We start from the raw sequence: 113,374 nt of genomic DNA, 5'->3' as shown, positions 1-113,374 counted from the left end.
GCCAACTCTGTCACTGAAGCAATCAATCGTGCCGGGTTTCCTCACCCTCATCGGAACCGGAAAGTTCGTGGCCGCGTCGAACGGCCCCGTGGTGTTCATGGAACCCCCCATCCGGGTCGACCCCCAGGCCCTGGTCGGATGGGCCGACTGCCCCTCCCCGTGCCACCACTACGACCACGGGTACATGACCGGCGTAATGGGCGGTCTACGTGCACTGACGGGCCTCGGCGGGGCCTCCGGGGAGGAGCACCAGTTCGAGTTCGTCGGCGCCGGCACGGTCCTGCTCCAGTCGTCCGAGACCCTCATGGCGGAGCACGCCACGGGGGCCGTTCCACACCAGGCCGGCGTGCCCGGCGGCGGGGCGCACAGCCCCCAGGCAGGCCAGTCCGGAGTACCGCGTCTTCCCGGACAGCTGGGGGACCTCCAGCGTCGCTTCGGGCTGTGAGCGGTAGTCTGCGGAGTGTGACATCGAACGTCTGCGCACCGATGTTCGGCGGGTGCGCTCCGTCACATGAAAACCCTCACTAGTTCGCCTTTCAACCTTTTAGGTAGACTTCATTCATGGAGACCGAGACGGCCACCCGCTGGCTGACCGATGCGGAGCAGTGCGCCTGGCGCACCCACCTGGAGGTCAACAGGCTGTTGACGTACCAGCTCGAAAAGGACCTGCAGCCGTTCGGCCTGACAATGAACGACTACGAGATCCTGGTGAATCTCTCCGAGTCGGAGGACCAGCGGATGCGGATGAGCGACCTCGCCTCCGCGACCCTGCAGTCCAAGAGCCGCCTCTCCCACCAGATCACGCGCATGGAGAACGCGAACCTGGTCCGGCGGGAGAACTGCGAGTCCGACCGCCGGGGGCTCTACGCGGTCCTCACCGACCACGGCATGGCGACGATGCAGAAGGTCGCGCCCCACCATGTGGCGTCCGTGCGCAGGCACTTCATCGACCTGCTGTCCCCCGAGGCCCTGACGGAACTCGACAAGGCCCTCAAGCCCATCGCGGAGCACCTGCGCACCCAGCGCGGACGCCCGTGACCGCGGGACGGCACATCCCCGGCTAGGCGAGCGGCAGGCGGAGTTCGAACAGGGCTCCGCCTTCGGGCCCCCGGCCGGCCGTGAGCGTGCCGCCGTGCCGGACGGCGACGTCGCGGGCGATGGCGAGTCCCAGCCCGGCGCCGCCGTCGTCACGGCTGCGGGCGGCGTCCAGCCGTACGAACCGCTCGAAGATCCGCTCCCGGTCGGCCTCGGGCACGCCGTCCCCGTCGTCCGCCACCCCGACCACGGCCAGGTCACCCTCCCGCCGCACCGTCACGGTGACGGCCGACCGGGCATGCCGCTGGGCGTTGTCGAGCAGATTGGCCAGCACCCGCCCCAACTGCCCGCGTGATCCGGCCACGTTCACCGGCTCCGCGTCCACCGTCACACCCGTCCGCCCCTCGGCCGCCTCCCGGGCCAGCCCGGCGAGGTCGACCTTCGCGCCACCCGGCCGCTCCCCCGCGTCGAGCCGGGCGAGGAGCAGCAGGTCGGCGGCGAGCCGCTGGAGCCGCACGGTGTCCTCCACGGCCCCGTCGAGGTCCAGCAGTTCGGGATGCGCGGCGGCCACCTCCAACTGGGTGCGCAGCGAGGCGATCGGGCTGCGCAGTTCGTGGGAGGCGTCGGCGACGAAGCGCCGCTGGCGCTCGACGGAGGTCTCCAGGGCCGCGAGCGTCTCGTTCGTCGTCAGGGCGAGCCGGGCGACCTCGTCGTGCGTCTGCGGCTCCGGAACACGCCGCGCGAGGTCCTGGGAGGCAGTGATCGCGGCCATCTCGCTGCGGATGCCCTCCACCGGCCGCAGCGCCCGCCGCGTGACCAGCCAGGTCACCCCCGCGACGACGCCGAGCAGCAGCGGGAACCCGATCAGCATCACCGTCGTCGCGCTCCGCACGGCCCCGTGCTCTGCGGCCAGCGCGGCACCGGCGTAGACCTTCAGCCGCCCCCGGTCATGCGTCTCGACCTCGACGGCGGCGAACCGGTAGTCCTCCGTCTCACCGTCGATCGTCGCGGACCCGTTCCGGAAGGTGCTCTCCCCGGCGATCTCCCCCGGTTCGAGGGACTCCTCGTGGTCGTCGGAGTCGTCGTCATCGTCCCCCTTGGCCGCCGCCGACGGCAGCGGCTTCACCCGGTCGGACTCGGTGCCGCTGATCTTCTGCAGATCCTCGCTGACCGCGACCACCCGCTTCTTCTCGGCGAGCACCTGGACCGGCCCGTCGTCGCCGTCCAGCCCGGACAGCTTGTCGTACGGCGTCCCGGCGGCGAGCTCGGCGGCGACCGCCCGGGCGGAGCGCTCCGCCCGGGTACCTGCCTCACCCATCAGGTTGGACTTCAGGGACAGCAGGACGGCGGCCCCGGCCGCGACGAGCGCCACCGCGACCACGAGCGTGGCTCCCAGCGTGGCCCGCGCCCGGACGGACCCGAACAGCCGCCTCATGGCGACGTCTCCAGCCGGTACCCGGCGCCGCGCACGGTCCGGATCAGCCCCGCCCGCAGCTTCCGCCGCAGGGTGCTGACGTACACCTCGACGATGTTGGGATCGCCGTCGTACGCGAAGTCCCACACGTGTTCGAGGATGTCGGACTTGGACACGACCTCCCCGGCCCGCAGCACGAGGTGCTCCAGCACGGAGAACTCCTTGGCGGTCAGGGCGACCTCGTCCTCCCCCAGGAACACCCGCCGGGCCGCGGTGTCCACCTTCAGGTCCCCGTGCACATGCACGGGCGAGGCCCCGGCACCCACGCCGCGCCGCCGCAGCAGCGCCTTGATCCGGGCGACGAGCACGACGTACGAGAAGGGCTTGGTCAGGTAGTCGTCCGCGCCGGTGTCGAGCCCCTCCGCCTCGTCGTACTCGCCGTCCTTGGCGGTGAGCATCAGGATCGGCACCTCGTGCCCGGCGGCGCGCAGGGCGGCGCAGACCCGGTAGCCGTTGAGGCCCGGCAGCATGATGTCGAGGATCACCAGGTCGTACGTGCCCTCCGAGGCCTGGTGCAGCCCCTCCCGTCCGTCGTGGACGACGTCCACGGCGTACCCCTCGGCCGTCAGGCCCCTGGCGAGCGACAGGGCCAGCCGCTTCTCGTCCTCCACGATCAACAGGCGCATGGGTAAAGAGTGGCAAAGCCAAGCTGAAGATCCCTTCAGGGGTCTTCAGGTTCCTCTCAGCGTCGGTCAGCCAGATTGGAACACGTCGAAAACGAAACGACTCGGGAGGAATCCGCATGAAGCGCAACATCGTGATCGCCGCTGTGACCGCCGCCGCTCTGATCGGAGGCGGTACGGCCACGGCACTCGCGACCACGGGAGACGACCAGGGCTCGGCGCGGCAGGCGGCGAACACCCGGCTGTCGGACGACGACGGCCGCGACGACCAGGACGGCGCGGACGCGCAGGACGACCGCGACGACGACGCGCGCGCCGCTTCCGCCGATGTGTCGGCGCCCGACGCCATCGCGTCCGCGCTGAAGCACACGTCCGGCACGGCCGTGTCCGCCGAGCTGGACGACGAGGACGACAGCGGCAAGGTGATCTGGAAGGTCGACGTCCTGTCCGGCGACAACAGCTGGCACAGCGTGAGCGTCGACCCGTCGAACGGCAAGGTGCTCGGCTCGCACACCGACGACGAGGACGACACGGCGCAGGTGCGGGCGGCGCTGAAGGGTGCGTCCGTGACCGCCGAGGAGGCCGCGAAGGCCGCCGGCGGCAAGGGCACGGTGACGTCCGTGGACCTGGACGAGGACGGCAAGAACAAGTCCTGGGAGGCCGAGACGCACAAGTCCGGCGGCGCCGAGCAGGACTGGAGGATCGACCTCACCACGGGCAAGATCACGGCGGACCAGGACCAGGACCAGGACGACGACCAGGACTGACCCGCTACTGCCCCCTTCCCACCGCCCCGGCGTCGCTGCTGACGCCGGGGCGTCGCGCAGCTCGGCGCGACGAGGTGCCGCTGCGCCCACCCGTGCCGCCCCAGCGGCACGACTGCCCGCAGCTAGGCGGACCCGCACCCGCCTACGGCGAGAAGGGGACGTGTCGGGGGGTGTCCGCCCGCAGCGGTTGGCGCGTCAACGCGAGTTAGTCGGTGTCCGACCCCATCGCGCCGTTCCGAGGACGGACACCCCCCGGCGCGGCCCCGACCCACCACCCGGCGTCAGGCGCTACGCGCACCCCCACCGAACCAGCCACAGGCCGCCGCAGGCACCCCGCCCACCGGCGATTCAGCCCTCCGTCAACCCGGCGACCAGCTCATCAGCCGCCCGGTACGGATCCAGCTCCCCGGACACGATCCGCTCCGCGAGCGCGCCCAGGCGCCGGTCCCCGTGCAGATCCCCGATCCGCTCCCGCAGCGCCGTCACCGCGATCGTCTCGACCTCCCGCGCCGCACGGGCCATGCGCCGCTCCGCGAGGACGTCCCGCTCCTCCATCCAGGCGCGATGCTTCTCCAGGGCCTCGACGACCTCGTCCATGCCCTCCCCGCGCGCGGCCACCGTCTTCACGATGGGCGGGCGCCAGTCCCCGGGACGCCGGGCCTCTCCCAGCCCCAGCATGTGGTTCAGCTCGCGAGCCGTCGCGTCCGCCCCGTCCCGGTCGGCCTTGTTCACGACGTACACGTCACCGATCTCCAGGATCCCGGCCTTGGCCGCCTGGATGCCGTCCCCCATCCCCGGGGCCAGCAGCACCACGGACGTGTCCGCCTGCGAGGCGATCTCCACCTCCGACTGCCCGACCCCCACCGTCTCGACGAGGATGACGTCACAGCCCGCCGCGTCCAGCACCCGGATCGCCTGGGGCGCGGCCCACGCGAGCCCGCCCAGATGCCCGCGCGTGGCCATCGAGCGGATGTACACGCCCGGGTCCGATGCGTGCTCCGACATCCGCACCCGGTCCCCGAGCAGCGCACCCCCGGAGAACGGGGACGACGGGTCGACGGCGAGCACGCCGACCCGCTTGCCCTGCTTGCGGTACGCGGTCACCAGCGCCGAGGTCGACGTGGACTTGCCGACCCCCGGCGACCCGGTCAGCCCGACCACGTACGCCTTGCCGGCCAACGGCGCCAGCGCCGCCATGACCTCCCGCAGCTGCGGGGACGCCCCCTCCACGAGGGAGATCAGCCGGGCCACGGCCCGCGGCCGGCCCTCCCTCGCCTGGGCCACCAGGGTGGAGACGTCCTGCATCACAGCTCCGTTCGGATAAGGGGCGTACCGGTACTCAGGCCTTGGGCACGCGCACGATCAGCGCGTCACCCTGACCACCGCCACCGCACAGCGCGGCCGCGCCCACGCCGCCACCACGCCGCTTCAGCTCCAGCGCGAGGTGCAGCACGAGCCTCGCACCGGACATCCCGATCGGGTGACCCAGGGCAATGGCACCACCGTTGACATTCACCTTTTCGGTGGACACCCCGAGGTCCTTCATCGACTGCACGGCCACCGCCGCGAACGCCTCGTTGATCTCGATGAGATCGAGGTCCTCGACGCCCAGCCCCTCCTTCTTCAGCGCGTGCTGGATCGCGTTGGACGGCTGGGACTGGAGCGAGTTGTCCGGCCCGGCCACGTTCCCGTGCGCGCCGATCTCCGCGATCCACTCCAGGCCGAGCTCCTGCGCCTTGGCCTTGCTCATCACCACGACGGCGGCGGCACCGTCGGAGATCTGCGAGGCGGAACCGGCCGTGATCGTGCCGTCCTTGGCGAAGGCGGGACGGAGCTTGCCGAGGGACTCGGCGGTGGTGTCCCCGCGAATGCCCTCGTCCTTGCTGCACAGCACCGGGTCACCCTTGCGCTGCGGGATCTCGACCGGGGTGATCTCGGCCTCGAAGAGGCCGTTCTTCTGCGCGGCGGCGGCACGCTGATGGCTCAGCGCCGCGAACTCGTCCTGCTCGGGTCGCGCGATGCCGAGACGCGTGTTGTGCTTCTCCGTCGACTCGCCCATGGCGATGTTCTCGAAGGCGTCGGTCAGACCGTCGTACGCCATGGCGTCGAGCATCTCGATCGCGCCGTACTTGAAGCCCTCACGGGACTTGGGCAGCAGATGCGGGGCGTTGGTCATGGACTCCTGGCCGCCCGCGACGATCACGTCGAACTCACCCGCACGGATCAGCTGGTCGGCGAGAGCGATGGCGTCGAGGCCCGACAGACACACCTTGTTGATGGTCAGCGCCGGCACGTTCATCGGGATGCCGGCCTTGACCGCGGCCTGGCGCGCCGGGATCTGCCCCGCCCCGGCCTGGAGCACCTGACCCATGATCACGTACTGCACCTGGTCGCCACCGATCCCCGCACGGTCGAGGGCGGCCTTGATCGCGAAGCCGCCGAGGTCGGCTCCGGAGAAGGACTTCAGTGAACCGAGCAACCGCCCCATGGGCGTACGCGCCCCCGAGACGATCACCGAGCTGGTCGTAGCAGAAGACATGAGCTGCGATCCCCTTACCGGCTGCACAGCCGAGGAGTGAACGAGGGTTTACTTCGAATGTACTGACCAGTACTCCACCGCGTCATCGGGCTGTCGGTGTGATCGCGCGCACGTTGCGTAACCACCTCCGGAGCGCTGCACTGAATCCATGCTGACGCGAATCGACCACATCGGGATCGCCTGTTTCGACCTCGACAAGACCGTCGAGTTCTACCGTGCCACCTACGGCTTCGAGGTGTTCCACTCCGAGGTCAACGAGGAGCAGGGCGTGCGCGAGGCCATGCTCAAGATCAACGATACGTCCGACGGCGGCGCCTCGTACCTGCAGCTCCTGGAGCCGACCCGCGAGGACTCCACCGTCGCGAAGTGGCTGGCGAAGAACGGGGAGGGCGTCCACCACATCGCTTTCGGTACGGCGGACGTGGACGCCGAGGCCGCGGACATCAAGGACAAGGGCGTACGCGTGCTGTACGAAGAGCCGCGACGCGGTTCCATGGGGTCACGGATCACCTTCCTGCACCCGAAGGACTGTCATGGCGTACTGACAGAACTGGTCACTTCGGCGGCCGTTGAGTCACCTGAGCACTGACCCTCGTACATAGGGGCCGGTAGGGTTGGGGGCGGTCGCCGCTCAGCCAGGGTGACCGCGGTCCCGCCGTGCGACGGCAGGACCACCGGGGTCCGGGTTTCGGGGGACGAGCGTCGGGGCAGCAGCCTCTGCTCCGCCGATGATCTGACACCATTCCCCGGGGGCCCCGTCCGGCGGATGGACGGAGCTCGTTTGGAGAGAGTTGCGACCAGGGGACGGATGGGACCGCGCAGTGCGGGGCTACGAGAGCCAGGAGCGAGAGCCGGCGGCTGACGTCGACCACCTCTCTCGGTTCGAAGCCGAGATGAAGCGGCTGAAGACCGAGCGGGAAAAGGCGATCCAGCACGCCGAGGACCTCGGCTACCAGGTCGAGGTGCTGCGCGCCAAGCTGCACGAGGCGCGGCGCACCATCATGTCCCGGCCCTCCTTCGACGGCGGCGACATCGGCTGGCAGGCCGAGCAGTTGCTGCGCAACGCGCAGATGCAGGCCGACCAGATCCGGGCGGACGCCGACCGTGAGCTGAGCGAGGCCCGGGCCCAGACCCAGCGGATCCTCCAGGAGCACGCCGAGCAGGCGGCCCGGCTCCAGGCGGAGCTGCACCAGGAGGCCGTGACCCGGCGCCAGCAGCTCGACCAGGAGCTGGCCGAGCGCCGCCAGACGGTCGAGTCGCACGTCAACGAGAACGTGGCGTGGGCCGAGCAGCTGCGGGCCCGCACCGAGCAGCAGGCCCGCCGGCTGCTGGAGGAGTCCCGCGCCGAGGCCGAGCAGGCCCTGGCGACCGCCCGCGCGGAGGCCGAGCGGCTGACGACCGAGGCCCGGCAGCGGCTGACGGGCGCGGCCGAGGAGGCCCGCGCGGAGGCCGAGCAGATCCTGCGGCGTGCCCGCACGGACGCCGAGCGGCTGCTCAACGCCGCCTCCACCCAGGCCCAGGAGGCCACCGACCACGCCGAGCAGCTGCGGACGTCCACGGCCTCGGAGTCGGAGTCCGCGCGCCGCCAGGCCCAGGAGCTGAGCAAGGCCGCCGAGCAGCGGATGACGGAGGCCGAGGAGGCGCTGCGCAAGGCGCAGACCGAGTCGGAGAAGCTGGTCGCGGAGGCCAAGGAGGCCGCCGCCAAGGCCCTGGCGAGCGCGGAGTCCGCGAACGAGACGCGTACGCGCACCGCCAAGGAGCAGGTCGCCCGGCTGGTCGAGGAGGCCACGAAGGAGGCCGAGAACACCAAGTCCGAGGCCGAGCAGCTCGTCGCTGACGCCCGCGCCGAGGCGGAGAAGATCGTCGCGGAGGCCTCCGAGAAGGCCCGCACGCTCACGGCCGAGGAGACGGCGACCCAGCTGTCCAAGGCGGCCAAGACCGCCGAGGAGGTCCTCAACAAGGCGTCGGAGGACGCCAAGAAGACCACCAAGGCCGCGGCCGAGGAGGCCGAGCGGATCCGCAGCGAGGCCGAGGCCGAGGCGGACCGGCTGCGCGCCGAGGCGCATGACATCGCCGAGGAGCTCAAGGGCGCGGCGAAGGACGACACCAAGGAGTACCGCGCCAAGACGGTCGAGCTCCAGGAGGAGGCCCGCCGGCTGCGCGGCGAGGCCGAGCAGCTGCGCTCGGACGCGGTCGAAGAGGGCGAGAAGATCCGCGCCGAGGCCCGCAAGGAGGCCGTGGCGCAGATCGAGGAGGCGGCGCGGTCCGCCGAGGAGCTGCTCGCCAAGGCGAAGGCGGACGCGGACGAGCTGCGGACGACGGCCCAGACGGACAGCGAGAGGGTCCGCACCGAGGCCATCGAGCGGGCGACGACGCTGCGCCGGCAGGCCGAGGAGACCCTTCAGCGCACCCGGCAGGAGGCCGAGCGGCACCGCGAGGAGGTCGTCGAGCAGGCCGAGGCCCTCAAGGCGGAGGCCGAGCGTGCGGTGCGGGAGCTGCACGAGGAGACCGAGCGGGCCATAGAGGACCGTCGCGCGGAGGCCGCCCAGGAGCTGACGCGGCTCCAGACGGAGGCGGAGGAGCGGCTGGCGGCGGCCGAGCAGGCGCTGTCCGACGCCCGTGAGGAGGCCGCGCGGATCCGCCGCGAGGCCGCCGAGGAGAACGAGCGGCTGCGTGCCGAGGCAGCCGAGCGGATCCGTACGCTCCAGCAGCAGGCCGAGGCGGAGGCCGAGCGGCTGCGCGACGAGGCCGCGTCCGACGCGTCGGCCGCGCGTGCCGAGGGCGAGGCCGTCGCCGTCCGCCTGCGGTCGGAGGCCGCGAGCGAGGCCGAGCGGCTGAAGTCGGAGGCGCAGGAGAGCGCCGACCGGGTCCGCGCGGAGGCGCAGGCCGCCGCCGAGCGGCTGGCCACGGAGGCGTCCGAGACGCTGGCCGCCGCCCAGGACGAGGCCAACCGGCGGCGCCGGGAGGCCGAGGAGCTCCTCGGCAGCGCCCGGCAGGAGGCCGACCAGGAGCGCGAGCGGGCCCGCGAGCAGAGCGAGGAGCTGCTGGCTTCCGCGCGCAGGCGCGTGGAGGAGGCGCAGACCGAGGCCGTCCGGCTGGTCGAGGAGGCCGACCGGCGTGCCACGGAGATGGTGTCGGCGGCCGAGCAGCACGCGCAGCAGGTCCGGGACTCCGTCGTGGGGCTGCACGAGCAGGCGCAGGAGGAGATCACCGGGCTGCGCAGCGCCGCCGAGCACGCGGCGGACCGTACGCGGCGGGAGGCGCAGGAGGAGGCGGACCGGGTCCGCTCCGACGCCTACGCCGAGCGGGAGCGCGCGAGCGAGGACGCCGGCCGGCTGCGGCGCGAGGCGCACGAGGAATCCGAGGCCGCCAAGGCGCTCGCCGAGCGGACGATGTCCGAGGCGATCGCGGAGGCGGAGCGGATCCGCGCGGACGTCGCCGAGCACGCCCAGCGGGTGCGTACGGAGGCGTCGGACGCCATCGCGGAGGCCGAGCAGAGCGCCTCGCGCACCCGGGCGGACGCCCGCGAGGACGCCAACCGCATCCGCTCGGACGCGGCGACGCAGGCGGACACCCTCATCACCGAGGCGCGCAACGAGGCGGAGCGGCTCACGACCGAGACGGTCCAGGAGACCGACCGGCTGCGGATGGAGACGGTCACGGAGGCCGAGCGCGTCCGTACGGAGGCCGTCTCCGAGGCGGAGCGCCTGCGTTCCGAGGCGGTCGCGGAGGCCGAGCGGGTGCGGGCCGAGTCGGTCGCCAAGGCCGACCAGCTGGTCGGGGAGGCCACGGACGAGGCGGAGCGGCTGCGGGCGGAGGCCGCGGAGACGGTCGGCTCGGCGCAGCAGCACGCCGAGCGGGTCCGCGGCGAGGCCGAGCGCGTCAAGGCGGACGCCGAGGCGGAGGCGGAGCGGCTCGTCAACTCCGCGCGCGAGGAGGCCGACCGGACGCTGGACGAAGCCCGCAAGGACGCCAACAAGCGGCGTTCCGAGGCGGCCGAGCAGGTCGACAAGCTCATCTCGGAGACCACGGCGGAGGCCGACAAGCTGCTCACCGAGGCGCAGCAGCAGGCGCACAAGACCACCGCGGAGGCCGAGTCGCAGGCCGACACGATGGTGGGCGCGGCCCGAAAGGAGGCCGACCGGCTCGTTTCCGAGGCGACGGTCGAGGGCAACTCGCTGGTGGAGAAGGCCCGTACGGACGCGGACGAGCTGCTGGTCGGCGCCCGCCGGGACGCCACGCAGATCCGGGAGCGCGCCGAGGAGCTGCGCGACCGCATCACGGCGGAGATCGAGGAGCTGCACGAGCGGGCCCGCCGGGAGTCGGCGGAGGCGATGAAGTCGGCGGGCGACCGCTGCGACGCGCTCGTCAAGGCCGCGGAGGAGCAGCTCGCGAAGGCTCAGGCGCAGGCCAAGGAGATCGTGTCGGAGGCCAACTCCGAGGCGGGCAAGGTCCGTATCGCCGCGGTGAAGAAGGCGGAGGGGCTGCTCAAGGAGGCCGAGCAGAAGAAGTCCACGCTGGTCCGGGAGGCCGAGGAGCTCAAGGCCGAGGCGATCCGCGAGGCCAAGCGCACGGTCGAGGAGGGCAAGCGCGAGCTGGAGGTCCTGGTCCGCCGCCGCGAGGACATCAACGCCGAGATCTCCCGTGTCCAGGACGTCCTGGAGGCGTTGGAATCCTTCGAGGCCCCGTCCCCGGCCAAGGACAACGGAGTCAAGGCAGGCGCAACAGTCGGCGCACCCCGTTCGGGTGGCAAGTCCTCGGAAAGCTAGCGAACCGGGGCGAAACCGGTGTGTGCTGGAGCCTTTGGCCACGTCTTTGGCAAGCGGTCCCGGGGTCAGCCACTCAAAAGGGGTCTCATTTTGCAGATCAAACGCGCATCCGCTCGATGACACACCGTTTCGGCCCCTAGGATTCCACCTATCACCTCACCGGTCTCATTCGACAGGAACCCCATGAGCGACACTTCCCCCTACGGCTTCGAGCTTGTGCGGCGTGGATACGACCGCGCTCAGGTGGACGAACGTATCTCCAAGCTCGTCTCCGACCGTGACAGCGCTCTCGCCCGCATCACCGCTCTGGAAAAGCGCATCGAGGAGCTCCACCTCGAGACGCAGAACGCCCAGGCCCAGATCAGCGACGCCGAGCCGTCGTACGCGGGTCTCGGCGCGCGTGTCGAGAAGATCCTCCGCCTCGCCGAGGAAGAGGCGAAGGACCTGCGCGAGGAGGCCCGCCGCGCGGCCGAGCAGCACCGCGAACTCGCCGAGTCGGCGGCCCAGCAGGTGCGCAACGACGCCGAGTCCTACTCGGCGGAGCGCAAGGCGAAGGCCGAGGACGAGGGCCTGCGGATCGTCGAGAAGGCCAAGAGTGACGCCGCCCAGCTGCGCAGCGAGGCGCAGAAGGACGCGCAGTCCAAGCGTGAGGAGGCGGACGCCCTCTTCGAGGAGACCCGCGCCAAGGCCGCGCAGGCCGCCGCCGACTTCGAGACGAACCTCGCCAAGCGCCGCGAGCAGTCCGAGCGCGACCTGGCGTCCCGTCAGGCGAAGGCCGAGAAGCGCCTGGCCGAGATCGAGCACCGCGCCGAGCAGCTCCGCCTGGAGGCGGAGAAGCTGCGCACGGACGCCGAGCGCCGCGCCCGCCAGACGGTGGAGACGGCCCAGCGCCAGGCCGAGGACATCGTGGCCGACGCCAACGCCAAGGCCGACCGCATCCGTTCGGAATCCGAGCGCGAGCTCGCGGCCCTCACCAACCGCCGCGACAGCATCAACGCCCAGCTGACGAACGTCCGCGAGATGCTCGCCACGCTCACGGGCGCCGCGGTGGCCGCCGCCGGTACCCCGGCCGAGGACGAGCCGATCTCCCGCGGGGTTCCGGCCCAGCAGTCCCGGTAACGACCCGGCATACGGAGTCTGAATCTCCGCAAAGCCCTCTGCCGCTCGGGTGGCAGAGGGCTTTGTCCCGTTCTAGCGTGGCGGGCATGATTGAGCTCGAGGGGCTGACCAAGCGGTACGGCGAGAAGGTGGCGGTCAACAACCTGTCCTTCACGGTCAGACCAGGCATCGTCACCGGCTTCCTCGGGCCGAACGGCGCCGGCAAGTCCACGACCATGCGGATGATCCTGGGTCTCGACCACCCGACCGCCGGCGACGTCCGGATCGACGGCAAGCACTACCAGCAGCTGAAGGACCCGCTGACGTACATCGGCGCCCTGCTGGAGGCCAAGGCCTGGCACGGCGGGCGCAGCGCCTACAACCACCTGCTGTGCCTCGCGCAGAGCAACGGCATTCCGCGCGGCCGGGTCCATGAGGTGCTGGAGACGGTCGGGCTGACGGCGGTCGCGAAGAAGAAGACCAAGGGCTTCTCGATGGGCATGGGGCAGCGGCTCGGCATCGCGGCCGCGCTGCTCGGCGATCCGCGGATCCTGATGTTCGACGAACCGGTCAACGGCCTCGACCCCGAGGGCATCCACTGGATCCGCACGCTGATGAAGTCCCTGGCGGCGCAGGGCCGGACGGTGTTCGTCTCCTCCCATCTGATGAGCGAGATGGCGCTGACCGCCGACCACCTCGTCGTCATCGGGCAGGGGCGGCTGCTCGCGGACACCTCCATGGCCGACTTCATCGCGCGCAACTCACGGTCGTACGTCCGGGTCCGCAGCCCGCAGCGGGAACGGCTGCTCGACGTGCTGCACCAGGCCGGGGTCGTGGCCGTCGAGAGCGGTGACGGGGTGCTGGAGGTGGACGGCGGCAAGGCCGAGCACGTCGGCGAGCTGGCGGCGCAGCACGGGATCACGCTGCACGAGCTGAGCCCGCAACAGGCGTCGCTGGAGGAGGCCTTCATGCAGCTGACCGCGGAGTCGGTGGAGTATCACGCACACAGCGAGACGAGCCCCCGGCCCCCAGGGCAGCAGTGGGGCGACGGCTGGAAGAGGGGCTGAGCATGGCGACGACTCAGGTCGTACGGTCGGAGTGGACGAAGATCCGGTCGGTGGCGTCCACGGTGTGGACCCTGTCGCTGGTGGTGGTCGTGACGGTCGCCCTCGGCATGCTGATCTCGGCCCTGTCCAAGAACGAGTTCGACTCCATGGGCGCGCAGCAGCGGGCGGAGTTCGATCCGACGTTCATCAGTTTCGCGGGGATGAGCCTCGGGCAGCTCGCGATGATCGTGTTCGGTGTGCTGGTGGTGTCGAACGAGTACAGCACCGGCATGATCCGCACCTCGCTGGCCGCGGTGCCGCAGCGCGGCTCCTTCCTGTTCAGCAAGATCGCGGTGGCCGGCGGTCTCGCTCTCCTGGTCGGTCTCGTCACCAGCTTCGCCGCCTTCTTCCTGGGGCAGGCGATGCTGGGTGAGCACCGGGCGGAGATCGGCGACCCGGGGGTGCTGCGGGCGGTGTTCGGCGGCGGCCTCTACATGGCCCTCATCGCGATGTTCTCGATGGGCGTCGCCGCGATGCTGCGCTCGCCGATGCTGTCGCTGGGCATCCTGATGCCGTTCTTCTTCCTGATCTCCAACATCCTGGGCAATGTCGACGCGACGAAGAAGGTCGGCCGGTTCCTGCCCGACCAGGCCGGCAGCCGGATCATGCAGGTGGTCACGCCCGTCGGCGACGACGTCCCGTACGGGCCGTGGGGCGGCCTCGGGATCATGGGGTTGTGGGTGCTCGCGGCGCTGGTCGGCGGGTACGTGCTGCTGAAGAAGCGCGACGCCTAGGCAGGCGCGCCCCGGGGGCTGCCGGGGCGCGTCACGCTCTCCCCTTTACTTTCATTTGGGCGGAACCGTCAGCGCCTCGATATCCTCCTAACCCTTACGGGGGCGTGTGCCCCGCTGTCCTGAACCTTGCGATGGGTGCGGAGCATGATCGAAGCAGTCGGCCTGACGAAGCGCTACGGCGACAAGACCGCTGTGTACAACCTTTCCTTCCAGGTACGGCCGGGGGCCGTCACCGGCTTCCTCGGACCGAACGGCTCAGGCAAGTCGACGACGATGCGGATGATCCTCGGCCTGGACAACCCGACGGCCGGGCACGTGACGATCGGCGGCTACCCGTATCGCAAGCTGCCCAACGCCCCCCGTCAGGTCGGTGCCCTGCTGGACGCCAAGGCCGTGCACGGCGGCCGGGCCGCCCGCAACCACCTGCTGTGCCTGGCCCAGCTGTCGGGCATCCCGGCCAGGCGGGTGGACGAGGTGCTCGGGGTCGTCGGCCTCCAGGACGTGGCCAAGAAGCGGTCCAAGGGCTTCTCCCTCGGCATGGGACAGCGGCTGGGCATCGCCGCCGCGCTGCTCGGCGACCCGCAGGTGCTGCTGTTCGACGAGCCGGTCAACGGCCTCGACCCCGAGGGCATCCTCTGGGTGCGCAACCTGATGAAGGCGCTCGCGGCGGAGGGCCGTACGGTCTTCGTCTCCTCGCACCTGATGAGCGAGATGGCGCTGACCGCCGACCATCTCATCGTCATCGGCCGCGGGCAGCTCCTGGCCGACATGAGCGTGACGGCGTTCATCTCCGCGAACTCCGCGGACTTCGCACGGGTCCGCACGCCGGACACCGAGCCGCAGCAGCGCGAGAAGCTGTCGGCCGCGCTCACCGAGTCGGGCGGGCACGTGCTGCCCGAGCAGGACGGCGCGCTGCGCGTGATGGGGCTGCCGCTCCCCCGCATCAGCGACATCGCGCACGACCACGACGTCCGGCTGTGGGAACTGTCGCCGCACCAGGCCTCGCTGGAGGAGGCGTACATGCGGATGACGCAGGGCGCCGTCGACTACCGCTCGACCATCGACCAGAAGGAAGGGCTCCAGCAGCAGCTGCCGCCCGGGGCACAGCCCCCGATGCCGGTGCCCGGACAGGGCCAGCCCGACTGGTACGCCCCGCCGCCGCCCCAGCCGGGCGCACACCCCTTCGCGACGCCGCCGCAGGGCGCCCCGTACGGCGCACCGGGGGCCCCGGGCGCCCCCGGCCCGGGAACCCCGAACCCGTACGCCCAGCCGGCGGGCCGGACACCGCAGCCGCCGACGCAGCCTGCACCGCAGGCGTCGCAGCCCTCCGGCCAGGCGCCGCCCCAGGCCCCGGCCATGCCCGCCGCGCAGGCACCGCAGGGCAGCCCCGAGGCCCCGGCAGGGCCCGCGGCCCAGGCGGGCGCGCCCACGCCGTCGACCTCCGCCCCGGCCCCGGACCTGACCAAGCCGGAGGACCCTCGATGAGCAGCCCCGCAGCACCCTGGGCCCCCGCCGGGCCCGCGGCCGGGGCAGGCGCGCCCGCGCAGTCGGCCACCCGGCCGGCCCCGCGGCCGCACGCCGCTCACGCCACGCCGGTCTCCGCCCCCGACCTCCGGCCCGCCCGAGCCGGAGGCCCTTCGGCGAGCAGCCCCGCAGCACCCTGGACCCCCGCGGCCCCGGCTGACGCGTACACACCGCCGGCCGACAGCCCGGTACCCGCCACGTACACCGCGCCGGTCTCCGCCCCGGCCTCCGACCTGACCAAGCCCGAGGACCCCCGATGAGCAGCCCTCAGCCTCAGATGCCGCCGGCCGCGCCCACCTGGGAGGCGGCGCCCGGTTCTTCGTACTCCGGTTACACCTCGCCGATCCCGGTCGTGCGGACGCACCTCGGGCATGCCATCGCCTCCGAGTGGACGAAGATCAGGTCGGTGCGCTCCACTATGTGGACGCTCGGCGTGTTCGTCCTGCTCGTCATCGGCATCGGCACGCTGACCGGCATCGTGGTGGCCAACTCCGACCCGGCCCTGTCCGGCGAGAGCCCGCTCGGCCTGGGCTTCTTCGGGCTGCTGCTCGGCAGCATGTGCATCATCACGCTGGGCGTGCTGACCACGGCCTCGGAGTACGGCACGGGCATGGTCCGCACCACGATGGTCGCGTGCCCGAGCCGGGGCCGGGTGCTCGCGGCGAAGGGCATCGTGTTCTTCCTGGTCGCGTTCGTGGTGACGCTGGTGTCCGCGTCGCTCGTCGCCTTCCTGCACGTGGCCATGCTGGAGGGCGACGGCGTCAAGTCCCCCTCCGGCGGGGAGTGGCTGAAGGCCACGGTCGGCATGTCGGCCTACATCGCGCTGCTGGGCCTGCTCTCGCTCGCCGTCGGCTCGATCATCCGGCACTCGGCGGGCGCCATCACCATCATGATCGGCGCCGTGCTCGCCCCTCTGGTGATCGCGCTGTTCATGTTCTCGGAGTCGCTGTCGGCCGTCCGCGACGCCCTGCTCGAGTACTCGATCCCGAACCAGCTCAGCGTCTTCTACTCCGCATCCCTCAGCCCGTCCGGCCCGTCCGGCTGGGACCCGCTGTGGATCATCCTCGGCGTGACGGCCGTCGCGTTCGCCGCCGCCTTCGCGCTGCTGGAGAAGCGGGACGTCTGAGTCGTAGGAAGAGGGCTAGAACCTCGGCGCGTTACGGGACCGCTGCACCCCGGGGGTGCGGCGGTCCCGCGCGTTCCAGCAGGCCTTGTGCCAGTGCCGGCGGTCGTCGACGCCCGTGTGCTCGGACCAGGCCACCACGTGCGGCACCCCGTCCGGGATCAACTGCTCGCAGCCGGGGCAGCGGTAGGACTTGCCCTGTGCGCTCGCGCCGGCCACGTGCCGCACGCTCCAGTTCTCGCCCTGCCAGTTCTCCGAGGACTGCCAGCCGCCGTAACGGCCGGGGCGGTCGTCCTCGGCGCTCCGGCCGGACGAAGCGGCGCCCTTGGGTCGGTTGCGACGCGGGGACACGGGACACCTCTCGGGGCTATACAGGACACGTGGCGGGCCCAGCCTACGCGGCGCGGAGGGGGGTACACGTACGCCATCAATCCTCGCAAGTCCCTCGCCGGGCAGGGCGGGCCCCGCCGGGATCTCTCCCCGGGCTCCCGCGGAACGGCCCATTCTGCAGACAATCCGCAAATTAGCCCGACCGGCCGTGTCCTCGGCACGTGTCAGACGGTTATGCCCTGTGGGGGAGCTCCGTGTCGGAGCCAAGGAAGCAGGAAAGCAATGCGCGTTGGAAGTTTCGTGTTGGCGGCCCAGTTCCCCGGTCAGGGCGAGGGAGAGGCGCTGCACCGCGCGGTCCGCTCGGCCGAGGTGGCCGAGGAGGCCGGGCTCGACACGGTCTGGCTGGCCGAGCACCACTTCGTGCCGTACGGCACGTGCCCGTCGGCCATCACCCTGGCCGCCTTACTGCTCGGCCGCACCCGCCGCATCCGGGTCGGTACGGCGGTCAGCGTGCTGCCCACCACCCACCCCGTGGCCCTCGGCGAACAGGCCGCGCTGCTGCACCACACGAGCGACGGCCGTTTCACGCTCGGCGTCGGGCGTGGCGGCCCGTGGGTCGACCTGGAGGTGTTCGGCGCGGGCCTGGAGGCGTACGAGAAGGGGTTCCCGGAGTCCCTGGACGTCCTGGTGCGCTGGCTGCGCGACGCGTCCGTGGCGGCCGACGGGGAACGTTTCCGCTTCCGCGAAGTCCCGGTGGTCCCCCGGCCGTCGGAGGCCCTGGCCGAGGCCGAGGGCCCCGAGCTGGTCGTCGCGTGCACGTCCCCGGCGAGCGTGCGGCTGGCGGCCGAGCGCGGACTGTCGATGCTCCTCGGGATGCACGTGGGGGACGAGGAGAAGGCGGAGATGGTCGCCCTGTGGCGGCAGCACGCGCGGGCGTGCGGGCGGCCGGCGGAGGAGATCCACCGCGCGTCCCATGTGTCGGCGGGCGTCTGCCAGATCGCGGACCGGCGGGTCGACGCGGCGGAGACGCTGCTGAAGGCGATGCCGGGCTGGCTGAAGCAGGGCCTGGAGGCGCATGTCACGGTCGACGGGCGCACGCGCCGGATGCGCGACCCGCTGGCGTACACCGAACTGCTCTGCGGGCTGCACCCGGTGGGCACCCCGCGGCTGTGCGCCGACCGGCTGGCGGCGACCAGCGAGCGGACCGGCATCTCCCGTTTCGCCCTGCTCGTCGAGGGCTCCGGGGACCTGGCGGCGACGGAGGAGAACGTACGGCGGCTGGGGGCCGAGGTGCTCCCCCAACTCGCCTGACCACGCGGTGGGTTCCTGGGGCTTGCCGCTCCGGTACAGAACTGCACCTCCCGCGTACGGAGCGGCAAGCAAGCGGCGCCGCGTCAGCAGTCCCGGAACTCGGGTGACTGGTTGAGCACCTGGCTGCGGACCGACGTGAAGCGGCCCAGTTTCTCGTCGACCGAGGAGTCAAGCGGGAACACGGCCACCCGGTGGCAGTTCTGGAAGGCCAGTCGCACACCGAAGTGCCGCTGCAGCGCGCCGCGTATCGCGTCACTCGCAAGCGCACGCAGCAACTGACCGCGTGCCTGCTCGTCCGGCGGAGGCGTCTGGTTGTCGGCGAACGCACCGCCGTCCACCTTCAGCTGTGCCACCAGGGAGCTGATCATCTCCCACGCATAGGGCAGGGAGGTCCGGACGCAGTCGACGAATTCCGCTTCGTCGACCTCGCCTCGCTCGGCCTGTTCGAGTAGGGCCGGTGAGACGTCGAGCGACATGAGTTCTCCTCTCGCACCCCCGCCCGGCGGGCAGGGGTTGCCGGACAGATAAGGGAGTTCGCGATACCGGACACGCTGCGTACACACATCGCGACCTCCCGTTCATACCGTAAGCAACCGACGGTGACCGCACCAGGAGAATGCGCAGATGAGGCACTCCAGATGACCACACCCTGCACACAATCGGCCAATACCGAACACGTGTTTTCCAGGGCGAATCGCGTCGACACCCGCCCGTCGAGTAGCGTTGCCGACCATGCGTCTCGTCATTGCCCGCTGCTCCGTGGACTACGCCGGGCGGCTCACCGCCCACCTTCCCTCGGCCCCGCGCCTGATCCTGGTGAAGGCGGACGGCAGCGTCTCGATCCACGCCGACGACCGGGCCTACAAGCCCCTGAACTGGATGTCGCCGCCCTGCACGCTGAAGGAGGGCACCGGCGAGGACGAGGGCGTCTGGACCGTCGTCAACAAGGCGGGTGAGAAGCTCATCATCACGATGGAGGAAGTCCTCCACGACTCCTCGCACGAACTGGGCGTCGATCCCGGTCTGATCAAGGACGGCGTGGAAGCGCACCTCCAGGAGCTGCTCGCCGACCGCATCGAGACACTCGGCGAGGGCTACACCCTGATCCGCCGCGAGTACCCGACGGCCATCGGGCCGGTCGACATCCTGTGCCGGGACGCCGACGGCAAGACCGTCGCGGTGGAGATCAAGCGGCGCGGTGAGATCGACGGCGTGGAGCAGCTGACGCGCTACCTGGAGCTGCTGAACCGCGATCCCCATCTCGCCCCGGTCCGCGGCATCTTCGCCGCCCAGGAGATCAAGCCCCAGGCCCGCGTCCTCGCGACCGACCGCGGCATCGGCTGCCAGGTCCTCGACTACGACGCGCTGCGGGGCATCGAGGACGACAAACTGCGGCTGTTCTGACACACCGCACGTACACGACGAACAGGGCCGGGTCCGCAGAACGGACCCGGCCCTGCTGTTCGGCCGTCAGATCACCGGGTCCGGGCTGCTCTCCGGCGCGCTCGCGGTGGTGCTCGCGGGGGCGCTCGACGCCGGGCCGCTGGCCGAGTCCGAGGTGGACGGCTGTGAGGTCGGCGGCTGGGACGTCGGCGGCTGTGAGGTCGGCGGCTGAGACGTGGGCGGCTTCGACGTCGTGGGCGGCTTGGACGTCGTCGGCGGTTTCGACGTCGTGGGGGGCTTGGAGGTCGTCGGCGGCTTGGACGTGGCCGGCGGCTGCGAGGTCGTCGGCGGCTTCGACGTCGGCCCGGAGCCGCTGGGGCTCGGGGAAGCACTGAGGCTGCCCGTCGGCGTCGGATCGTCCGAGGTGCCCGGCGTACCGTCCGGACCCGGATCGGTCGGGCGGCTCGTCGCCGCGCCCGTGTCGCCGTTGCTGTCGTTCGCCGGCCGGTCGGCGCCCAGGCTGCCGTCGTCGACGCCCTGGCTGGCCGAGGGGTTGACGCCGACCTGGTCGGACGGCGGGTTCGCCTCCTTGTCGGACGTGGCGCCGAGGGTCACCACCGTGCCGAGCACGGCGACGAGCAGGGCACCTGCCCCGGCGGCCACGAGGTTGCGCCGGGCCAGGCCCTTGAGCCCGCCCCGGGCCTTGCGCGAGGGTGCGGGCGAGCTCTGACTGGTGACCAGGGTCGGCGAGGGCGGCTGCTGGAGGGTCGGGAAGGCCGCCGGCACACCGCCGGCCGGGGACGGCGACTCCTCGTACCGGGCGTCGGGCACCTCCTCCCCCGCGGTCGGCCCGAGTCCGATCGGCGTGCCCGAGCGGTCGGCGACCAGGGCGAGGGCCCGACGGCCGGCGACGGTGCCGCGCTTGTCGGAGAGGGAGCCGCGCAGGCCGATCGAGGTCTCCAGTTCGGCCCGGGCCCGGTCGAGCTGTCCGCCGCACAGGGCGAGGATGCCGAGCTCGTGGTGGAAGTAGGCCTGTTCGGCGACGTCGTCGGCGAGCCGGGCGGCCTCGGAGCCGAGGTGCAGGGCGCGTTCCCAGGCACCCCAGTGCAGTCCGGCGGCGAACGCGGGCGCGGCGGTGCGGGCCAGGTGCACGGCCGGGCTCTCCTCGCCCTCGGCGGCCGGGCCGGTGAGCGGCCCGAGCACGGCCAGGGCGGCGAGGAGGGCGTCGGCCTCGGCGCACACACGCTCCGGGGTGACCGAGGGGTGCCCGGCCCACCAGGAGTAGTGCTGGGCGGCGCTGCGGGCGCCCGCCTCGGCCTCGTCGGCGTATCCGGCGGCCTCCAGCTGGGCCAGGACACCGGCGGCGAGCCGGTAGCGGGAGCCGACCGGGGAGACCAGGCCGCAAGAGGCCAGTTCGCCGAGCGCGGCGTCCGCGTGGGTGTCGCCGACCAGGGCGGGCAGATGCGCCTGGTGGGGCACCTCGCCGCCGAGGGCGACGGCGAACCGCAGGGTGGCGCGCGCGGAGGCGCTCAGCCGGGAGGCCAGCAGCGGCGCGGGCGCGGCGGCCTCGCCGAGCGAGGGCAGCGGTACGTCGTCCCCGTCGGCGGCGTCGTACGCGTCGGAGGCGTCGGCCGGGGGCGCGTCCTCGAAGACGCCGAACGCGTCGACGGCGCTGGTCCCGGCGCGCAGCCGGTCGCGCTGCCGCAGCAGGGCGCCGGCCTGCACGAAGCGCAGCGGCAGGCCCTCGGACTCGAACCAGAGGTCACCCGCCCAGTTGGACTCCTCGTCGGTGAGGGGCCGGCCGACGGCGTGTTCCAGCAGGTCGAGCCCGGCGGCGCGTTCCAGGCCACCGAGGAGGACCTCCTCGACGCCGGAGTCGGCGGCAGGGGCCGGCACGTCCGGAGTGGCGCCGAGCAGGAAGGCGCACTCGGGGGTGGCCTCCAGCAGCTCGTCGAGCGCGGCGCCGCCGAACTCCAGGTCGTCGACGACGACGACCGCGCCGATCTCCCGGACAAAGGTGAGCAGTTCGTCCCGTTCCGGGCGGTGCAGGGGGGCGTTGTACACCGCGTAGAAGAGGTCGTACAGCAGGTCGCCGGAGCTGCGGCCGAAGCCGTTCAGGCGGACGACCCCGTCGGGGGCGAGGTCGGAGCAGTCCTCGCCCACGAGGTCGAGGAGGCGGGTGCGGCCGCAGCCGGCCGGGCCGGTGAGGCGGACCGAGCGGCCGCGGGCGAGCAGGCGCACCAGCCGCTCGCGTTCGTCCTGGCGGGCCAGCAGCGGCAGGCTGGGCTGCGCGGGGCCGGGCGGTACGGGCGGCCGGGCCGCGCGCTCGGCCTCGGCGCGCTCCGCGGCCGTGAGCTTCACGGGCCGGGCGGGCCGTTCGGCGGGCGGGCAGGCTTCTATCTCGCTGCCGTCGACGGGGTTGACGGTCAGCAGGAAGTCGCCGGAGACGAGCTGCACCGTGCGGGCGAGCGCGGGAGCGTGCTGACTGAAGTCGGGTGTGAGGGAATCCCTGGGCGGGCGCTGGCGCGGCGACCCACTGTCGCCGTCGTGGCCGTACTCCTCGGGTCCCCGGGTGTTCGGGTCCATAGGTCAAAGCCCCCCAAAAGCGTGTGTGTGCTCTGAAAAGCCCCTCCCGGCCTTGCTGCACACCGCGCTGTCGCTTCTGGTCCGGGCCCGCAGATAGGGTTTCAAGGCAGCGGGCAGCCGAACCCTAAACCTTCGCACAGTATCTACGACAGTCCGGGGTACCGCGCCGTCCGAGACGTCACGGTCTCGTGAGGATTGTGCGCGTCGCACGAGGCGATGTCCGTCCGGGTCTCCCCGGTCGCCCGGTTCACACCCGCACAGAACGTCACACGCGAGGCAATGTCTCCACCCCGATGCCCCCCTCGATCGCCAGGATCCGGTGCAGGCGGGTGGCCACCAGCAGGCGCTGCATCTGCGGCGGCACGCCGCGCAGGACCAGGCGCCGGCCGCAGCGGCCGGCCCGCCGGTGAGCTCCCATGATCACACCGAGTCCGGTGGCGTCCCAGGAGTCCAGTTCGGACAGGTCCAGCACCAGGTCGCCGACTCCGTCGTCGACGGCCGAGTGCAGGACCGTACGGGCGTCCGCCGCGCTCCGGACGTCGAGGCGGCCCCCGACGACCAGCTCGGCGTGGTCGCCCCTGATGTGCATATGCGCTCCCCGTGCGTGCGTCTCGTGCTCCGCGTTCTGATGCCGGTGATGCAACCTCTGACTGCGTGAGGGGGGCAGAGGTTGCTTCTTGTAAGCGAACCGATACCGAATTCACCCGGGGGTGTGATGCTCCCGGGGCATGTGCGGTTTCAGTGCTTGTAGAAGCCCTGCCCGCTCTTGCGTCCGATGTCACCGGCGTCAACCATCCGGCGCATCGACTCGGGGGCCGCGAACTTCTCGTCCTGGGACTCGGTGTAGATGTTGCTCGTGGCGTGCAGCAGGATGTCGACGCCCGTCAGGTCGGCCGTCGCCAGCGGGCCCATGGCGTGGCCGAAGCCCAGCTTGCAGGCGAGGTCGATGTCCTCGGCGGTCGCGACGCCCGACTCCTGCAGCTTCGCGGCCTCGACGACCAGGGCGCAGATGAGACGGGTCGTCACGAAGCCGGCGACGTCGCGGTTGACGACGATGCAGGTCTTGCCGACCGACTCGGCGAACTCCCGGGCCTTGGCGAGGGTTTCGTCGCTGGTCTTGTAGCCGCGGACCAGTTCGCACAGCTGCATCATCGGCACCGGCGAGAAGAAGTGCGTGCCGACGACCCGCTCGGGGCGCTCCGTCGCGGCCGCGATCTTGGTGATCGGGATGGCGGAGGTGTTGGAGGCGAGGATGGCCTCGTCCTTCACGAGCTTGTCGAGCGCGCGGAAGATCTCGTGCTTGACCTCGAGCTTCTCGAACACGGCCTCGACGACGACGTCCGCGTCGGCCACGGCGTCCAGGTCGGTGGTCGCGGTGATCCGGGCGAGGGCGGCGTCGGCGTCGTGCGCCTCCAGCTTGCCCTTGGCGACGAACTTGTCGTACGACGCCTTGATGCCGTCGGTGCCCCGGGTCAGCGCCTCGTCGGTGACGTCGCGCAGGACCACGTCCCAGCCTGCCTGTGCGGAGACCTGGGCGATGCCGGATCCCATGAGGCCGGCTCCGATGACGGCGAGCTTCCGTGCCACTGTGCGACTCCCCTGACGCGCTGTATATGTCTGCCTCTCGGGCGGACACTAGCGTTCGTGAGGGCCTGTGTGACCAGTAAGTAATGCGCGTCACGTCTCACATGACGGACATCACACCGGCAGGTGTCACCCCGCGCCCCGGACGGCGTAGTTGAGCACCTTCTCGCTCAACAGCTCCTCGATGTCGTCGAGGAGAACCAGCATCTCCCGTGACACTTCGTCCGGGTTGCGCCCCTTGCTCATCTCGCGGCCGATCGCGGCGAAGACGGTGCCGTGGACCCAGCAGATCTGGCCGGCGATCAGCCCCGGCAGCGGGTCGCCGTCCCCGGCACCCGTCTCCTCCCGGAGGGTCGCCGCCAGGTTGCCCTGGATCTCCTGCTGAATGCTCCACAGCCGGGAGCGCAGCGGCGGCGCCTCCTCGATGCAGCGCATGAAACGGTCGTAGCCCTCGTCGAGGCCCATCCGAGGGGAGACGGCCTCGATCTCGGCACGCAGCTCGCGCAGCACCGCCCGGGCGGCCGACTCCCCCGCGTCCCGGCCGCGCACCCAGCGCGAGAGCCGGTCGACGACCCCCTGGGAGCGGTCGAAGAAGAGGTCCTCCTTGGCCGGGAAGTAGTTGTAGACGGTGTTCACCGAGACGTCGGCCGCCTCCGCCACGTCCGCCATCGTCACCGTCACGAACCCGTGCTCCAGGAACAGACCGGTGGCGATGTCCGAGATGCGCTGCCTGGTCTCGCGCTTCTTCCGCTCCCTGAGCCCCTCTGCCATGCACGAATCCTAGCTTCCTTGGGTTCGGTGAAAACTTGGGGACGTTGCAATTTTTAAGTGACTCTGTTTTTCTGGGGCCATGGCAATCATCAGTACGTCCGCTCTGGCGCGTACCTTCCAGACCAAACGTGGCCCGGTCCAGGCCGTGCGCGGCATCGACCTGACCGTCCGCGAGGGCGAGATCCTCGGCTTCCTCGGCCCGAACGGGGCCGGCAAGACGACCACCCTGCGGATGCTGACGACCCTGCTGGAACCGACCGGCGGCGCCGCCACCGTCGCGGGCTGCGATCTGGCGACCGACCCGGCCGGGGTGCGGCGGGCCTGCGGGTACGTGGCGCAGTCCGGCGGGGTCGACCCCCAGATCAGCGTGCGGGAGGAGCTCGTCACCCAGGGGCGTCTGTACCGGCTGACGAAGGCGCGGGCCGCCGAGCGCGCCGGGGAACTGGCCCGCGACCTGGGCCTCACCGAATTCCTCGACCGCAAGTGCGCGGCGCTCTCCGGCGGGCAGCGGCGCCGCCTGGACATCGCGATGGCGCTCACCCACCGCCCCAAGGTGCTGTTCCTCGACGAGCCGACGACCGGTCTCGACCCGGGCAGCCGGGCCGACCTGTGGGACCTGGTGCGCCGGCTGCGCGACGAGCACGGCACGACCGTCTTCCTGACCACGCACTACCTCGACGAGGCCGACGCCCTCTCCGACCGGCTGGTCGTCGTCGATCAGGGAGTGGTCGTCGCCGAGGGCACGCCGAGCGCGCTGAAGCTCCGGTACGGCGGCTCGATCGACGCCTCGCTCCAGGACACCTTCCTCGCCATCACCGGCCGCAGTGCCGCGCCGGCCGACGCCGCCCCCGTAGCCGTCTAAGAAGTCTCGATGCTGATCCAGGACACGGCCCTCGTCTACGGCCGCTACCTCCGTCAATCCCTGCGTTCGCGCTTCGCACTGCTCTTCGGCGTGCTGATGCCGCTGCTGTACCTGCTGTTCTTCGGCCCCCTGCTGACGGATCTGCCGCTCGGCGGGCGGGGCAGCTCCTGGCAGCTGCTCGTGCCCGGCCTGCTGCTGCAACTGGGCCTGTTCGGAGCCTCGTTCGCGGGCTTCTCGATCCTCATCGAGAAGGGCCAGGGGGTGGTCGAACGCATGCGCGTCACCCCCGTCAGCCGACTGGCCCTGCTGCTCGGCCGGGTGCTCAGGGACGCCACGGTGTTCGTCTTCCAGGCCGTGCTGCTGGTGCTGGCGGCGGTGGCGATGGGCCTGCGGGCGCCGCTGCCCGGCGTGCTGATCGGGTTCGGCTTCGTCGCCCTGCTCTCGCTCTCGCTGGCCTCGCTGTCGTACGCGCTGGCCATGAAGCTGCACACCCCGCAGACCTTCGGCCCGGCGATCAACGCGCTGACCATGCCGTCGATGCTGCTGTCCGGGCTGATGCTCCCGATGAGCCTGGGCCCGGCCTGGCTGGACGTGCTGTCGCACCTGATGCCGTTCCGCTATCTGGTCGACGCCGTCCGCGACGCCTTCGTCGGCTCCTACGCCACGGCGCACATGCTGTACGGCGTGCTGGTGGCCGTCGGTTTCACGGCCCTGTCCGTGACAGTGGGCACACGCGTGTTCCGAACGGCCGGAGCCTAACTACGCTGGCCACATGGTCAATCTGACGCGCATCTACACCAGGACCGGCGACCAGGGCACCACCGCCCTCGGCGACATGAGCCGGGTCGCCAAGACCGACCTGCGGATCGCCGCGTACGCCGACGCCAACGAGGCGAACGCGGTGATCGGCACGGCGATCGCGCTGGGCGGCCTGGACGAGGAGGTCGTCAAGGTCCTCACCCGCGTGCAGAACGACCTGTTCGACGTGGGCGCGGACCTGTCGACGCCGGTGGTGGAGAACCCGGAGTTCCCGCCCCTGCGGGTCGAGCAGTCCTACGTCGACAAGCTGGAGGCGGACTGCGACCACTTCCTGGAGGGCCTGGAGAAGCTCCGCTCCTTCATCCTCCCCGGCGGCACGCCCGGCGCGGCGCTGCTCCACCAGGCCTGCACGGTGGTCCGCCGGGCGGAGCGCTCGACCTGGGCGGCCCTGGAGGCCCACGGAGAGGTCATGAACCCCCTGACGGCCACCTACCTCAACCGCCTCTCCGACCTCCTGTTCATCCTCGCGAGGACGGCGAACAAGGAGGTCGGGGACGTGCTGTGGGTGCCGGGCGGGGAGCGCTGACCACGGCCGGGATACCGGCCGGCCCTACCGCTGCACTCTCTCCTTCTCCACGGGCACCTCGGACTCGCCCGCCGGAGCCTTCCGCGGCCAGATCCAGTAGCTCAGCGCGACCAGACCGTGGATCCCGGCGGTGCGCCAGGCCACGTAGCGCCAGCTCTCCAGGGACGTGACGCGGCTCGGGTCGTCCACGTACCAGATGGCGACCTGGAGCAGCACGGTCGCGACGGCCGTGCCCACCAGCGTGCCCGTCCAGACCTTGCCCTCGTGACGGGCCCGTGCCATGCCGTAGCGCGGGGGCCGCTGTGGCGGCGGGGCGCCGCCGAAGCGGTGGGCCGCGTGGCCGTCGAGCCACTGCACGGTGCGATGGCCGTGCCCGACGGTGTAGCCGATGTACAGCGCGGCCAGCCCGTGCGTCCAGTTCGGCTCGGCCCCGTTCTTCAGGTCCAGCGCGGTGACGACCAGCAGAACGACCTCCAGCACCGGCTCGCACAGCAGCAGCGCCAGTCCCGTACGCCGCATGCGCAGCAGGTAGCGGAAGGCCAGTCCGGCCGCCAACAGCACCCAGAAGCCGATCTCACAGGCGGCGATCAAGGCGACGATCACGATGCGCTCCTCTCGGTCACCCTTCCAGGCTCCCGGTGGGCGCGGCCGGAATCGTCGTCGCGACTGACGAACCCGCGCTACATCGAAAGATGCAGTCGGGGACCCTTCGCGGGGATCACGCGCGGGGGCCCGGCGGCCATGTTGGATGGGGCCATGGCCGTACGACTCGCCCGCTCCCGCCGCTTCGACGTGTACGTCGCGCTGGGCAGTCTGCTCGGCGGGCTGCTGCTGTGGGGGATCGGCCTGGCCACCCGTCCCAGCACGGAGGCGTACGTCCTGCTGCCGGGACGCTGGCCGGTCCTGCTGCCCTTGCTGGTCATGGCCGGCTGCGAGCTGCTGCGCCGGACCGCCCCGCGCATCGCCCTGCTGATCGGCACGGCCGCGATCGTCCTGGACACCGTCACGCAGGGCAACCTGGTCACGGTCCTGATGTACACGGACCTCATGTACGCGGCCGTCCTGTACGGCCCGCCCACCTCGGCCCACCGCATCCCCAGGATCACCGGGCTGCTGTCGGTGGCCGGGTTGGTGGTGCCGTTCGCGTTGTGGCGCGAGCCCGAGGCGCTGCTGATCGGCGTGGTCACCGGCCTGGTGGCCTTCGCGCCCGCCGCAACCGGCCTGATCGTCCGCAACCATCGCGACGCCGCCGAGGCGGCCCGGCTGCGCGCCGCGCAGACCGCGCTGCTCGCCGAGATGGACCGCACCCAGGCGGTCACCGCCGAGCGCGCCCGGATGGCCCGCGAACTGCACGACATGGTCGCCAACCACCTGTCCGCGATCGCCATCCACTCCACGGCCGCGCTCTCCCTGGACGACCCGAAGACCTCCCAGGAGGCCCTGACCGTCATCCGCGAGAACAGCGTGGCGGGGCTCGCGGAGATGAGGCGGCTCATCGGGATCCTGCGGGACTCCGCCGGCGACCTCGCCCCGGTCGCCGCCCCCACCCTCGACGGGCTCGGCGCGCTGGTCGAGGGCGCCCGCACCAACGGCCTCGACGTCACGCTCGACGCCGCTCACGGCACGGTCCCCGCGCCCGTCGAACTCGCCGCCTACCGCATCGTCCAGGAGTCCCTCACCAACGCCCTCAAGCACGCCGGACCCGGCCGGGTCGAGGTGTCCCTCGCCCAGCGGGACGGCGTGCTGACCGTCGCGGTGACCAGCCCGTACGGCGACCGGGAGGGGCCGAGCGCCCCCGGCTCGGGCGCCGGTCTGGTCGGCATGCGGGAACGCGTCGCGCTGCTGGACGGCACGTTCGAGGCCGGCCCGGAGGACTCGCCGGACGGCAAGATCTGGGCCGTGCGCGCCACCCTGCCCGTCCACGACACCGTCGAAGGAGAACCCGAATGATTCGCGTCCTGGTCGCCGAGGACCAGTCCGCTGTCCGCGCGGGCCTGGTCCTCATCCTGCGCAGCGCTCCCGACATCGAGGTGGTCGGCGAGGCGGCGGACGGCGAGCAGGCGGTGGCACTGGCCCGGGAGCTGCGGCCGGACCTGGTGCTGATGGACGTTCAGATGCCACGGCTGGACGGGGTGTCGGCGACCCGGCAGGTGGTGACGGAACGGCTCGCCGACGTGCTGGTGCTGACCACCTTCGACCTCGACGAGTACGTCTTCGGGGCGCTGCGGGCGGGCGCGTCCGGCTTCCTGCTGAAGAACACCGAGGCGAAGGACCTGCTGGAGGCCGTGCGGACGGTGGCGCGCGGGGAGGGGCTGATCGCCCCGGCGGTCACGCGGCGGCTGATCGCGGAGTTCGCGGCGAAGCCGGCCCGGGAGCCCGCGGCCGATCCGGCCGTCCTCGACCGGCTGACCCGGCGTGAGCGCGAGGTGCTGTCCTGTCTCGGCGAGGGCCTGTCCAACGCGGGGATCGCCGAGCGGCTCGACATGGCCGAGGCGACCGTGAAGACGCACGTCAGCCGCCTGCTGGGGAAGCTGGAGCTGCGCAGCCGGGTGCAAGCGGCGGTGCTCGCGCAGGAGTTGGGGATCTGACGGGTCGCAGACCGCTCCGGGCCCAGGGTGGTCCAGACCTATTGACCGGTGGTCCAGACCTTTCTATTCTCACCGCACCATGAGTGGGCGTGAGGCTCAGTCACGCCCCCACAACTCCATCGAGGAGGCGCAGCATGCGCTTCAGACACAGAGCCGCGGCAGGGTTCGCGACCCTGTTGCTCCCGCTGGCCGGTCTCGTCGGCCTCGCGAGCCCGGCCCAGGCCGCGACATCCGCCACCGCGAGCTACACCAAGACGCAGGACTGGGGCTCCGGCTTCGAAGGCAAGTGGACGGTGAAGAACACCGGCACCACGACCCTCAGCTCCTGGACCGTCGAGTGGGACTTCCCCTCCGGCACGTCCGTCACCTCCACCTGGGACGCCGACGTCACCTCCTCGGGCACCCACTGGACCGCGAAGAACAAGTCCTGGAACGGGACCCTCGCCCCCGGCGCCTCCGTCTCCTTCGGCTTCAACGGCAGCGGCACCGGCTCCCCCGCGAAGTGCAAGCTCAACGGGGGCAGCTGCGACGGCGGCAGCACCGAACCGGGCGACAGCGCACCCAGCGCCCCCGGCACGCCGACCGCCTCCGACATCACCGACACCTCGGTGAAGCTGACCTGGTCCGCCGCCACCGACGACAAGGGCGTCAAGAACTACGACGTCCTGCGCGACGGCGCCAAGGTCGCCACCGTGACGGGCACGTCGTACACCGACACGGGCCTGACCAAGGCCACCGACTACTCCTACTCCGTCCAGGCGCGTGACACCGCCGACCAGACCGGCCCGGTCAGCGGCGCCCGCGCCGTGCGCACCACCGGCGGCACGACCGAGCCGCCCAAGGGCGACAAGATCAAGCTCGGCTACTTCACCGAGTGGGGCGTCTACGGCCGCAACTACCACGTCAAGAACCTGGTGACCTCGGGCTCGGCGTCGAAGATCACGCACATCAACTACGCCTTCGGCAACGTCAAGAACGGCCAGTGCACGGTCGACGACACCTACGCCGCCTACGACAAGGCCTACACCGCCGACCAGTCCGTCAGCGGCACCGCCGACACCTGGGACCAGCCGCTGCGCGGCAACTTCAACCAGCTCCGCCAGCTCAAGGCGAAGTACCCGCACATCAAGGTGCTGTACTCGTTCGGCGGCTGGACCTACTCGGGCGGCTTCGGCCAGGCGGCGCAGAACGCCGCCGCGTTCGCCAAGTCCTGCAAGGCCGTCGTGGAGGACCCGCGCTGGGCCGACGTCTTCGACGGCATCGACATCGACTGGGAGTACCCGAACGCCTGCGGCCTGACCTGCGACACCTCGGGCCCCGCGGCCTTCAGGAACCTGATGTCGGCGCTGCGCACCGAGTTCGGCCCGGACTACCTGGTCACCGCGGCCATCACCGCCGACGGCTCCTCCGGCGGCAAGATCGACTCGGCCGACTACGGCGGCGCCGCGCAGTACCTCGACTGGTACAACGTGATGACGTACGACTACTTCGGCGCCTTCGACAAGGACGGCCCGACGGCCCCGCACTCCCCGCTCACCTCGTACCCGGGCATCCCGCAGGCCGGGTTCAACTCGGCCGACGCGATCGCCAAGCTCAAGGCGAAGGGCGTGCCGTCCGCCAAGCTCCTGCTCGGCATCGGCTTCTACGGCCGCGGCTGGACCGGCGTGACCCAGTCCGCCCCGGGCGGATCGGCGACCGGCGCGGCTCCCGGTACGTACGAGGCGGGCATCGAGGACTACAAGGTCCTCAAGAACTCCTGCCCCGCCACCGGCACCATCGCCGGCACGGCGTACGCACACTGCGGCAGCAACTGGTGGTCCTACGACACCCCGTCGACGATCGCCGGGAAGATGAACTGGGCCAAGAACCAGGGCCTGGGCGGAGCGTTCTTCTGGGAGTTCAGCGGCGACACCGGCAACGGTGAGCTGGTGACCGCCATCGACAACGGGCTCGACTGACGAACAGCCCTAGGCGACATTGACACGCTGACCGGGCGGGGCTGCCTCAAGCCACGCGAGGAAACCGGTCAGCGCGTCCTCGCTCATGGCCAGCTCCAGCCGGGTCCCCCGGTGCAGACAGGCGAGGATCACGTGGTCGGAGAGGAGCGCCAGCTCCTCCTCGCCCTCCGGGACCCGGCGGCCGGCCACCTCGATCGCGGACCGCTCCAGGATCCGGCGGGGGCGCGGCGAGTAGGAGAAGACACGGAACCACTCGACGCGGTCGCCGTTGTACCGGGCCACCCCGTACGCCCAGCCCTTGCCGTTCTTGTCCCCCTCCTCCGGCGTGTCCCAGCGCAGGCTGGCGTCGAAGGTGCCGCCCGAGCGCTGGATGAGCCGGCGCCGCAGACCGAAGACGAACAGTCCCACCACCACGAGGGCCACGACAATTCCGCACACAGTCAGAGCGAGGACCATCGACACCGACCTCCTCGTCTCCTAGGTAACGGAACGTAAAAAACACCCACATCCGCCTCAGCCGCGGCTGGGTCCGGATCTCTCCGGTACCCAGCCGCGGCTGAGTGACGTCATCACACGACGGGCTTGAGTCAGCGCGCCGCCGTGGCCGCACGCAGACGGACGTCCGCGCGGCGCTTAGCCTCCGCGTCGTCCTCCGCCTTCGCACGCTCCAGCTCCTGCTCCGCGCGCTGGACATCGATCTCGTCCGACAGCTCCGCGACTTCGGCCAGCAGCGAGAGCTTGTCGTCCGCGAACGAGATGAAACCGCCGTGGACCGCGGCGACGACCGTCCCGCCATCACTCGTACGGATGGTCACCGGGCCCGACTCCAGCACACCGAGCAGCGGCTGGTGACCGGGCATGACGCCGATGTCGCCGGACGTGGTGCGCGCGACGACCAGGGTGGCCTGGCCGGACCAGACCTCACGGTCGGCCGCGACCAGCGCGACGTGCAGCTCAGCAGCCAAGGGTGGCTCCTCGGGTCACCACCCGGCGGGAGTGCCGGGTGTTGGTTACAAGTCTAATGGGCGTGACAGAGGGGGCGGGACGCGCCCGCCCCCTCCGTCATGAGCACGAGGCTCATGTGTCGAGCGCGAGGCTCAGGAGACGCCCAGCTCCTTCGCGTTCTTCTTCAGGTCCTCGAGACCACCGCACATGAAGAACGCCTGCTCCGGGAAGTGGTCGTACTCGCCGTCGCAGATCGCGTTGAACGCGGCGATCGACTCGTCCAGCGGCACGTCCGAACCGTCCACGCCGGTGAACTGCTTGGCGGCGTGGGTGTTCTGGGACAGGAAGCGCTCCACGCGACGGGCACGGTGGACGACGAGCTTGTCCTCCTCGCCGAGCTCGTCGATACCGAGGATCGCGATGATGTCCTGCAGGTCCTTGTACTTCTGCAGGATGTTCTTCACGCGCATCGCGGCGTTGTAGTGGTCCGCCGAGATGTACCGCGGGTCGAGGATCCGGGACGTGGAGTCCAGCGGGTCCACGGCCGGGTAGATGCCCTTCTCGGAGATCGGACGGGACAGAACCGTCGTCGCGTCGAGGTGGGCGAAGGTGGTGGCCGGGGCCGGGTCGGTCAGGTCGTCCGCGGGGACGTAGATCGCCTGCATCGAGGTGATCGAGTGACCACGGGTCGAGGTGATGCGCTCCTGGAGCACACCCATCTCGTCGGCCAGGTTCGGCTGGTAGCCCACCGCGGAGGGCATACGGCCGAGCAGGGTCGACACCTCGGAACCGGCCTGGGTGAAGCGGAAGATGTTGTCGATGAAGAACAGCACGTCCTGCTTCTGGACGTCACGGAAGTACTCCGCCATCGTCAGGCCGGCCAGGGCCACGCGCAGACGGGTGCCCGGGGGCTCGTCCATCTGGCCGAAGACCAGGGCGGTCTTGTCCAGAACGCCGGACTCTTCCATCTCCGCGATGAGGTCGTTGCCCTCACGGGTGCGCTCGCCGACGCCCGCGAAGACGGAGACGCCCTCGTGGAGGTTGGCGACACGCATGATCATTTCCTGGATCAGCACGGTCTTGCCGACACCGGCACCACCGAACAGACCGATCTTGCCGCCCTTGACGTACGGGGTGAGAAGGTCGACGACCTTCAGGCCCGTCTCGAACATCTCGGTCTTCGACTCGAGCTGGTCGAACGCGGGGGCCTTGCGGTGGATGGACCAGCGCTCGCCCTCGTAGGCCTCGTCGCTGTTCAGTACCTCACCGAGGGTGTTGAACACCTTGCCCTTGGTGAAGTCGCCGACCGGGACGGAGATGCCCGCGCCGGTGTCGACGACGGGAGCCTGGCGGACCAGGCCGTCGGTGGGCTGCATGGAGATCGCGCGGACCAGGCCGTCACCCAGGTGCTGGGCGACCTCCAGGGTCAGCGTCTTCTTCTCGCCCGCGAGCGCCGGGTCGGAGACCTCGACGTGCAGGGCGTTGTAGATCTCGGGCATCGCGTCGACGGGGAACTCCACGTCGACGACCGGGCCGATGACCCGGGCGACGCGGCCCGTAGCCGTCGCGGTCTCAACAGTGGTGGTCATTTATCGGTCACTCCCCGCGGTCGCGTCGGCCAGGGCACTGGCGCCACCGACGATCTCGCTGATTTCCTGGGTGATTTCGGCCTGGCGGGCCTGGTTGGCAAGCCGGGTGAGCGTCTCGATGAGCTCTCCGGCGTTGTCGGTGGCCGACTTCATCGCGCGCCGCGTGGCGGCGTGCTTGGAGGCGGCCGACTGGAGCAGCGCGTTGTAGATCCGGCTCTCCACGTAGCGCGGCAGCAGGGCGTCCAGGACGTCCTCCGCCGAGGGCTCGAAGTCGAACAGCGGGAGGATCTCGCCCTTGGGCTTGGCCTCCTGCGCGACCTCGTCGAGGCTGAGCGGCAGCAGCCGGGCCTCGATGGCCGTCTGCGTCATCATCGACACGAACTCGGTGTAGACGATGTGGAGCTCGTCCACGCCGTCCTCGGCCGTCTCCGTCTCGATGGCCTCGATCAGCGGGGCCGCGACCTTCTTGGCGTCCGCGTACGACGGCTCGTCGGTGAAGCCCGTGAACGACTCCGCGACCTTGCGCTCGCGGAAGTTGTAGTGGGCCAGACCACGGCGGCCGACGATGTAGCTGACGACCTCCTTGCCCTCACCCTCGAGCTTCGCCGTGAGCCTTTCCGCGGCCTTGATGGCGTTGGAGTTGAAGGCGCCGGCCAGGCCGCGGTCGCTCGTGAGGAGCAGGACCGCGGCGCGGGTCGGGTTCTCCGGCTCCGTCGTCAGCGGGTGCTTGGTGTTCGATCCGGTGGCGACCGCCGCGACCGCCCGGGTGAGCTCGGTCGCGTACGGCGTGGACGCCGCCACCTTGCGCTGCGCCTTGACGACGCGCGAGGCGGCGATCATCTCCATCGCCTTCGTGATCTTCTTGGTCGCGGTGACGGAACGGATGCGACGCTTGTAGACCCGGAGCTGGGCTCCCATGAGTCAGGTCCCTTCCTTACGTCACTTGCCGGCAGCCGGGGCGTCCTCGCCGAGCAGCTTGCCGTCGGAGGTCTCGAACTGCTTCTTGAACTCCGCGATGGCGTCGGCCATGGCCTGGAGCGTGTCGTCCGACATCTTCCCGCCCTCGCGGATGGAGGTCAGCAGACCCTGCTCCTTGCGGTGCAGGTACTCCAGCAGCTCCTTCTCGAAGCGGCGGATGTCGGCGACCGGAACCTCGTCCATCTTGCCGGTGGTGCCGGCCCAGATGGAGACGACCTGGTCCTCGGTGGCCATCGGCTGGTACTGCGGCTGCTTGAGCAGCTCGACCATGCGCTGACCACGCTCCAGCTGAGCCTTGGACGCGGCGTCCAGGTCGGAACCGAAGGCGGCGAACGCCTCCAGCTCACGGAACTGGGCGAGGTCCACACGCAGACGGCCGGAGACCTGGCGGATCGCCTTGTGCTGGGCGGAACCACCGACTCGGGAGACCGAGATACCGACGTTCAGCGCGGGGCGCTGACCGGCGTTGAACAGGTCCGACTCCAGGAAGCACTGGCCGTCGGTGATGGAGATGACGTTGGTCGGGATGAACGCCGAGACGTCGTTGGCCTTCGTCTCGACGATCGGCAGACCGGTCATCGAGCCGGCGCCCATCTCGTCGGAGAGCTTGGCGCAGCGCTCCAGCAGACGGGAGTGCAGGTAGAAGACGTCACCCGGGTAGGCCTCACGGCCCGGCGGGCGGCGCAGCAGCAGCGACACGGCGCGGTAGGCGTCGGCCTGCTTCGACAGGTCGTCGAAGATGATCAGGACGTGCTTGCCCTGGTACATCCAGTGCTGGCCGATGGCCGAACCGGTGTAGGGCGCCAGGTACTTGAAGCCGGCCGGGTCGGACGCCGGGGCGGCGACGATGGTCGTGTACTCCAGCGCGCCGGCCTCCTCCAGAGCGCCGCGCACGCCGGCGATGGTGGAGCCCTTCTGGCCGATGGCGACGTAGATGCAGCGGACCTGCTTGTTCGGGTCGCCGGTGCGCCAGTTGTCGCGCTGGTTGATGATGGTGTCGACGGCCAGGGCGGTCTTGCCGGTCTGGCGGTCGCCGATGATCAGCTGACGCTGGCCACGGCCGATCGGGGTCATCGTGTCGACGGCCTTGTAGCCCGTCTCCATCGGCTCGTGCACCGACTTACGGACCATGACGCCCGGAGCCTGCAGCTCCAGGGCGCGACGGCTGTCGGTCTCGATCTCGCCGAGGCCGTCGATCGGGTTGCCGAGGGGGTCCACGACGCGGCCGAGGTAGCCCTCGCCGACCGCGACGGACAGGACCTCGCCGGTACGGCTGACCGGCTGCCCCTCCTCGATGCCGCTGAACTCGCCGAGGACGACGCAGCCGATCTCGCGCTCCTCGAGGTTGAGGGCGAGACCGAGGCTGCCGTCCTCGAACTTCAGCAGCTCGTTGGCCATGACCGAGGGCAGACCCTCGACCTTCGCGATACCGTCGCCGGCGAAGGTGACCGTACCGACCTCCTCGCGCGAGGCCGCGTCCGGCTTGTACGCCTGGACGAAGTTCTCCAGCGCGTCCCGGATCTCCTCCGGCCGGATCGTGAGCTCCGCCATCTGGGTTCCCTGCTCTCCTTGTTGGGCCCGAAGTTTCACTTTGGGGGTCTGGGGGCGACCCCCAGGATTCTTCTGCACGGCCCAACCAGGGCCGTCGTAAGTACGTTGTGCCTATTGAGTTGCTGCTCAGCCCGCGAGCCGGCGGCTGGCGTCCTCGATGCGGTCCGCGAGGGAGCCGTTGATGACCTCGTCGCCGACCTGCACCCGGATTCCGCCGATGACCTCGGGGTCCACGTCAAGGTTGAGGTGCATCGTGCGCCCGTAGAGCTTCGCGAGGGCAGCGCCCAGGCGCTGCTTCTGCACGTCGCTCAGCGGTACCGCCGAGGTGACGGTGGCGACCATGCGGTCCCGGCGCTCGGCGGCGAGCTTGGACAGGGACTCCAGTCCCGACTCCAGGCTACGTCCCCGCGGCGCGGTCACAAGGCGCGTCACCAGACGCTCGGTGGCCGCCTGCGCCCGGCCGCCGAGCAGGCTGCGCAGCAGCTCGCCCTTGGCCGAGGTGGTGGCCTTGCGGTCGGTCAGCGCGGCACGCAGATCGATGCTGCCGGAGACGATCCGCCCGAAGCGGAACAGCTCGTCCTCGACGTCGTCGAGCTTGCCCGCCTTCTGCGCGGCGGTGAGGTCGGCGGTGCTGGCCAGCTCCTCCAGGGCGTCCACCAGGTCGCGCGACTGCGACCAGCGGGAGCGCACCATTCCGGCGACCAGGTCGGCGGCCGGGCCGCTGACCTGGGTGCCGAGGAGACGCTGGGCCAGTTCGGCCTTGGCCTCGCCGGCCTGCGCCGGGTCGGTGAGGACCCGACGCAGCGACACCTCGCGGTCGAGCAGCGCGGTGACGGCGGCCAGTTCGTCGGCGAGCGCGCCGGCGTCCACGGACGTGGAGTCCGTCAGCGCGTCGAGACGCTCTCGTGCGGCTGCCAGGGCCTCGCGGCTCGCTCCGTTCATCGGCCGGCCTCGGCCTTCTCCTCGAGGTCGTCGAGGAACCGGTCGATCACGCGGCTCTGGCGGGCGTGGTCCTCGAGGGACTCGCCGACGAGCTTGCCGGCCAGGTCGGTGGCGAGCTTGCCGACGTCCTGACGGAGCGCGGACGACGCGGCCTTGCGGTCGGCCTCGATCTGGGTGTGGCCCGCGGCGACGATCTCCTCGCGCTGACGCTGGCCCTCGGCCCGCATCTCGGCGATGAGCGCGGCACCCTGCTCCTGCGCCTCCTGGCGCAGGCGCGCGGCCTCGTGCCGGGCCTCGGCGAGCTGTGCCTTGTACTGCTCAAGGACGCTCTGGGCCTCGACCTTCATGGTCTCGGCCTCTTCGATACCGCCTTCGATCGCCGCGCGGCGCTCCTCCAGAACCTTGTTGATGTTCGGAAGCAGCTTCTTCCAGAAGAAGAAGAACACGATGGCGAAGGCGATGGTGCCGACGAGCAGCTCGGGGCCCGGAGGGATGAGCGGGTTCTGCTCTTCCTCGGCCGCCAGCTGCACCAGGTTGGCGATCACATCAGTGCCTTTCGTCGAAAGGTTCGGCTCGTCAGCGTTCGTCAGTTGTAGACGAACGGCATGACGATGCCGATGAGGGCGAGCGCCTCACAGAAGGCGAAGCCGAGGATCTGGTTGGCACGGATCAGGCCGGCGGCCTCGGGCTGGCGGGCGAGGGCCTGGGTGCCGTTACCGAAGATGATGCCGACGCCGACGCCGGGGCCGATGGCGGCGAGGCCGTAGCCGATGGAACCGATGTTGCCTTCGACAGCGGCGAGGGTCTCAAGGGCAGCCATGCTGAATCTTCCTTCTTTTTCATGGACCGGCGGGGGTTGGCCACCGGACGATCAGGGGCTTGAGGGGCGGGGGCTCAGTGGTGCTCGGCGAGAGCGCCCTGGATGTACGAGCAGGCCAGGAGGACGAACACGTACGCCTGGACGGCCTGCACGAAGAGCTCGAAGAGGATCATGACCATCGTCATGACGAACGAGACACCGGCGGCCGGGATCATCCAGCTGTTCAGCAGGTACCAGGAGGCGACGGTGAACATCACCAGCATCAGGTGACCGGCGAACATGTTGGCGAAGAGTCGGACCGCGTGCGTGAAGGGGCGGACGATCAGGTTCGAGAAGAACTCGATGACCACCACGAGCGGCAGCACCGGGCCGAGCGTCTTGTCGTAGCCGGTGACGTTCTTGAAGAACCCGACGAAGCCGTGCCGCTTGAAGGTGAGCGACACCCAGGTTACGTAGACCACCGCGGCCAGAACCGCCGGGTACGCGATGATCGACGACACCGGGAACTGCGCCAGCGGGATCACGGACCAGATGTTCATGATCCAGATGAAGAAGAACAGCGAGACCATCAAGGGGACGTACTTCTCGCCCTCCTTCTTTCCGAGGGTCTCGTAGACGATGCCGCGGCGGACGAAGTCGTAGCCGGCTTCACCGACCATCTGGAGCTTGCCCGGCACCACCTTCGCCTTGCCGAAAGCGAGCGTGAAGAAGGTGATGACCAGGAGCGTGGTGATGAGGGCAAGAAGCATCACCTTGTTGAACTCGAACCCCCCGACCGTGGCAATCGGCTTGAAGAGGAACGAGTGCAGGCCCGGAGCCGGAAAACCACACCCGTTGTCGGACATGATCCGACAGCTCCAGTCAAAGGCGAGCTGGGTCTGGTCAGCACTCACCGCGGGCTCCTTCGGCGTGACGCATGGGTACGGCAACCTCGTTGTGTCGGCGCGGCACGGAGCCGCGGTTCGGCACGGGACTGGTGTTACGGATGTGGGGGCGGCTGGGGGGCATCTCGCCTCGCGATGGAGCAGGCGTCAGCTCGGATGCCCGCGCCCGCGATGCCGCAGTTGGCACCGGACGATAGCAGGAGATCTCATGCCTACTTATCCCGGCCCTACCCCTCACGACGAGTGCCCCGACTTTTCGGGCTTCCCGCCCGTCGTCGAATCGGGCTCGACGTAAAGGATCTTGGCCTTCATGTGGGCACGCGTCTGTGCGGCGATCCACGCGAGGGTGCCGACGACGAGCGTGAGAGCGAAGGCCTTGGGGTGGAACAACGTGGTGTTCTTGAAGGCGGCCATGAAGACGAACAGCAGCAGAATCTGCGCCGCGTAGAGCATCAGACCCATCGCCTGGAAAAGGTGCGGAAGCGATTTGGCGGTGCGCTGCAGGACGTAGAGCCCGATCCCCATGAACAGGATCACCACCAGCGTCGCGACGACCGCCCCGACCGCCCCCTTGCCACCGGCGACCACGCCACTGATGACGGCGGCGACAGCACCGACGGCAGCCGTGGGCACGGCGGCCTGGGCCAGGATCCGGGCGTCATTGGACGGCATGGCGGCAACTCCGCTTTCGCAGGGGGCAGGGGTGTCGTCATGGACGAGCGTAGTCCCGGGCTGAGTGGAGACCTCACACCAATGGACCGTCGCACTGCGGTCCTTCGGCTCTATCCGGGGGGTTCTCGTGAACCGTATCACAAACTATTTGATGCAGTCTTTACCTGAGGGTGTGCGTGCAGTCACACATGAGAGTGAAGCTGCGCGTCTGTGCAAGAACAGTGCCGACTTGTCTGGTATTGGGGCGCTTCGCTCCCCCATCACAACCCCACGACTTGGCAATGCTCTAGTCAGATTCTTACCTTGTCCCCGCTCTTACCTGGTTCCGGCCTTGCGCCGGTCCGCCGGACGCGAGCGGGCGCCGATGGCGGTCGCTCCGTTGACTCCTGAGACGCCGGACACGGCCGGGGTGCGGTTCCCGGGCGCGAGCGAGGCCGGCTGGTCGGTGGCGGACGCCGGCGTCGAGGCCTCGGGCGCCAGGGCCGGAACCCCGCGGCGCCGGTAGCGCGGCGGCACGAAGTGCTCCATCCAGCGCGGGGTGCGCGGCGTGAAGCGCGGCAGCAGGAGCAGCGCCAGGCCGATCGCGCTGAGGAACACGATGCCGAGCACGATCCACATGGACGCCGAGTTGACCGAGTAGGCCAGCGCCCCGAAGGCGATGAGCGCCGACCAGAAGTACATGATGAGCACCGCGCGGCTGTGCGAGTGGCCGATCTCCAGCAGACGGTGGTGCAGGTGGCCGCGGTCGGCCGCGAACGGCGACTGGCCGCGCCAGGTGCGGCGCACGATCGCCAGGATCAGGTCGGCGGCCGGGACCGCGATGATCGTCAGCGGCAGCAGCAGCGGGATGTAGACGGGGACCGTCTGGTGCACGGCCTCCTTCTCCGACCCGACGTAGAGGTTGAGCGCGTCCGGGTCGACCTGGCCGGTGATCGAGATCGCGCCGGCGGCCAGGACCAGGCCGATCAGCATGGAGCCCGAGTCGCCCATGAAGATCCGCGCCGGGTGCATGTTGTGCGGCAGGAAGCCCAGGCACATGCCCATCAGGATCGCCGAGAAGAGCGTGGCGGGGGCGGCGGCCTCGACGCCGTACGAGTACCAGATCCGGTAGGCGTAGAGGAAGAACGCGGTGGCCGCGATGCAGACCATGCCCGCCGCGAGGCCGTCGAGGCCGTCGACGAAGTTGACCGCGTTGATGGTGATGACGACCAGCGCCACCGTCAGCAGGGTGCCCTGCCACTGGGTGAGCGCCACCGAGCCGATGCCCGGGATGGGCAGCCACAGGATCGTCAGACCCTGCACGACCATCACGCCCGCGGCGATCATCTGGCCGCCCAGCTTGATCAGGGCGTCGATCTCGAACTTGTCGTCCAGTACACCGATCAGCCAGATCAGGGCCGCCCCGGACAGCAGCGCCCGGGGTTCGTTCGAGGCCTGGAAGACCTGGTTGAGGTTGGTCAGGTGGTCGGCGACCAGCAGGCCCGCGCACAGGCCGAAGAACATCGCGATCCCGCCGAGCCGCGGAGTGGGTTCCCGGTGCACGTCGCGTGCCCGGATCTCCGGCATCGCTCCTGCCACGATCGCGAATTTCCGTACCGGCCCTGTCAGCAGATACGTCACCGCGGCCGTGATGCAGAGCGTCAGCAGGTATTCACGCACGGGCTTCCCCACAGGTCTCGCTGGCCATCACAGCCCCACACCCTAGCGATGCGCGCATATGAGTGGGGACTTCCGGGTAGCGACGATGGTTGCACGAGTAGCTGTGCACCCTGGTGCGCTTACCCCGTCTCAGCGGGGATACGGCGGAAATCCACCGGCCAGCTCCCGCACTTCTTCACGGGCCCTCGCGGTCTCCGTCACGCCCCTGAGCACCCCCGCGAGCAGCTTGGCGATCCGCGCCATCTCCGCCTCGCCCATGCCCTGCGTGGTGACGGCGGCCGTGCCCAGCCTGAGCCCCCGGGCGTCGCCGTGCGGCAGCGCGCAGCAGTCCATGACCAGGCCCGCCGCGGCGAGACGGCCCCGGGCGGTGCGGCCGTCGACGCCGAGCGGCGCCGGGTCGGCGGTGATCAGGTGGGTGTCCGTGCCGCCCGTGGTGACGACCAGGCCCTCGGCGGCCAGCCGGGCCGCGAGAACCCTCGCATTGGCGACCACCTGATGGGCGTACACGGAGAACGCCGGTGTTGCCGCCTCCCCGAACGCGACCGCCTTGGCGGCGATGGTGTGCATCTGCGCACCACCCTGTGTGAAAGGGAACACGGCCCGGTCCACCCGCTCGGCCAGTTCCGCGCGGCACAGGATCATGCCGCCGCGCGGGCCCCGCAGCACCTTGTGGGTCGTCGCACAGACGATGTCCGCGTACGGCACCGGGTTCGGCGCCGCTCCCCCGGCGACGAGCCCGATGGGGTGCGCGGCGTCCGCGACGAGGTACGCGCCCACCTCGTCGGCGACCTCGCGGAAGAACGCGTAGTCGATGTGCCGGGGGTAGGCGATGGAGCCGCACACGATCGCCTTGGGCCGGCGTGTGCGCGCCAGGGTGCGCACCTGCTCGTGGTCCATCAGCCCGGACTCGGCCTCCACGCCGTATCCGACGAAGTCGAACCAGCGGCCGGAGAAGTTCGCCGGCGACCCGTGCGTCAGGTGGCCGCCGTAGGGCAGGCCGAGGGCGAGGACGGTGTCGCCGGGGCGCAGCAGGGCGGCGTAGGCGGCCAGGACGGCCGAAGAGCCGGAGTGGGACTGCACGTTGGCGTGCTCGGCGCCGAACAGCGCCCTGGCCCGGTCCACGGCGACGCGTTCGGCGACGTCGGCGATCTCACAGCCGCCGTGGTGCCGCGCTCCGGGGTATCCCTCGGCGTACTTGTTGGCGAGCGGCGAGCCGAGGGCGGCCAGGACGGCCGGCGAGCTGAAGTTCTCCGCGGCGATCAGCTGGAGCGTGGTCGCCTGCCGCTCCCGCTCGCCGAGCAGGATGTCGGCGAGTTCGGGGTCCTGGCGGCGCAGGAGATCGGCCTCGATGGCAGGGGTGACCGTCATGGTGGGCTCCGGGCGGCGTCGTCGGTGACGTACGTCCAATGTAGGCCCGGGGCCCCCGGCGCGCTCGGCCGTTACGTCTTTGCGGGGACGCCCGTGAGAGCCGTGACGACCGGATCGAGTGCCTGGTGTATCTCGTCCCCGATGGACCGGAAGAACGTCAGGGGCGCCCCGTACGGGTCGTACACCTCGTCCGCCTCGGCGTTCGGCGCCAGCAGCCACCCGCGTAGAGCCGCCGCGGCACGCACCAGCGCACGGGCGCGGATGACCACGCCCTCCTCCAGGGGCGGCAGGGTCGCCGGGTCGATGGCCTTCACCAGGCGGGTGAACTCCTTGAGCGTGAAGGTCCGCAGGCCCGCCGAGTGGCCCATGGAGATGACCTGCGCCCGGTGGTCGCGGGTGGCGGTCAGCACCAGGTCGGCGCGGATCACGTGCTCGTCGAGGAGTTCGCGCCCGGTGAAGCCGGTGGCGTCCGCGCCGAAGTCGGCCAGCACGGTCTCCGCGTTGGCCTCCATGGGGGCGCCCTCGTGGCCCCAGGTGCCCGCGCTCTCCACGATCAGCCCGCCGCCCAGGATCCCGAGCCGCTCCCGCACGAAATGGCGGGTCAGCCGCTCGGTGATGGGCGAGCGGCACACGTTGCCGGTACTGACGTGGAGGATGCGGAAGCTGTCACGCGGAAGCCCCACGAACGTCGTCGTGATCTCCGCCGCGCTTTCCCCGTTGCCTATGCCACGCCCCGCTCCAGGGGCCGTCAATTCGCCACCTCGAGGTCGGGTACGACCTTTCGCAGCTCTTCCGCGGAGATCGCGCCGGCGCGCAGCAGCAGCGGCACCTCACGGGTCACGTCGACGATCGACGACGGGACGTTGCCGGGGGTCGGGCCGCCGTCCAGGTAGACGGAGACGGAGTCGCCGAGCATCTCCTGCGCGGCGTCGCAGTCCTCCGGCGCCGGGTGGCCGGTCAGGTTGGCGGAGGAGACGGCCATCGGGCCCACCTCCGTCAGCAGCTCGATGGCGACGGGGTGCAGCGGCATGCGCACGGCGACCGTGCCCCGGGTGTCCCCCAGGTCCCACTGGAGGGACGGCTGGTGCTTGGCGACGAGCGTCAGCGCGCCCGGCCAGAAGGCGTCGACCAGCTCCCAGGCCAGCTCCGAGAAGTCCGTGACGAGCCCGTGCAGCGTGTTCGGGGAGCCGATGAGGACGGGGGTGGGCATGTTGCGGCCCCGGCCCTTGGCCTCCAGCAGGTCGGCGACCGCCTCCGAGGAGAACGCGTCGGCGCCGATGCCGTACACCGTGTCCGTCGGCAGCACCACGAGCTCGCCTCGGCGGACGGCGGACGCTGCCTCACGCAGACCGGTCACACGGTCGGTCGCGTCGTTGGTGTCGTATCGCCGTGCCATCTTTAGCTGGCCTCCTCGTACACGTGCTGCTGGGGTGAAGTCCACGAAGACTGCGGTGTGCCCGGTGTGCTCACGGCAGCGCCTTGCGGGCCGTGGCGAAACGCGGGCGGTTGTTCAGGTCCGGGTGGTCGGCGGCGTCGGTCCAGCCCCGGTCCTCGGCGAAGATCCACGGCACCTGGCCGCCCTGGGTGTCGGCGTGCTCCACGACCACGACACCGCCGGGGCGCAGCAGCCGGTGCGCGGTGCGCTCCAGGCCGCGGATGAGGTCGAGGCCGTCCTCGCCGGAGAACAGGGCCAGTTCCGGGTCGTGGTCCCGCGCCTCGGGGGCGACGTACTCCCACTCGGTGAGCGGGATGTACGGCGGGTTGGAGATGACGAGGTCGACCTGGCCGTCGAGGTCCGGGAAGGCCGTCAGGGCGTCCCCCTGGCGCAGCTCGACCCTGGACCCCTCCACGTTCTTGCGGGTCCACCTGAGGGCGTCCTCGGACAGCTCCACGGCGTGCACGCGCGAGCGCGGCACCTCCTGGGCGAGGGCGAGCGCGATGGCGCCGGAGCCGGTGCACAGGTCGACGATGCACGGCTCGACGACGTCCATGGCCCGTACGGCGTCTATGGCCCAGCCGACCACGGACTCCGTCTCGGGCCGCGGCACGAACACGCCCGGGCCGACCTGGAGTTCCAGGTAGCGGAAGTAGGCGCGTCCGGTGATGTGCTGGAGCGGCTCGCGGGCCTCTCGGCGGGCGATGACCTCCCAGTACCGGGCGTCGAAGTCGGAGTCCTTGACGGAGTGCAGCTCACCGCGCTTGACGCCGTGCACGAACGCGGCGAGTTCCTCCGCGTCGGTGCGCGGCGAGGGCACGCCGGCGTCGGCGAGCCGCTGGGTGGCCTGGGCCACCTCCGCGAGCAGCACGCTGCGGGGGCTTGGGGGTCGCCCCCCAAATGACTGCTGCACGCAAGTCCTCCGGTGCTCGGTACTCCTGTGTGTCCTTACGCGGCGGCTGTGTCCTTACGCGGCGGCCAGCTTGGCGGCCGAGTCCGCGTCGACACAGGCCTGGATCACCGCGTCGAGGTCGCCGTCCAGGACCTGGTCCAGGTTGTACGCCTTGAAGCCGACACGGTGGTCCGAGATGCGGTTCTCCGGGTAGTTGTACGTACGGATCTTCTCGGAGCGGTCGACGGTGCGGACCTGGCTGCGGCGGGCGTCGGCGGCGTTCCTCTCCGCTTCTTCCTGCGCTGCTGCGAGCAGCCTGGAGCGCAGGATACGCAGTGCCTGCTCCTTGTTCTGCAACTGGCTCTTCTCGTTCTGGCAGGAGGCGACGACTCCGGTCGGGATGTGCGTGATGCGCACGGCGGAGTCGGTGGTGTTGACGGACTGCCCGCCCGGCCCGGAGGAGCGGTAGACGTCGATGCGGAGGTCGTTCGGGTTGATCTCGACGTCGATCTCCTCGGCCTCGGGGGTGACGAGGACACCGGCGGCGGAGGTGTGGATACGGCCCTGGGACTCGGTGGCGGGGACGCGCTGCACGCGGTGCACGCCGCCCTCGTACTTCAGGCGGGCCCACACGCCCTGTCCGGGCTCCGTGGCGCCCTGGCCGCCCTTGGTCTTCACGGCCACCTGGACGTCCTTGTAGCCGCCCAGCTCGGACTCCGTGGCGTCGATGATCTCGGTCTTCCAGCCGACGCGCTCGGCGTACCGCAGGTACATGCGCAGCAGGTCGCCGGCGAACAGGGCCGACTCGTCGCCGCCCGCGCCCGCCTTGATCTCGAGGATGACGTCCTTGTCGTCGCTGGGATCGCGCGGGACGAGGAGAAGGCGCAGCTTCTCGGTCAGCTCCTCGCGCCGCTGCTCCAGCTCCTTGACCTCGGCCACGAAGTCGGGGTCGTCGGCGGCGAACTCGCGCGCGGTCTCGATGTCGTCGCCCGTCTGCGTCCAGGAGCGGTACGTGGCGACGATCGGGGTGAGCTCGGCGTAACGCTTGTTCAGCTTGCGCGCGTTGGCCTGGTCGTTGTGGACCGACGGGTCGGCGAGCTTCTTCTCCAGGTCGGCGTGCTCGGCGACGAGTTCCTCGACGGCCTCGAACATCTTGGGCTCCTGTGCAGGGACGGGGGTGAAGGGCGGGCGACCAAAAACGCCGGTCCCGGAGCGCCCGGTGAGGGGGCGCGTCCGCGGACCGGCGAAATGGGGCTCGCTACTTCTTGGAGCCGGCGGCCTTGCCGAAGCGGGCCTCGAAGCGGGCCACGCGGCCACCGGTGTCGAGGATCTTCTGCTTGCCCGTGTAGAACGGGTGGCACTCGGAGCACACGTCGGCACGGATCGCGCCGGACTCGATGGTGCTGCGGGTGGTGAACGACGCGCCGCAGGTGCAGCTGACCTGCGTCTCGACGTACGCGGGGTGGATGTCGCGCTTCAAGGTGTCTCCTAGGTTTCGGGAGGGCGCCGGGTCGCTGCCGCGGGGTGCGGGAGCGTGAACCGGGGCCGACGTACCAGTCTGCCAGGACTGGGGCCATCCCCCAAAACCGGGGGATGCCGTTGTTTGTTCCCCGTGTCCCCTACCGGCCGCTCACGACACCCTTGGCCTCACCCGTCGCCGTGCCCTTCGTGGCGCTCTTCGGGATCGGCTTGTCGTTCTGGAGGGCCTTCCAGATCTCGTCGGCCTTCTGCTCCTGGAGGAGGACACGGTTGGGGTCGGCCGGGTCGTAGGCCACCGGCATCGTGACCATGTGCATGTGGGACGGGGTGATGCTTTGGAGGCCGCTCGCGAAAGACGCGAGCTTGTTGACCGAGCCGAGGTCGGAGTCGGTCGTCACCGTCTTGGTCGCGGTCTCCGCGAGGTCGAGCAGCTTCTTCGGGTTCGTGAAGACGCCGACGTCCTTGACCTGGTTGACCAGGGCCTTGATGAAGGCCTGCTGGAGCTGGATGCGGCCGAGGTCGGAGCCGTCGCCGACGCCGTGCCGGGTGCGGACCAGGCCGAGGGCCTGCTCGCCGTCGAGTCTGTGGGTGCCGGCCTTCAGCTTCAGGTGGCTGTCGGGGTCGTCGATGCTCTTGGTCGTGGTGACCTCGACGCCGCCGAGGTCGTCGATGAGCCTCTGGAAGCCGGCGAAGTCGACCTCCAGGTAGTGGTCCATGCGCAGGTCGGTGATCGACTCGACGGTCTTCACGGCGCAGGCGGCCCCGCCGGTGGAGTACGCGGAGTTGAACATCACGCCGTTCGCGGCGGGGTGCTCGTCACCCTTGGTGTCCGTGCACGAGGGCCGGTCGATGAGGGTGTCGCGCGGGATGGAGACCACGCTGGCCTTCTTGTGCCCCTTGTAGACGTGCACGATCATCGCCGTGTCGGAGCGGGCGCTGCCGTCGTCGGTGCCGCCGCCGAGCTTCTTGTTGCCGCCGGCGCGGGTGTCGGAGCCGAGGACGAGGATGTTCTCCGAGCCGTTGTCGGCCTTCTTGGGCCGGTCCGTGCCGAGGGCCTGGTCGATGTCGACGCTCTTGAGGTTGCCGTTGAGCTTGAAGTACATGTAGCCCGCCCCGGCGCCGCCCACGGCGACGATGCCCGCAGCGGTCCAGGCCGTCACCATCAGGGCCCTGTGGCGCTTACGGGGCTTGCGGCGTCGGCCCTTGGCGCGGTGGCGCGGCCCGGTGGTGCCGGTATCGCCCGGTATACCCGGACCCGGCGTGCTCTCGGCAGACATGTGCTCCTCAGCTCGTCTACGGTCGGTTACCCCCTGCGGTCAGTGCCAGGCGTGCTCGGTCGGGGACTTCCTCCTGGCACCATCGTCACTCCGCCTGGTCAGACGGAGAAACTCGGGAAAGGGTTGCACAACGGACTGTGCCCACCGCGTGCGGCGGTGGGCACAGTCCGTGGTCGACCGTCGCGGGACGTACCCCGCTCACCTGCAATTTCAGCCAAAGATGTCGTACTGCTTGAAATCGGTACCGAGAGAGATCCTTGTGGCGAAGATCTCGCTGGTCGCCTTGCCGGTGCCCTTGTAGAGGTAGAGCGTCCCGCCGGGGGTGCGGGCCAGGAAGTCGGCCTTGCCGTCGCCGGTGATGTCGCCGGTGGCGTCGAATGCGTTGTAGCCGCTCCAGGTGCGCACCTTGACCCGGGCCGAGAAGGCGCCCGAGCCGGCCTTGCCGGTGCCCTTGTAGAGGTACACGTAGCTGCCCGACGAGCTGCGGGCGATCAGGTCGGTCTTGCCGTCCCCGGTGAAGTCGCCGTGGCCGCGCACGGAGTTGTACTGGTTCCAGCCGGAGTTCACCTTGACGCGGGGCGCGAAGGTGCCGTTGCCCTTGCCCGGGTAGATCCACATCACGCCCGCCGAGTCGACCGAGAGCAGGTCGGGCAGGTAGTCGCCGGTGACGTCACCGGGGGTGATGATGCGGGTGCGGGTCTTCCAGTTGTCGGCGATCTGCTTGGTGGCTCCCGTACGGCTGGAGTACCAGAAGACGTCGCCGTCGCTGCTGCGCCGGTGGACCAGGTCCTGGTAGCCGTCGCGGTCGAGGTCCGTCTGCAGGACGACGTTGAAGCCGCCCCAGTTGTCCCAGGACTCGCGGGCGGCGAAGGACGTGCCCTTGGAGTCCTTCGAGTAGCCCGTCTTGGTGGAGGCGTTGCGCACCCACAGGTCGGCCTTGTGGTCGCCGCTGATGTTGGTGTCGTCGAGGCGGGGATAGGTGGCGCCGACGTAGGTGCTGACCTTGCTGAAGACGCTGTAGGCGCCCTTGGCGACGCAGTCGGTCACGCCCCAGGAGACGACACCGACGATGCGGTTGTTGACGACCAGGGGGCCGCCGGAGTCGCCGTTGCAGGCGGTGGTGGTGCCGGTGTCGCTGCCGGTGGCGGGCTTGCCCGCGCAGACCATGTGACCCTTGACGAAGTCCCTGCCGTACGCGCCGGCGCAGGTGGTGTCGGACTGCATGGGCAGCGTGGCCGTCTTCAGCGTCTCGGAGATGTCGTCGCTGGTGGAGCTGGTGCGGCCCCAGCCGTAGACCTTGGCGCTGGTGCCGGCTTTGTACGACGTGGTGTCTCCGGACGTCGTCATACGGATCGGGGTGGCCTTGACCGGTTCGTCCAGGGTCAGCACCGCGATGTCGTTGTCGATGGTCGTCGCGTTGTACGAGGGGTGGTTCCACTGCCGCAGGACGCCCCGCGGCGTGCCGCCGTGCAGGTCGGTCCCATCGGCCGAGGGCAACTGGGCGGTGCCTGTGATGACGGTGCCGCCGGCATTCCAGTCGTAGCCCTTGACGCAGTGCGCGGCGGTGAGGATCTTCGTTGGCGCGACGACGGCGCCGCCGCAGAAGAAGCCGATGTCGTCGCTGGTGCTGGAGGTGCCCCGGCGGTCGGAGTAGAAGAGCTGCGCCATCCACGGGGCCGTGCTGATGGTGGTCGCGCTGCCGCCGATGATCTTCGGGTCGACGGTGGAGGGGCTCGTGTTCGTGCTCGTGCTCGTGCTCAGCGACGTCTTGCTCGTCCTGCCCGCGACGTCGTCACCGGCCATGGCGCCCGCGACGCGCTTCTGCAGCTCGGCGAGCGACGGCGAGCTGGTGGCGGGCTTGACCGTCGGCTGCGGCAACGGGGCGGCCACGCCGGCGGACGTCGTCAGCAGCGCGGCGGCCACGGCGGCGGCCACACCGGCCGCGGCGACGGGAAGGGCGATGCGTATCCGGCGTCTGTGCCGACCGCCCCCAGGCATGGGTCTACCCACGAATGTCCCCCCTCGGGATCACATGTTCGAAGAGAGCGTGATCCTACCCTTGCGCGGACAGCACAAAGGGCCGCCCCGTTTTCGGGAGCGGCCCTCTTGCGCGATGCCTGCCTCAGTCGCCGTTGCCCGGCGTCGGAGTGGTCTTCTGGATCTGCATCAGGAACTCGGCGTTCGACTTCGTCTGCTTCATCTTGTCGAGGAGCAGCTCGACGGCCTGCTGCTGGTCGAGGGCGTGCAGCACCCGGCGCAGCTTCCAGACGATGGACAGTTCGTCGCTGGCGAGCAGGATCTCTTCCTTACGGGTGCCGGACGCGTCGACGTCCACCGCCGGGAAGATGCGCTTGTCGGCGAGCTTCCGGTCGAGCTTGAGCTCGGCGTTGCCGGTGCCCTTGAACTCCTCGAAGATGACCTCGTCCATGCGGGACCCGGTGTCCACCAGGGCGGTGGCGAGGATGGTCAGCGAGCCGCCGTCCTCGATGTTGCGGGCCGCACCGAAGAAGCGCTTCGGCGGGTACAGGGCCGTCGAGTCGACACCACCGGACAGGATGCGGCCGGAGGCCGGGGCGGCGAGGTTGTACGCACGGCCCAGACGCGTGATGGAGTCCAGCAGGACGACCACGTCGTGACCCAGCTCGACCAGCCGCTTGGCACGCTCGATGGCGAGCTCCGCGACCGTGGTGTGGTCCTCGGCCGGGCGGTCGAAGGTCGAGGAGATGACCTCGCCCTTGACCGACCGCTGCATGTCGGTGACCTCTTCCGGACGCTCGTCGACGAGGACGACCATCAGGTGGCACTCGGGGTTGTTGTGCGTGATCGCGTTGGCGATCGCCTGCATGATCATGGTCTTGCCGGTCTTCGGCGGGGCCACGATCAGACCGCGCTGGCCCTTACCGATGGGCGAGACCAGGTCGATGATGCGGGTGGTGAGAACGCCCGGGTCCGTCTCCAGGCGGAGGCGGTCCTGCGGGTACAGCGGCGTCAGCTTGTTGAACTCCGGGCGGCCGCGGCCGTGTTCGGGCGCCATGCCGTTGACGGAGTCCAGGCGGACCAGCGCGTTGAACTTCTCGCGGCGCTCGCCTTCCTTCGGCTGGCGGACGGCACCGGTGATGTGGTCGCCCTTGCGCAGGCCGTTCTTGCGCACCTGGGCGAGGGAGACGTACACGTCGTTCGGCCCGGGCAGGTAGCCGGACGTGCGGATGAAGGCGTAGTTGTCGAGGATGTCCAGGATGCCCGCGACGGGGATCAGGACGTCGTCCTCGGCGATCTGCGGCTCGGAGGAGGCGATGTCGTCGCGGCCGCGACGGCCACGGCGGTCGCGGTAACGCCCGCGACGGCCACGCCGGCCGCCCTCGAAGTCGTCGTCGTCCTGCTGGCGGTCACGGTCCTGACGGCCGCCGCCCTGCTGGTTCTGCTGGCCGCGCTGGCCACCCTGCTGGTCGTCGCCCTTGTTGCCGCGGCGGTCGCGATCACGGCCACCGTCACGCTCACGGCCGCCGTCCCTGTCCCGGCCGCGGTCACGGCGGTCGCGACGACGGCCCTCGCCGCCCTCGCCCCCGTCGGACTTGGCGTCGTTCTGGGACTGCTGCTGCGGCTGTGCCTGCGACTCGCCCTTGGACTCGTTCTTCGCCTCGGCGGCGACCGTCTCGGGAGCGGCGGCGGCCGGCGAACCGGCGTCGGCGGTGGCCCGGCGACGGCGGCGCTCGGAGGGCGCGTCATCTCCCCCACGCTCGGCTTCGCTCGCGCGGGAGGGGCCCCCAGCGGGCTGGCCGGGAATGTCGATCTGCTGCTGGGCAACGGCCTTCTGGGCCTTGTCGGCCTTCTCGGCGGGGGCCTCGGGGGCCTGCTTCGCGTCCGCCTTCTTCTCCGCCTTCTCGGCGTTGTCCCCCGTACGGGTCCGGGAGGTGGCGCGGCGCTTCGGCTTGGCCTCGGCGGGGGCCTCGGCCTTCGCCGCCGGAGCGGCGCCGCCGGACGCCTGCGCCTCCTTGATGACCTCGATCAGCTGGCTCTTGCGCATACGCGCTGTGCCCCTGATACCGAGGCCGGATGCGACCTGTTGCAGCTCGGCCAGCACCATGCCCTCGAGGCCGGTACCGCGGCGCCGCCGGGAGCCGGCACCGGTGGCAGGCGCGGAGGCGTCCGTGGCGGGCGCGGCAGCGGTCTCCTCGACACGTGCGCCCATCAGATCGGTGGTGTCGCTCACGAAGGGTCCTTCCCTGGAGCGGACGTCGGCCTGTCTGGCTCGGCGACCGGTTGTGCTGTCCGGCTTCGGTCCGTTTGGTGTGAACCGTGCCGGGGCGGTGGTCCGCCTCAGCGGCGGAGGAATCTGGTGATGGCGCTTCCATGTGCCGTGACACCCAGTGTCAGTGTCACGCGGCGTGGTCGCACCGGTTCCGGAGCGTGCCCTGCGCCCCGCTCAGTGTCCGTGTACGGCGTACGGTCCGACGTACGGAACACAGTGCGGCTTGGGGGGCTCCCGGAAGAATGTCTGTCCCGGACGGGGACACGAGGCACCTCGCCGTGGTGGGGTCGGGTGCAGACTTGAGGTTAACACTACCGGATCCAACAAACATTCCCCCTCTCGAAATCCGGCAACCGTGCGCTTTCAAATGTCGGTGGAGGTCGCGAGCGGCAGCACGATCGCGCCCTGCGGATCGAGGCTCAGCCGGTTGGCGGCCCAGTCCGCGCCCGCCAGGGCCTCGACCTTGTCGGCGGTGCCAGGGTCGGCCAGGGCCATGACCGTCGGGCCGGCGCCGGAGATCACCGCGGGGACGCCCTCGGCCCGCAACCGCTCCACCAGTGCCGCGCTCTCGGGCATGGCCGGGGCGCGGTACTCCTGGTGCAGGCGGTCCTCGGTGGCGGGCAGCAGCAGCTCGGGGCGCCGCGTCATGGCCTCGACGAGCAGGGCGGCCCGGCCCGCGTTGGTGGCTGCGTCGACGTGCGGCACGGTGCGCGGCAGCAGGCCGCGCGCTGTTTCGGTGAGTACCGGCTTTCCGGGTACGAAAACCACCGGAACGATGGAATCGGCGGGCTCCATCCTGATGGCCCGGGCCGCGCCGCCCTCCATCCAGGACAGGGTGAAGCCGCCCAGCAGACACGCGGCGACGTTGTCGGGATGGCCCTCGATCTCGGTGGCGAGCTCCAGCAGCGCCGTGTCGTCGAGCTTGGCCTCGGCGCCTATGGTCACGGCACGGGCGGCGACGATGCCGGCGCAGATGGCGGCCGAGGAGGAGCCCAGGCCCCGGCCGTGCGGAATGCGGTTGGCGCAGACGATCTCCAGGCCGCGCGGCTGTCCGCCCAGCAGGTCGAAGGCGGTGCGCAGGGAACGTACGAGAAGGTGCCGCTCGTCGCGCGGGAGTGTCTCGCTGCCCTCACCCGCGATGTCGATGTGCAGCCCGGAGTCGGCCACCCGGACGACCACGTCGTCGTACAACCCCAGCGCGAGGCCGAGGGCGTCGAAGCCCGGGCCGAGGTTGGCGCTGGTGGCGGGGACGCGCACCCGGACGGCGGCGGCTCGGAACGCTGGACCGGCCATCGCTCGATGACTCTCCTTGAGCTGCGTGATTGTCGAATGACGTGGGACGGACATTCGATGGTGTACGAGAACCCTGGGGGCCGCGGAGACGGCGTGGCTCCGCGGCATATGCGGCGGGCGGGTTCAGTACAGCCTATCGAAGGAAGGTTCTGTGGCGACATAGGGCGCACAGGAGGCGCACGATGCGTGTCGTAAGCCCCCTGTGCACCCCCCCGTAGGGAACCTCCCCGGTCAAGCGCCGTCTTACGCCGGACCGTGTCGGGCGTTACACCGGCGCTCGGTGCGTCGGCGCATGTCAGACCAGGCCGAGGCGCTCCGCCGCGGCCGCCGAGTCGACGGGTACGGTGACCGGCTGCGGGGCACCGGCGACGGCCCAGTCGGGGTCCTTCAGGCCGTTGCCCGTGACGGTGCACACGATCCGCTGCCCCGGGTCGACCTTGCCCTGCTCGGCGGCCTTCAGCAGACCGGCGACGGACGCGGCGGACGCGGGCTCGACGAAGACACCCTCCTGCGAGGCCAACAGCCGGTAGGCGCGCAGGATCTCACGGTCCGTCACCTCGTCGATGAAGCCGCCCGACTCGTCCCGCGCGGCGAGCGCGTACTGCCAGGAGGCCGGGTTGCCGATGCGGATGGCGGTGGCGATGGTCGACGGGTCCTTGACGACCTCGCCGCGCACGATCGGGGCGCTGCCGGAGGCCTGGAAACCCCACATCCGGGGGGTCCGGGTGGCGACGCCGTCGGCGGCGTACTCCTGGTAGCCCTTCCAATAGGCCGTGATGTTGCCCGCGTTGCCCACCGGCAGGACGTGGATGTCGGGCGCGTCGCCGAGCATGTCGACGATCTCGAACGCGGCGGTCTTCTGCCCCTCGATGCGCACCGGATTGACCGAATTGACCAGAGCGACAGGGTAGTTGTCGCTCAGGCCGCGCGCGAGCGTGAGGCAGTCGTCGAAGTTGCCGTCGACCTGGAGGATCTTCGCGCCGTGCACGAGGGCCTGGCCCATCTTGCCGAGCGCGATCTTGCCCTGCGGCACGAGCACGGCGCAGACCATCCCGGCCCGCACGGCGTACGCGGCGGCGGAGGCGGACGTGTTGCCGGTGGAGGCGCAGATGACGGCCTTCGCGCCCTCCTCCTTGGCCCGCGTGATGGCCATGGTCATACCGCGGTCCTTGAAGGACCCGGTCGGATTCGCGCCCTCCACCTTGAGGTGGACCTCGCAGCCCGTGCGCTCGGAGAGCACCTGCGCGGGCACGAGCGGCGTGCCGCCCTCGCGGAGCGTCACGACCGGCGTGGTGTCGGATACCGGAAGCCGGTCCCGGTACTCCTCGATGATTCCGCGCCACTGGTGGGTCATTGCTGGTTACTCTCCTTCAACCCGCATGATGCTGGCGACACCACGCACGGTGTCGAGCTTGCGCAACGCCTCGACGGTCCCGGTGAGGGCGGCGTCGGACGCGCGGTGCGTGACGACGACGAGGGAGGCCTCGCCGTCCTTCCCCGACTGGCGAACCGTATCGATCGAGACTCCGTGCTCGGCGAAAACGGTCGCGACCTGGGCGAGAACACCCGGTTTGTCGGCCACGTCGAGGCTGATGTGGTAGCGCGTGACCACGTCGCCCATGGGCGACACCGGCAGCGCGGCATAGGCGGACTCGCCCGGTCCGGTCGCGCCGCCGATCCGGTTGCGGCAGACTGCGACGAGGTCTCCGAGCACGGCCGAGGCCGTGGGGGAACCGCCCGCTCCGGGGCCGTAGAACATGAGCTGCCCGGCGGCGTCGGACTCGACGAACACGGCGTTGTAGGCGCCGCGCACGGAGGCCAGCGGGTGGCTCAGCGGGATCATCGCGGGGTGCACGCGCGCGGTGACGGACGCCCCGTCCGCGGCCCGCTCGCAGATGGCGAGCAGCTTGATGGTGCAGCCCATCTCCTTCGCGGAGGCGAAGTCGGCCGCCGTCACCTCGGTCATGCCCTCGCGGTAGACGTCGTCGAGGCGCACGCGCGTGTGGAACGCGATACCGGCGAGGATGGCGGCCTTGGCGGCGGCGTCGAAGCCCTCGACGTCGGCGGTCGGGTCGGCCTCGGCGTATCCGAGGGCGGTGGCCTCGTCGAGGGCCTCCTGATACCCGGCGCCCGTCGAGTCCATCTTGTCGAGGATGAAGTTGGTCGTGCCGTTGACGATGCCCATCACCCGGTTGATCTTGTCGCCGGCGAGGGACTCGCGCAGCGGCCGGATCAGCGGGATGGCACCGGCGACGGCGGCCTCGTAGTAGAGGTCCTTGCCGTGCTCGTCGGCGGCGGCGTGCAGGGCCGCTCCGTCCTGGGCGAGCAGCGCCTTGTTGGCGGAGACGACGGAGGCGCCGTGCTCGAAGGCGGTGGTGATGAGGGTCCGCGCGGGCTCGATGCCGCCGATCACCTCCACGACGACGTCGATGTCGCCGCGTTTGACGAGGGCGGTGGCGTCGGTGGTGACGAGGGCCGGGTCGATGCCTTCCCTGACCCTGTCGGGCCGCCGCACGGCCACGCCCGCCAGCTCCACGGGGGCCCCGATCCGGGCCGTGAGGTCGTCGGCGTGCGTCGTCATGATGCGCGCCACCTCTGAGCCGACCACTCCACAGCCCAGCAGCGCCACCTTCAGCGGACGCGTACGCATCATCCGACCTCGTTTCCTCTTTACCGTCTACGGTGCAACCAGTCTCACTCACCGGACGGGAGTTTCTGCCCCCGGTCCGGATCGTGAGATGTCTATTTCATTTGTACGAGGGCGGAAGACAGGAGATCTTCCGCCCCGTGCCCTTGGGCCTCTCGCTCAGCCGACGTCGAGACGCAGCAGGTCCTCCTCCGTCTCGCGGCGGACGATCACCCGGGCCTCGCCGTCCCGCACGCTGACGACCGGCGGCCGCAGCACGTGGTTGTAGTTGCTGGCCATGGACCGGCAGTAGGCGCCCGTGGCCGGTACGGCGATGAGGTCACCCGGTGCCAGGTCGGCCGGCAGGAACGCGTCCTTGACCACGATGTCCCCGCTCTCGCAGTGCTTGCCGACGACCCGGGCGAGCATCGGCTCGGCGTCGGAGGTGCGGGAGACCAGCGCGACGCTGTACTCGGCGTCGTACAGCGCGGTGCGGATGTTGTCCGACATGCCGCCGTCGACGGAGACGTACGTCCGCAGCCCGTCGAGGGGCTTGGTGGTGCCCACCTCGTAGAGCGTGAAGGCGGTCGGGCCGACGATGGCGCGGCCCGGCTCGACGGAGATGCGCGGCGTGCGCAGCTGGGCGGCCTCGCACTCACGGCTGACGATCTCGCTCAGCGCCTTGGCGATCTCGTGCGGCTCGCGCGGGTCGTCGTCACTCGTGTACGCGATCCCGAGCCCGCCGCCGAGGTCGATCTCGGGCAGCTCGACGCCGTGCTCGTCGCGGACGTCCTTCAGCAGCATGACGACCCGGTGCGCGGCGACCTCGAACCCGGACATGTCGAAGATCTGCGAACCGATGTGGCTGTGGAGGCCGACGAGCTCGAGCCCGTCGAGCTGGAGGGCACGGCGTACGGCCTCGGCGGCCTGCCCGCCGGCCAGCGGGATGCCGAACTTCTGGTCCTCGTGGGCCGTGGCGATGAACTCGTGGGTGTGGGCCTCGACGCCGACCGTGATCCGGATCAGGACCTTCTGCCGCTTCCCCAGGCCCTGCGCGATGTGGGCGACGCGGGCGATCTCCTGGAAGGAGTCGAGCACGATGTGCCCCACACCGGTCTCGACGGCCCTGGTGATCTCGTCGACGGACTTGTTGTTGCCGTGAAAGGCGATGCGGTCGGCGGGCATGCCGGCGGACAGGGCGGTGGCCAGCTCGCCGCCGGAGCAGACGTCGACGTTCAGCCCTTCCTCGTGCAGCCAGCGCACGACGGCACGGGACAGGAACGCCTTGCCGGCGTAGTAGACGTCGGCGTCGGTGCCGAACGCGGTGCGCCAGGCACGCGCGCGGGCCCGGAAATCGGTCTCGTCGAGGATGTAGGCCGGGGTGCCGAACTCCTCGGCGAGCTGCGTGACAGGGATCCCTCCGACGGTGGCGACACCGTGCTCGTCACGCGTCACGGTCTGCGCCCAGACCTTGGGGTCCAGCTCGTTGAGGTCGGCGGGCGGGGCCGAGTAGTGGCCCTCGGGGAGGACGTCGGCGTGACGGGGCCCGGCGGGGTGGGCGGAACGGCTCATGATCGGTCGTCTTTCAGAGATGGTCGGGTGCGTCGATGCCGAGCAGGGACAGGCCACCGGCCAGCACCGCCCCGGCGGCTTCGGCGAGAGCGAGCCGGGCACGGTGGGCGGCCGAGGGTTTCTCGTCGCCGAGGGGCAGCACGCCCGGGAGCAGCGGCAGCGTGGCGTCGGCGACGGTGACGAGATGCCGGGCCAGGCGGTCGGGGCCGCGGTGGGCGGCGGTGGCGGCGAGGACGCGGGGGTGGTCGCCGAGTGCGGCGAGCAGCGCCTCCGCGTCGCTCACGGGGCCGGGCTCGGGGTGGAAGCCCAGGTCGGCGGCGTTGCGCAGGAGCGCCCGGGTGCGGGCGTGGGCGTACCGGACGCGGAAGAGGGGGTTGGCCTCCCGCTGAACCAGATGATCGCCGGTGATCCGGGGCCGGTCGTGCACGGCCGGGTACAGCAGCGCCCAGCGGGCGGCGTCACGGCCGAGGGGCAGGGGGTCGGCCGGTGCGGGGACGGCGTGGAGGGTGATGTCGAGGTCGGGGAGGGAGCCGGGGTAACTGCCGGAATGGCCGGCATCCACACCGAGGCCGGTCTCCCACTCCGGCGCGAGAGGGCCGTCGCACATGACGCGTACGAGGTCACCCTGGCTGCGCAGCACGCGGGCCAGGGCATCCGCGACGACGACGGCACGGACCTCCGCCGGGCACCGGAGCCGCACGATGGTCCCGCTGAACCCCTCGGCGTGGCCGTACCGCCGCCCGCGCCGCAGGATCTCCTCGACGAGGAGCGCGGAGGCGTCGCGCTCCAGACTGAAGTTGAGAAATCCGGGCCCGGTGACGACGACATCGTCAATGAAGGCCTCACCGGCGAGCCGTGCCCTGAGGATCTCTGCCACGCGCCGCGGCGGCTGTCCTGCCGCGCCGGCCAGCTGGAGGGCGATGCCGGTGGCGTAGTCACCGCAGCCTCCGGGCCCCGGCGGAGTGACCACGGCCCGCTCCGGCACGGTCACGCTGAGCTCACCCTCGTCGACAGCGCGGCGCACGGCGTGCAGCACGGTGCGGGAGAGCTCGACGGGGGTCACGGGGACAAGCGTATGGGAGGAAGGGGGTGGGTATGCGAACCGGTTTTGCAGAGGGTCCGGGATGTGGACGGGGCCCTCGACCACGGATCGCTCAGCGAGCCATTCACACCATTCACAGAGGACGGATCAACTGCCGGCACTCCCGGCCCGCTCGGCCTCCCCCGCACCGAGGACGGACCCGTAAGCAGGCGCGCTCCCACCACCGCCCCCTTGCCTCCCCCCGCCCCGCTCCCGCTCGATCAACTGCCGCACCATCCCGACGAGTTCGGCGGGCTCGAACGGCTTGGCGAGGAAGGCGTCGACGCCCACCTCCAGCCCGGCCTCGACCTCGTACTGGGTACAGGCACTGATGATGGCGAGGGGCACGTCACGGGTCCGCGGATCGGCTCGCAGACGGGCGGCGGTCCGGATCCCGTCCAGCCGGGGCATGACGACGTCGAGGGTCACTGCATCGGGCCGCACCTGATGAACGACATCAAGACATTCGGCACCATCGGCCGCGGTCACGACCTCCAGCCCCTCCAGCTCGAGGTTGACCCTGATCAACTGCCGGATGACCTTGTTGTCGTCCACAACAAGCACCCGGCCCGACGCGCCTGGCACAACTCGAGAGTAGGTCGACCCCGGCCACCGCGTCCGGGTTTTCCCCACTTCCACCCCGACCGAGCGACCCACAACCCCGCCCCTGACAGCGGAAACCCGTTCATGACCACCCCGGGGGAGCTGGTAGTGTTCTACCCGTCGCCGCGAGCAACGCGACGGACACGCCCCCGTAGCTCAGGGGATAGAGCAACGGCCTCCGGAGCCGTGTGCGCAGGTTCGAATCCTGCCGGGGGCACCCTGTATGAGGTGCCCAAAGACCCCGCCATCAGCGCTTTCGCTGAGACGGGGTCTTCGCGTATGTGCAGGCGTATGCCGGTCGGAGCGGCTGTATGTCGGGGGCTGTGGACTATCCGTGGACTGGCCGCAGGCCAGGAATCCGCAGGTCAGGCCCGGAAACGCCGAGGCCCCCGGACCGTAGTCCAGGGGCCATCATGCCGCAGGTCTGTGTGTCGGAGGTGTGTCGGGATCAGGACCCGTCGCCGTGCTCGTCCTCCTGGCCGTCGTCCTCACCGAGGAGCTCGGCGATCCGGCGGTTGGCGATGTCCTGACGGCCGTCGAGGCACTTCGCGTACCGGCTCAGCAGCACTTCGACGCTGTTGCCCGCGCGCTCCGCGACCTCGGTGGGGTCGACGCCCGCGTTGAGCCAGGAGGAGAGCGCGGCGTGCCTCAGGTCGTACGGCCGAGCGGCCAACGGCGAAGCCACCTGTTCCGGCGTGAGCGCCAGGTGCCGGGCCTCGTCCCAGACGCGCCAGTACGTAGTGGAGGCGACCACTCCCCCGCGTTCGTTGGCGAACAGCCGCCCGTCCTCGGCGGTGCCGAACTCATCGATGTGGGCGATGAGCATGCGGACGAGGCGAGGCGGGATGGGGACGATGCGCGTTTCGTTCGCGGAGCGATTCTTGAGGCCGCGGTTGTCGTGAACCTCCCCGGTCCCGGTCCAGCGCTTCCCAACGGTCGGCCGGGTCTTCTCCAGGATCAGCGAACCCCACCCGGAGTCCGGCAGCGTGCAGTCCGGACGACGCAGCGCCACAGCTTCCGCCGGCCGAAGCCCACCGAAGTACATGCAGGCGAAGAGCGCGACCAGGCGCCGCCCACGGGCCCTGCGGTAACCGCCGACGTAAGAGACGGCGGCCAGGAGCTCGCGTGCCTGCCGAGGGTTCACCACGACCCGGCGGTCGACTTCCTTGGTCACCTTCGGCGGCTTCCACTTCACGAGCGTGACCGGGTTCTCCGGGAGCTCCCCCAGTTCGACCGCGTACGCGAGGGCGTTGAAGAGGACCGCGCGCTTGCGGCGTACCGTCTCGGCGGCCGCTGGAGCGCCCGACAGCTTGAGCTTGAGCGAGTCGAGGACGCGGCGGATGTCTGCCGGATTCTTGAGCGTCGCCAACGGCAGTGAGGCCTTGGCCACCCAGCGAAGAGCGTTGGCGATGTCGACCGGTGGAGCTTCCTCGTCCGAGGCTTGGACGACGAAAGCCCAGCCCCGCAGCGCACGGCGCAAGACGTCGTCAGCCGGCCGCCCCGGGCGATCGCCCAACAGCTGAGTCGTGACGAGGGTCATCGTCTCGTTCAGGCTGTCGCGGGAGTTTGGAGCCGCGTGCGGCCACTTCATGGCGACGTATGCCCGCGCGAACTCGTACCAGGTGCGAGACGCTTTGGCGGGTGCCATGGAGTCTGGCAGACCGGTTTCCGTGTCGAATGCCTCGCCCTTCTGGGCGGCCCGAAGCAGCTTGGCCCGGAAGTTGTCGGCGAGTGCCTTCGTCCGGAAGGTATCGGAGAACGGCGGGGCATCGCCGACCTTCCATCGCACGTCATACGACGGCGTCTTGTACGGCCGCTTGCGGATGCCCCACACCCTCACGTCATGCGACTTCACGCCGCCTCCGCGAGCCCGTGGAGCCAGGCGTCGAAGTCACTGCGCCATACGCGGAGCTCACCGTTCGGAAGCTTGATCGCCTCCGGAGCCTGCCCCAGTTCGCGCCAGCGGTAGAAGGTTCGGCGGGACACTCCGCCGAGCTCGGCGAGGATCTGCGGGACAGTCATCAGTTCGTCCCGTCGGCGGTCCATGTCGGTTCTCCTTCCGTTCCGGGGGCGGGTTCGAGGGATGCGGCAAGCCAGGCTTCGGTGTCCGAGAGGCCGGTTCCGGCGAAGACCCAGTGCGCGAGGACGTACGTCGTCTCCGGCTCGGGGCCGTTGGCTGCTGCGGTTTGTGCGCGGCGCCATTCGGCGCGGGCGTCGCGGAGGGCACCGAGGGTGGTGGAGTAGCGGCGGGACTTGGTGGAGAAGTGGCCGCGGAATCCGAGCATGTGAGCCCAGGCGCGCAGGCGGAGGTGTTCGAGGTCCTTGCGTGCGCCGAGGGTCCAGGCGGTGCGGATCATGCGGCGGGCGTGGTCGCTGATGTCGAGCTGGGCGAGTTCGGCGGCGAACTTGAGCGGTCGGTCCAGAGCTCCCGTCGCGGTCTCCGCACCCTTGGTGGCGTACTTGGCGATGTAGGCGGCGACGGCCCGTTCGGTCAGCTCCTGGCCGTCGTTGAAGTCGGCCGAGCGGATGGTGCGGACGTCGAGTTGGCGGCCGAAGGCGAAGGTGTGGCTGCGGCCCTCGATGGTCGGGCCGTCCACGCGAACCCTGGCAGCGGCAGCGCGGATGGCGTTCGTGAGCAGCTCGGCCGTGGCCCAGGTAGGGGGTGGGGTGTCGCCGCCGCTGGGTCCGTCGATGCGGATGACGGCGTGGAAGTGGACCGCGCCGCGCTTCTGGTACTCGGCGACCTTGGCGAAGCTCACGCGGGCGTGCTCGCGGAAGCGCCGCTGGGACAGGCCGGCGCGCTTGGCGACCTCTCGGCGCAGGTAGGTGGAGAAGCGCCGCCAGAGCGGACCGGCGTGGGCGTTCCAGAGAACGGCGGCTTCGTAGTCGTAGGTGTCCGGGTCGAGCGGGGAGCCGAGTACGTCGTCGTCCTGGTCGTGGTGGGTGCCGCATCGGCAGGGGCGGCCGCTGGAGGGGCGGTTGTGGACCGGGCCGAAGCTCGGCGCGGTGAAGGTGGCGAACACGCGCGGGTGTGTGGCGACGTGTTCGGGAATGCCCTTGCCGCCGCGCAGGCCGGAGGTGATCAGGTGGAAGGTGTCGCGGCGGTACACCTCGGCGCAGGCCGCGCAGCGGGTCGTGCGGCGGTTGTTGCAGCGGACGAGGAGTTGCCCGGCCGGGAGGCTGGACGAGTCGAGGCGATGGAGGACGTTGCCGATCTCGCCGGTCGTGGTGTCGACGTCGTACTCGGTGCGGTGACCGTCGAGGCGGATCGGGTTGGTGCAGCCGCCGAGTCCGGAGAGCTGGCGGAGGATACCCGGCAGCGTGCCCTGCGCGGCCAGGTTCGCGAGTTCCGGAAGTGGGGCCGGAGTAGTGCGGGCGAAGATGGCGTTTCCCCTTCTGACTGGCTCGGTCGGGAGGAACAGGCCCCGGGGCGTCGAAATGCTTGGTCGTGTGCCGCCGCCCCGGAGGCCGACGCGGTTCAGCGGCGGTGGTCGCGGAGCATGGAGCGCAGGACGACGGCGGCCACGGCAACGGAGATCGCCGTGACGGCGACGGCCGCCAGGAGCGCGGTGAGGACGACTCCACCGACGACCAAGGCCACGACGGTCTTCTCATCGACGGACACCGACGGGAGCGAGCGCCGTACGGGTGCCGTCTCGGTCGGCGTGTGGGTGTGAGCGGGCGGCGGGGTCGGGCTGTCGGGGTACTTCGGGAGGAACACGGAGGTCTCCTTATCTACTCGTCTAGGCGTGCGAGCCGTTTATGACGGTCACGCCGGAGCGCGTGCCGGACTCGATGGCGGGTGCGAGGAAGGTGCGGGAGAGCCAGAAGCCGAAGAGGGCGATCAGGACGACGATCCAGACGCGGACGCCGAGGAACCTGACTGCTCCCCAGGCGAAGAAGCCGAGGACGACGACAAGCGGCAGGCTGACGGTCACGGAGTGAGAGTCCTTTCAGCGAACGGGGCAGCGGTGGGTACGGGCGGCCAGCTCGGCGGCCGGGCGGCTGTCGTAGTCGGTGGAGAAGCCGCAGCGCGGGGCGGTGCAGGCGGCGGTGTGCTTCTCCTGGCCCCGGCCGTCGTAGTACGTGCCGACCCGGACGGGGCCGATGCGGACGACGTTGCGGAAGCGGCGATTAGCGCTCACGAGGTCTCCTTCAGAGGTGGGTGGCGATGGCTTCGGCCATAGGTGCTGGGACGCCGAGGCGGGCGCGGAGCGTTGGGGTGTCAATGGGTGTTCCGGTACGGGTGTGGTGTTCAGCGGCGACCTTGCGAGCGTGGGCGACCAGGGCGGCCGGAACGGGCAAGGCGGGACGCTCGGGCGGCTCGTGCTCGTCGGCCGGGTGGGGCGGAGCTTGTTCGGTGGCCGGGCGTGCAGGCGGCTCGGGACGGGGTTCTGGCGCCGCCGTGCGGTCGTGGATCTCGTCGTCCCTGTCGTGATCGGCGGCCTTGTCGGGCGTTGTCGGTGCGGAGTGCGCGAGCAGCGTGCCGCCGAGGAAGGCGACCGCGGGCCAGCCCGCGACGAGGATGCGCAGCCAGGCCGGGACGTGGTTCAGGTCGAGGAGGCCGGCGGTGGCGACGTTGGCTCCGAGGGAGGCGGTGAGGGCGATGACGAACCAGCACCACCCGGCCGCTTTGGCTTCCCCGGAGCGCAGTCGGCGCCAGGCGGCGACGAGCAGCAGGTCGACGCTGATCGGGTAGGCCCAGGCTTTCCATCCGTCCTGTCCGGCCGCCGAGGCGATGTCGTGTAGGTGAGCGAAGGACAGTGCGGCAGCGATGACGGCTTGGATGAGCACCGCGTCCACGCGGGCCAGTTGGGCGCGCATGATGCGGCTCCTTCCGGGTTCAGGCATGCGAGGGGTAGGGACTTGGCGTGAGACGGTCACGCCGACCGGGTTGGTGGAGGAGGTCAGCCGGTTGCCGGGCGCGGTTCGATGACCGGGGCCTGGGATTCAACCCGGCGGTACCGTCACCTCGGGCTGGAAGGGCTTGAGTACGGTCAGGTCCGGCACCTGGTGCGCGTATTCGCGGCAGGTCTCGGCGGCGTCACCGAGGGACAGGTAAGGCGTGCGGATGCGTGACCAGCCGCCGGAGGTGTCACCTGCCACGGCGAGGCCGGGCCGTTCGGGGGCGATGGCACATGCGGCGGTGACCGCTTCGGGTGCGATGTCGCCGAGTGCCATCTTGGCGGAGGCTTCGTCGTTGACGCGGTGGCAGACGCGGCCGGTCAACTGGGCTCGCAGCATGGTGGCGCCCTTGCCGAGTTCGGCGCCGAAGCGCTGGCCGCAGACCTCCAGGTAGATGCCGGCCGCGCGGCCGAGTTGGGCGAGCCGGATGAGCTGGGTGACCATCTCGTCCCGGCGTTCCTCGTCCTTCCTGGTGGCGACGAGGAAGAGTTCAGCGACCTCGTCCACGAACAGCACGAGGGGGACGGGGCGTTCGGACTCGGGCAGTCCCCAGATGTCGGAGGTGATCTTTTCGGCCGGGGTGTCCGGGGCGATGCCCTGCCGGGCCTTGATCAGGTCGTATCGGTCTTCCATTTCCTTCACGAGCACGGGCAGCAGCTCAGCGGCCTGCTCCGGTTCGGTCGCCAGCGCGGAGAGGCGGGCCGCGAACGGCGCCAGTTCCACACCACGCTTGCAGTCGATCCCGACCAGGGCGACCGACTGAGGGGCGAGTCCGGCGATCAGGTGCCGCAGGTACATGGACTTGCCCGACAGCGTGGCCCCGAGGGTGAGTTGGTGGGGCACGGTCCGGTAGTCGCGTATGAACGGCATGGCGTCCTCCCGCAGCGCCACCGGCACCTGAAGGAACCCGGCGTCCACCTTGCGCGGCATCCGCACCTGCCGCAGCACATCGAAGCCGACCAGCCGCAGCTCAACCACACCCGGCTTGACCGTGGTCACGTACACGGAGTGAACGCCCCAGGCATGCCGCAGCCGTTCCGCCGAGGCGGCGACGTCGGCTGGTTCCTGCCCCGGAGCGAGCCGCAGACGGAGCCGCAGCCCGGTCGAGGTGGGCCGGATGATGCCCCGACGCGGCGGTACGGGACGAACTTCACGGCGGGTGGTGGCCTTGACCGCCAGCATCCGCATCCGGGACGGAGCCACGGTCAGGCCGCAGGCCTCCATGACCGAGCCGTACGAGCTGAGGAGCCGGGCCGTGGATATCGGCAGGCCGACCGTGGACCAGTACACCCCGGGATGCTTGGCCCGGGCGTAGGCGGCCCCGCCGCCGAGTGCGGCGACAGGACCACCCACTTCCAGGAGTGTCGTCAGATCGGTCATCAGGCAGCGGCCCCGTTGGCGGCCGGGAACGCGGCCGGAGTCACGGCGGCGGCCCGGTAGGCGATGCCGTGCCGCTGCTGCCCGTTGAAGACGCTCTCCCACGGCCGGGCCACCAGACCCGGAAGCGAGACCGGAGCCCCGAGCGTCAGCCCCTCGGAAACGCCGCTCTCGGGAACGGTGACCTTGATCAGCGACGATTCGCCGTCCTCCAGGTAGACGACGCCGATCGTCATCAGTTCCTCTCCGCTGGTGGCGTCCTTGGCGATCTCGCCCGTCTGCCGGTCGCGGACCTTGGGCTCGGGGGCCTCGGTCAGCAGGATCGTTGCGGCCGAGGTCTCTACACGGATGGTGCGCAAGACTTCTTCCCATCTACTCGTCTATACAAGATGCGGCGCTCGAACCCGATCTCCCGGGAACGGCAACCACCTTGCCACACCACTTGCCCACTCGTCTATACGAGTATGCCTGTTCGGGTGTACGAGTTCCTTTGCAACCATCCCGAGGACGCTCAGACAGCAGCACGGAACCGCGCGCGCTCGCCGTTGATGCGGATCAGGAAGTCCGTCATCGAGCCCCCATCTCCCTCGGAGATGAGGGCGAGACCTGCCGTGCGAATGGACTCGTCAGCAGCCAGCGCCGCTTCCCTGTCCCCTCCCAACCAGGCGTCACGTGCCTCGTCGAAGAGATGGCGAAGCGCGGTCCACCCAGGGCCGGGTTCGAAACGGCAGTCCGTCCAGAACATGTCGACCTCTTCCAACACCAGCGTTCCAACGAGTCGCTCTCCTTGAGTGAGCCTCCAGCTCTGCACAGCCTTCCTCCTCTCTATGTAGCCGGGAGCTGGTAGGACAGCACGTACGCGTCGGCTGCCATGACCGTGTCGCAGACCTCTACGGCCCGCCCTTCCTGGTCGAACGCGGTCCGCACCAGGTGAATGACCGGCACACCGGAGGCCAGCCGCAGCGTCCGAACCTCATCAGGCGAGGGCATCCGAGCACGGATCTCTTCCTCGAAGTGGTCGAGGCGGTGCCCCAGCTCCTCAAGTCGGGCATAGATGCCCCCGGGCCCTGGGTTCGGCTCGGCGATCGGCGTACCGCGCGCGATGTCGAGCGGCAGATACGAGGTGGCGAACTCCACAGGCCGCCCCTCCAGCAGATACCGGCGACGCCGGGCCAGCACCCGCCGCACGGACCCGAGCCGGGTGGAGACATCCTGACTGGCCTTCTCCTCCTTCACCTCCAGACTGTCCACCTGCGGGTGACTGCCGGCGGCGTCGGCCTCCACGATGAACGCGGACTTCCCCTGCTCGCGATGACGCCGGGCGAACCGGTCTGAGGCGAGACGCCTGACAGGCGGTCGTGGTCGCACGAAGACGCCCTTGCCGTGCTCGGCGTGCACCAGGCCCTCGCCCTGAAGGACGGAGAAGGAGTTTCGAACCGTCATACGGGAAACCCCGTAATGCTCGACAAGTTCGGCCTCGGAGGGGAGCTTTTCGCCCTCCTTGAATCGCCCACGGTCGATGGCCTCGCGCAGCTGGTCGGCGATCTGCCGGAAGACCGCACGATCGCTCGTGGGGTCGAGGTCGCCGAGGAGGCCGGAGGAAAGAGAGGGCACGTGTACTCCTTTAGGTATCTAGACGAGTGGGCGAGCTTTGTTGCTACGGTGGAGAGCCTAGCCAGCCGAGAGGGCAGAGGAACGTGAGCACCGACCGTCCGCACTCCGTGAGCGTCGCCGGAGTCATCGTCGACGACCAGGACCGCGCCCTCTTGATCAAGCGCCGCGACAACGGCCACTGGGAACCCCCAGGCGGCATCCTCGAACGCGAGGAAACCATCCCCGAGGCCCTTCAGCGCGAAGTCCTCGAAGAGACCGGCATCAAGATCGCGCTTCCCGCGACCCTGACCGGGATCTACAAGAACATGAAGGGCTTGATCGTCTCCATGGTCTTCCGCTGTGAGGCCGCCGACGGCACGCCCACCACCGGGGACGAGACCCGCGCACTGCGCTGGGCCACCCGCGAAGAAGTTATCGAACTCGCCGACGAGGCATACGCGATCCGCGTCCTGGACGCATTGGACGCTGCAGCCCCGCCGGCCATCCGCGCCCACGACGGCGTGAAACTCGTCTAGCCCGAACCCGCTGCACATGGCGGCCTACCAGCACGAAGGAACTTGTATGCACGAGTATACGAGCACCGCCCGGGTCTGGGGACTCACTTGCCCAGGATTTCCGGAGGAGGTGAGCCGGGCCCGCCGCTGGACGCGGGACATCCTGCGCGGATCTCCCCTGGCCGACGACGCCGAACTGATCGTGAGCGAGCTGAGCGCGAACGCGATCCTCCACACCGCGAGCGGCGGACTCGGCAGCTTTCACCTGGCCCTCGCGGTCTCCCCCAAGGTGGTTGCCCTGTCGGTCACCGACGAGGGAGGAATGGGCACGGCCCCGAAGGTCGAGCAGCCGAGCATGGACGCGGTACACGGCCGCGGCTTGGGCATGGTCAGCGTCATCGCACACCGGGTCGTCGTCCACGGCAGCCACAGCGGCTACACCGTCACCGCCGAACTCTTCACGGACACCCGACCGGGAGGCCACCCGTGCTGATGGACAAGCCCCAGCGAGGCTTCTGGTGCGAGTGCTGGACACAAGACGTCAACGACGAGACAGGACTGCCGGCGCTTCGGGCATCCTTCGACGCCTACTTGGCACCGCAGGCAGACAGATGGGTAGCGGTCGCCCTGCGCACGATCTCACCAGCACTCGACCCCGACGCCTCCAGCGAGGTCTGGGCCTGGCTCTATGACGGCCGCATCGAGACGCGCCGAGCCCTCTTACGCATGGAACCTTGCACGGTCTCTGTAACCCATGCCAGCACCCGCATCACATGGACGATCCGACCAGTGGTCTTCCTGCCGTTGGCCCACCGCGACGGCGTCGCTCTCCCAGCCTGCGCGTACGACTTCAATCCCCGCGCCACAGACTGAGTTACAACTTTCTCTACTGGTTCAAGGCACCCGCCGCGCACAGCGCGGCGCGCGCGGCCCGTCGCCCGGGCCGACGCTCCTGTCTACGCCCCGCTCCGGCCCGGCCGCCGGCCGCACGCCTCTGGCTCTGGGTTGCTGAGGGGAGAAACCCGCTGTGGCTGGGGCGGTCGGCTCCGCGGCTTTAGCCACCTCCCCGGTCCGGGTCCCGCGCCGAGCAAGACCAGGGGGCCACTCGTGCTCATTACGGGCAGGCCCAAAGCCTGCCCGAGTTGCCAACCAGCGTACGGCCCCCTGATCATGCTCGGCCCCAAACCGGGCAGGCCACCGGCCAAACCGCTCCGCCGACCTGCGCTGACCCAACTCGAGGCCCAACCATCAAAACCAGGACGCCCGACATACAAATCACTATGATTGGGGATACACCACAGGCGCTAATCACTCACCCTGGAAGCCGCTGAGCCATGCAGAACGATTCAACAGACGCCATCGATCAGATGAAGCATGAACTAGGCGAAGCCGACCCTAGAGTCCTGTTCGAGGCAGCTTGTAGGGAAGCCAACCTCGAAACTAAATGGTTGCAATCCGGCGAGCACATTTACTTGAGAGTCGCTTTCCCGAATGGGCGGAACAAAAGATGGCGGTCCGTGAGCACCCGAATGGCCGAACGGTACCTTGACCTAGGTTTGCGGTTTACGTTTCTGGGCGACTACGACGCGGTCCTTTTTAAGGATTCGGCCACCATCGAGGCAACCCTCGTCCACCTCAGGCCCCCAGGGGGACGTCTATCCGCTATTCCCGGGACTCGCCGCGTCGGCAGCACCCAGTTGGAAATCCCTGGTTCCGACACTGAAGACTTGGAGGAAAATGAAGCCGGGATAGATGCCAGTGAAAGCACTATTGGACTCAATGATGCATGGGTTTTGCCTCTCACCCCCACGCCCGCCCAGCCAAACCTTCGAGTAGAGCTCGGATCTGCCTCGCAAGAGTTTGCGAAGATTTCTGAGTTCTCCATTAGAAGAGGCTCCATGCGAGAAGAGAATCAGCTACCCAACGGTATGGGTCGATTCTCATCGCTGAAAATCTTCGGAGTCACAGAGTCCCGGCATGACGAGGCTCTATCTATTTTGAAGAAGGTGTCGGACTCAGTCTTCTTTGAGCTTGACCTGCATTACAATGTCGCCATTAAGATCGGCCCTTCACTTACCGCTGACCGGGCGCGCCTGAGGGGGCGCAAGCCCTCAGCCACTACGACAGGCGAGCCCCCGAAGAACCCGCAGAACCAATACCCTGAAAAACCACTAGGCCTTTACTGGTACGGTCGATCCTCAAGCGGAATCCCCCTCTTGGAATACTTGGCCTATTACCAGGTCCTGGAGTACTTCTTCCCAAGCTTCAGCCACAAAGCCACTCTGGAAAAGCTACGCAATGAACTGCTGGATCCTCGCTTCCGAGCAGACGACAACAGTAGCCTCATGAAGATTCTGAACCTCGCCTCAGGAACGGGAAGGGGCTATGGAAGCGAGCGGGATCAACTTAAATCTACTGTAGCAGGGTGTGTAACAGAGGCCCACGTTCGCGATCTCATTGAAGGTGATACAGACCTCAAGGAGCACTTCTCGGGGAAACGGAAAATCAAAGACGTCGCATCGATCAATCTAGCTGACTCAAAAAGCGATCTACTATCTTCAGTTGCTAACAGGATCTACGACATCAGGTGCCGTATCGTTCACACAAAGGAAGACGGCGGAAACGCCTCAGTCGACCTATTGTTGCCGTTTTCCAAAGAAGCAGAGGAGCTACGGCCAGACATCGAGCTTGTAAAGTTCATTGCGCAGAAGGCTCTAATCGCTGGCGCCACACGCTTGCACACCTAGGAGCCGCGGCGTGAACGCGCGCTGATCGAACCCACAGGCGGTTCCGCAGTCGTGCCGGCCCGTGCCCGACGGGTCTGGCAGTCACGGCGAACAGCGGGTTCAAACGGACAGCTTCCGGCTCCGCCTGGAGCCTAGTTGCCTCAGGTCAGACGGGCATTGCTGCGCACGACTCCAGTGATTCCCAAGCTGAGGGCTCAGGCACCGTCGTCACGGAGCGGCCGTCCCGGCTTGCTCTGGTAGCGACATGGCAGCCTGGCTGAGGCCGGCGGGGGGCAGCGAGGCACACGCGCGCCTGATCGGTCGGCGCACCCGCCGTCGTGGCTGACTGTCGTCGGCTGACGCACAAACAATCCTGTGTCCCACGAGGGTGTTGACGCGGTGGCCGTCAGCAGAGACCCCGTCTTCAACGTGCTGCCAAGGGGGTCCTGATCACCACATCGTGGTTCGGCAGGGCAAGCCACGACTTTGCCCGCCAACACGGCCGGCTCCAGCTCATCGAAAGGCCGGAACTCAAGTACCTGATCAAGGAACACCTTGGTAAGGATGTGATCCCTGGGCCGGTTCCCCCGAAGAGGCGCCCCTCACGCTGAGGCCACCGGCCCGCGCACGCAGACCGAGGAGCTGGGCCGTCCCTGGGCCGTCCGAGACCGCTCGACAGTGGCCAATGACGACCAACGACGACCACCAGGATCACGATCCCGCCGCCCCTGACCAGCAAAAGCGAGCTAACCAAGACCCCCGACAACACCCAGGGCTAGAAGAAACAGTTTTCGCGATCATGCCCCTGAGCTGCGCATACAGCGCGGATCGGGGGCATTCTCGTGGCCTGGGCCACTGTGGGCCCTCAGTCCCCAGAGCCTCGCGGCCAGAGCGCCAGCCCGAGGGTGTTCCGGGCGCGGTCCCGGCTGCTCGGCATGAGGTGCGCGACACCTTCAGCGTCAGGCCCGTATCAGAGTGCCCGAGGTACTCCCTCACGGCCTTGATGTTCTCCCCGGCGTCCAGGAGAACGGACGCGTAGAAGATGAGATGCCGGCACCGCGAGCTGTTTGCGAAGCCCTAACCCGGTGCAGCCCTCGGCCCCTCAACGTCTCGGTCTCCCCAAACGGAGGGAGAGTATTGCGTTCAATCGTGACGAAACCATGAAAAGTAGGCGATCGAAGAAGCCGATGCGCTTCCGTCCTGTTGGGGAAGATAGAGATTCCCTGACTTCCTGAAGATCGCATGCCTTTCTGCTCGTTTCTTCGGGCGCCAGCAGCGCTACCACAGACAGGGCGCGAATTACTAGTGCCGCGGTTTGCTTGTCGACATCCTGCAGGAATCCATGCGCTCCAATATTCCGAAGGTTGCGTCCCGGCGTCAGGAGTAGAGCGCGTATGAAGGAAGACCAGTCTGGGTCGAACCCGTGCTTGTCAAGTAGCGGAAGCATGGCGCCCAGGCCTGGGAATTGTCCCAGCGATTTCTCCTCTTCGACGCGGTAAATCGGTTCATCTAGCAGCAACAGAAGCGATCTGACAGCTGCCTCAACTCTTGGCATTGCCAACTGTACGCAAGAAATGTAGTCGCGTCCCCAGTAGAGCAGTAGGCTTTCCGCGAGTGATGTGGAGAGGCCAGGATCTGACCCGTACCGTTCCGCGAGCCACGCGGCAAGGTCTCCGGTTGGAGGGATCACGTGCGTACCCGCCATTCGGTCCAATGCTGCCGAAAGAATGCCGCCCTGCGTTCCCATGGCTATGCTTTCGATGCTGTTGATTTGATACTGTAGCTTTTCGCTCTCTGTGCCGTAAGATTTCTGCGGGAGCCCGTGAGCGCCGTAAGTGGCTGTACCCATTATCTTATGGGTTATCGAGTTCTCGATGATGCGCTTAGCTATCCTTTCGTTTTCCTCGCGCGATCCGGTAGGGGATGGGGTTTCGAAAAATGCAATAAGCGCGTCGAACAATTCAGGTTGATCGAAAGTTCGCACATAAGATTCAATGTCGCTCGCGCGTATGGTTGAGGCAGCCCTGATGGTCATCCATTGAAACGTCGATGGGTCGATCGCTTGCAGTTTCCTCACGCATTCACCGTGGATATCATCCAGGTGGAACTTCCGCGCGAATTTAGCAGCTTCTTGCAGCCAGTGTGTTTTCGCGTGCCCTTCCGTTGCCTGCTCGGCCGCTTCCATTAGATTCGATGCGGCTTTGCGAAGCGCGAGATCTATCAGCTCCTTGTTGCTCAGGCAGTCACGTGCCATGTAGGCGAGCTGCTTGGAAAGGTGATCTGCCTTATATCGGTCAAGTGCGGAAAATAGGTAATCGATCGCCTCGGCGGGAATGTCGGCCTGCTTTGGCCCCTTCTTTTCCTTGAGTCGACCTTCCAAAAGGCATCGAAGAAGCGGAAGTACGGTGCCAGGGGCCGATGCGTCTGCTCTCAACGTGCTCCCGACAAGACCTATCATGGCTTTCTCGACTGAAGGTTCAAGATCTTTCAGTCGTAGAGGTCGAAGAATTGACCAGGCTCGCACCAGCATCACGCTCTTATCGAGCTGGCTAAAATTTCCGTTCTGTGCGGCTACGTAAGATTCCACCGCCCGACGTGCGTATATGTGCGGCTTGGGGTATCGAGCAGAAAACAACAGATCTGCCAGAAGGCCCTGAATTTCAGGTTCGATGCTTTCGGACAGAAGGCTGTCCCACAGCTTCAGAACTTCCGATCCAGCCGCCCTAATAGGGCGTGGCCAGAAATGTCCCTCTCCGGTTTCGTTTAGAGGCTCAAGGGTTGCACCTGGCTTCGACCCGGGACCCCGCTCCAAGTGGAGGCGATAGTAGAAGGTGGAAGCGACTTCCCTGACCTCCGCTTCGATTTTTGCGTCCTCTTGTCCCTGCTCTCTAAAGATGCGACTCGCAATTTCATGATGACTCGTGGCGGTGCTATGCGCTCGCGTTATCAGTGTGCGAATTGTGTTAATTCGATCTTGATCGTAAGAGAACGCAATAGGCTCTGCCGCTCGTTCATCGCTGGGAACGCTGTCCATCCGGCCCTGCCCCCCTTGAATAGACCGATCAGCCGCGACCTGCTCGGCTGCTGTTCTTTGACTCATCGTCGCTCGAAGAGTCTGCCCGACCGGGGATGCCGCTGGAGGTGATTTTTGCTGGAGTAGCGCAGTCCAACCATTGGCCCGTGCCACTGAGGACGTGAGGGGGAACGGCTGCGGCGGCGTCGGTGCTGGGCCCTCCTATCCCATGGCGCAAGAAGACAGATCTTGGCCGGGCCTCGGCGGCGCCCAAGGGTGGCTACGCCTATGGCGGTCCTCAGTCAGCCGTGGACTATGCGTGGACTCGTCGCAGCTGGTCTGCCCCGCGCAGGGCGTGGCCTGCCGCGTTACCCAGCTACCAAGCGGCCTCCGGAGCCGTCTGCGCAGGTTCGAATCCTGCCGGGGGCACTCCGGGAAAGCCTCCCGGCCTGCAGAAATACAGGTCGGGAGTTGCGTTCACGACGACGCCCGCCGTTGGTGCGTTTCTCTAGGGCCAAAGGCGCTTGGCTCGGCCCTCGCACGTCACTTTCAGGACTGGACTCCCACCCTGCGCCGATCCAGGGGCGCGTCGCTTTCACTTCAGCACAGCACGCCGCCAACCCTGCCCGGCCGACCGCCGGGGCAGCCGTCCAAAGAAGAACACGACCGCGATCACCGTCAGTGCCGCGGCCAACGGCGAAGTCGCCGCCGAAGGCAGGACGTCAACCACCACTCGGAGGGGGCGGGGGCGAGTCGCCACCCCCTGGCGGACGTTCCGGGCGAGCAACGCCGGGTGCCAGCTCCCGCGCTCGGCGACCGGGCATGGGCGGTGGCCGTGGCGACCGAACGGGTGCCTACCCGAGGGGTGCCTGCGCGAGCGACGCACCGCAGGAAAGCCCTGCTCAGGGTGGTCCGGCGGAAGATCGGGGCGCGGTCACACCGCGAACGTCCGGCCCTTGTGTCCGGTCGTCGCCTCCTTGGCGCGGGCGAGGAACTCGGACGCGGTGCGAGGCTAGGCGAGGGCGGTCAGCGGGCTCTGAGCCGTGCGCCGTGCGAACTCGACGGGCTGCCCCTCGTCCGACGAGTCGGCGAAGCCGGTCAGCGCTGCGACGAGCAGCACCGCCAGCGCGGCAGAGGTGCTCCTCACGCGACGGCCCTTGGCCCGACCGTGCAGCGTCAGATAGAAAGTCTGGAGCGATTCTCCGGGTCCGCCGTGGTCGAAGCGGTTGCGGACCTTGCCGAGCGGGTTCCATACCCGGCCGTCCGGCATCTGCACCCCGACCGGCTGGACGAAGTAGGTGCGCTGGTCGGCGTCGAAGTCCACCCACACCGCCCCCGCACGGCGCACGAGCACCTCACCGACGTAGGCGCCGAGCCCGAACAGAGTGTCCCCCACCTGCTCGCGTCCGGCCCCGCCTTTGCGCAGCCCGTCGATCAGGAAGTCCACGATCCGCAGGCTGGCCACGGAGTAGTCCAGCGGCAGCCGGGTGCGGGCGGTGACACGGGCGACGAACCTCGCGGCGCACGACCGCATCACTTCGGCCTCCGGAACATGTCCGTCCACTGGGCTCATGGGACCCCACCCCTTCGCTCGCTCCGTCGGGAGTCCTGTTTGCGGAACTCCCGATCGATCAAGCGGATGTCACGTCACCAACATCACGGGTCACAGGCGTGTTGATTCACACACATGAAGGTCACAGGACGCGTACAACCTTTCACCCTTTCGTTGGTCGGCGTCGGCGTGACGGGGGAGCCGGACTGGTCCGACGCGTTGCACGCACGCGGGCGGGCGCGCGGGCCAGGGGAATCGAGGCCGATTGCAGGGCTACTCCTGCCGGCGCTCCTCGCAGTGACGGAAGACGTCCCCCTCGGTGTCGCCCATTCGGTCCAGGACGCCGGATCCGACCAGTTGAGCACCCAGGCCGGTGTGGGCCGGGCCGGAGCCCGGCCCGGCCCACACCTGTTCACGTCAACTCCAGGACATGCCCGCGTACGGATCGGGTTCACCGGTCCACGGGTCAAGGCCCTGGGCGAGGCGGCGTCGCTGCTCCGCCTCGTTGAGGAAGAGAGCCGAGCCCGTACCCCAGAAGGAGAGGTCTCCGAGCGGACAGTCGTCGAACTCCGCCCGGATGACGCGCACGAAGAACTCGACCACCCCGCAGTCGTAGCGTCGCCAGAGGTTGTCGTCCCTGTTGTACACAAGCAGTGGCCAGGTGACCGGGTCCTCGGTCGAGGTGTCCCAGCACAGGATGTCGGCCGCGCTGGAGACCCCCCACGCGATCAGCACCGGATCAAGGCCGGCCGCTTCGGGGACTTTCGGGATCCTGCCCCAGGCTCCCTTGGCGTTGGCCGTCTCCTCGGCCATGGCGTCGGAACCCGGTGCGGACGACTCTCCCTTGGAGTAGGGCGCCAGGACCGCCAGGCATGCCTCGATCGACCCCGCTCCGTACACGTCGAGGAACCGACGGTAGTCGGGCGGGAACTGCTTGCCCCAGGACCGCGCCACGCGGTCCCAGTCCATCCGGGTGTCGCTCGCCGCCGTGGGAGGCATGACGCGCTGGAGGTCGTCCCATGCCGTCATGGCGCCGCTCCTTCCGTCTCGATCGGCCCTGTCACGGCATTCCTCCTGTGGGGACCGGCTGCCCGGTGTTCTGGTCGCTGAACGTTCCGAGGTTCCGCCCCGCCAGCACGTTGGGCACGTATCTGTTGATCTGCAGGCCCGTCGAACCGTCCGGATTCGTGCCGTAGGCGGTGATCTTGAATCCGATCGGTACGGTCCTCGAGCCACTGTACGCAGGCGTCACCTGGTAGAAGACTGCCTGCCCCGCCTGGACGGCGGCCGCGACCTGGTTCTCGTAGTTCTTCATGTTGTTGGCGCCTTGAGCCGAGCCGTTCTGCCAGTCGTTGGCTCCACGAGCGCAGGTGGCCAGGTTCTCCAACTGGGTTCCCGAGCCGCTGAGCTGCTTGCCGAGCAGGTGGCACGCGTTGATGTTCCGCTCCACGGGGACAGCCCCCAGGAATCCGGCGGTGCGCTGTGCCCACTTGTATCCGGGCGGTGCGACCACCTTGGGGTTCGTCCTGGTTCCCTTGTGGGTGTCGAGGTACGACTTGGTCAGGCACGCGGTGGCGCCGGTGGAACGGTTGCCGTTCTTCGTGTCCAGGTCACCGTGCTCGACCCAGCCGCCCGAGCCGCTGCTGCAGTCGCCTCCGGTCCGCGTGTCGTCCTTGGGCGCCGGCCCTCGCGGCGTGGGCTTGGGCTCCGGCTTGGGCGCTGCCTCCTCCTTCGACTCGTCGGACGTGTCGTCGGAGGTGTCGTTCGCCACCTCGGTGGCGACGTAGGCCACGGCGGCGACGACGACCACCGCTGCCACCACCGCGACACCCACCGGGCCCAGCGACAGCGCCGGCATGGCCAGGGCGAACCAGTGCCCGTCCAGTTCGACGTTGCTGGTGGGGTTGCCGCCGGTGAAGGCGTAGCGGTTGCCGGTGAAGGGGTCGGTGCCGAGGCCCATGTCCGCCAGGGCGCCGTTGTACATGTCCCGCGAGGTGAACCGGTTCAGGCCCGGGTCGTAGTCGCGGAAGCCCATGTCGTAGGTGCCGGACTGGGCATCCCACCGCTTGGCGTTGTAGCGGTAGGGGTTGAACGCCTCCTTCGTCGGGTCGGCAGCGTCCGGCTTGTCGATGCCGGTGAACTCGGAGGTGTCTTCCGAGCCGTAGGCGGTGTAGCCGTAGGTCGCCTTTGTGTCACCGGTGTCGGTGGTGAGGGTCTCGACGTCGCTCTGGCTGTTGTAGCCGTAGTGCGCGTCCTCGCTCGTCCCGTCGCTGTTGCGCTTGACCATGGAGAGCCGCTGGCCCCACGGGCTGTACTCGTAGGACTTCGTCAGCGCGCCGGCGACCTCCTCGTTCAGGACCTCGTCGGACATGCCGAGGTACTGGTAGTCGGTGGTCTTGCCGTTCGCGGTCTTGGCCGTGGTGCGGTCGAGCGGGTCGAACGTGTAGGTCGTCGACTTCATGGTGCCGTCGGCGCCCCGTTGCTGGGACTCGACGACGTGGTCGAAGCCGTCGTACACGTTGCGGGACTGGATCTTTCCGTCAGCGGTGACCGACTCCTGCCGTCCGAAGGGGTCGTAGGTGAAGTTGGACGTCACTCCGTTCGTGGTGGAGGTCTGCAGCCGGTTGCGGTCGTAGGTGAAGTCCGTGGACTCGTTCTTGACGGTCTGGCTGACGACGTTGGCGTTGTCGTCGTGGACGTAGCTCTCCGTGCCGGCTCCCGTGCCGGTCTTCACCGCTTGCGCCAGCCGGTCGGCCGGGTCATAGGTGAGGTTGGTGGTCGAGGAGAGGTACGCCGTGCGGTTGTCGGCGTTCATCTTCTTCGACACGTCCTGCGCCAGGTTGCCGTTGGCGTCGTAGGCGTAGGTGTGCGAGGAGACCAGGGTGCCGTTGGGCTTCTTCTCGGTCTGGGTTTTCGCCGTGCCGTCCCGGTAGTAGGTGTGGTCGACGGTGTTGCCGTTCGGCTTCGTCTCCTGCAGCGGCAGTCCGCGGTCGGTGTACGTGTACGAGGAGACATGCGGGGACTGATCCGTGGCGGAGTCGCCGACGGAGACCGTCTTGACCAGCTCACGCAGGTCGTACGTGAACTTGGAGTGCTGGTCGGGGTGGCTGATCGTCTCCGGCTGGCCGTTGATGTCGTACGAGTAGGTGGTGGCCTTCTTCTCCTGGCCGGCCAGCGCCTCGGTGACCTTCTGGACCTGGTTGAGGCCGGTGTAGGTCAGGGTGTACGCGTCGATCCTGGCACCGGACGAGGTGTCGTCGATCGACGCCAGGTTGCCGTTGAGGTCGTAGGCGTAGGTGAAGGTGTGCTTCTCGGTGTCGGTGTCGCCCGAGTTGTCGCGCACCAGCTTCACACCGTCGGCGACCACGGCACCGCCGCTGTTCTGGAACAGTTGCAGCTTGGCGGAGTTGCCCTGGGTGAAGGTGTGGGAGCCCAGCGGGACCCAGGTCCCGGCTCCTGTCGCCTGGCTGATCGTCTTGTCGGTGGTTCCCGAGGCGTGGGTGACCGTGTACTTGGCGGACGTGGCCGCTCCTGACACCTGCGGGTACTTGACGTAGACGGTGTAGGTGCCGTCCCTGGGGATGTTCAGCGTCCAGGTGAACGCGTCGGTCCCTGCTCCGGCGGCGTGGACCTGGTGGTTGTGGCCCTGCTGCCCGGTGGCACTGGCCTTGGTCCAGGTGCCGGTCGAGCTGGTGTTCTGAGTGTCGGAGTTGTCGACGATCGGGACCGCGGTGCCGACCGGCACGCCGTCGTCCGTCTTCGACTTGAGGCGGCCGTTGGGGAAGTAGCTCCATCCCATGGTGCGGTTGAAGGAGCCACCGGCCGAGGTCAGGGTGCGGGCGGTCTGCTGACCAACGTCGTTGTAGTCGTAGGTGGTGGTGATGTCCCAGGGGTCCGTGGACGACCTCAGCCATCCGTTGTCGAAGTACTCGTAGGTGGTGTCATTGCGGACGCTCTGGCCCTCGGAGGGCGGCAGCGAGGTCTTCGCCACACGGCCGACCTCGTCGTAGACCGTCTCGCTGTACACGTTCGGGTCGTTGTAGCGGGCGTCGCCGGGGGCGTACGGCTGGTACTGCTTGGTCGGCCGGTTGAGGGCGTCGTACTCGGTACGCCTCTCGAAGTCGCCCGCCGTCGCGGTCTCGGTGCCGCGCGGGCTGATCGCCTTCGTGACGTTGCCGACCTGGTCGTACTCGGTCCTGGAGACGCGGTAGGTGGTGCCCTCGTGAGGCACCTTCACCTCTGTCTGCTTGCCGCGCTCGTCGTAGGTGACGAACGTGGTGTTGCCCTCCTGGTCTGTGGTCTCGACCGCCAGGCCGTCCTTGTCGTACGTGCTCGACGTGAACTTCCCGGCGGCGTCCGTGACCCGCACGACGCGGTGGTTCAGGTCGTACTCGCTCTTGGTGGAGTAGTCGGTGGTGTCGGCGGTCGCGTTCTTCTTGGGGTCGATGACCGTGACGACGTCGCCGACGTTGTTGTACTGGTAGGCGACCTTGTCCCCGGCGGCGTTGACGACCGAGGTCAGCTGGTAGATCTCGTTGTAGTGACTGGTGGTGAGGTAGTCGCCCGGGACGGAGGGGGTCGCGGTGCCCTTGGGCTCGGTGACCGTCTTGACGTTGCCGACCTTGTCGTACGTGTAGGCCGTGGTGCGTTCGGGAGCGGTCGGCGAGTCCTTCGGCGCGGTCGCGGAGATGACCTGGTCCGCGGCGTCGTACACCGCCGTGGACACTGCGCCGTTGGGCGCCGTGACCGTGGTGGCGTTGTTGTTGGCGTCGAATTCCGGGGCCGGAGTGGTGATCAGCTCGGCCTCGTCCTGGTCCTTCGGCACGGTCGAGACCAGCGGACGCCCGAAGGTGTCGTAGTCCTGCCTGGTCGTCTTGCCCCGCGCGTCGGTGACCTCGGTGACCTGACCGCGCTCGTCGTACACGTACGAGGTGGACTTGTTCAGTGCGTCGGTGATCCTCGCCGGGTAGCCGGTCGGCCCGAAGTCACTGTTCGTCGTCGGATTGCCGTTGGCGTCGACGGCCTTGGTCAGCTGCCCGTAGGAGTCGTACTCGTACTTCGTCGTGTAGTCGTCCGGGACCGTCGTCGTCGCGACACCCTTGGGGTCGGTGACCGTCTTCAGGTTGCCGAACGTGTCGTAGCCGAACTGCCACGTGCGGCCCTCCGGGGAGGTCTTGCGGAACAGGTCGGCGGAGTAGCCGTCCGCACGGGTCTGGTACTCGTACCTGACGGCGCTGGCCGGCCACTTGGAGGTGTCCGTCACGCACGTGGTCGTCGGGTCCGGGACACCCGACTTGTTGTTCTCCGCGTCACGCTTCCAGAGCGGGTAGCCCGTCTTCTGGTCGTAGCAGTACGCGGTCTTCGCCCCGTTGTCCTCCTCCAGGTACGTGACGTTGTTGTCCGCGTCCCAGCTCATCTTGACGTTCTGGGACTTGGCGTTGGTCGTCTGGACCGGGCGCCCGAAGTCGTCCGTGACGTACTTCGTGGCATGTGTCTCGGCGTCCGTGACGGTGGTGTCGGTGAACTTCGTGTTCGTGGTGTTCGCCGCGTACCCGAAACCGGTGTTGCCCTGCAGTCGGTCCGTGATGGTCTTGGTCCGCCAGTGGTACTTCGGATCGTCACCGGCCTGCGGCGCGTAGTACGCCAGCTGAGTGCCGTTGCCCCGCGGATCGGTGGCCTTGACCAGCTTGACGTTCTTGTTGCCCTGGGTGGCGTCGTAGGTGAACTTGAAGACCTTCGGCTGGGGTGAGCCGTCACCGTCGGTGAACCGGCCGAGCAGGCCCTTCGTCGTGTAGAAGAAGGAGATCTTACGGACCGGCAGGCCCGGGGCGGACCCGGAGATGTCCGTGATCGACTTGACGTGGTCGTAGATCTTCGAGTTCGTCAGGTTCGAACCGGTGACCTTGGCGCCCGTGTCGTCGATGTACTCGTAGGACGCGTCGCCCTTCTTGTAGTACTCGACCCGCAGGGACTGCCGGCCGGCGGGGTCGGTGATGTACGTGAGGAACTTCGTCGGCTTGTTGTTGGACTTGCGTTCCTCGTACGTGTACGTCTGCGTGTTGCCGTTCTTGTCGACGACGGACGTCAGGTAGCCGTCGCAGCCGAACAAGAAGCGCGTGCCGTCCGGGCGCAGCAGGGTCCAGGCGTCCGGTACCGGGTCCTTGTTCGGGGTGCAGTCCAGGCCCGCTTTCATGGTGATGCGGTAGTGGACGCCCGCCGGGGCCTTCCAGGTGCCGTCGGCCTGCCTGGTGAAGACGTGCGTGGTGCCGTCGCCGTCGGGCAGACGGATCTCCGTGGCGTTGTTGTTCGGCTTGGGGTGGAAGTCCAGCGGGGCGCCCAACCGGATCGGGCCTGCCAGCTGCGCCGACCAACCCGCGCCTGACACCGTGTCGGAGGTGTCCAGCGAGTTGTACGCGAACCGGGCGGACGTGGTCAGGCCGCGGCCGGGGTTGGTGAACGCGTTGTAGGACCACACGCTGTTGCCCGAGGCGAGGTTGTTCATCACCGTCGAGCCCGCTCCGGTGTTCTTGCCGGTGTAGGAGTAGAACTTCTCGAGGCCGAGGGCGTTGGAGGTCGGGTCCTCCACCGCCACGTTCTGCTTCAGCGTCGGAATCCCACCGGTGCCGGCGGACAGCCAGCTGCCGTCGGAGACCTTCTTGACGTCCCAGCCGAGCACGTATTCGGTGCGCTTGTTGCCGGAGTCGGAGTTGATCGGCGTCTTGACCTGTGCCTGGATCGTCGCCGACTGGCCGGGGCTCAGGGCGGGTATCGCCGTGGAGAGCTGATTGCCGCCGGTGGTGACGTCCGTGCCGTCCGGGAGCTTCCACGTGTACGACAGCACCCGCTCCCCGCTCGCCCACGCACTCGAGGTGGTGTTGGTGACCGTGAAGTCCACCGTGTACGTCGAGTTGGGGGTCATGCGGGCGGGGGTCTGCGGCGCGTAGTACGTGTCCTCCGTGGTGGAGTCGACGTAGATCACGCGCAGCAGCGGACCGAGCTGGTAGTCGGACGCCTCCGACGCGAGGAACAGGCTGCGCTCCTGCGGGCCGGTGGCCGTCTCGTCCTTCAGCCTGATCATCGCGCCCTTGTTGGAGGACGGTGTCCTGGCCCAGCCCTGGGTGAGCGAGGTGGCGTCCCACCAGTGCCGGCCGACCTCGGAGACCTGGGCGACCGTGTCCGAGACCGTGCCGGAGTGGTCACCGCCGGGCGTCGTCCACGCCGTCGTCGACGTGGCGTTGTTCCAGGTGGCCGACGTCTCCGCGAAGTCCCGGGTCAGACCGCGCAGCTCGTAGATCGCACCGTTCGTGCCGGTGGTGGTCTCCGCACCCCACATGAACAGCCGCGACTCCAGCACCGTGGCCGTGGTCGGAATGTCGGAGGTGGCGAACTTCAACGCCGCGCGGGTCTTGCCGTAGGTGGTGGAGTTGTTGCCGACGCTCAGCCACTTCTGGCCGACGCCGAAGGACTGGATGGCGTCCTGGTTCGTGGTCGGCTGCGCGGACGACAGGGTCGTGTCCGTCACCCCCGATGTGCCCTGGATCAGCCGCATCGTGCGGCCCGCCTTCGGCACGCCGACGATGCGGGTCGGTGAGCCGAGCAGTTCGCCGCTCTTGGTCTTCACCGCCAGCTGGTAGTAGTACGAGCGGCCGATCTCGTTCGCCGAGGAGTCCGGGGTCGGTGTCGCGGTGGTGTCCGTGTAGCTGGTGGCCGCCTTGTCGATCGGCGCGACGAGCGTCGCGGCCGAGGGCGTGAAGGCCTGCTGCGTGGAGCGGTGCAGCTGGTACTCAACGATGTCCAGGCCGCTGTCGCCGGTGGTGTTGGAATACGTCTTCCACGACAGCTCCGGGCCCGTACCGTGGGTCACCGTCGGCGAGTTCAGGGTCGTGCCGACCTTGCCGTAGGTGACCGTCAGCCGCGGGATCGTGGAGGTCTCACCGCCGTAGTCGCCGTCACCGGCCTCATAGCGCGGACCGCCGGTCTTGGCGGTCGCCGACTCGTCCGTGGCCTTCAGCACGAAGCCGTGGTTGGCCGTGCCGTCCAGCCACTTCTGCACCGTGTCCGTGACCGGGAACTTGTGCCACTGGTTGTACTCGCCGGTGTTCTTCACGATCGACGCCGGGTTCACCCAGCGCACCGCGTCCGCGATCACCGCCGTCGAGCTGTCGGTGTCCCCCAGGACGACCTTGCCGGCCGTGCCCTTGGCGAAGTCGATCTGCGAGCCGCCGTTGAGGGAGGCCCACACCCCGCCCGAACCGGCCGTCTGGTCCACGGTGTAGGTGGCCGTTCCGTCCTGACCGGTCACCGTGTAAGGGGCCGCCGTGGAGCGGTCCGAGGCCGTCACATGGTGCGCGTCCACCCGGTAGGAGGCCGTCTCCGGGATCTTCGGCTGCCAGGTGTAGGTGTCAGTGGTGATCGAGTCCTTGTTGTACAGGTAGTCGCCGTCGATCCCGTACGTCTGCGCCCCGGGCTTCCACGTGCCGACCGCCGCCGTCGTCCCGGCGTCCCCGTCGTCCACCTGCACGCTCGTGCCGGACAACTCGCCCACCAGCGTGCTGGTCTTGTCCCAGGTCGCCGACAGCTCGTCCCAGGTGCCGGTGGCTCGGTAGGCGCCGATGGTGACATCGTTGGCGTTGGTGGTGTGGGCTTGGTCGAAGTACATCTCCAGGCGCGCGGTGTCGATCTGCGTGCCCGACGGGATCTCGCTCAGCGGGAACTTGATCAACGACCGGGAGGTACCCGTGTCGGTCTTGCCCGCCGACAGCTTCCAGGTGGTGTTGAAGTTCGCCGACGCCTGGTCCGACAGGACCATGACATCCTGGGAGTCGGTCGGTGACGGCGCGATCGTGATCGTCGGGTCGATCACCACCGGGTACTGCCGCTCCTTCGACGCCAGCCACTTCTCGTCCGGCGTGACGGTGAGCTTCCAGGAGTCGCCGTCCTTGGTGAGCTTCTGGGTGACCTTGGTGCTGTAGGTCCTGCCGAAGACGGACTTCTCCGCCTTCTTCGCGTCCGTCATGTACGGCGCCGGGATCACCAGCTCCGGCGTGTTCGGCAACTCGCCGTACAGCGCGATCGAGCCGTCCTTGCGCGCCTTCGGGGTCAGACCGTCCGCATCCAGCGTGAACGTGAACTTCACTGGAGTGTCGGGGCGTTCGGCCAGGGTGATGTTCTCCTTCACCCGGCCGGGGCCGACGGCGTACTGGATGTCCGCGCCGTGCACCACATCCTCGTAGGTGACCGTGGAGCCCTTGGCCGTCGGCTTGAGGTCCTCGTCCTTCACGCCGTCGAGACCGAGGGTGACCGAACGGCCGCTCGGCGACGCGAAACGCACCAGCCGGTCGGCGTCGTCACCGAACCAGGACCGCCCGTTGTTCGTGGTGTTGGCGAACTCAAAGCCCTTCGCCTTCGTACCACGCACGGCGGTGTCGATGGATTTCCAGGAGGCCTTCTTACCCGACCCCGAGCGGTACGACGTCGGCACCGCCGACAGCTCCGCTTCCACCCGGCCGTCCGACAGCTGCCAGAACCGCGCACTCTCCGTGCGCCGGCCCTTCAGCTCCTTGACCCGCTTCGCCTTCGGAGCGGCCTTGCCCTTCGGCAGCTTCTGCCGGTCGGCCATCTCCAGCTCGTCATGCGACGGCGGTTTGGCCAATTCCCCGCCATCGTCATCGTCATCCGCGAACCAGCCCTTGACGGTGTCGACAATTCCCTTGTCATCACCGTCGTCAGCGGGCGCCGCATACGCGACCTGGGGCAACGCGGTGCTCGTCACCGCGGCTACCACCAGACACGCTATCAGCCTGCCCAGTCTGGGTTTCACGCCAAACCTTTCCTCTTGCGTCATGGCATAAACATGCCGCCGGAATTAGCCCCGGCCGCAAGACACGAGTTCAGAGACCGGGGCGCCGGGTTTCTATTCATTCCGGTGACGCATTGTCAAGTGGTCGGACATTGCGGACGATCGACACTGAAAAGGTCGCCGAGTGCCCGATATTTCCCTTCGCTTGCTGTCGGCGAACAGCATCGTGTATAACCCGCCCGATTCAACTTCGAACAATCCCATTTCCGAGGGGGATAATTCATGGACGACAACACACAGGAATCCGCGACGCCGTCACTTTTCCGGCGCGCGAACCGGTCCGCTCTGATCGTGTCCGGCGTGGTGCTGGCCATCTGCGCGGGGCTCGTCACCTACGGCGTCCTCGGCACGGGCGGGAGCGACAGCAGGCCGGAGCGCCGCACCCCCACCGCCTCGGTCACCTACGAGGTGTCCGGCCGAGGCACCGCGGACATCACCTTCCAGGCCCGCAACGAGGCCGGACAGGCCACCGTCGTCAAAGCCGCCGCCCTGCCCTGGCGCAAGACCGTCGACGTTCCCCTCGGCCAGGCCCCGACCGTCAGCATCACCCTCGGCGAGAACGGCGGTCAGGCCCGCTGCACCCTCACGATCCGCGGCCGCTACATCCAAAGCGCCACCGCCAGCGGCACGTTCGGCCGCGCCACCTGCACCGGCGCCCTGCCCACCACACCCGCGACCGCGAGCTGAGCTCGCCCTTCTTCTCCCGAGGAGTTCCCTGTGCACACCCTTGCCCGGAAGGCTCTGGTCAGCGCCGCAATTCTCAGCACCCTCACCGTGATCTCCGCCTGCGGCGGGCACAACGCCCGACAGACCGCGGCCACCGACTCGCTCGAGGTGCCGCAGTCGCCGAAGGACACCACTGCCGACGCCGTCGCCGGCAGCGCGTCACCCAGCGCCTCCGGCTCCCCCTCCGCCGGCCCCTCCCCCTCCGCCTCCGGCGACGCATCCACCTCGCCCTCAGCATCCGCCTCCACATCGGCGGGCGACGCGAAGGGGACCGGACAGTCCGCGAGCGGCACGGGATCGGGGTCGGGCTCAGGGTCGGGCTCCGGCGATACGGGATCCGCGGCCCGGGCCCCCGCCGCGCCAGACTTCCCGGTGCCGGTCGAGGTGGGCGACGCGACCCAGCTGATCACCGTCAAGGCCAGCGGCTCCTACGCCACCGTCACCGCCTGGGCCAAGGGGTCCTCAGGCTGGAAAGCGCAGTTCGGCACGAGCGCGGGCCGGGTCGGCTCCAACGGCGTGACCGACGGGGCGACCCGCCGGCAGAGCACCTACACCACCCCCACCGGCACCTACACCATCACCGAGGGCTTCGGCCACGTGGCCGGCGGCACCGCCATGCCCTACCACGTGGTCACCGACGACGACTGGTGGGTGCAGGACCCCGAGTCGAAGTTCTACAACTCCCTGCACGGCGAGGCGGGCGCCGACTTCCCCCTCACCGAGTCCGGCGACCGCGGCAGCGAACACCTCATCAATTACCCCACCCAGTACGCCAAAGCCCTCGTCATCGACTTCAACCGCCGGCCCGCCACCCCCGGCCGCGGCGCCGGCATCTTCCTCCACGTCAACGGCAACGGCGCCACCGCCGGCTGCGTGTCCGTCCCCCGGGCCACCATGGACCGCATCATGAGCTGGATCACCCCGTCCGCCCACCCCCGCATCAGCATCGGCTGAGCACCGCCTCCAGCCCGTCCGCCGATCCGGGCCCGGGTGGCCGGGCCGAAAGGTCGGTGAAGGTCTACAACCTCGCGCGGGTGTGGGAGCCGTCAATCGGTCGACGGCCCGGCGCAGGTGCGTATGCGAACGAGGAAGTCGTGATCGGGGTCCGCGGACGAGCTGTGGACGGGTTCTTGGGGCATCGTCCCAGTCAGACTGCTGGGTACGGGCGGTCAGCGAAGAGGGCCTGCCGCACAGCCGCCCTCAGCCCATCCGCACGCCGCCAACGGGCAACTGCAGAAGCCCGAGAGGGTTGTGCGGGCCCGTCGTTCACGCTCCACGCCCCTTCGCATAGCGCCGCCATGCCGCTGTCGCCAGCAGGGCCGTACCCGCGCAGCCGACCAGGAGCGTTCCCCATTGCGGGACGTCCGCCGCCCGTAGGAGGCCCGCGACGCCGAAGCTCGTGTTCCAGCCTGCCTCTGTGAGGGCGGAGCCGAAGCCCTGGATGGACAGGATGGCGCCGAACAGCCAGAGCAGGCCCTGGCCTGACGTGGTGTCCGAGGTGTTGAGCCGCTGCCGCTTCGGCATGGCGGGTCCCTTCGCTAGTTTTTCGATGCGGTCGCATCACATCGTGCGGGGTCGGCGGCTACGATGCAAGTGCATCGGAAAAGTGAGGAGCGGCGCGTGCCCAAGCAGGTGGACTACGAGGAGCGGCGGCTGCGGATCGCGGAGGCGGTGTGCGCCCTGATCGCGCGTTCCGGGATGGAGGCCGTCAGTCTCAGGGACGTCGCCGCCGAGGCGGAGGTGTCCATGGGGGCTGTGCAGCGGTGCTTCCGCACCAAGGAGGACATGCTGCTCTTCGCGCTGGAGCACATCTCACAACGTGTCAGCGAACGCGCCGAGCAGCGCATCGCCGCGACCTCCACGCCACAGGCCGCGGCCACCCTGCTGTCGCACACCCTGGCCGAGCTCGCCCTGCTGGACGAGGAGTCGAGGGCTCAGGCGCATGCGTGGCTGGCCTTCGTCGGTCACGCTCCCACCAGTGCGAGGCTCGCCGCCGTCCTGCATCAGACGTACGGCAAGCTCCATGACCTCGTCGTGTGGCTCATCCGCTACGGCCAGGACACCGAGGAGATCCCGCGGGATCTCGACGCCGTCCAGGAGGCGCATACGCTCCTCGCCGTGGCCGACGGTCTCACCGTCCACGTCGTCGCGGGGCATCAGTCCCCGGAGGTGGCGTCGGCCGTCCTCCAGCGCCACGTCGACTCGCTGTTGGGACGGGCAGGCGCCCGATAGCTTTCAGCACTTTCGCCCCATATGCACCAGTGTTCTACGGTGGATACAGGTGGACAAGAACCACGCTGCTCACCCCGCACGGATCATCGAGGGGACGGCCATGACGGAGACCACACAGCGCAGAGACACCGCTACCGGCACGGGAAAGCAGGACGGCGCCGCTCCCCCGGAGGCCCGGGGAAGCACCGCGATCGCGGACACGGTCGTTGCGAAGATCGCGGGCATGGCGGCCCGGGAGATCCCCGAGGTGCACAACCTCGGCGGAGGGATGACCAGGGCCTTCGGGGCGGTGCGCCAGCGCGTGCCGGGCGGGGGCAGTGGAGTCACCCAGGGCGTGAAGGTGGAGGTCGGTGAGCGCCAGGCCGCCGTCGACCTCGACGTGGTCGTCGAGTACGGCGCCGCCATCGCCGACACCGCCGCGGACATCCGGACCAACGTCGTCAACGCGGTGGAGCGCATGACCGGGCTGGAGGTCGTCGAGGTCAACATCGCCGTCGACGACGTCCATCTGCCGGACGAGGAGGAGGACGAGGGCGAGTCCGAGCAGGAGGGGCGGCGCGTGACCTGAGGATCCGGGTCCGGCGCAGGGGTTGTCGCCGAAGGGATGCCGCCGAAGGGGGTGTCGCCGAAAGGGGAGTCACGGAACTCCCGCCAGTCGCAGCGAGGCGGTCGTGCCCGCCGCCGCCAGCACGACCGCGAGGAACGGGGCCCTGCGCCAGGCGAGCACCCCGCCGGTCAGGACCCCGAGCGGTCGGGCGGGGCCGGTGAAGGCGTGGTCGTCGGTGAGGGCGGACGTGGCGGCCAGGGCGGCGAGCAGGAGGACCGCCGAGATCTCCAGCAGTTTCTCGGCGCGCCCCGGGAGCCTGAAACGCGCACGCAGGGCCGGTCCGGAGAGGCGCAGCAGGAAGGTGCCGGCCGCCAGGGCGAGCATCGCCGCCAGCGTGGGTGTGAGGGGGAGGGCGGTGTCGCTCACCGCGTCGCCTCCTTCTTCATCCGGACGGTGAACAGGGGCAGGGCGGCCAGTGCCAGCAGGACCGGCAGGCCCGCCGGGAGGAACGGGGTGACGGCCAGGGCCAGGGCCGCGCCGGCCAGTGCCGTGCGCCGCAGGGGCCTGTCCTTCAGCGCGGGCAGGATCAGCGCCAGGATCACCGCGGGGAACATGGCGTCCAGGCCGAGTACGCCGGTGTCCCGCACGGCGCTGCCGAGCAGTGCGCCCAGCGCGGCGCCGACGGGCCAGCAGATCAGGATGCCCAGGCCGCAGAGCCAGTACGCGGCCCGTTTGCGCTCCGGCTCGTCCTGGGCGAGGGCGAAGACGACCGTCTCGTCGTTCATGAGGTGCGTGCCGAGCGCTCCGCGCCAGCCCCGCCCGAGGACGTCGTGCACCGCCAGCCCGAACGGCAGATGGCGTGCGTTGACGAGCAGCCCGGCCAGCAGCGCGGCGATCGGGCTGCCGCCGGCGGCGATGATGCCGACGAACAGGAACTCGGACGAGGCGGCGAGGACGAGCGCCCCCATCAGGACCGGGAACCACCAGGCGAACCCGGACGTGACGGCGACGGCGCCGTAGGACAGGCCGATCACTCCTACCGCCAGGCAGACCAGCGCGATGTCGCGGAGCAGCGGGCCATCCAGTGTTCGGCCCATCGCTGTCCGACCTGTTCTCCAAAACGAACGCATGATTTTTATAGTGAACATGGCTTACGATGTTCGTCAAGACGAACGAATGACCTCTGGAGCGAACACGCCATGTCCGACGCCGGATCCGTCTCCAAACCCCCGATCGAAGTGATCGCCGCATCGCTGCGGGCGGAACGCGTCCGGGCGGGGCTGTCCCTCACCGAGGTCGCCCGCCGGGCCGGGCTCGCCAAGTCCACGCTCTCCCAGCTGGAGTCGGGCACCGGGAATCCCAGCCTGGAGACGCTGTGGGCACTCTGCGTGGCCCTGGAGATCCCCTTCTCGCGGCTGGTGGCCGTGCCGCGGCCGCAGGTGCAGGTGATCCGGGCGGGAGAAGGACCGGCCGTCGGCTCCGAGCAGAGCGACTACCGGGCCACGCTCCTCGCCGCCTCGCCGCCCGGGGCCCGGCGGGACGTCTACAGCGTCGCCGCCGAGCCGGGGCCGCAGCGCTCCTCGGCGCCGCACCCGCCCGGAGTCGTCGAGCACGTCGTGATCAGCTCGGGCCGGGCCCTGGTGGGCGTCGCCGACGAGCCGGTGGAGCTCCACCCGGGCGACTACATCTGCTATCCGGCCGACGTCCCGCACGTCTTCCAGGCGCTGGAGCCCGGGACTCGTGCGGTGCTCGTCTCCGAGCATCACTGAGCGTCGAGGTCCGAAGAGGGCCCTTCGGGTCAGGCCGGGCGTTTGCGGGGGGTCGACTTCTTCGTGGTCGTCTTCTTCGCGGTGCTCTTCGACGCCGTCTTCTTCGTGCCCTGGCCGGACTTGGCGGTCGACTTCTTCGCGGACGCCGTGGTCTTCTTGGCCGCCGTCTTCTTCGCCGTGGACGCCGACTTCTTGCCGCCGGTCTGCTTGGGCGCCGGGCGGGCCGTCTTGCGCTGCGGGAGCGACTTGACCTCGGCGTGCTCGCCGGCCTCCTCGCCCCGGGACTCGCGTGCCGCGCGGACGCTGTTCTCCAGGGCCGCCATGAGGTCGAGGACCTTGCCGCCCGTGGCCGGCTCGGGGGCCTGCGGCAGGGCCTCGCCGGCGGCCTTCGCGGCGATGACCTCCTCCACGGCCTCGCGGTACTCGTCGTGCAGGTCCTCCAGGTCGACCTCGCCCAGGGTGTCCATCAGGGCGTCGGCCAGGTCCAGTTCCTGGTCCCGGACCGTGACGCCCGTGTCGGGGGCCACGCCCTCGGGGGCGCGGACCTCGTCCGGCCACAGCAGCCCGTGCATCGCGATGGCCTCGCCGACCACCCGGAGCATGCCCAGGCGTTCCCGGCCCCGCAGCGCGAACTTCGCGATTGCCACCTTGTTGCTGCGCTTGAGCGCCTCCCGGAGCAAGGTGTACGGCTTGGCCGCCGGGGCGCCGCTCGCCTGGAGGTAGTACGCGGCGTCCATCTGGAGCGGATCGATCCGGTCGGCCGGGACGAAGGCGACGATCTCGATCGTCTTGGCCGTCGGGATCGGCAGGCTCGACAGGTCCTCGTCGGTGATCGGGATGATCGAGCCGTCCGCGTCCTCGTAGCCCTTGCCGATCTCTCCCTGGGTGACCTCGCGGTCCTCCAGCTCACAGAACTTGCGATAGCGGATGCGGCCGCCGTCCTCGGTGTGGATCTGGCGGAAGGAGATCGAGTGACTCTCGGTGGCGTTCACCAGCTTGATCGGAATGCTGACCAGGCCGAAGGAGATGGCGCCGTTCCATATGGATCTCACGTGCAGCACCCTTCCGGTCACTCTCGGGAGCGTTTGTCACGATTCGCGTGGGATTCTTATCGTATGGCGCCTATCACCGTGGTGGAGGGGCGACGGCTCCCGCTCAGCAATCTGGAGAAGGTGCTGTATCCCGCCACCGGCTTCACCAAGGGCGAGGTCCTGCACTACTACGCGACCGTCGCCGAGGTCCTGCTGCCCCATCTGCGTGACCGGGCGGTGTCCTTCCTGCGGTATCCGGACGGGCCGGACGGGCAGGTGTTCTTCACGAAGAACGTCCCGCCGGGTACGCCCGACTGGGTCACCACCGCCGAAGTGCCGCGGGTGGAGGGACCCTCGCGGATGGTCCTGGTGCAGGACCTGCCGAGCCTGATGTGGGCGGCCAACCTCGTCACGGAGTTCCACACCCACCAGTGGCTCGTCGGCTCGCCGGAGGAGGCCGACCGCATCGTCTTCGACCTGGATCCGGGAGCGCCCGCGAGCATCGTGCAGTGCTGTGAGGTCGCGCTGTGGCTGCGGGAACGGCTCGCGGCGGACGGCGTCGAGGCCTACGCCAAGACGTCCGGCTCGAAGGGGCTGCATCTGCTCGCCGCCGTGCGCGGGGCGTCCTCCGAGCGGGTGTCCGAGTACGCCAAGTCGCTGGCCGTCGAGGCGGAGAAGGCCATGCCCCGGCTCGCGCTGCACCGGATGACCAGGAACCTGCGTCCCGGGAAGGTCTTCGTCGACTGGAGCCAGAACGCCGCACGGAAGACCACGGCGACCCCCTACACCCTCCGGGCCCGCCCCGGGCCGACCGTCTCGGCGCCCGTGACCTGGGAGGAGGTCGAGGAGTGCGGCTCACCCGGCCGGCTGGACTTCCACGCCACCGACATCGCGGCCCGGGTGCAGGACTACGGCGACCTGCTCGCCCCGCTCCTCGACCCGGACAGCGCGGGCCGGCTGCCTTAGTTACCGGAGTTACGGGAGTTGCTGCTTAGTCACGGGACTTACGGTGCGCCCTCGGCAGGTACGGGCCGCGTACGCCCTCACACCCGCGTCCAGGTGTTCCGGTCCCGTGCCATCGCGTGCAGGGCCTCCACGTCCGCCGGCTTCAGGACGCCGCCCTGGCGGGCCAGGGTCTGCACCTCCAGGTCCGTGAGGACGCGGACCTCGCGCGGTGCGGCCGGGACCGACACGGCCGTCGGGCCGACCAGGGCGAGGACGGGGCGGACCTCCGCCGTCAGGGCGTAGGAGGCGCGGTCGGCGTCGGCGCGGACGCCGCGGAGCAGGGCGGTCGGTTCGCGACGGCCCAGGGTGACCAGGGGGTCGGTGACCGTCACCCGCTGCTTGCGCGCGTACAGGGCGTGCAGGGCGTACAGCCCGCCGGGGCCGATCAGCAGGTGGTGGATGCGGCTCCCGCCGGGGAGCGGGACGGAGTGCACGGCGTGCCAGCCGGCGCCGTCCAGGCGGTCCAGGGCGTCCCCGACCGTCTGCTCCGCCTCCAGGGCCCTGCGGCGCGGGTCGGGGCGCAGCCGGCGGGCCGGGCCGGGGTCGCGGTCGAGGGCGACGAGGAGGGCCTCGCCGGGGCGGTTGGGGGCCAGGTCGTCATCGGGGTGGAGGGTCAGCCGGGCGAGCTCGGCGGGGGTCGGCACCGGGGGCGGCCCCACCGTCACGGGGCCGGTGAGGAAAGGCCCGAGAACGCGGAGCACGTCGTCCTCACGGTCCTCGCCCAGCAGGTTGACCCGGCCCGCCTCACGGTCGTACCAGGCGATGTTCCTGCCGTCCGGGAGGCAGACGTACAGCCGCTCCTGACCGTGCCGCCAGGTCGGTATGACGCGCAGTCCGTCCATGCACCATCACCCCAGACCATGGGAACAGGCGGGGTGCTGCGGGGGCAAGAACCCGGCTACCTTTGAGAGGAGTTGGACCCGCCGGGCAGGCCCTCGGGCGGTGACGCTGGGGAGGCGCCGTTGCGTACCCGCAGGAAACCCGATGTACCGGCTCCGGAGAGCCCCTGGAACGAGGTCGTCCCCGGGCTGTGGATGGGCGGCCACGAGTACACCGGCGGGCTGGGCCATCCGGAGTTCGCCGTCGTACGGGACGAGTTCGACCTGGTGCAGACGCTGCTGCGGCTGCCGGGGCACGGGCCCGATCCGGACGTCCTGCACCACGTCTGGCCCATCCCCGACGGGCCCCTCGACGGGACGCAGCTCGCCGGTGTGATCCGGCTGGCCGAGGCCGCGTGCGAGGCGCTGGACGGGGGCCGCACGGTCCTCGTCCGCTGTTACCACGGGTACAACCGCTCCGGCCTCGTCGTCGCGCACGCGCTGATGCGGCGGGGGAGCTCCGCCGACGCGGCGATCCGGCTGATCCGGGACCGCCGTTCGCCCTGGGCGCTGCACAACGACCTGTTCGTCGAGTACCTGCGGGCCGGGCTGGTGACGGCCCGGCTGCTGGAGGAGCTCACCGAGTAGGACGGCACATGGGCTCCCTCGCGCGCAAATAGGACTTCCCTACGAATAAGGTGTACGGGGCCGACGGTCGGTCCGAGCCGTGTGATCACCCTCGAACCGCAGGAGTGCAGTGCCCGTCAGCCGCGTCCGCAGCCTCCCCGGCCGCCCCGATGACCTTCCCGGTCCCCCGGCCGGCCCTTCCGGCTGCCCGGACAAGCCTTTCGGCTGCCCGGACGAACCTGCCGACCGCTCGGACGAGCCTGCCGGCCGCTCGGACGAACCTGCCGACCGCTCGGACGAACCTGCCGGCCGCTCGGACGAGCCTGCCGGCCGCTCGGACGGCCCTTCGCCCCGCGCCGACGGCCGCCGCCGGAAGCGCGGAAAGGTCGCCCGGTGTGTCGCCGGTGCCGGTCTCCTGCTCCTGGGGGCCGTGGGCTGTGGGGACGCCGGGGGGCTGGAGGGGGCCGGGTCGACGCCGACGGCCGTCGGTCCGGCTCGGCTCTGGCCGGAGCTGACGCCTGCGTCCAGTCCGGCCTTCGAGATCGGCGAGGTGAACACCGACGTGGTCAAGGGTGTCGAGGTGCCCGGCGACGACATCCGCCGGGTGGACCCGGTCGGGGTCGTCCGGGCCGAGATCGCCGCGAGCCCGGGCGACTACGCCGGCGACAAGGCGCCCCACCGCGACACGAACCGCCGGATGGCCGACTGCGGCAAGGGCCCGGGGCACGGACGCTGCCCGGTCCTCAGGCCGTACTACCGGGACCTGACCGGCGACGGGCGCGACGATCTGACGCTCGGCTTCCGGCTGCTGCCCGGCAAGACCACCGCGGTGCGCGTCTACACGGTCGAGAAGCACCGGCTCGTGCAGGTGATGGCCTGGGAAGACGCGCTGAGCGGCGTCGAACTGGCCGGGCGCTCCCTCGTCATCCGTTCGCCGTCCGAGGTCGCGGGCTATGAGTACCGCCTCCAGTGGACCTGGGACCGGGACCAGCGGGCCATGCTCCTCACCCAGGACGAGATGCTGCGCACCGGCCCGCGGAAGCACTCCCTGCACCCCTCTGGCGCGCCCTCCACCACGCCCTCCGCTACCCCGTCCGCCTCCTCCCCCGGCGTCTCCCCCTCGGCGAGCACCGGATGAGACGCATGCGCCCCCAGTGGTCCGGAACGCTCGCCGCGAAGGCCGCCGCCTTCATCACCGTCATGTGCTGTGCGCTGGCCGCCCTGCTCGGCGTCCTGGTGCACGTACAGGTGACGAACCAGACCGTCGGCCAGGCCCGCGACCAGGCGCTGCAGCGGCTGACGCAGGCGACGGAGCGGTACGAGGCCGGGGACTCGCTCAAGCGTGGCGCCGGCGTGGATCCCCCGGGCCTGCCCCCGGCGCTGCGCGACCTCGCGGTCACCGGAGACCGCGGCACGATGGTCGCCGACTTCGCGGGGCGCCCCACGATGTGGGCGGCCGGGCCCGCCGACGGCCACCGGGCCCTGGCCGTGGCGGTCGACTACTCGCAGCAGGCCCGCACCATCGCGGGCCTGGACCGGGCGATCCTGTGGTCGTCGGGGCTGGCGATCGGGGCGACACTGCTGGTCGGCGCGTTCGCGGTGACGCGGGTGACGCGGCGGCTGCACACCACGGCGCTGGTGGCCCGGCGGATCAGCGCGGGCGACCTGGACGCGCGCGTGAACGACCCCCGTACGGACCCGCGGACGAAGGCCCCGGCGCGCCCGCAGGACGAGGTGGCGGCGGTCGCCGCCGCGCTGGACTCCATGGCGTCGTCCTTGCAGGGCAAGCTGCTCGCCGAGCAGCGGTTCACCGCGGACGTGGCGCACGAGCTGCGCACCCCGCTGACCGGGCTGCACGCGGCGGCCGAACTGCTGCCGCCCGGCCGTCCGACCGAGCTGGTGCGGGACCGGGTGGCGGCCCTGCGCACCCTCACCGAGGACCTGCTGGAGATCTCCCGGCTGGACACCGGCCGGGAGCGGCTGGAGCTGGACACCGAGCTGCTGGGGCCGCTGGCCGAGCGGGCGGTGCGGGGAGCGGGGAGCGACACGGAGGTCAGGGTCGTACGGGATGTGGCCGTGGAGACGGACCGGCGGCGGCTGGAGCGGGTGCTGGGGAATCTCGTGGCGAACGCGCACAAGCACGGGCGGGGGCCGGTGGTGCTGACCGTGGACGGCCCGGTGGTCACCGTCCGGGACCACGGGGACGGTTTTCCGGAGTACCTGGTGGCGCACGGGCCGCAGCGGTTCCGGACGGAGGGCGGCGCCAAGGGGCACGGTCTGGGGCTGACCATCGCTCTGGGACAGGCCGAGGTGCTGGGGGCGCGGCTGGAGTTCGGCAACGCCCCGGACGGCGGCGCGGTGGCGACCCTGAGACTGACCGCGGAGTGAGAGCCCGGGACGGCGGTCGATCGTCGCCCTGCGGGCCGCATGTGCTGGTCGCGCAGTTCCCCGCGCCCCTTCGCGGCGTCCCCCTATGGCCCAGCGTGAAGGGCGGGGTCCGCAGGGCGCTCCTAATGTGGCGATTAGTCAGCTTCGGCACCTTCGCCCCCACATGGAGGTAACCCCCATGTCCCTGCGCTCCCGCCTCTCCATAGCCACCGCCGCCGGGCTCCTCGCCGCCGCGGCCGCCGTCACGCCCGCTGCCGCCGCCGCGCACGACGACTGGGATCCGAGCGGCGGCAACGGCGGCCACCACGGCCACCACGACCCGAGCGGCGGCAACGGGAACGGGCACGGCCACCACGACCAGCGCCTCTTCAAGGGCGTCGTCACGGCGAACACGCTGGCGCTGCGCAGCGCCCCGAACCGCGGCTCGCAGATCATCCGGTTCGCCCACCGGGGCGACATCGTCAAGATCTTCTGCAAGACCGGCGGCGAGACCGTGCGGGGCAACCCCCTCTGGTACCTCCTCACGGACGGCACGTGGGCCTGGGGCGCGGCCCGCTTCATCGACAACATCGGTCCCGCGCCACGCTGGTGCTGACACTCCGTCACCCAAAGGCACACAAGACGCACTGTTTGGGTAGGTTCCGGACATGAGTAAGGCCGGAATCTCCCTGGCGACGGCGGACCCGCCCGCGCCCGCCGTCCGCCGCCTCCCCCGGCGCCGTGGCATCGAACTCGCCCTCATCGTCCTGGCCGTACTGCTGTCCGTGTACGGCTACTGCGCCGTGGGCCTCGCCCGGCACGACGCCCTCCCGCCCGGTGCCGCCGGCTACGGCGCCGGGCTCGGCGTGCTCGCGGTGCTGGCGCATCTGGCCGTGCGCCTGCGGGCCCCGCACGCCGACCCGCTCCTGCTGCCCATCGGCGTGCTGCTCAACGGGCTCGGCCTGGTGCTCATCTACCGGCTCGACCTGGAGACCCCGGGCGACCGGGCGGCACCGGCGCAGCTGATCTGGTCGACGCTGGGCGTGGCACTGTTCATCCTGGTGGTCCTGCTGCTGCGCGACCACCGGGTGCTCCAGCGGTACACGTACGTCTGTGTCGTCGCCGCACTCGTGCTGCTCACGCTGCCGATCCTGTTCCCGGCGGTGAACGGCGCCCGCATCTGGATCCGGATCGCGGGTTTCTCCATCCAGCCGGGCGAGTTCGCGAAGGTGCTGCTGGCGGTGTTCTTCGCCGCGTACCTGGCCGCGAACCGCAGCGCCCTCGCCTACACCGGCCGCCACCTCTGGAAGCTCCAGCTGCCCACCGGCCGGGTCCTCGGCCCGATCGTCGCCGTCTGGCTGGTGAGCGTCGGCGTCCTGGTCCTGGAGCGGGACCTCGGGACCTCGCTGCTCTTCTTCGGCCTGTTCGTCGTCCTGCTCTACGTCGCCACCGGCCGCACCGGCTGGATCGCCCTCGGTCTGCTGCTGGCCGCGCTGGGGGCGGTCGCCGTCGGCCGGCTGGAGCCACACGTGCACAGCAGGATCGAGACGTGGCTGCACCCGTTCGCCTCGATCGAGGCGGGCGAGGGCCCGGGCCAGCTCGCCCAGTCCCTGTTCGCCTTCGCCGAGGGCGGCATGCTCGGCACCGGCCTCGGCCTCGGTCACTCGATCCTCATCGGCTTCGCCGTGAAGTCGGACTTCATCCTGGCCACGGCGGGCGAGGAACTCGGCCTGGCGGGCCTGTCCGCGATCTTCCTCCTCTACGGACTGCTGGTGGAACGCGGCTACCGGGCCGGCCTCGCCCTGCGCGAGCCCTTCGGGCGGCTGCTCGCCGTCGGCCTCGCCTCGCTGGTGGCGCTCCAGGTGTTCGTGATCGCGGGCGGGGTGACCGGCCTGATCCCGCTGACCGGCATGGCGATGCCGTTCCTGGCGCAGGGCGGCTCGTCGGTCGTGACCAACTGGGCGATCGTGGCGCTGCTGGTGCGCGTCAGCGACTCGGCACGCCGCCAGTACGACGGGCCGGGCCCCCGGTGACGCGGCACATCCGGCACGCCGGCGTCTTCTGCGCCCTGCTGCTGGTGGCGCTGCTGCTGAACGCCGCCCGCGTCCAGGTCGTCCAGGCCCCGGCCTACGACACGAACCCCGCCAACCGCCGCCCGGAGATCTTCCGCTACGGGCAGCCGCGCGGCGACATCCTGGTCGGCGGCCGGCCCGTCACCGGCTCGAAGGACACCCGCGAGCACCTGCGCTACGAACGGACCTACACCGACGGCCCGTTGTACGCGCCGGTCACGGGCTTCGCCTCCCAGCTGTACGGGACGACGCTCCTGGAGAAGGCCGAGGACGGCATCCTCTCCGGCACGGACCCGATGCTCGCGCCGTTCCCCCTGTGGAACGACTTCACCCGCGCGCACAGCCGCGGTGGCGACGTCGTGACGACCCTCGACCCGGCCGCGCAGCGGGCGGCCTACCAGGGACTCGCCGGGCGCAAGGGCGCGGTGGCGGCGCTGGATCCGTCGACCGGCCGGATCCTGGCCCTGGTGTCCGCCCCGTCCTACGACCCCCAGCCGCTGTCCGGCAACGGAGCGGCGGCGGCCAGGGCGTGGAAGCGGCTGAACGCCGACCGGGACCGCCCGATGCTCAACCGGGCGGTACGGCAGACGTATCCGCCGGGCTCGACGTTCAAGGTCGTCACCACCGCCGCCGCGCTGGACTCCGGCGTGGTCAGGGACCTCGACGCGCCGACGGACTCCCCCGACCCGTACACCCTGCCCGGGACCCGGACCCGCCTGACGAACGCGTCCCGGGGCTGCCGGGACGCCTCCGTGCGGGAGGCCTTCACCCTCTCCTGCAACACGGTGTTCGCCAAGCTCGGCGTGGAGGTGGGCGTGACGGACATGACGGCGACGGCCCACGCCTTCGGCTTCGACAACCCGGCGCTGCGGGTTCCCTTCCCGGTGGCCCGGTCCACCTTCGACACCTCGTTCGACAAGGCCCAGCTCGCCCTGTCGTCGATCGGCCAGTACAACACCCGTGCCACACCGCTCCAAATGGCGATGGTCGCGGCGGCCGTCGCCAACGGCGGCCAGGTGCGGGAGCCGTACCTGGTGGAGCGCACGACACGACCGGGCGGCAGCACCCTCGCGACGGCGGGCTCGCGCGCGGTCCGCCAGGCGATGTACCCCTCGACCGCGGTCCGGCTGCGCGCGCTGATGCGGGAGGTGGTCGAGGACGGCACCGGACACCGGGCCGCGATCCGCGGCGCCAAGGTGGGCGGCAAGACCGGCACCGCCCAGCACGGCCTGGGCAACTCCGGTACGCCGTACGCCTGGTTCGTCTCCTGGGCGCAGGGCGACCGCGATCTGGCGCCGCGGGTGGCGGTCGCGGTGGTCGTGGAGGACGCGGAGGCGGACCGCGGGGACATCAGCGGCGGCGGCGACGCGGCGCCGATCGCCCGGGCCGTGATGAAGGCGGTGCTCAAGGCCCGTTAGTCAACAAATGGCGCCCAGGGGATTGACGGCCTTGCTGACAGGCAGTCTCATAAGGGGGACAGTGACGTGTGCACAACGAGGTGGGCAGCCATGACGACCCTGACGGAAGCCGACGCGCTCGACGGCCTGCGCGATGCCCTGGGCCTGCTCAAGGACCGGGAGCAGGTGGCCCAGCGGCTGCTCGACTCCTCCGCCAAGCACTCCTTCGACCCGGACAAGGAACTGGACTGGGACGCGCCCTTCGAGGAGGGCAAGTGGTTCTGGCCGCCGGAGCTGGTGTCGCTCTACGACACGCCGCTCTGGAAGCGGATGAGCGAGGAGCAGCGCATCCTGCTCTCCCAGCACGAGGCGGCGGCCCTGGCCTCCCTCGGCATCTGGTTCGAGATCATCCTCATGCAGCTCCTGGTCCGCCACATCTACGACAAGGCCGCGACCAGCGCACACGTCCGCTACGCCCTCACCGAGATCGAGGACGAGTGCCGCCACTCCAAGATGTTCGCCCGCCTGATATCCCACGGCGGCACACCTTGGTACCCGGTCAGCCGCGCCCACCAGCACCTGGGCCGCCTGTTCAAGACCATCTCGACCACCCCGGGTTCCTTCACGGCGACGCTCCTCGGCGAGGAGGTCCTCGACTGGATGCAGCGCCTGACCTTCCCCGACGAGCGGGTCCAGCCCCTCGTCCGCGGCGTCACCCGCATCCACGTGGTGGAGGAGGCCCGCCACGTCCGCTACGCCCGCGAGGAACTCCGCCGCCAGATGGTGACGGCCCCCAAGTGGTCCCAGGAGTTCACCCGCATCACCTCCGGGGAGTTCGCCCGCGTGTTCTCGGTGGCGTTCGTGAACCCCGAGGTCTACACGAACGTCGGCCTGGACCAGCGGGAGGCCCTCGCCCAGGTAAAGGCGAGCGGACACCGCCGCGAGGTCATGCAGACCGGCTCCAAGCGGCTGACGGACTTCCTCGACGACATCGGCGTACTGCGCGGAGTCGGACGGCGGCTGTGGAAGTCGTCGGGGCTGCTGGCCTAGGAGAACCCGCGCACGGCGAGAAGGGGACGTGTCGGGGGGTGTCCGCCCGCAGCGGTTGGCGCGTCAACGCGAGTCAGTCGGCGTCCGACCCCATCGCGCCGTTCCGAGGACGGACACCCCCCGACGCGGCCCGACCCACAAACAGCCGCAGGCGCTACGCGCACCCCCACCGAAGCAGCCACAGGCCGCCGCAGGCACCCGGCCCAACCGCCGGAGGTTACGCTGCGGGTCATGACACCAGCCGCCCCCACCCCCGCCTACCGGCGCCTCAGCGTCGAGGAACGTCGTAGCCAGCTGCTCACCGCCGCGCTGTCGCTCTTCGCGCACCGCGCCCCGGAGGACGTCTCCCTGGACGACGTGGCGGAGGCGGCCGGGGTGTCGCGGCCCCTGGTCTACCGGTACTTCCCGGGCGGCAAGCAGCAGCTGTACGAGGCTGCCCTCCGCTCCGCCGCCGACGAGCTCCGGCACTGCTTCGACGAACCCCTCGAAGGCCCCCTGCTCCCCCGTCTGTCCCGCGCCCTCGACCGCTACATGGCCTTCGTCGACGAGCACGACGCCGGCTTCAGCGCCCTCCTCCAGGGCGGCAGCGTCGTCGAGACCTCACGGACGACGGCCATCGTCGACGGCGTACGCCGCGCCGCCGCCGAGCACATCTTCCGGCACCTGGAGGTCACCGAGCCCGGCCCCCGCCTGCGGATGACCGTCCGGATGTGGATCACCGCCGTGGAGGCGTCGTCGCTCATCTGGCTCGACGAGGACAAGCAGCCCCCCACCGAGGAGCTGCGCGACTGGCTCGTCGAGCAGTTCGTGGCCATGCTGACGGTGACCGCCCGCCGCGACCCGCAGACCGAGGCCCTGGTCGTGGCCCTCGCCGAGGAAGTCTGACACTGGTCCCGTGAAGAGCGAAGACACCCCCTTCGAGGGCGGCCCCATGGACGGCAGGGTCCTGCCCGTCCTGCTCGGCATCACCGGCCACCCGCCCAAGACGTACCGCATCCCCGTCCCGGACCCCGCCGGCGGCCCGCCCACCGTCCTGGTCTACCGCCGCGTACCCCGGGGCCAGGGCAGGGTCGGCCTGACCCACCGCTGGAAGTACGAGTACGCACCGGAAGGCGCACCGGCCCGCCGGCTCAACTGGCCCTGGTCGAAGCCAGACGCCACGCCGCCCGGCAAGCGGGACGACGCCGACGGGTGACCCCGTTGCGCCGAACCGCGCACACCCACCGCGCGCACCGCGCGCACACGCCTGATCCTCACGGTGTCCGGCGGCGAACAGGCCGCCCCGCAACGGAGGTGATGGCATGTCAGGAAGCCTTCTGCGCCTGGTCTGCACGGCGGCGGTGGCAGCAGCGACCGTCCTCGCTCCCGCCCCTGCCACGGCTGCCCCGGAACCGGAATCCGACCTCGGGCAGGACCCCGCCGCGGTCTCCGACCTCCTGACGGACCTTCAGCAGCTGTACCGGAAGGCGGAACAGGCCACCGAGGCCTACAACGCCACCGAGGAGAAACTGAAGAAGCAGCGCGCCGAGACCGACCGCCTGGACCGCGCCCTCGCCCGCACCCGGCTCTCCCTGCACGACAGCCGGGGCGCGGCCGGCCGTCTGGCCCGGCAGCAGTACCAGAGCAGCACCGACATCTCCCCGTACGTACGCCTGCTCCTGGCCCGCGACCCGCAGCACGCGATCGACCAGGGCCATGTGATCGGCAGGCTGGCGCGGGAACGGGCCGGCATCGTCGGCCGGCTGACCGGCGACGAACGCGAGGCCCGGGACCTGGCCCGCAAGGCCCGCAAGGCCCTCGACGAGCAGCTCGCCCTCACCGAGCGGCGGAAGAAGGAACGGAACGAGGTCCGCGAGCGCCTCCACGACGTCGAGGAACTGCTCGCCTCCCTCAGCCGCGACCAGCTCACCGCCCTCGCCGAGTTCGAGAAGGAGGGCGTCGCCAAGGCGCAGCAGAAGTTCATCGCGTCCGGCGCGCTCAGCAGCGTCACCAACGGCGACGACAGCAAGAGCAAGGGAAACAAGAACAAGAACAGGAACAACAGTAAGAACAGAAACAACAGGAAGAACACCAACAACGGCGTCCGCAAACCGTCCGCCGAGGGCGACCGCGCCGTGCGCTACGCCGTGCGGCAGCTCGGCAAGCCCTACGAGTGGGGCGCGGAGGGCCCGGAGTCGTACGACTGCTCGGGCCTGACCTCGCAGGCCTGGGCTCAGGCCGGGGCGCCCATCCCCCGGACCAGCCAGGAGCAGTGGAAGAGGCTGAAGCGGATCCCGCTCCCTCAGCTGCGGCCGGGGGACCTGGTCGTGTACTTCCCGGAGGCCACGCATGTGGCGCTGTACCTCGGCGACGGCATGGTCGTACAGGCGCCCCGGCCGGGCGCGAAGGTGAAGGTGTCACCGATCGCGGCCAACCCGGTCCTGGGCGCCGTACGCCCGGACCCGGACGGGAAGCCCCTGCGGCGCTACGAGCCACCGGAGCTCCCCGAGGGGGCCACGGACGGGTCGGACGAGGGTTACGAGGGCTACGACGAGGATGGGACCTACGCGGCGCCCGCGCCGGACACCTCGACGAGGTAGGCCTGCGCCTTCTCCGGGTCGTAGAAGAAGTTCTCGAAGTCGGCCGGGTCGTTGAAGCCGTTGGCGAACCGGTCGGCGACCGGCTGGAGCTCACCGGCCGCGCCGATCAGGTTCAGGATGTGCTCCGGCGGCGGCGCGAGCATCGCGTTGGTCCACTTGGTGACGTGCTGCGCGGTGGCCCAGTAGCGGTCGAAGGTGGCCCTCATCCACTCCTCGTCGAACGGCTTGTCGCCGCGCTCGACGATCGAGGCGAGGTAGGCGGCCGCGCACTTCGACGCGGAGTTGGAGCCCTGTCCGGTGATCGGGTCGTTGGCCACGACGACGTCCGCCACGCCCAGCACGAGCCCGCCGCCGGGGAGGCGGCCGACGGGGTTGCGGACGGTGGGGGCGTAGCGGCCGGCCAGCGTGCCGCCGGCGTCGGTCAGTTCGACCTTGGTGGCCCGCGCGTACTCCCAGGGGACGTACCGCTCCATGAGTTCCAGGGTCAGGGAGAGGTGCTCCGCCGGGTCCTTGACGCCGTTGAAGACGTCGAGCGGGCCGCCGGGTATGCCCTCCCAGAACAGGATGTCGGCGCGGCCGGAGGTGGTCAGGCACGGCATGACGAACAGTTCGCCGACGCCCGGCACGAGGTTGCAGCGGACCCCTTCGGTGTCGGGGTGCTCGGGGCGCGGGCCCAGGCCGTGGACGTACGACACGGCCAGCGCGCGCTGCGGCTCGCTGTAGGGGGACCGCTCCGCGTCACGGCCGAACATCTGCACCAGCTCGCCCTTGCCGGCCGCGACGAGCACCAGGTCGTACGTCCGGGAGAAGTAGTCGAGGTCGCCGACGGCCGCGCCGTGGATGACGAGCTGCCCGCCGCGCTGGGCGAACGTCTCCATCCAGCCGGCCATCTTCACGCGCTGGTCGATCGACTGCGCGTACCCGTCGAGCCTGCCCAGCCAGTCGATCGCACGGGCCGCGGGACCCTCGGCCCAGGAGCCGGGGGCGGCGACCGAGACGCCGAGTCCTTCGATCTTCGGGGCCTGGGACTCCCAGAAGTTCAGCTGGAGATCGCGCTCGTGCTGAAGTGCCGTGTGGAACATGCACTGCGTCGACATGACCCGGCCGGTGCGGATCTCGTCCGCCGTCCGGTTGGACATCAGGGTGACCTCGTACCCCTGCGACTGGAGGCCGAGAGCGATCTGGAGCCCGGACTGACCGGCTCCGACGACGAGTATCTTCCGCATGCGGGGTTGTCCTCTACTCGGGGGTTTCGTCGAGCGCGTGGCCCACCAGGCCCAGGAGGGTCTCGATCACGGAGATCCGGCGACGCGCGTCCATGATCATGACAGGTATGTGTCTCGGGATGGTCAGGGCCTCCCGTACGTCCTCCGGCTCGAACAGCTCGCTGCCGTCGAAGTGGTTGACCGCGACCACGTACGGCAGCCCGGAACTCTCGAAGTAGTCCAGGACCGGGAAGCAGTCCTTCAGACGGCGGGTGTCGGCCATGACGACGGCGCCGATCGCGCCGCGCACGATGTCGTCCCACATGAACCAGAACCGCTGCTGGCCCGGCGTGCCGAACAGGTAGAGCACCAGGTCGTCGTCGAGCGTGATGCGCCCGAAGTCCATGGCGACGGTGGTGGTGGTCTTGCCCGGCGTGGCGGTGAGGTCGTCGTGGGCCTCGCTCGCCTCGGTCATCAGCGCCTCGGTCTGCAGGGGCGTGATCTCCGAGACGGCGGTGACCAGCGTGGTCTTGCCCACGCCGAAGCCGCCCGCCACCACGATCTTCGTGGCGATGGGGGCGCGGGTGCGGTCCGTCTCCCAGGCGTGCATGCTCTCGCCGGGCTGGACGAACGGGGATGTACCAGCGACGCCGTGAGCGGCGTCAGAGACGACGGAGTCCACTCAGCACCCTTTCCAGCAGAGCTCGGTCCGGGCGGCCCGTGCCATGGCCGGTGCCCGTTCCGTACACACGGATCTTTCCCTGGTCCGCGAGGTCGCTGAGGAGCACGCGGACCACGCCGAGCGGCATCTTCAGCAGCGCGGCGATCTCGGCCACCGTACGCATCCGGCGGCACAGTTCGACGATGGCCCGCAGCTCCGGCATGACGCGGGTGGAGAGGTTGCCGTTCGTCAGTTCCTTGCGCTCCTCCGGGGCGTCCAGCGCGGCGGTGCTCGCCACGAAGGTCTCCACGAGGAGGACGTGGCCGAAGCGGGTGCGGCCGCCGGTGAGCGAGTAGGGGCGGACCCGGGCGGGTTTGCGGTCACCGCCGCGGACCGGGAGCTGCTGCCTGGGCGTACTGCTCATCGTGCACTCCCCGTCGTCTGGGAATCCTCCAGGGATTTCCGCAGTTCGCTGCGGAGTTCGGGCGTCAGGACGTGACCGGCGCGGCCCACGAACAGAGCCATGTGGTACGCGACCACGCTCATGTCGCAGTCCGCGGAGCCGTGGACGCCGAGCAGCGAGCCGTCGCTGATGGACATCACGAACAGGCTGCCCTCGTCCATCGCGACCATCGTGTGCCGGACCCCGCCGAAGTCCATCAGCTTCGCGGCGCCGACGGTGAGGCTGCCGATGCCGGAGACGATGGTGGCCAGGTCGGCGGCGGAGCCGCGCGGGCCGGTCTTCCTGGCCCCGCCGCCCTGGAGGGCCCGACGGGCCTGCTGGTTCCGGTGGTCGTCGGAGGACAGCAGGAGCAGTCCGTCGGACGAGACGACCGCGACCGAGAGGATGCCGGGGACCTCCTCGACCAGGTTGGTCAGCAGCCAGTGCAGGTTGCGGGCCTCACTGCTCAGTCCGATCAGTCCGAAGGTACTGGGAGCGGTCAACTGCTTGCCTCCTCGACTGTGCCCCCCGTGGCTTCTTCGGATTCAGCTGGTTCTGCTGCGCCGGTGTCCGGCCGCTTGTGCGAGGCCGTCTTCTCGGCGATCTCCGCCTCCACCTCGCGGTAGCCGGCCTGGGCGCCCTGCCGGAAGCCGCCGAGGCGGCGGCGGAGGGCTTCGGCGTCCACGGAGCCGCTGCGCTGGCGTGGGGCGGTGGCCGGAGCGGTGATCTTGGGTGTGCGCTTGGGGAGGCCCTTGTCGGTGACGCGGTCCTCTTCGTCGTCGGGTGCGCGTTCATGTTCCGCCTCGGTATCGCCTTCGGCGATGTCGTTCCCACCCGCACCCCCCGTGCGGGTTTCGTCGTCGAGTGCGGGTGGCCCCTGTGGGGCGGATGCTCCGTCGGCGGCTGCGGGCTCGTGGTCCGCCGGGGCCGGCTCGTCCTGCGGGATCGGGGCCAGCAGCTCCATCGTGGTCTCGGCAGGGGTTTCCGCCGGTGCCGGTTCCGGGTGGTGCTCCGCCTCCTCCACCGTTTCTTCGTGCCGTACCGCCTTCTCCGCCAGCGCCACCAGCGGGTCCCCGTTGCCCGCGCGGCCGTGCAGGACGTTGGAGTTGGCCTCGGCGTCGGCGCCGGGGAACGCGATGGTGTGGCCGGTGCCGGAGAGCGGGCCGGAGGCGGAAACAACCGCCGCCGGTGCCGCCGCCAGCAGTGTGCGGGGCAGGACGACGACCGCCGCGACACCGCCCTGCTTCTGCTCGCGCAACTGCACGCGCACACCGTGCCGGTGGGCGAGGCGGGCCACGACGTACAGGCCGAGGCCGAGACCGTCCTCGCCCTCCTGGTCGTACGGCGCCTCCGGGTCGAAGTCGGCGAGGCGGGAGTTCAGGCGCTCCAGCCGGTCCTCGGCCATGCCGATGCCCTCATCCTGGACGGAGAGCATGACCTCGCCGTTCTCCAGCAGCCAGCCGGAGATCTCGACGGGCAGGTCGGGCGGCGAGAACGAGGTGGCGTTCTCCAGGAGTTCGGCCAGCAGGTGGGACAGGTCGTCCGCGGCGAACCCTGCGATGTGCGCGTGCGGCGGCAGCGCGGCGATCCGGACCCGCTCGTACCGCTCGATCTCGCTGACCGCCGCGCGGACGACGTCCACGAGCGGCACGGGCCCGGCGGCGTGCTGGACGTGCTCGGTGCCGGCGAGGACGAGGAGGTTCTCGCTGTGCCGGCGCATGACCGTGGCGAAGTGGTCGAGCTTGAACAGCGTGGCGAGGCGGTCCGGGTCCTGCTCGCGCTCCTCCAGGTTCTCGATGACGGCCAGTTGCCGCTCGACCAGGCCGAGCGTGCGCAGCGCGAGGTTGACGAACGTGCCACCGATGGCCGTGCGCAGCCGCTCCAGCTGGGCGGCGGACTCGGCGAGTTCACCGCGCAGTTCCTCGCGGGCGTCGGCCATCTTCTGGCGCTGGCCGACGAGGTGCTTGCGGTCGGACTCCAGTGTGGAGATCCGCTCGGTGAGGGCGACGGTGTGCGCGTGCAGGGCGTTGACGGAGCGGACGACCTGGGCGAACTCGTCGTTGCGGCCGGTGAACTTGACGGGTTCCTCGGCCGCCGGAACCTCCGCCTCGGCCAGCCGCTTCGAGCCCAGGCGCAGGACCGCGAGGGGGCGGGTGAGGCTGCGGGCCATGCCCGTGGCGACGCCGACGGCGAGCAGCATCAGGGCGCCGAGGACGGCGATGCGGATCTCCAGCGCGGTGACGTCGTCGTCGCGCAGCGCCTCCAGGTCCTTGGTGCGGCGGTCGTAGAGGGCGGACTCCACGCCGCGCATCAGGTCGACCCGGGCGGAGAGGGCCGTGTCCAGCTTCCGGGCGTTGGTCGAGCGTTCGCCGCTGGAGAGGGTCGGCTGGTCGGTGAGCGTGGCGAGGTACTTCTCGGCGGAGTTGACCTCGGTGCCGGTGACCGTGTTGTCGAACGAGGTGCGGGCCGCCTTGGGCGCGGTGTCGCGGAAGTCGGCCAGGGCCGCGTCGGAGCGCAGCCGGGCCTGCTGGGCGGCGGCGCTCAGGGCGTCGCGCTGCCGGGTGTCGGCGTCCGAGGAGGTATCGGTCGGCAGGCCGGTGACCGGGTCGATGACCGTCTCGGTGCCGCGCGGCACGCTGAGGGCGGCGAGCAGCAGCCCCCGGGCCGCGGCGGCCTGCTGCACGGCGGAGTCCAGCTCGGCCAGGGCCTGTCCGCCGGAGCCCGCGCGCGGCGGCGTCTGCTGCGCCAGCTGCTCGGCGAGCCGGTGGAGTTCGGTGACGGCGGCGGAGTACGCCTGGTGCGCTTCGAGGGCACTGCTCTTGCCGGTGAGCGCCGCCCGGCGTACGGCCGCGATGCCGTCGAGGTCGGAGCGGAGCGAGGCGGGCGTGTCGGTGTCGCCCCGCAGCTCCTCGACCTGCCGGTCCACGCGGGCGCTGTGCTGCTCGGAGGGCGCCTTGGACTTGGGGCGGCCGGCCGCGATGTAGGAGGTGACGTCGTCGCGCTCGTCGGCGAGGGAGTGCGCGAGGGCGAGGGCGTCCTGCGTCTGCTCGGCGAGCGTCACGAGCTCCTGCGAGTCGTGGAGTTGCCCGGAGGCGGCGAGGACGGAGGGGGTGCCCGCACCGGCGATGGCCGCGGCGACCACGGCCACGGCCACGATGAGCCGGTTGCGTACGTGGGTGGGGCGGCCCTTGCCGGTGGGGGGCGTCGGCTCAGCGCCCTGAACGGGGGCCGTCTGCTTGCCTGTGCGACGAGGCCGCGACATCTGCACCGGTGCTCGCATTCCTGACTCGTGAACTCATGGGCCCGGATGACGCTCCGTCAACTGGTGCGTACTCCAGGTACACTTCCCGACCCTCCCAGCGCCGGTGGGCAGCGCACGTGCATCACCTGACCCGCCACCCGAAGGAGTGAACCCCGGAGGGGAGTTGGGGGGCAAGTTCCGCTGGCCCTTGCAGCGGCCTTGCGCGGCGGGCCGGTTGGACGCCGTGCGCGGGCGGTGGCAGTATTCGCCACCACGCCTTCCCGGAACAAATCATTCCAGCCCAAACAGGGCGTCTGACCTGCATGACCGCACCGGTCCGGCAACCATTGCCAGCGTTTTGCGGACCTTGTGAAGGGCTCGTGCAGACTGGCTGGATGCGTACTGAACTCGCCTCGGAACCGGGAGACGCGGACCGCCCCAACGAGGACTTCGCCAGTGTCGGACTACCGGCCTCCGGACAGGGCGGTTCGGTCGTCGTCCTGGATGGTGTCACACCGCCGAAGGGCGGGACGGGTTGTCTGCATTCCGTCCCCTGGTTCACCGCGCGCCTCGGCGGAGCCCTGACCGAACTGACCGTTTCACTCCCGGATGTTCCTCTGGTCGACGTCTTGTCCCGCGCCATCGCGCGTACCGCCGAGGCACACGCCTCAACCTGTGACCTTTCTCACCCGCGCACCCCTCAGGCCACGGTGGTCATGGCGCGCTGGTCCCCGGAGGCGGTGGAGTACCTGGTCCTGTCGGACTCGGCGCTCCTCGTGGAGTCCCCGGACGGTGTGGTGACGCCCTTGCTGGACGACCGGCTGGCCCTGCTCCCCCGCTCGGCCCTGGCCACGGACGCGCTGGTGGACTCCACCTACCGCAACCGGGAAGGCGGCTTCTTCACGGCGGCGGCCGATTCCTCGGTGGCCCGGCGCGCGGTGACCGGCACCCTGCCCCGGCACGAGGTGCGCGCCCTGGCCGCCCTGACGGACGGCGCCGCCCGCTGGGTGGAGCGGTTCGAGGAGGGCGACTGGACGGACTGCTTCCAGCTCCTGCGCAAGGAGGGACCGCAGGCGCTGGTGGACCGGGTGCGGACGCTGGAGCGGGCGGATTCGGCCAGGTCGTTCCTGGGCCGGAGCAAGACGCACGACGACGCGACGGTCGTGTACGCCGAGTTCTAGCCACCCTGGGCCGGGTGCGGTGCTACTTCTCCATGCCCCGGGTGCTACTTCTCCATGCCCCGGTTGAGCTGGTGCAGCAGCCGGGCCAGTTCCGTCACCTCGCCGGTGTCCCAGTCGGCCAGGCGGCCGGCGTAACGGGCGCGGCGGGCCTCGCGCACCCGGCGGACCCGGTCGTGGCCCTCCTGGGTGAGGGCGACCAGCCAGGCGCGTCCGTCGGCGGGGTCGGGCTCGCGGGCGATCAGGCCCAGGTCCTCCAGGGCGCGCAGCTGGCGGGACATCGTGGCCTTGCCGACGCCGATGTAGGCGGCGAGTTCGGTGGCCCGCTGCTTGCCGCACTCGTCCAGCCGTACGAGCAGGCCGTACGCGGAGGACTCCAGGTCGGGGTGGACCTCCCGGGCCATCTCGCCCTGGCTGGCCCGGGCCCGCCGCAGCAGCACGGTCAGCTCCCGCTCCAGCGCCAGAAAGGCAGTCTGATCCACACCGGTTCCGGCCAGGGAGGGGTCCCGGTGTCCGTCGTCGTTGCCGTCCTCGTGCACGTGAGCCCCGCCTCGGTCGTCGCCCGCTACCTGCATTTTCCGCCCTGTGCGGCCGTCGCCGCAGTTCGGCAAGTATTCCGCAGGTCACGGGTTGCGCGTCCACAGGGCCGCCACAGGGTGAAGGCCCGGGCCTCCCTCACGGGACCCGGGCCTTCCCTCATCCGATGACCTCCGTCACGCGGCCACCGGAACCTCCGGCGCCGCATCCGCCGTGGCGGGCGCGAGCGCCAGCTCCAGGACCTGGCGGACGTCGGTGACGGCGTGGACGTCGAGCTTGTCCAGCACCTCCGCCGGGACGTCGTCCAGGTCGGGTTCGTTGCGCTTGGGGATGATCACGGTGGTGACCCCGGCGCGGTGGGCGGCCAGCAGCTTCTGCTTCACGCCGCCGATCGGCAGGACCCGGCCGGTCAGCGAGACCTCGCCGGTCATCGCCACGTCCGTGCGGACCAGGCGGCCGGACAGGAGCGAGGCGAGGGCCGTGGTCATCGTGACGCCGGCGCTGGGGCCGTCCTTGGGGACCGCGCCCGCCGGGAAGTGGATGTGCACGCCCCGGTCCTTCAGATCGCCCACCGGCAGTTCCAGCTCGGCACCGCGGGAGCGCAGGAAGCTCAGCGCGATCTGCGCCGACTCCTTCATCACGTCCCCCAGCTGACCGGTCAGGGTCAGCCCGGCCGCGCCCGTCTCCGGGTCGGCCAGGGACGCCTCGACGTACAGCACGTCACCACCGGCGCCCGTCACCGCGAGGCCCGTCGCCACGCCCGGCACGGACGTCCGGCGCTCGGCCGGGTCCTGGGCGGACTCGGGCACGTGGTGCGGCCGTCCGATCAGCGCGCGCAGGTCCTCGTCCCGGACGGTGAACGGCAGCTCCCGCTCACCCAGTTCGTGCTGGGCCGCGACCTTGCGCAGCAGCCGTGCGATCGACCGCTCCAGGTTCCGCACGCCCGCCTCGCGGGTGTACTCACCGGCGAGCTTGCGCAGCGCGCCCTCGTCGATGGCCACCTCGTCCTTGTCGAGCCCGGCCCGCTCCAGCTGGCGCGGGAGCAGGTGGTCGCGGGCGATGACGACCTTCTCGTCCTCGGTGTAGCCGTCCAGGCGGACGATCTCCATCCGGTCGGCCAGCGCCTCCGGGATGGCCTCCAGGACGTTGGCGGTCGCGAGGAAGACCACGTCCGACAGGTCCAGCTCGACCTCCAGGTAGTGGTCCCGGAAGGTGTGGTTCTGCGCCGGGTCGAGCACTTCGAGCAGGGCCGCGGCCGGGTCGCCCCGGAAGTCCGAGCCCACCTTGTCGATCTCGTCGAGCAGCACGACCGGGTTCATCGACCCGGCCTCCTTGATGGCGCGGACGATCCGGCCGGGCAGGGCACCGACGTACGTACGCCGGTGACCGCGGATCTCGGCCTCGTCGCGGACGCCGCCGAGGGCGACGCGCACGAACTTGCGCCCCATCGCGTGGGCGACGGACTCGCCGAGGCTGGTCTTGCCGACGCCGGGCGGACCGACGAGCGCGAGCACGGCACCGCCGCGCCGCCCGCCGACCACGCCCAGCCCCCGGTCGGTACGCCGCTTGCGCACCGCCAGGTACTCGGTGATCCGCTCCTTCACGTCCTGGAGGCCGGAGTGCTCGGCGTCGAGGACGGACTGGGCGCCCTGGATGTCGTAGGCGTCCTCGGTGCGCTCGCTCCACGGCATCTCCAGGACCGTGTCGAGCCAGGTGCGGATCCAGGAGCCCTCGGGCGACTGGTCGGAGGACCGCTCCAGCTTGTCGACCTCCTTGAGCGCGGCCTCGCGGACCTTCTCGGGCAGGTCGGCGGCCTCCACGCGGGCGCGGTAGTCGTCGGACTCCTCGGCGGGGTCCTTGCCTGCCTCGCCGTTCAGGTCGCGCAGCTCCTTGCGGACCGCTTCGAGCTGGCGCCGCAGCAGGAACTCGCGCTGCTGCTTGTCGACGCCTTCCTGGACGTCCTTGGCGATGGACTCGGCCACGTCCTGCTCGGCGAGGTGGTCGCGCAGCTGCTGGGTGGCGAGCTTCAGCCGGGCCACCGGGTCGGCGGTCTCCAGCAGCTCGACCTTCTGGCCGGTGGTCAGGAACGGCGAGTAGCCGGAGTTGTCGGCGAGCGCCGAGACGTCGTCGATGGCCTGGACCCGGTCGACGACCTGCCAGGCGCCGCGCTTGCGCAGCCAGGCGGTGGCGAGGGCCTTGTACTCCTTGACCAGTTCGGCGACCTGCCCGGGCAGCGGCTCCGGGACGGATTCGTCGACGCTGGTGCCCTCGACCCAGAGGGCCGCGCCGGGACCCGTGGTCCCCGCACCGATCTTCACCCGGCCCCGGCCGCGGATCAGCGCGCCCGGATCGCCGTCGGCCAGCCGGCCCACCTGCTCGACGGTGCCGAGGACACCGGTGCCGGCGTATGTGCCGTCGATGCGCGGCACCAGGAGTACCCGGGGCTTTCCGGGTGTTGTCCGAGCAGCGGCCTGGGCGGCCTCCACCGCGGCACGGACCTCGGAGTCGCTCAGGTCCAGCGGGACCACCATCCCGGGCAGGACGACCTCGTCGTCGAGCGGCAGCACGGGCAGGGTGAGCGGTGTGGACGTCGAAGCCATGATCTCCCCTTCGGCAATCAAGTTGAGCTATGCCGACTCAATGCTCGGGAGCCGCCGGATGTTCCCCACCCGCTGTTCGCCGTGAGCGATCGACCGTGACGCCAGGGGCGATCGGGGCCGTAGAGTCGGCCACGTAACAGATCAATGCGGCGAGTGGGTATTACCAGGGGGCGGCGTGGACAGGACCGTGCAGGCGTGGGTGGACGGGTGGATCGTGTCGCGCGGGGCCGCTCCGCCCGTGACGGAGCCGTGGGGCTGCACGATCGACGTGGGGACGAACGGACACGTCACACGGCACGTGTTCGGCGCGACCGGCGACGACCTC

General features: G+C 69.9%; 104 protein-coding genes, 1 tRNA gene and 2 pseudogenes (2 of these 107 only partly in view). 42 read left to right on the top strand and 65 right to left on the bottom strand.

Going from position 1 to position 113,374, the window contains the following annotated elements; translation table 11 throughout:
* Positions 1-445, top strand: the 3' portion of a protein-coding gene (locus tag ACZ3I3_RS25165; RefSeq protein WP_467368578.1) for an AIM24 family protein. Its footprint begins 356 nt before the window's first position; 445 of the gene's 801 nt are visible here — the last part of the coding sequence; its start codon lies off the left edge, out of view; its stop codon occupies positions 443-445.
* Between the two features lie 116 nt (positions 446-561).
* Complete coding sequence (locus ACZ3I3_RS25160; protein ID WP_086564495.1) at positions 562-1,038, top strand: MarR family winged helix-turn-helix transcriptional regulator; 477 nt, start codon at positions 562-564, stop codon at positions 1,036-1,038.
* 22 nt (positions 1,039-1,060) lie between these two features.
* Here ACZ3I3_RS25160 and ACZ3I3_RS25155 read toward each other — a convergent pair whose 3' ends face one another.
* Both ACZ3I3_RS25155 and ACZ3I3_RS25150 read right to left on the bottom strand, forming a co-directional pair.
* Positions 1,061-2,470 carry a sensor histidine kinase gene (locus ACZ3I3_RS25155; RefSeq protein WP_467368575.1) on the bottom strand — a complete coding sequence of 470 codons (1,410 nt, stop codon included), beginning with the start codon at positions 2,468-2,470 and terminating at the stop codon, positions 1,061-1,063.
* Entirely contained in the window at positions 2,467-3,135 is a 669-nt protein-coding gene (locus ACZ3I3_RS25150; protein WP_356924531.1) for a response regulator transcription factor, read from the bottom strand. Before ACZ3I3_RS25150 ends, ACZ3I3_RS25155 begins: the two co-directional genes overlap by 4 nt.
* Before the next feature lie 116 nt (positions 3,136-3,251).
* Here ACZ3I3_RS25150 and ACZ3I3_RS25145 point away from each other — a divergent pair, with 116 nt between their 5' ends.
* Positions 3,252-3,899, top strand: a complete 648-nt coding sequence (locus ACZ3I3_RS25145; protein WP_467368573.1) for a PepSY domain-containing protein — start codon at positions 3,252-3,254, stop codon at positions 3,897-3,899.
* Between the two features lie 348 nt (positions 3,900-4,247).
* On the opposite strand, the gene meaB is transcribed toward ACZ3I3_RS25145, so the two are convergent.
* Together meaB and ACZ3I3_RS25135 are read right to left on the bottom strand one after the other, a co-directional pair.
* The gene (gene meaB, locus ACZ3I3_RS25140) at positions 4,248-5,204 is read right to left on the bottom strand and encodes a methylmalonyl Co-A mutase-associated GTPase MeaB (protein ID WP_467368571.1); all 957 of its coding nucleotides are present in this window, start codon (positions 5,202-5,204) and stop codon (positions 4,248-4,250) included.
* 34 nt (positions 5,205-5,238) lie between these two features.
* Positions 5,239-6,438 carry an acetyl-CoA C-acetyltransferase gene (locus ACZ3I3_RS25135; RefSeq protein WP_467368569.1) on the bottom strand — a complete coding sequence of 400 codons (1,200 nt, stop codon included), beginning with the start codon at positions 6,436-6,438 and terminating at the stop codon, positions 5,239-5,241.
* A 148-nt stretch (positions 6,439-6,586) separates the two neighbouring features.
* Here ACZ3I3_RS25135 and mce point away from each other — a divergent pair, with 148 nt between their 5' ends.
* The 7 genes from mce to ACZ3I3_RS25100 all read left to right on the top strand — a co-directional run bounded on the left by mce (position 6,587) and on the right by ACZ3I3_RS25100 (position 16,795).
* A complete protein-coding gene (mce, locus tag ACZ3I3_RS25130) occupies positions 6,587-7,027 on the top strand; it encodes a methylmalonyl-CoA epimerase (protein WP_059417187.1) in 441 nt (146 codons plus the stop codon).
* 232 nt (positions 7,028-7,259) lie between these two features.
* Positions 7,260-11,207 (top strand): polarized growth protein Scy, encoded by a 3,948-nt coding sequence (gene scy / locus ACZ3I3_RS25125; RefSeq protein ID WP_467368567.1) that lies wholly within the window; start codon positions 7,260-7,262, stop codon positions 11,205-11,207.
* Between the two features lie 183 nt (positions 11,208-11,390).
* Entirely contained in the window at positions 11,391-12,326 is a 936-nt protein-coding gene (locus ACZ3I3_RS25120) for a coiled-coil domain-containing protein (protein WP_059417189.1), read from the top strand.
* Between the two features lie 86 nt (positions 12,327-12,412).
* The gene (locus ACZ3I3_RS25115) at positions 12,413-13,372 is read left to right on the top strand and encodes an ABC transporter ATP-binding protein (RefSeq protein WP_467368566.1); all 960 of its coding nucleotides are present in this window, start codon (positions 12,413-12,415) and stop codon (positions 13,370-13,372) included.
* 2 nt (positions 13,373-13,374) lie between these two features.
* Positions 13,375-14,145, top strand: a complete 771-nt coding sequence (locus tag ACZ3I3_RS25110; protein WP_467368565.1) for an ABC transporter permease — start codon at positions 13,375-13,377, stop codon at positions 14,143-14,145.
* A gap of 144 nt (positions 14,146-14,289) precedes the next feature.
* Positions 14,290-15,630 (top strand): ABC transporter ATP-binding protein, encoded by a 1,341-nt coding sequence (locus ACZ3I3_RS25105; protein WP_467368563.1) that lies wholly within the window; start codon positions 14,290-14,292, stop codon positions 15,628-15,630.
* A 295-nt stretch (positions 15,631-15,925) separates the two neighbouring features.
* A complete protein-coding gene (locus ACZ3I3_RS25100; RefSeq protein ID WP_467368562.1) occupies positions 15,926-16,795 on the top strand; it encodes an ABC transporter permease in 870 nt (289 codons plus the stop codon).
* A gap of 15 nt (positions 16,796-16,810) precedes the next feature.
* Here ACZ3I3_RS25100 and ACZ3I3_RS25095 read toward each other — a convergent pair whose 3' ends face one another.
* Positions 16,811-17,143, bottom strand: coding sequence for an ATP/GTP-binding protein (locus ACZ3I3_RS25095; protein WP_399416247.1), 333 nt, complete (start codon positions 17,141-17,143; stop codon positions 16,811-16,813).
* A gap of 261 nt (positions 17,144-17,404) precedes the next feature.
* On the opposite strand from ACZ3I3_RS25095, the gene ACZ3I3_RS25090 reads away from it, so the two are divergent.
* Positions 17,405-18,433, top strand: a complete 1,029-nt coding sequence (locus ACZ3I3_RS25090; protein WP_467368560.1) for an LLM class flavin-dependent oxidoreductase — start codon at positions 17,405-17,407, stop codon at positions 18,431-18,433.
* Positions 18,434-18,516: 83 nt separating this feature from the next.
* Here the strand turns inward: ACZ3I3_RS25090 and ACZ3I3_RS25085 are convergent, their stop codons facing one another.
* A complete protein-coding gene (locus ACZ3I3_RS25085; protein WP_030246492.1) occupies positions 18,517-18,909 on the bottom strand; it encodes an SCO5389 family protein in 393 nt (130 codons plus the stop codon).
* 256 nt (positions 18,910-19,165) lie between these two features.
* Between ACZ3I3_RS25085 and nucS the strand changes: the two genes are divergently transcribed.
* Positions 19,166-19,837, top strand: a complete 672-nt coding sequence (nucS, locus tag ACZ3I3_RS25080; protein ID WP_190055002.1) for an endonuclease NucS — start codon at positions 19,166-19,168, stop codon at positions 19,835-19,837.
* Positions 19,838-19,903: 66 nt separating this feature from the next.
* Here nucS and ACZ3I3_RS25075 read toward each other — a convergent pair whose 3' ends face one another.
* The 4 genes from ACZ3I3_RS25075 to ACZ3I3_RS25060 all read right to left on the bottom strand — a co-directional run bounded on the left by ACZ3I3_RS25075 (position 19,904) and on the right by ACZ3I3_RS25060 (position 24,757).
* Complete coding sequence (locus ACZ3I3_RS25075) at positions 19,904-22,402, bottom strand: ATP-binding protein (RefSeq protein ID WP_467368557.1); 2,499 nt, start codon at positions 22,400-22,402, stop codon at positions 19,904-19,906.
* A gap of 265 nt (positions 22,403-22,667) precedes the next feature.
* Positions 22,668-22,991, bottom strand: a complete 324-nt coding sequence (locus ACZ3I3_RS25070; RefSeq protein WP_003993003.1) for an STAS domain-containing protein — start codon at positions 22,989-22,991, stop codon at positions 22,668-22,670.
* A gap of 149 nt (positions 22,992-23,140) precedes the next feature.
* Positions 23,141-23,989: a 3-hydroxyacyl-CoA dehydrogenase family protein gene (locus ACZ3I3_RS25065; RefSeq protein ID WP_467368555.1), complete on the bottom strand. Its 849-nt coding sequence runs from the start codon at positions 23,987-23,989 to the stop codon at positions 23,141-23,143.
* Positions 23,990-24,115: 126 nt separating this feature from the next.
* Complete coding sequence (locus ACZ3I3_RS25060; protein ID WP_467368553.1) at positions 24,116-24,757, bottom strand: TetR/AcrR family transcriptional regulator; 642 nt, start codon at positions 24,755-24,757, stop codon at positions 24,116-24,118.
* A 79-nt stretch (positions 24,758-24,836) separates the two neighbouring features.
* On the opposite strand from ACZ3I3_RS25060, the gene ACZ3I3_RS25055 reads away from it, so the two are divergent.
* Genes ACZ3I3_RS25055 through ACZ3I3_RS25045 form a run of 3 tightly spaced genes read left to right on the top strand, consistent with a single transcriptional unit; the run spans position 24,837 to position 26,964 of the window.
* A complete protein-coding gene (locus ACZ3I3_RS25055) occupies positions 24,837-25,619 on the top strand; it encodes an ABC transporter ATP-binding protein (protein WP_467368551.1) in 783 nt (260 codons plus the stop codon).
* Between the two features lie 9 nt (positions 25,620-25,628).
* Positions 25,629-26,378, top strand: coding sequence for an ABC transporter permease (locus ACZ3I3_RS25050; protein ID WP_467368549.1), 750 nt, complete (start codon positions 25,629-25,631; stop codon positions 26,376-26,378).
* Between the two features lie 13 nt (positions 26,379-26,391).
* Complete coding sequence (locus ACZ3I3_RS25045) at positions 26,392-26,964, top strand: cob(I)yrinic acid a,c-diamide adenosyltransferase (RefSeq protein ID WP_059417203.1); 573 nt, start codon at positions 26,392-26,394, stop codon at positions 26,962-26,964.
* Positions 26,965-26,988: 24 nt separating this feature from the next.
* On the opposite strand, the gene ACZ3I3_RS25040 is transcribed toward ACZ3I3_RS25045, so the two are convergent.
* The gene (locus ACZ3I3_RS25040; RefSeq protein ID WP_467368547.1) at positions 26,989-27,567 is read right to left on the bottom strand and encodes a hypothetical protein; all 579 of its coding nucleotides are present in this window, start codon (positions 27,565-27,567) and stop codon (positions 26,989-26,991) included.
* Between the two features lie 153 nt (positions 27,568-27,720).
* Here ACZ3I3_RS25040 and ACZ3I3_RS25035 point away from each other — a divergent pair, with 153 nt between their 5' ends.
* The 3 genes from ACZ3I3_RS25035 (at position 27,721) to ACZ3I3_RS25025 (ending at position 31,510) form a co-directional block, all read left to right on the top strand.
* Complete coding sequence (locus ACZ3I3_RS25035; RefSeq protein WP_467368545.1) at positions 27,721-28,914, top strand: sensor histidine kinase; 1,194 nt, start codon at positions 27,721-27,723, stop codon at positions 28,912-28,914.
* On the top strand, positions 28,911-29,552 hold the full coding sequence (locus ACZ3I3_RS25030; RefSeq protein ID WP_467368543.1) for a response regulator: 642 nt from the start codon (positions 28,911-28,913) through the stop codon (positions 29,550-29,552). Before ACZ3I3_RS25035 ends, ACZ3I3_RS25030 begins: the two co-directional genes overlap by 4 nt.
* A 134-nt stretch (positions 29,553-29,686) precedes the next feature.
* Positions 29,687-31,510 (top strand): glycosyl hydrolase family 18 protein, encoded by a 1,824-nt coding sequence (locus ACZ3I3_RS25025; protein ID WP_467368541.1) that lies wholly within the window; start codon positions 29,687-29,689, stop codon positions 31,508-31,510.
* 9 nt (positions 31,511-31,519) lie between these two features.
* On the opposite strand, the gene ACZ3I3_RS25020 is transcribed toward ACZ3I3_RS25025, so the two are convergent.
* From ACZ3I3_RS25020 to ACZ3I3_RS24895, 26 genes are all read right to left on the bottom strand, one after another.
* Positions 31,520-31,966 carry a DUF2550 domain-containing protein gene (locus ACZ3I3_RS25020; protein WP_356037165.1) on the bottom strand — a complete coding sequence of 149 codons (447 nt, stop codon included), beginning with the start codon at positions 31,964-31,966 and terminating at the stop codon, positions 31,520-31,522.
* Positions 31,967-32,097: 131 nt separating this feature from the next.
* Positions 32,098-32,475, bottom strand: a complete 378-nt coding sequence (locus ACZ3I3_RS25015) for a F0F1 ATP synthase subunit epsilon (protein ID WP_351410587.1) — start codon at positions 32,473-32,475, stop codon at positions 32,098-32,100.
* 132 nt (positions 32,476-32,607) lie between these two features.
* Positions 32,608-34,044: a F0F1 ATP synthase subunit beta gene (gene atpD, locus ACZ3I3_RS25010; protein WP_279543680.1), complete on the bottom strand. Its 1,437-nt coding sequence runs from the start codon at positions 34,042-34,044 to the stop codon at positions 32,608-32,610.
* Positions 34,045-34,962 (bottom strand): F0F1 ATP synthase subunit gamma, encoded by a 918-nt coding sequence (locus ACZ3I3_RS25005; RefSeq protein ID WP_467368537.1) that lies wholly within the window; start codon positions 34,960-34,962, stop codon positions 34,045-34,047.
* Between the two features lie 21 nt (positions 34,963-34,983).
* A complete protein-coding gene (gene atpA, locus ACZ3I3_RS25000; protein ID WP_059417212.1) occupies positions 34,984-36,573 on the bottom strand; it encodes a F0F1 ATP synthase subunit alpha in 1,590 nt (529 codons plus the stop codon).
* A 126-nt stretch (positions 36,574-36,699) separates the two neighbouring features.
* Positions 36,700-37,515, bottom strand: a complete 816-nt coding sequence (locus ACZ3I3_RS24995) for a F0F1 ATP synthase subunit delta (protein ID WP_467368535.1) — start codon at positions 37,513-37,515, stop codon at positions 36,700-36,702.
* On the bottom strand, positions 37,512-38,060 hold the full coding sequence (locus ACZ3I3_RS24990; protein ID WP_467368533.1) for a F0F1 ATP synthase subunit B: 549 nt from the start codon (positions 38,058-38,060) through the stop codon (positions 37,512-37,514). Before ACZ3I3_RS24990 ends, ACZ3I3_RS24995 begins: the two co-directional genes overlap by 4 nt.
* A gap of 41 nt (positions 38,061-38,101) precedes the next feature.
* The gene (gene atpE / locus ACZ3I3_RS24985) at positions 38,102-38,335 is read right to left on the bottom strand and encodes an ATP synthase F0 subunit C (RefSeq protein WP_143636214.1); all 234 of its coding nucleotides are present in this window, start codon (positions 38,333-38,335) and stop codon (positions 38,102-38,104) included.
* Between the two features lie 74 nt (positions 38,336-38,409).
* Positions 38,410-39,180, bottom strand: coding sequence for a F0F1 ATP synthase subunit A (atpB, locus tag ACZ3I3_RS24980; RefSeq protein WP_467368667.1), 771 nt, complete (start codon positions 39,178-39,180; stop codon positions 38,410-38,412).
* Between the two features lie 273 nt (positions 39,181-39,453).
* Positions 39,454-39,891, bottom strand: a complete 438-nt coding sequence (locus tag ACZ3I3_RS24975) for a hypothetical protein (protein ID WP_467368530.1) — start codon at positions 39,889-39,891, stop codon at positions 39,454-39,456.
* Between the two features lie 315 nt (positions 39,892-40,206).
* Entirely contained in the window at positions 40,207-41,550 is a 1,344-nt protein-coding gene (locus tag ACZ3I3_RS24970; RefSeq protein ID WP_467368528.1) for an MraY family glycosyltransferase, read from the bottom strand.
* A 129-nt stretch (positions 41,551-41,679) separates the two neighbouring features.
* On the bottom strand, positions 41,680-42,918 hold the full coding sequence (locus ACZ3I3_RS24965; protein WP_356924557.1) for a serine hydroxymethyltransferase: 1,239 nt from the start codon (positions 42,916-42,918) through the stop codon (positions 41,680-41,682).
* A 71-nt stretch (positions 42,919-42,989) separates the two neighbouring features.
* Positions 42,990-43,670, bottom strand: a complete 681-nt coding sequence (locus ACZ3I3_RS24960; RefSeq protein ID WP_467368526.1) for an arsenate reductase/protein-tyrosine-phosphatase family protein — start codon at positions 43,668-43,670, stop codon at positions 42,990-42,992.
* Entirely contained in the window at positions 43,667-44,314 is a 648-nt protein-coding gene (locus tag ACZ3I3_RS24955) for an L-threonylcarbamoyladenylate synthase (RefSeq protein ID WP_150483046.1), read from the bottom strand. Before ACZ3I3_RS24955 ends, ACZ3I3_RS24960 begins: the two co-directional genes overlap by 4 nt.
* Positions 44,315-44,384: 70 nt before the next feature.
* A complete protein-coding gene (gene prmC / locus ACZ3I3_RS24950; protein ID WP_086852636.1) occupies positions 44,385-45,224 on the bottom strand; it encodes a peptide chain release factor N(5)-glutamine methyltransferase in 840 nt (279 codons plus the stop codon).
* 96 nt (positions 45,225-45,320) lie between these two features.
* Positions 45,321-46,397 (bottom strand): peptide chain release factor 1, encoded by a 1,077-nt coding sequence (prfA, locus tag ACZ3I3_RS24945; protein WP_467368523.1) that lies wholly within the window; start codon positions 46,395-46,397, stop codon positions 45,321-45,323.
* A gap of 106 nt (positions 46,398-46,503) precedes the next feature.
* The gene (rpmE, locus tag ACZ3I3_RS24940) at positions 46,504-46,725 is read right to left on the bottom strand and encodes a 50S ribosomal protein L31 (RefSeq protein ID WP_010040182.1); all 222 of its coding nucleotides are present in this window, start codon (positions 46,723-46,725) and stop codon (positions 46,504-46,506) included.
* 139 nt (positions 46,726-46,864) lie between these two features.
* Positions 46,865-48,001 (bottom strand): LCP family protein, encoded by a 1,137-nt coding sequence (locus ACZ3I3_RS24935; protein ID WP_467368521.1) that lies wholly within the window; start codon positions 47,999-48,001, stop codon positions 46,865-46,867.
* A gap of 210 nt (positions 48,002-48,211) precedes the next feature.
* The gene (locus ACZ3I3_RS24930) at positions 48,212-49,999 is read right to left on the bottom strand and encodes a trypsin-like serine protease (protein WP_467368519.1); all 1,788 of its coding nucleotides are present in this window, start codon (positions 49,997-49,999) and stop codon (positions 48,212-48,214) included.
* A gap of 124 nt (positions 50,000-50,123) precedes the next feature.
* The gene (gene rho, locus ACZ3I3_RS24925) at positions 50,124-52,211 is read right to left on the bottom strand and encodes a transcription termination factor Rho (RefSeq protein WP_467368517.1); all 2,088 of its coding nucleotides are present in this window, start codon (positions 52,209-52,211) and stop codon (positions 50,124-50,126) included.
* 402 nt (positions 52,212-52,613) lie between these two features.
* Complete coding sequence (gene thrB, locus ACZ3I3_RS24920) at positions 52,614-53,543, bottom strand: homoserine kinase (RefSeq protein ID WP_467368515.1); 930 nt, start codon at positions 53,541-53,543, stop codon at positions 52,614-52,616.
* 295 nt (positions 53,544-53,838) lie between these two features.
* Positions 53,839-54,897, bottom strand: a complete 1,059-nt coding sequence (gene thrC, locus ACZ3I3_RS24915) for a threonine synthase (protein WP_356924564.1) — start codon at positions 54,895-54,897, stop codon at positions 53,839-53,841.
* Between the two features lie 6 nt (positions 54,898-54,903).
* A complete protein-coding gene (locus ACZ3I3_RS24910; protein ID WP_356924565.1) occupies positions 54,904-56,196 on the bottom strand; it encodes a homoserine dehydrogenase in 1,293 nt (430 codons plus the stop codon).
* 153 nt (positions 56,197-56,349) lie between these two features.
* Positions 56,350-57,741: a diaminopimelate decarboxylase gene (lysA, locus tag ACZ3I3_RS24905; RefSeq protein WP_467368513.1), complete on the bottom strand. Its 1,392-nt coding sequence runs from the start codon at positions 57,739-57,741 to the stop codon at positions 56,350-56,352.
* A 13-nt stretch (positions 57,742-57,754) separates the two neighbouring features.
* Complete coding sequence (gene nrtL / locus ACZ3I3_RS24900; protein ID WP_467368511.1) at positions 57,755-58,804, bottom strand: ArgS-related anticodon-binding protein NrtL; 1,050 nt, start codon at positions 58,802-58,804, stop codon at positions 57,755-57,757.
* Between the two features lie 126 nt (positions 58,805-58,930).
* Complete coding sequence (locus ACZ3I3_RS24895) at positions 58,931-59,386, bottom strand: response regulator (protein WP_467368665.1); 456 nt, start codon at positions 59,384-59,386, stop codon at positions 58,931-58,933.
* A 184-nt stretch (positions 59,387-59,570) separates the two neighbouring features.
* On the opposite strand from ACZ3I3_RS24895, the gene ACZ3I3_RS24890 reads away from it, so the two are divergent.
* Positions 59,571-59,642, top strand: a tRNA-Arg gene (locus ACZ3I3_RS24890).
* 231 nt (positions 59,643-59,873) lie between these two features.
* Here the strand turns inward: ACZ3I3_RS24890 and ACZ3I3_RS24885 are convergent.
* From ACZ3I3_RS24885 to ACZ3I3_RS24835, 11 genes and pseudogenes are all read right to left on the bottom strand, one after another.
* A complete protein-coding gene (locus ACZ3I3_RS24885; RefSeq protein ID WP_467368509.1) occupies positions 59,874-61,280 on the bottom strand; it encodes a tyrosine-type recombinase/integrase in 1,407 nt (468 codons plus the stop codon).
* Entirely contained in the window at positions 61,277-61,471 is a 195-nt protein-coding gene (locus ACZ3I3_RS24880) for a helix-turn-helix transcriptional regulator (RefSeq protein WP_033314625.1), read from the bottom strand. The genes ACZ3I3_RS24885 and ACZ3I3_RS24880 overlap by 4 nt, the downstream gene beginning before the upstream one ends.
* Positions 61,447-62,763: a replication initiator gene (locus ACZ3I3_RS24875; protein ID WP_467368663.1), complete on the bottom strand. Its 1,317-nt coding sequence runs from the start codon at positions 62,761-62,763 to the stop codon at positions 61,447-61,449. Before ACZ3I3_RS24875 ends, ACZ3I3_RS24880 begins: the two co-directional genes overlap by 25 nt.
* A 140-nt stretch (positions 62,764-62,903) precedes the next feature.
* Complete coding sequence (locus tag ACZ3I3_RS24870) at positions 62,904-63,146, bottom strand: SpdD protein (protein ID WP_467368507.1); 243 nt, start codon at positions 63,144-63,146, stop codon at positions 62,904-62,906.
* A gap of 22 nt (positions 63,147-63,168) precedes the next feature.
* The gene (locus ACZ3I3_RS24865) at positions 63,169-63,363 is read right to left on the bottom strand and encodes a hypothetical protein (protein ID WP_102910781.1); all 195 of its coding nucleotides are present in this window, start codon (positions 63,361-63,363) and stop codon (positions 63,169-63,171) included.
* A gap of 15 nt (positions 63,364-63,378) precedes the next feature.
* A complete protein-coding gene (locus tag ACZ3I3_RS24860; protein ID WP_467368505.1) occupies positions 63,379-63,570 on the bottom strand; it encodes a mobile element transfer protein in 192 nt (63 codons plus the stop codon).
* 10 nt (positions 63,571-63,580) lie between these two features.
* Positions 63,581-64,249, bottom strand: a complete 669-nt coding sequence (locus ACZ3I3_RS24855) for a DUF2637 domain-containing protein (protein ID WP_467368503.1) — start codon at positions 64,247-64,249, stop codon at positions 63,581-63,583.
* Between the two features lie 83 nt (positions 64,250-64,332).
* Positions 64,333-65,710, bottom strand: a pseudogene (locus ACZ3I3_RS24850) (FtsK/SpoIIIE domain-containing protein).
* On the bottom strand, positions 65,710-66,066 hold the full coding sequence (locus ACZ3I3_RS24845; protein ID WP_467368501.1) for an SCO3933 family regulatory protein: 357 nt from the start codon (positions 66,064-66,066) through the stop codon (positions 65,710-65,712). The pseudogene ACZ3I3_RS24850 and the gene ACZ3I3_RS24845 overlap by 1 nt, the downstream one beginning before the upstream one ends.
* A gap of 152 nt (positions 66,067-66,218) precedes the next feature.
* A complete protein-coding gene (locus tag ACZ3I3_RS24840; RefSeq protein WP_467368499.1) occupies positions 66,219-66,518 on the bottom strand; it encodes a hypothetical protein in 300 nt (99 codons plus the stop codon).
* A gap of 14 nt (positions 66,519-66,532) precedes the next feature.
* A complete protein-coding gene (locus tag ACZ3I3_RS24835; protein WP_467368497.1) occupies positions 66,533-67,321 on the bottom strand; it encodes a GntR family transcriptional regulator in 789 nt (262 codons plus the stop codon).
* Between the two features lie 107 nt (positions 67,322-67,428).
* Here ACZ3I3_RS24835 and ACZ3I3_RS24830 point away from each other — a divergent pair, with 107 nt between their 5' ends.
* The 5 genes from ACZ3I3_RS24830 to ACZ3I3_RS24810 all read left to right on the top strand — a co-directional run bounded on the left by ACZ3I3_RS24830 (position 67,429) and on the right by ACZ3I3_RS24810 (position 71,152).
* A complete protein-coding gene (locus tag ACZ3I3_RS24830) occupies positions 67,429-67,836 on the top strand; it encodes an NUDIX hydrolase (protein WP_351026277.1) in 408 nt (135 codons plus the stop codon).
* A 46-nt stretch (positions 67,837-67,882) separates the two neighbouring features.
* Positions 67,883-68,308: an ATP-binding protein gene (locus tag ACZ3I3_RS24825; RefSeq protein ID WP_467368496.1), complete on the top strand. Its 426-nt coding sequence runs from the start codon at positions 67,883-67,885 to the stop codon at positions 68,306-68,308.
* The gene (locus ACZ3I3_RS24820) at positions 68,308-68,688 is read left to right on the top strand and encodes a hypothetical protein (protein ID WP_467368661.1); all 381 of its coding nucleotides are present in this window, start codon (positions 68,308-68,310) and stop codon (positions 68,686-68,688) included. The genes ACZ3I3_RS24825 and ACZ3I3_RS24820 overlap by 1 nt, the downstream gene beginning before the upstream one ends.
* Before the next feature lie 461 nt (positions 68,689-69,149).
* Positions 69,150-70,562 (top strand): hypothetical protein, encoded by a 1,413-nt coding sequence (locus tag ACZ3I3_RS24815; RefSeq protein WP_467368494.1) that lies wholly within the window; start codon positions 69,150-69,152, stop codon positions 70,560-70,562.
* A gap of 425 nt (positions 70,563-70,987) precedes the next feature.
* The gene (locus ACZ3I3_RS24810) at positions 70,988-71,152 is read left to right on the top strand and encodes a hypothetical protein (RefSeq protein ID WP_467368659.1); all 165 of its coding nucleotides are present in this window, start codon (positions 70,988-70,990) and stop codon (positions 71,150-71,152) included.
* A 254-nt stretch (positions 71,153-71,406) separates the two neighbouring features.
* Here the strand turns inward: ACZ3I3_RS24810 and ACZ3I3_RS24805 are convergent.
* From ACZ3I3_RS24805 to ACZ3I3_RS24785, 5 genes and pseudogenes are all read right to left on the bottom strand, one after another.
* Positions 71,407-71,582 (bottom strand): annotated as a pseudogene (locus ACZ3I3_RS24805) (site-specific integrase); the annotation flags it as partial.
* Positions 71,583-71,643: 61 nt separating this feature from the next.
* Positions 71,644-73,575, bottom strand: coding sequence for a DUF4209 domain-containing protein (locus ACZ3I3_RS24800; RefSeq protein WP_467368492.1), 1,932 nt, complete (start codon positions 73,573-73,575; stop codon positions 71,644-71,646).
* 991 nt (positions 73,576-74,566) lie between these two features.
* Complete coding sequence (locus ACZ3I3_RS24795) at positions 74,567-75,127, bottom strand: hypothetical protein (protein WP_467368490.1); 561 nt, start codon at positions 75,125-75,127, stop codon at positions 74,567-74,569.
* 396 nt (positions 75,128-75,523) lie between these two features.
* Positions 75,524-76,135 carry an SMI1/KNR4 family protein gene (locus tag ACZ3I3_RS24790; protein ID WP_467368488.1) on the bottom strand — a complete coding sequence of 204 codons (612 nt, stop codon included), beginning with the start codon at positions 76,133-76,135 and terminating at the stop codon, positions 75,524-75,526.
* Between the two features lie 31 nt (positions 76,136-76,166).
* Positions 76,167-83,915 (bottom strand): golvesin C-terminal-like domain-containing protein, encoded by a 7,749-nt coding sequence (locus ACZ3I3_RS24785; protein WP_467368657.1) that lies wholly within the window; start codon positions 83,913-83,915, stop codon positions 76,167-76,169.
* A 1,272-nt stretch (positions 83,916-85,187) separates the two neighbouring features.
* Between ACZ3I3_RS24785 and ACZ3I3_RS24780 the strand changes: the two genes are divergently transcribed.
* The gene (locus ACZ3I3_RS24780; protein ID WP_467368486.1) at positions 85,188-85,652 is read left to right on the top strand and encodes a hypothetical protein; all 465 of its coding nucleotides are present in this window, start codon (positions 85,188-85,190) and stop codon (positions 85,650-85,652) included.
* 30 nt (positions 85,653-85,682) lie between these two features.
* Positions 85,683-86,645 carry a L,D-transpeptidase family protein gene (locus ACZ3I3_RS24775; protein ID WP_467368484.1) on the top strand — a complete coding sequence of 321 codons (963 nt, stop codon included), beginning with the start codon at positions 85,683-85,685 and terminating at the stop codon, positions 86,643-86,645.
* Between the two features lie 312 nt (positions 86,646-86,957).
* Here the strand turns inward: ACZ3I3_RS24775 and ACZ3I3_RS24770 are convergent, their stop codons facing one another.
* A complete protein-coding gene (locus ACZ3I3_RS24770) occupies positions 86,958-87,215 on the bottom strand; it encodes a hypothetical protein (RefSeq protein ID WP_467368482.1) in 258 nt (85 codons plus the stop codon).
* 96 nt (positions 87,216-87,311) lie between these two features.
* On the opposite strand from ACZ3I3_RS24770, the gene ACZ3I3_RS24765 reads away from it, so the two are divergent.
* Together ACZ3I3_RS24765 and ACZ3I3_RS24760 are read left to right on the top strand one after the other, a co-directional pair.
* Positions 87,312-87,923 (top strand): TetR/AcrR family transcriptional regulator, encoded by a 612-nt coding sequence (locus ACZ3I3_RS24765; RefSeq protein WP_467368480.1) that lies wholly within the window; start codon positions 87,312-87,314, stop codon positions 87,921-87,923.
* 100 nt (positions 87,924-88,023) lie between these two features.
* On the top strand, positions 88,024-88,491 hold the full coding sequence (locus tag ACZ3I3_RS24760) for an Asp23/Gls24 family envelope stress response protein (RefSeq protein WP_467368478.1): 468 nt from the start codon (positions 88,024-88,026) through the stop codon (positions 88,489-88,491).
* A gap of 69 nt (positions 88,492-88,560) precedes the next feature.
* Here ACZ3I3_RS24760 and ACZ3I3_RS24755 read toward each other — a convergent pair whose 3' ends face one another.
* Together ACZ3I3_RS24755 and ACZ3I3_RS24750 are read right to left on the bottom strand one after the other, a co-directional pair.
* On the bottom strand, positions 88,561-88,896 hold the full coding sequence (locus ACZ3I3_RS24755; protein ID WP_467368476.1) for an AzlD domain-containing protein: 336 nt from the start codon (positions 88,894-88,896) through the stop codon (positions 88,561-88,563).
* Positions 88,893-89,567 carry an AzlC family ABC transporter permease gene (locus ACZ3I3_RS24750; protein WP_467368474.1) on the bottom strand — a complete coding sequence of 225 codons (675 nt, stop codon included), beginning with the start codon at positions 89,565-89,567 and terminating at the stop codon, positions 88,893-88,895. Before ACZ3I3_RS24750 ends, ACZ3I3_RS24755 begins: the two co-directional genes overlap by 4 nt.
* Before the next feature lie 102 nt (positions 89,568-89,669).
* Between ACZ3I3_RS24750 and ACZ3I3_RS24745 the strand changes: the two genes are divergently transcribed.
* Entirely contained in the window at positions 89,670-90,239 is a 570-nt protein-coding gene (locus tag ACZ3I3_RS24745; RefSeq protein ID WP_467368472.1) for a helix-turn-helix domain-containing protein, read from the top strand.
* Positions 90,240-90,268: 29 nt separating this feature from the next.
* Here ACZ3I3_RS24745 and ku read toward each other — a convergent pair whose 3' ends face one another.
* On the bottom strand, positions 90,269-91,291 hold the full coding sequence (gene ku, locus ACZ3I3_RS24740; protein WP_467368470.1) for a non-homologous end joining protein Ku: 1,023 nt from the start codon (positions 91,289-91,291) through the stop codon (positions 90,269-90,271).
* Between the two features lie 63 nt (positions 91,292-91,354).
* Here ku and ligD point away from each other — a divergent pair, with 63 nt between their 5' ends.
* Complete coding sequence (gene ligD / locus ACZ3I3_RS24735) at positions 91,355-92,236, top strand: non-homologous end-joining DNA ligase (RefSeq protein ID WP_467368468.1); 882 nt, start codon at positions 91,355-91,357, stop codon at positions 92,234-92,236.
* 77 nt (positions 92,237-92,313) lie between these two features.
* On the opposite strand, the gene ACZ3I3_RS24730 is transcribed toward ligD, so the two are convergent.
* Positions 92,314-93,117, bottom strand: a complete 804-nt coding sequence (locus ACZ3I3_RS24730) for a nuclease-related domain-containing protein (protein WP_467368466.1) — start codon at positions 93,115-93,117, stop codon at positions 92,314-92,316.
* A 120-nt stretch (positions 93,118-93,237) separates the two neighbouring features.
* Between ACZ3I3_RS24730 and ACZ3I3_RS24725 the strand changes: the two genes are divergently transcribed.
* The 10 genes from ACZ3I3_RS24725 (at position 93,238) to ACZ3I3_RS24680 (ending at position 103,185) form a co-directional block, all read left to right on the top strand.
* Complete coding sequence (locus ACZ3I3_RS24725) at positions 93,238-93,741, top strand: protein-tyrosine phosphatase family protein (protein ID WP_467368464.1); 504 nt, start codon at positions 93,238-93,240, stop codon at positions 93,739-93,741.
* A gap of 394 nt (positions 93,742-94,135) precedes the next feature.
* Positions 94,136-94,858 carry a hypothetical protein gene (locus tag ACZ3I3_RS24720; RefSeq protein WP_467368655.1) on the top strand — a complete coding sequence of 241 codons (723 nt, stop codon included), beginning with the start codon at positions 94,136-94,138 and terminating at the stop codon, positions 94,856-94,858.
* A complete protein-coding gene (locus tag ACZ3I3_RS24715) occupies positions 94,855-96,108 on the top strand; it encodes an ATP-binding protein (RefSeq protein ID WP_467368462.1) in 1,254 nt (417 codons plus the stop codon). Before ACZ3I3_RS24720 ends, ACZ3I3_RS24715 begins: the two co-directional genes overlap by 4 nt.
* Before the next feature lie 178 nt (positions 96,109-96,286).
* Complete coding sequence (locus ACZ3I3_RS24710) at positions 96,287-96,703, top strand: SH3 domain-containing protein (RefSeq protein WP_467368460.1); 417 nt, start codon at positions 96,287-96,289, stop codon at positions 96,701-96,703.
* A 52-nt stretch (positions 96,704-96,755) separates the two neighbouring features.
* The gene (locus tag ACZ3I3_RS24705; RefSeq protein ID WP_467368458.1) at positions 96,756-98,120 is read left to right on the top strand and encodes an FtsW/RodA/SpoVE family cell cycle protein; all 1,365 of its coding nucleotides are present in this window, start codon (positions 96,756-96,758) and stop codon (positions 98,118-98,120) included.
* On the top strand, positions 98,117-99,577 hold the full coding sequence (locus ACZ3I3_RS24700; RefSeq protein WP_467368456.1) for a penicillin-binding transpeptidase domain-containing protein: 1,461 nt from the start codon (positions 98,117-98,119) through the stop codon (positions 99,575-99,577). The genes ACZ3I3_RS24705 and ACZ3I3_RS24700 overlap by 4 nt, the downstream gene beginning before the upstream one ends.
* Before the next feature lie 90 nt (positions 99,578-99,667).
* Positions 99,668-100,606: an AurF N-oxygenase family protein gene (locus tag ACZ3I3_RS24695; protein ID WP_467368455.1), complete on the top strand. Its 939-nt coding sequence runs from the start codon at positions 99,668-99,670 to the stop codon at positions 100,604-100,606.
* Positions 100,607-100,837: 231 nt separating this feature from the next.
* Positions 100,838-101,491, top strand: a complete 654-nt coding sequence (locus tag ACZ3I3_RS24690) for a TetR/AcrR family transcriptional regulator (protein ID WP_467368453.1) — start codon at positions 100,838-100,840, stop codon at positions 101,489-101,491.
* Positions 101,492-101,501: 10 nt separating this feature from the next.
* Positions 101,502-101,801: a hypothetical protein gene (locus tag ACZ3I3_RS24685; protein WP_467368451.1), complete on the top strand. Its 300-nt coding sequence runs from the start codon at positions 101,502-101,504 to the stop codon at positions 101,799-101,801.
* Positions 101,802-101,907: 106 nt separating this feature from the next.
* A complete protein-coding gene (locus ACZ3I3_RS24680) occupies positions 101,908-103,185 on the top strand; it encodes a C40 family peptidase (RefSeq protein ID WP_467368449.1) in 1,278 nt (425 codons plus the stop codon).
* On the opposite strand, the gene ACZ3I3_RS24675 is transcribed toward ACZ3I3_RS24680, so the two are convergent.
* From ACZ3I3_RS24675 to ACZ3I3_RS24655, 5 genes are read right to left on the bottom strand one after another with little or no spacing between them, the layout of a single operon-like run.
* A complete protein-coding gene (locus tag ACZ3I3_RS24675) occupies positions 103,149-104,411 on the bottom strand; it encodes a styrene monooxygenase/indole monooxygenase family protein (RefSeq protein ID WP_467368447.1) in 1,263 nt (420 codons plus the stop codon). The two genes, ACZ3I3_RS24680 and ACZ3I3_RS24675, sit on opposite strands and share 37 nt — an antisense overlap.
* Before the next feature lie 13 nt (positions 104,412-104,424).
* Positions 104,425-105,072: a GTP-binding protein gene (locus ACZ3I3_RS24670; protein ID WP_467368445.1), complete on the bottom strand. Its 648-nt coding sequence runs from the start codon at positions 105,070-105,072 to the stop codon at positions 104,425-104,427.
* Positions 105,053-105,475, bottom strand: a complete 423-nt coding sequence (locus ACZ3I3_RS24665) for a DUF742 domain-containing protein (protein WP_467368443.1) — start codon at positions 105,473-105,475, stop codon at positions 105,053-105,055. Before ACZ3I3_RS24665 ends, ACZ3I3_RS24670 begins: the two co-directional genes overlap by 20 nt.
* Positions 105,472-105,996: a roadblock/LC7 domain-containing protein gene (locus ACZ3I3_RS24660; protein WP_467368442.1), complete on the bottom strand. Its 525-nt coding sequence runs from the start codon at positions 105,994-105,996 to the stop codon at positions 105,472-105,474. The genes ACZ3I3_RS24665 and ACZ3I3_RS24660 overlap by 4 nt, the downstream gene beginning before the upstream one ends.
* Positions 105,993-108,761 carry a sensor histidine kinase gene (locus tag ACZ3I3_RS24655; protein ID WP_467368653.1) on the bottom strand — a complete coding sequence of 923 codons (2,769 nt, stop codon included), beginning with the start codon at positions 108,759-108,761 and terminating at the stop codon, positions 105,993-105,995. Before ACZ3I3_RS24655 ends, ACZ3I3_RS24660 begins: the two co-directional genes overlap by 4 nt.
* A gap of 368 nt (positions 108,762-109,129) precedes the next feature.
* Here ACZ3I3_RS24655 and ACZ3I3_RS24650 point away from each other — a divergent pair, with 368 nt between their 5' ends.
* Positions 109,130-109,915 carry a protein phosphatase 2C domain-containing protein gene (locus tag ACZ3I3_RS24650; protein ID WP_467368440.1) on the top strand — a complete coding sequence of 262 codons (786 nt, stop codon included), beginning with the start codon at positions 109,130-109,132 and terminating at the stop codon, positions 109,913-109,915.
* A gap of 44 nt (positions 109,916-109,959) precedes the next feature.
* On the opposite strand, the gene ACZ3I3_RS24645 is transcribed toward ACZ3I3_RS24650, so the two are convergent.
* Both ACZ3I3_RS24645 and lon read right to left on the bottom strand, forming a co-directional pair.
* A complete protein-coding gene (locus ACZ3I3_RS24645) occupies positions 109,960-110,451 on the bottom strand; it encodes a MarR family winged helix-turn-helix transcriptional regulator (RefSeq protein ID WP_467368651.1) in 492 nt (163 codons plus the stop codon).
* A 174-nt stretch (positions 110,452-110,625) separates the two neighbouring features.
* Positions 110,626-113,049: an endopeptidase La gene (gene lon / locus ACZ3I3_RS24640; protein WP_467368438.1), complete on the bottom strand. Its 2,424-nt coding sequence runs from the start codon at positions 113,047-113,049 to the stop codon at positions 110,626-110,628.
* A gap of 175 nt (positions 113,050-113,224) precedes the next feature.
* Between lon and ACZ3I3_RS24635 the strand changes: the two genes are divergently transcribed.
* Positions 113,225-113,374: the 5' portion of a GNAT family N-acetyltransferase gene (locus tag ACZ3I3_RS24635; RefSeq protein WP_467368436.1), read on the top strand. It continues 498 nt past the right edge of the window; 150 of the gene's 648 nt are visible here — the first part of the coding sequence; the start codon lies at positions 113,225-113,227; its stop codon lies off the right edge, out of view.

This window comes from Streptomyces sp. NPDC016851 (assembly GCF_055562795.1).
This window is presented reverse-complemented; position numbering and strand designations above follow the sequence as displayed.

Bases quoted from the DNA above. Each gene is read 5' to 3' on its own strand.
- ACZ3I3_RS25160 (WP_086564495.1), top strand. From the start codon at position 562: ATGGAGACCGAGACGGCCACCCGCTGGCTGACCGATGCGGAGCAGTGC.
- ACZ3I3_RS25155 (WP_467368575.1), bottom strand. From the start codon at position 2,470: ATGAGGCGGCTGTTCGGGTCCGTCCGGGCGCGGGCCACGCTGGGAGCC.
- ACZ3I3_RS25150 (WP_356924531.1), bottom strand. From the start codon at position 3,135: ATGCGCCTGTTGATCGTGGAGGACGAGAAGCGGCTGGCCCTGTCGCTC.
- ACZ3I3_RS25145 (WP_467368573.1), top strand. From the start codon at position 3,252: ATGAAGCGCAACATCGTGATCGCCGCTGTGACCGCCGCCGCTCTGATC.
- meaB (WP_467368571.1), bottom strand. From the start codon at position 5,204: ATGCAGGACGTCTCCACCCTGGTGGCCCAGGCGAGGGAGGGCCGGCCG.
- ACZ3I3_RS25135 (WP_467368569.1), bottom strand. From the start codon at position 6,438: ATGTCTTCTGCTACGACCAGCTCGGTGATCGTCTCGGGGGCGCGTACG.
- mce (WP_059417187.1), top strand. From the start codon at position 6,587: ATGCTGACGCGAATCGACCACATCGGGATCGCCTGTTTCGACCTCGAC.
- ACZ3I3_RS25120 (WP_059417189.1), top strand. From the start codon at position 11,391: ATGAGCGACACTTCCCCCTACGGCTTCGAGCTTGTGCGGCGTGGATAC.
- ACZ3I3_RS25115 (WP_467368566.1), top strand. From the start codon at position 12,413: ATGATTGAGCTCGAGGGGCTGACCAAGCGGTACGGCGAGAAGGTGGCG.
- ACZ3I3_RS25110 (WP_467368565.1), top strand. From the start codon at position 13,375: ATGGCGACGACTCAGGTCGTACGGTCGGAGTGGACGAAGATCCGGTCG.
- ACZ3I3_RS25105 (WP_467368563.1), top strand. From the start codon at position 14,290: ATGATCGAAGCAGTCGGCCTGACGAAGCGCTACGGCGACAAGACCGCT.
- ACZ3I3_RS25100 (WP_467368562.1), top strand. From the start codon at position 15,926: ATGAGCAGCCCTCAGCCTCAGATGCCGCCGGCCGCGCCCACCTGGGAG.
- ACZ3I3_RS25090 (WP_467368560.1), top strand. From the start codon at position 17,405: ATGCGCGTTGGAAGTTTCGTGTTGGCGGCCCAGTTCCCCGGTCAGGGC.
- ACZ3I3_RS25085 (WP_030246492.1), bottom strand. From the start codon at position 18,909: ATGTCGCTCGACGTCTCACCGGCCCTACTCGAACAGGCCGAGCGAGGC.
- nucS (WP_190055002.1), top strand. From the start codon at position 19,166: ATGCGTCTCGTCATTGCCCGCTGCTCCGTGGACTACGCCGGGCGGCTC.
- ACZ3I3_RS25075 (WP_467368557.1), bottom strand. From the start codon at position 22,402: ATGGACCCGAACACCCGGGGACCCGAGGAGTACGGCCACGACGGCGAC.
- ACZ3I3_RS25070 (WP_003993003.1), bottom strand. From the start codon at position 22,991: ATGCACATCAGGGGCGACCACGCCGAGCTGGTCGTCGGGGGCCGCCTC.
- ACZ3I3_RS25060 (WP_467368553.1), bottom strand. From the start codon at position 24,757: ATGGCAGAGGGGCTCAGGGAGCGGAAGAAGCGCGAGACCAGGCAGCGC.
- ACZ3I3_RS25055 (WP_467368551.1), top strand. From the start codon at position 24,837: ATGGCAATCATCAGTACGTCCGCTCTGGCGCGTACCTTCCAGACCAAA.
- ACZ3I3_RS25050 (WP_467368549.1), top strand. From the start codon at position 25,629: ATGCTGATCCAGGACACGGCCCTCGTCTACGGCCGCTACCTCCGTCAA.
- ACZ3I3_RS25045 (WP_059417203.1), top strand. From the start codon at position 26,392: ATGGTCAATCTGACGCGCATCTACACCAGGACCGGCGACCAGGGCACC.
- ACZ3I3_RS25035 (WP_467368545.1), top strand. From the start codon at position 27,721: ATGGCCGTACGACTCGCCCGCTCCCGCCGCTTCGACGTGTACGTCGCG.
- ACZ3I3_RS25030 (WP_467368543.1), top strand. From the start codon at position 28,911: ATGATTCGCGTCCTGGTCGCCGAGGACCAGTCCGCTGTCCGCGCGGGC.
- ACZ3I3_RS25025 (WP_467368541.1), top strand. From the start codon at position 29,687: ATGCGCTTCAGACACAGAGCCGCGGCAGGGTTCGCGACCCTGTTGCTC.
- ACZ3I3_RS25020 (WP_356037165.1), bottom strand. From the start codon at position 31,966: ATGGTCCTCGCTCTGACTGTGTGCGGAATTGTCGTGGCCCTCGTGGTG.
- atpD (WP_279543680.1), bottom strand. From the start codon at position 34,044: ATGACCACCACTGTTGAGACCGCGACGGCTACGGGCCGCGTCGCCCGG.
- ACZ3I3_RS25005 (WP_467368537.1), bottom strand. From the start codon at position 34,962: ATGGGAGCCCAGCTCCGGGTCTACAAGCGTCGCATCCGTTCCGTCACC.
- atpA (WP_059417212.1), bottom strand. From the start codon at position 36,573: ATGGCGGAGCTCACGATCCGGCCGGAGGAGATCCGGGACGCGCTGGAG.
- ACZ3I3_RS24995 (WP_467368535.1), bottom strand. From the start codon at position 37,515: ATGAACGGAGCGAGCCGCGAGGCCCTGGCAGCCGCACGAGAGCGTCTC.
- atpE (WP_143636214.1), bottom strand. From the start codon at position 38,335: ATGGCTGCCCTTGAGACCCTCGCCGCTGTCGAAGGCAACATCGGTTCC.
- atpB (WP_467368667.1), bottom strand. From the start codon at position 39,180: ATGTCCGACAACGGGTGTGGTTTTCCGGCTCCGGGCCTGCACTCGTTC.
- ACZ3I3_RS24975 (WP_467368530.1), bottom strand. From the start codon at position 39,891: ATGCCGTCCAATGACGCCCGGATCCTGGCCCAGGCCGCCGTGCCCACG.
- ACZ3I3_RS24965 (WP_356924557.1), bottom strand. From the start codon at position 42,918: ATGACGGTCACCCCTGCCATCGAGGCCGATCTCCTGCGCCGCCAGGAC.
- ACZ3I3_RS24955 (WP_150483046.1), bottom strand. From the start codon at position 44,314: ATGGCACGGCGATACGACACCAACGACGCGACCGACCGTGTGACCGGT.
- prfA (WP_467368523.1), bottom strand. From the start codon at position 46,397: ATGTTCGAGGCCGTCGAGGAACTCGTCGCCGAGCACGCCGACCTGGAG.
- ACZ3I3_RS24935 (WP_467368521.1), bottom strand. From the start codon at position 48,001: ATGTCTGCCGAGAGCACGCCGGGTCCGGGTATACCGGGCGATACCGGC.
- ACZ3I3_RS24930 (WP_467368519.1), bottom strand. From the start codon at position 49,999: ATGCCTGGGGGCGGTCGGCACAGACGCCGGATACGCATCGCCCTTCCC.
- thrB (WP_467368515.1), bottom strand. From the start codon at position 53,543: ATGGCCGGTCCAGCGTTCCGAGCCGCCGCCGTCCGGGTGCGCGTCCCC.
- thrC (WP_356924564.1), bottom strand. From the start codon at position 54,897: ATGACCCACCAGTGGCGCGGAATCATCGAGGAGTACCGGGACCGGCTT.
- ACZ3I3_RS24910 (WP_356924565.1), bottom strand. From the start codon at position 56,196: ATGATGCGTACGCGTCCGCTGAAGGTGGCGCTGCTGGGCTGTGGAGTG.
- lysA (WP_467368513.1), bottom strand. From the start codon at position 57,741: ATGAGCCGTTCCGCCCACCCCGCCGGGCCCCGTCACGCCGACGTCCTC.
- ACZ3I3_RS24880 (WP_033314625.1), bottom strand. From the start codon at position 61,471: ATGGACCGCCGACGGGACGAACTGATGACTGTCCCGCAGATCCTCGCC.
- ACZ3I3_RS24855 (WP_467368503.1), bottom strand. From the start codon at position 64,249: ATGCGCGCCCAACTGGCCCGCGTGGACGCGGTGCTCATCCAAGCCGTC.
- ACZ3I3_RS24825 (WP_467368496.1), top strand. From the start codon at position 67,883: ATGCACGAGTATACGAGCACCGCCCGGGTCTGGGGACTCACTTGCCCA.
- ACZ3I3_RS24820 (WP_467368661.1), top strand. From the start codon at position 68,308: ATGGACAAGCCCCAGCGAGGCTTCTGGTGCGAGTGCTGGACACAAGAC.
- ACZ3I3_RS24815 (WP_467368494.1), top strand. From the start codon at position 69,150: ATGCAGAACGATTCAACAGACGCCATCGATCAGATGAAGCATGAACTA.
- ACZ3I3_RS24800 (WP_467368492.1), bottom strand. From the start codon at position 73,575: ATGGACAGCGTTCCCAGCGATGAACGAGCGGCAGAGCCTATTGCGTTC.
- ACZ3I3_RS24795 (WP_467368490.1), bottom strand. From the start codon at position 75,127: ATGAGCCCAGTGGACGGACATGTTCCGGAGGCCGAAGTGATGCGGTCG.
- ACZ3I3_RS24790 (WP_467368488.1), bottom strand. From the start codon at position 76,135: ATGACGGCATGGGACGACCTCCAGCGCGTCATGCCTCCCACGGCGGCG.
- ACZ3I3_RS24785 (WP_467368657.1), bottom strand. From the start codon at position 83,915: ATGGTCCTGTCGGACCAGGCGTCGGCGAACTTCAACACCACCTGGAAG.
- ACZ3I3_RS24780 (WP_467368486.1), top strand. From the start codon at position 85,188: ATGGACGACAACACACAGGAATCCGCGACGCCGTCACTTTTCCGGCGC.
- ACZ3I3_RS24770 (WP_467368482.1), bottom strand. From the start codon at position 87,215: ATGCCGAAGCGGCAGCGGCTCAACACCTCGGACACCACGTCAGGCCAG.
- ACZ3I3_RS24760 (WP_467368478.1), top strand. From the start codon at position 88,024: ATGACGGAGACCACACAGCGCAGAGACACCGCTACCGGCACGGGAAAG.
- ACZ3I3_RS24750 (WP_467368474.1), bottom strand. From the start codon at position 89,567: ATGGGCCGAACACTGGATGGCCCGCTGCTCCGCGACATCGCGCTGGTC.
- ACZ3I3_RS24745 (WP_467368472.1), top strand. From the start codon at position 89,670: ATGTCCGACGCCGGATCCGTCTCCAAACCCCCGATCGAAGTGATCGCC.
- ligD (WP_467368468.1), top strand. From the start codon at position 91,355: ATGGCGCCTATCACCGTGGTGGAGGGGCGACGGCTCCCGCTCAGCAAT.
- ACZ3I3_RS24730 (WP_467368466.1), bottom strand. From the start codon at position 93,117: ATGGACGGACTGCGCGTCATACCGACCTGGCGGCACGGTCAGGAGCGG.
- ACZ3I3_RS24715 (WP_467368462.1), top strand. From the start codon at position 94,855: ATGAGACGCATGCGCCCCCAGTGGTCCGGAACGCTCGCCGCGAAGGCC.
- ACZ3I3_RS24710 (WP_467368460.1), top strand. From the start codon at position 96,287: ATGTCCCTGCGCTCCCGCCTCTCCATAGCCACCGCCGCCGGGCTCCTC.
- ACZ3I3_RS24705 (WP_467368458.1), top strand. From the start codon at position 96,756: ATGAGTAAGGCCGGAATCTCCCTGGCGACGGCGGACCCGCCCGCGCCC.
- ACZ3I3_RS24695 (WP_467368455.1), top strand. From the start codon at position 99,668: ATGACGACCCTGACGGAAGCCGACGCGCTCGACGGCCTGCGCGATGCC.
- ACZ3I3_RS24690 (WP_467368453.1), top strand. From the start codon at position 100,838: ATGACACCAGCCGCCCCCACCCCCGCCTACCGGCGCCTCAGCGTCGAG.
- ACZ3I3_RS24680 (WP_467368449.1), top strand. From the start codon at position 101,908: ATGTCAGGAAGCCTTCTGCGCCTGGTCTGCACGGCGGCGGTGGCAGCA.
- ACZ3I3_RS24675 (WP_467368447.1), bottom strand. From the start codon at position 104,411: ATGCGGAAGATACTCGTCGTCGGAGCCGGTCAGTCCGGGCTCCAGATC.
- ACZ3I3_RS24665 (WP_467368443.1), bottom strand. From the start codon at position 105,475: ATGAGCAGTACGCCCAGGCAGCAGCTCCCGGTCCGCGGCGGTGACCGC.
- ACZ3I3_RS24650 (WP_467368440.1), top strand. From the start codon at position 109,130: ATGCGTACTGAACTCGCCTCGGAACCGGGAGACGCGGACCGCCCCAAC.
- lon (WP_467368438.1), bottom strand. From the start codon at position 113,049: ATGGCTTCGACGTCCACACCGCTCACCCTGCCCGTGCTGCCGCTCGAC.